Raw genomic sequence first — 114,620 nt, forward strand, 5'->3', positions numbered from 1 at the left:
ACCACGGACCGGGACGCCGCCGCCGCCCACGCGGCGGGGCTGCTCGCCGAGGGCCGCACGGTGATGGTCCAGCCGTACATCCCGTCCGTCGAGCAGGAGGGCGAGCTGTCGCTGCTGTACTTCGGCGGGCAGTTCAGCCACGCCGTACGGCGCCATCCGATGCTCGCCGGCGTGCCGGAGACCATGGAGAACCGCGCCACGCTGCGCGACCCGGACGATGACCAGTTCGTCCTCGCCGAGCGGGTCCTGGCCGCCGTGCCGCAGAACCTGCTGTACGCCCGGGTGGACCTGGTGCGGATGCCGGACGGCGAGCCGGTGCTGATCGAGCTGGAGCTCGCCGAGCCCCACCTGTTCCTGCGGGACGAGCTGGCCGCGCCCGACCTGTTCGCCGAGACCCTGGCCGGGATGCTCAAGGGCTGAGCGCTCAAGGGCTGAGCGGCCCGGCCCCTCGCGCGGCCGCGAGCGCCAGCCGTACGGCCTCGTCAGGGCCGGCGGCGGCGACGGGACCGGGCACCGGGCGGCCCTCGGCGTCGAGGACCCGCCAGCCGCCCAGGGTGATCACGGGCGTGCCGCCCCGCCGCGCGAGGGCCAGCTCGGACAGCGTGCCCCAGGACCCGCCCACGACGACGACCGCGTCGGCGGCCCGCACGATCAGCGCGTTGCGGGCCTCGCCCATGCCGGTGGGAAGGGCCACGGTGAGGTCCTGGCTCGCCCCGGACCGGTCCCGTCCGGACAAAACGCCGACCGCGACGCCTCCGCCCTCCCGGGCGCCCGCCGCGGCGGCGGCCATCACCCCGCCGTACCCCCCGCACAGCACGACCGCGCCGTGCTCGGCCAGCAGACGGCCCACGGCGCGGGCCGTCTCGGCCTCCTGCGGGGTGCACTCGCCCGGCCCGCACACCGCGACCTGCCACATGCCCTTCCCCTACCCGTGGGTGGAGATCCCGCCGTCCACCGGGATCACCGCGCCGGTCAGGTACGCCCCGGCACGGGAGGCGAGGAAGATCGCCGCGCCCGCCATGTCGTCCGGCCTGCCGATCCGGCCCAGCGGGATGCCGCTCTCGATCGCGCTGCGCGCCTGGGGGTCGTCGAGCGCGAAGGCCATCATCTTCGACTCGAACGGCCCGGGCGCGATCGCGTTGACCGTGATCGACTCACGGGCGAGCTGGTGGGCGAGGTGCCGGGTCAGCATGTGGACGCCCGCCTTGGCCGCCGAGTAGGCGTAGTTCTCCATGAACGGCACACGGAGCCCGTCGATCGACCCGATGTTGATCACCCGGGCCGGGTCGTCGGGTGAGGCGGCGGCGCGCAGCAGCGGCAGGAACCGGCGGGTGAGGAAGAACACGCCCTTGACGTTGACGTTCCAGAGCTTGTCGAAGGCGTGCTCGGGATACTCGTCGAGCGGTGCGCCCCAGGTCGCTCCCGCGTTGTTGACGAGCACGTCGAGGCGGCTCTCCCGCGCGGAGACGGCCTCGGCCAGCGCCTCGACGCCGCCGGGGGTGGACAGGTCCGCCTGTACGGCCTGGCAGCCCAGCTCGGCGGCCGTGGCCTCCAGTTCGTCCTTCTTCCGTGCGGAGATGTAGACGGTGGCGCCCGCGTCGAGGAACCCCCGGGCGATCATCTTCCCGATGCCCCGGGACCCGCCCGTGACGACGACCGTCTTGCCTTCCACCGAGAACAGAGTCATGCCCGAAGCATACCGACCGGTCGGTTCCGCGTCAGGGGCGGAACCCGCCGTACCGGCCGCCGAAGAAGACCAGCGGGCCGCCGTCGGCGTGCCGGTCCAGCCCGGTGACCCGGGCGACGACGATCACGTGGTCGCCGGCGGGGTGCTCCGCCTCCACCACGCAGTCGATCCAGGCGAGCGCGCCGTCCAGCACGGGCGCGCCGCCGGGGGAGAGGGTCCACGGCAGGTCCGTGAACTTGTCCCCGCCGGAGACGGCGAGCCGCTCGCACGCCTCCCGCTGGTCCTCCGCGAGCACGTTGACGCACAGGCCCCCGGCGGCCTTCAGCCGGGGCCAGCTCGTGCTGTCGCCCGAGACGCAGAACGCGACCAGCGGCGGGTCGAGGCTCACGGACGTGAAGGAGTTGACGGCCAGGCCGTACGGCTCGCCGGTGCGCGGGCCGATCCCGGTGACGGCCACGACGCCCGTGGCGTACCTGCCGAGCACGTCCCTCAGGCGCTGGGGACCGACGGCGGCGATCCTCTCGGCGCCGTCAGGGCCGGCCGTCCTGGACACAGGGATGCTCATCGCGCGGGCGCCTCCTCGATCGGACTCCCTGAGAGTCAAGGAGGGCCGGAGGAGATGCATTCCCCGGGTTCGGATGCGTTCCCGGTGTTAACGGTGGCGCGTCCTGGCGGGCGTGGGGGACCCGCCAGGACGCGCTCCGCCCCGGCGCGAGAACTCGACCCCGGCGAGGGTTGGGGTCGAGACCTCGTTCATTCGCACGGAGTTCGTGGGGAGCGGCCGTCCTCGTCCGGTCGCTCCGGGGTGTGGTGGTACCGCGCGTTCGGGCATGTCACGCCGTATCGGCGCAAGACGGTCATGTCGGTGGATACCGACAGCTCTGACATGTCGTTCGCGTCGCTCTGATAGGTCTTGGCCCTGGTGGGTCTGGGCTCGGGCACGCTGCGGAGCGACTTCGGCGTTCTCGCACCGGCCGCCCTCACGGGCCCACCTCCATTGGATGGATTTGTACCAACGTTTGGATAATGCGCGGCTGAGTGGGGTCCGGTCAAGGGGTTGTTTCCCGGTAGACCGAGATCCTCTAGATTTGTTGGAACAAAAGGGTGGATTGAGGAAAGATGGCACGATCGTCGCTCTACCAGCAGGTGGCCGCTGAGGTACGCAGGGCCATCTACGCGGGCGAACTCGCGCCGGGCGACCAGATCCCGACCGAGGCCGACCTCATGGAGGCGCACGGGGTCAGCCGCAACACCGTGCGACTGGCACTCGGCGAATTGGAGAACGAAGGCCTCATCCTGCGGATGCGCCGGCGTGGCACGTTCGTACGCGAGCGCCGTCCCCTCCTCATGCGCCCCCAGGACGAGTTCCTCCCGCACGACCAGGAGGAGCCGCGGTTCGACAGCTTCGTCCACGCGGTCCGCTCCGAGGGCCGCACGGCGGACCAGCGGATCGAGGTCTCGATCGTCGAGCCGCCCGAGGACGTCGCCACCCGCCTCGCCCTGGCCGACGGCGCGCTGGCCGTCGTACGCCGCAGGCTGCGCTTCGTGGACGGCCAGCCGTACAACACGCTCGACTCCTTCTTCCCCCTGGAGATCGTGGGGGGCTCCGAGATCGCCAGGCCCGGTGACATCACGCGCGGGGCCAACCGGGTGCTCGAGGAGCTGGGACATCTCCAGGCCCGTGTGATCGACGACATCTCGGCGCGCATGCCGACCTCGGACGAGTCGTCGCGGCTCCAGTTGGAGCCCGGCACTCCGGTCGTCGTCCACACCCGGGTCGGCTACGACGCCGACGACACCCCCGTACGCGTCGCCGTTTCCGTGCTGCCCGCGGACAAGCACCTGATCCGATACGAGCTGGAACGTCATTGACGAGGCCCGGACACCCCCTCGGCTGAGCGGGTGTCCCCGGCCGAAGGGCCCTCCTCCCGAGGGCCGTTCCCGCGATTCCCGTCCTGACCCGGCGAGGGGGCCACGCAGGACCCGCGCGCCCTGAGACGGCCCGCCGTCTCCGTACGGACGCTGTACGGCACCCCGCCGTCACTCACAGTGATCGAATCGCCGCCGTCGGCACGAAAGGAATCAGGCATGCCCGCGAACACCCTGGATCTTGTTACGGAACTCACGCTGCGTCGCGCCGCCCCCGCCGATCTGCAGGGCGTCCTCGCCCTGCTGGCGCGCACCGCCGGATGGCTGAACGGCCTCGGCGTGCGGCAGTGGCCCGCCGGGGGCTTCCCCGCGGAACGCATCGAACCGCTCATCGACGAGGGGGTCATGTACGTCCTGGACACCGCCGAGGGCTCACCTGGGGACACCGCCGAGGACGCCGCCGGGAACACCGGTGTCCGGGTCCCGGTGGCCACGATCGCCGTGGACGGCCACGCCGACCCGGAGTTCTGGACCCAGGCGGACCGGCCAGGCGACGCGCTCTACGTCCACAAGCTCGCCGTGAGCAGGGACTACTCGGGCTGCGGCCTGGGGGAGGCGCTGCTCGGCTGGGCCGCCCTGCGGGCCGCCGTCCACGGCCGGTCGCGGCTGCGGCTGGACTGCGCCAAGGACAACGCCCGCCTGCAGTCGTTCTACCGGAGGGCGGGCTTCCGGCACGTCCGCACCGTCGACCTGCCGCACCGCGCCTCGGGCGCGCTTTTCGAGCGGGACGCGCCGGGCGCGCTCCGTGCCGCGCCGCTCCGTCGCCGCGCGCCCCTGGTGCCGGCCCCTCGCTCTGGACATGCGGTGCAACCCAGGAGGGTTCTTGACATCACCACTCACAACGAGTTGATGGAGTGCTGAACAGGGCGGATGCCGTTAGGCGCCGCAAAGGGACCCGATACTGTTCACTCCATGACGGGATCCCTCCTTGAAGTGATCGCGCTCGACCTGCGTGACGCCATGGCCGCCGAGGAGGGCGGGGCCGACCGCCTGGAGATCGTGTCCGACATGGACGCGGACGGGCTCACCCCCTCGGCGGACCTGGTCGCGGAGATCGCGCGCGAATGCGGGCTGCCGCAGATGGTCATGCTCCGCCACGACGCCGGCTTCACCGTGACCGCGGAGGAGCTCGACCGGCTGCGCGGCCACGTCAAGGAGCTCGCCGAGGCCGGCGCGGCGGGGTTCGTCTTCGGTTTCCTGTCCGAGGACGGGTCGGTCGACAGGGAGGCGACGGACGCGCTGATCCACGCGGTCTCGCCGCTGCCCTGGACCTTCCACCGCGCCGTGGACCACGCCGCCGACGTGCGGGCCGCCTGGCGTGCCGTGCGGCTGCTGCCGAACCTGGCGACCGTGCTCACGTCCGGCTCGCCCCAGGGCGTCGGCGACGGCCTGGGCGTCTTACGCGCGAGGGCCGAGGCCGGTGACGCCTCGCTCATCCTCGCCGGCGGGGGCCTGCGCGAGGAGCACGTGCCCGTGCTGCTCGACTACGGCGTCCGGGCCTTCCACGTGGGCAGCGCCGTACGGGGCTCGTGGCGCGAGCCGGTCGACCCGGACCGGGTCAGGCGCTGGCGCCGGATCGTGGACCGGGTCTGACGCTGTCCGCGACGCGCGCTCTCGCGCTCTCCGCGCACGCTGTGGCGCTTCCCTGTCCGGCGCTCCCTATGCGCGGCGCCGGGCGACGAGGACGGCGTCGCGGATGGTGATCTCGCGGCCCTCCTGGTCGGCCGCGGTGCGCGGGCGGGCATCGGCCGCCACGATCTCCCACGCGGCGGGGTCGAGGGAGGTCGCGATCTCCTCGGCGGTGAACATCATCTGCGGGAAGTGCATCCGCCTGGCCGTGGTCAGCAGGTCGGACGGGTGGTGCCCGACGATCAGCAGGGTGCCGCCCGGGGCCACCGCGGCGGCCAGCCGGGCGTACAGCTCACGCCTGGCCTCGCCGGGCAGGTGCATGTACTGCGCCGAGACCAGGTCGTACGCGCCCTCGGGGAGTGCGTGGTCGCGCAGGTCCGCGTGCAGCCACTCGACGCGCCCCGCCACGTCCGCGCCCGCCTCGGCCGCGTGGGCGGCGGCCCGCTCCAGCGCCGTGACGGAGATGTCCGCCCCCGTCACCCGCCAGCCCTTCGTGGCGAGCCAGATCGCGTCGGCGCCCTCGCCGCTGCCGACGTCGAGGGCCCGGCCAGGCGGCAGCCCGGCGGCCTCGGCGACGAGCTGGGGATTCGGCCGCCCGCTCCAGATCGCGGGCCGGGAGCGGTAGCGCTCCTCCCAGGCCGCCTCCTCGACCAGCGTGCTCATCTGGTCCCGGTAGGCCGCGACGGCCTCCCGCGTCTCCTCGGCCACAAGGTCCATGTTGATCGCCGCGCCTGAGGCAAGACCGGCCGCGGCCGACGCGACCACCACCGCGCGCACGTCGGTCACGTTCCCCGCCACCCACACGCCGGGCACGCCGGTCGCCCCCGCCGGGTCCGCGGCGATCCTCGTGCCGGCCACATGGCCGCCGAACTCCGCCTCGACCGGCTTGAGCCCGAGCGATTCCAGCACCCCGGACCTGGCGGTGAGCGGCGCGGCGACGACGAGCGCGCCGAGCGCGATCACCTCGCCTGAGGCCAGCCGCACCCCGCTGAGCGCGTCGCCGGTCACCTCGATGCCGGTGACCAGTCCCTCGGCGACGGGGATCCGGCGCGCCGCGAGCCGCTCGGCGTCCTCCTCCGACGGCGCGGGCCGGTCGTGGGCCAGGAACACCACGTCCTCGCTCCACTGCCGCCACAGGATCGCCTGGTCGACGGAGAACGGCCCGGTGGACAGCACCCCGATGCGCCGGTCGCGGACCTCCCACCCGTGGCAGTACGGGCAGTGCAGCACGTCGCGGCCCCACCGCTCGGCCAGGCCGGGCACGCCGGGCAGCTCGTCCACGGCTCCGGTCGCGACCAGCAGCCGACGGGCCCGGGCGGCGCGCCCGTCGTCCAGCGTCACGAGGAAACCCGCGTCCTCCCGGGCGGCGGCCGTGACCCGTCCCGCGACGACCTCGACGCCGTACCGCGCGAGTTCCGCGCGCCCGGCCTCCAGCAGCTCGGCGGGCGGCGTGCCGTCCCTGCCGAGGTAGTTGTGCATGTGCCCGGCCGGGGCGTTGCGCGGCTCCCCGGCGTCCACCACGAGCACCGACCGCCGCGCCCGCCCCAGCGCCAGGGCGCCGCTGAGCCCGGCGGCGCCGCCGCCGACCACGACCACGTCGTACTTCTCTTCCATCTGCGCCTCCTGTTCGACCTGTGCGCAACAGTGCGGCACGTCCGGTGAATGCGGCAACGAATCTTGCCGATATGGCAACCTCAGCGGAGCGCCAGGTCGGCCCGGGCGAGCGCGGCGACCAGAGTCTTGACCGTCGCGGGTTCGTCCAGCACGCCCTCCGCGGCGGCCCGCCGCTCCCGCCATGCGTTCACCCGGTCGGCGTACTTCTCGTAGCAGGCGAGATGGAACGCGTACACGGTGGTGAACCGGCTCACGAGGTGCGCGGGATGCATGTCCCAGCCCTGGTAGAAGCCGTGCGCCAGTGAATGCGACACCAGCGCCGAGTGCCTGCGCAGCAGGGCGTGCACGTCGGCCGCCGCGTCCGAGGCGGGGGCCGCGGCCAGGGACCCGTCCGACAGCTCCACGCCCGTCCCCGACAGCGCCGTCTGCATCACGTGCCGCGCGTGGTCGCAGGCCGGATGGTCCAGCCGCTGCTCGTCCGGCGGCAGCCCGAGCGCGGCGGTGTAGTCGAAGACCCCGAAATGGGCGGCCGCCAGCCGCCCGCCCAGCGAGGGCACCAGGTCGGCCGAGCGCTGGAGCATGAGCACGGTCTGCGGGGCCTCCACCTGCATCTCGAAGCGCAGCGTGCCGGAGGGCAGGCCAAGCGCCCCCTCCAGCGCCTCCAGGCAGCCGGCGAACTGGCGAAGGTAGTCCTCCATCAGGACCTTGGGGAACGTGACCGTGAACCCGCCGGGCAGCTCGCCGATCCGCCGCACCACCCCGGTCAGGAACCCGTCGAGCGTGCGCACCGAGCGAAGCGGGTCGCCGTCGGCGAACGACCTCACCCGCAGCCCCCACCTGCGGGGCAGCGTGCCCGCCGCGTGCATCGCGGCCACGGCCGCCGCCGCGGACCCGGTGTCGCGGTCCTCCTCCTCCCAGGAGCGCGTGCCGTACCCGTCCTCGAAGTCGATCCGCAGGTCCTCGATGGGCTCGGCGTGCAGCTTCCTGCGTACGCGGTCGTGCACGGGCTGGGCCAGCTCGGGGTCGAGCCCGAACAGCGCGGCCAGCTCCGCGGGGGTGAACAGCAGCCGGTGCAGCAGGTCGGTCGCGCCGTGCCGCCACCGCTGGACGATCTCCGGCGTCACCTGGTCCGCGGGCACGTACACCGTGTGCACCGGCTGCCACGCGGGCTCCCGCACGGGGAACCGGGCGAGCTGCTCGTCGTGGGCGCGGGCGAAGCCGTCGAGCGGGCCGTCCAGGAGCCCGTCGAGCGGTCCTTTCCGGCCGGTCAGCGTCGTCTCCATGCCGACGATCCTCGCAGACACCCCCGCCACGGCGACATCATCACGCAACGTCGCTGCGCGGTCACGAGCAGTTGGCTATCCTTTTCCTCGAACACCCGATCGAACCGGTAGGCGGAAAAAGAAACGGCCCCCTGGCGGGGGCCGTAGAGCCCGGGGACGTAGCCGCGGGCGCGGTGACTCCATGTTAGGAGATGATGGCGTTGCGCGACAGCCCCGTTCCCCAAACCGTGCGTGTCGGGGTCTACGTCGACGGGTTCAACCTCTACTACGGGCTGCGCTCCCTGCGGGGACGCCGCTATCTCTGGCTCGATCTGCGGGCACTGGCCCTTCGGCTGCTGAGGACAGGGCAGACGCTGACGGCCGTCCGCTACTTCACCGCTCCCGTACGGGGCGACGCTCGCGCCCTCGCCCGCCAGCAGGCCTATGAGGCGGCCCTCGAGAGCCAGGGGGTCGACGTGGTGCTCGGGCGGTTCCAGGAGCAGCGGGCCTCCTGCCGGGCCTGCGGCGTCTCCTGGCGGACCTATCAGGAGAAGCAGTCCGACGTCGCGCTGGCCGCCGCCATGGTCGGCGACGTCGCGCTCGACCTCGTCGACATGGTGCTGCTGCTGTCGGCGGACTCCGACCTGTGCGCGGCCATCGAGGCGGTGCGCCGGGTGGACGCCCGGCGCGGCGGCAAGACCCGGGTCGTCACCGTCTTCCCGCCCGGCAGGCGCTCCGACGGGCTGCGCGTCGCGAGCGACGCCTGGTTCCCCCTCGGCGAGGCGCTCGTCCGGCAGTCGCAGCTTCCCGAACTCGTGCCCGGCCGCGACGGCGCGCGCTACCACCGGCCGGCCGACTGGTCCTGACCGGGGCGTCCGTCAGGACTCGCCGCCCGGGCGGGCGAGCCGGGACGCGGACAACATCGCGTCCCTGCCCACCAGCTTCACCCGCTCGCCCCTCCCGAGGCTGCCCGCCAGCGCGGCCTCCGCCGCCTCGATCGCCAGCCAGTCCTCGTACGTCACCGGGCTCGACCCGCGCGCGGCGAGCAGGTCGTCCGCCCGTACGGTCGCGGTGCCCGGCACCGCCTCGGCGAGCAGCGTGCGCACGGTCTCGGCGGCGTCGGACTTGTTGGTCCCGATCACGCCCGTCGGCCCCCGCTTGAGCCAGCCCGCGACGTACTGCCGGTCCGCCACCCGGCCGGCGACGTTCGGCACCGTCATCGTCGCCGGGTCGAACGGCACCCCGGGCAGCGCCACGCTCTGGTAGCCCACCGAGCGCATCACCATGTCGGCCGGGATCGTCTCGAACTCGCCCGTCCCGACGACCCGCCCGTCCTCCAGCCGGGTCCGCTCCAGCCGTACGCCCTCGACCCTGGACACGCCGAGGATCTCCACGGGGCGAAGCCAGAAACGCACCTCCAGGCGGCGGGGCCGGTCGGCCGGCTTGCGCTCCGACCACGACCGCAGGACCTCCACGTTGCCCTTGACCTGCCGAGACAGCGTGGTCAGGTCGGCGACCGAGATCTCGTCGGGGAAGGTGAGGACGTCGGCGTTCAGCAGCTCGCCGAGCTCGCGCAGCTCCTTCAGGGTGAACTTCGCGTGCTCGGGGCCGCGCCTGCCCACCATGTGGATCCGCTTGACCCGCGAGGCGGCCAGCCGGTCGAGCACCTCCTCCGGCACGTCGGTGCCGCGCAGCTCGTCGGCGCTCTTGGCCATGATGCGCACCACGTCCACGGCCACGTTGCCGACGCCGATGACGACGACGTCCTCCACGTCCAGGGAGAAGGAGTCCGGCGGGACGTCCGGGTGGCCGCAGTACCAGTTGACGAAGTCGGTCGCGGCGACGCTGCCGGGCAGGTCCTCGCCGGGGACGCCGAGATGCCTGTCGACCATCGCCCCTGTGCAGTAGACGACGGCGTCGTAGCAGGACAACAGGTCGTCCACCGAGAGGTCCACGCCCAGTTCGACGCCGCCGAGGAAGCGCACCCCCGGGGCTTCGAGCACCTTGCGCAGGTAACCCGCGATCGACTTGATCGACGTGTGGTCGGGCGCCACGCCGTACCTGACGAGCCCGTACGGCGTGGGCAGGCGTTCGAGGACGTCCACCTCGACGGGATCGGGCGACTGCTTGACCAGCGCCTCGGCCGTGTAGATGCCGGCCGGGCCCGACCCGACGATCGCGACGCGCAGTGTCACCATGGCCTCCAGGCACAGGCGGAGCTCCTACCTGTGATTCTTTATCATCGCCAGACGCCGCCGCCACTGAACGCCATGCCGCGCACCCATGGTGATCCCGTGTTGTGATGATTCGCGGGGGTTGCGGCAGGGCGGCGGCCCCGATCAAAGTGATGCCTGTGGGCTCTGGGGCTAAAAGACGGGGAAACCCGCGGACGAGAAGGCCGGGCGGTGGCACCCTCCCTGACATGAGGGGACTCCGCGGGGGGCGGGACGAGCCCGGGGCCTCACCGGCCACGGCGTACGGCCCGCAGAACGTAATGGACGACGGCGGCGACGCGCCGCCGCACGGCTCCGGGCCGGACGGGCTCAGGTACGAGGCGCTGGGGCGGGTGATGGCCGCGCTGGCGGGCGAGGCAGAGACGATCGAGGCGTGCCGCGACCTCACCTGGTGGCGGGGCACCGGCAGGTCCTGGCACATCGAGTGGCGCGACGGCCCGTACGCCGCGGAGGTGGCGGCGCTGCTCATGGACCGGTTAGGCGAGCCGGGGCCGGACACCGTGCAGGCGGCGCCGGCCGGCCCCGCGACCGCGTCGACGGCGATGCTGAACGTGCTGGGCGTGACCTTCGTGCTGCGGGCCGTCGACCCGTCCGGCATGGAACGGCTGCGCGCGAGGACCGGCCTGTGGCGGCTGTCGGCGGCGCTCGACGGCGGCCCGGTCGGCGCGGGCGGGCGGTCGCGCCGGCACTGGGAGGAACTGCTCGGCGGCTGACCCCCGGGACGCGCCGCCGTTTTCGTGAGGCGACGAGGGCCCAGGAGTCGATAGCCTTGAGGGCACATCGTCTTCGTCTCGTCTCTCAGGTGGTCTCCGGGAATCCGCGAGGAGGTCCGCGTCGCGGGATCCCGGGGAGGCGCCGCCGGCGGGACATCTCACGAGCAAGGAGTAGCCGTGCTGCTGCGTATGTCGACCCTGTTCCTGCGCACCCTGCGTGAGGATCCGGCGGACGCGGAAGTGCCGAGCCACAAGCTGCTCGTCCGCGCCGGCTACGTCCGCCGGGTCGCGCCCGGCATCTACTCCTGGCTGCCGCTCGGCAAGATCGTGCTGGAGAACGTCGCGCGGGTCGTGCGCGAGGAGATGAACCGGATGGGCGCGCAGGAGGTGCTCTTCCCGGCGCTGCTGCCCAGGGACTACTACGAGGCCACGGGCCGCTGGACCGAGTACGGCGACACGCTGTTCCGGCTGAAGGACCGCAAGGGCGCCGACTACCTCCTGGGGCCGACCCACGAGGAGATGTTCACCGACATGGTGAAGGGCGAGTACTCCTCCTACAAGGACTACCCCGTCACCCTGTACCAGATCCAGACGAAGTACCGCGACGAGGCCCGGCCCCGGGCAGGCATCCTGCGGGGCCGCGAGTTCGTCATGAAGGACTCCTACTCCTTCGACCTCGACGACGACGGTCTCAAGCGCTCCTACGAGATGCACCGCGAGGCGTACATCCGCCTCTTCGACCGCCTCGGCATCGACTACAAGATCTGCTTCGCCATGTCGGGCGCGATGGGCGGGTCGGCCTCCGAGGAGTTCCTCGCGCCCTGCGCGACCGGTGAGGACACGTTCGTGGCCTGCCACAACTGCGGTTACGCGGCGAACGCCGAGGCCGTCGTCACGCCCGCGCCGCCCGTCGTCACCGCCGCGCAGCCGCCCATGGAGGTGCTCGACACCCCCGACACCCCGACCATCGAGTCGCTGGTCTCGTACGTCAACGAGCACCACGGCCTCGGCATCACCGCCGCCGACACGCTGAAGAACCTCGTCGTCAAGGTCCGCACACCGGGCTCCGACGAGGTCGAGACGGTCGTCATCGGGGTGCCCGGCGACCGCGAGGTCGACTTCAAGCGGCTGGAGGCGGCGCTCTCGCCCGGCGTGCCGGAGATCTTCGAGGCCGAGGACTTCGCCCGCCACCCCGGCCTGGTGCGCGGCTACATCGGCCCGCAGGTGCTCAGGGAGCTGGGGATCACCTACCTGGTCGACCCCCGCGTGGTCGAGGGCTCCGCCTGGGTGACGGGCGCCAACGAGCCGGGCAAGCACGCCGCGCACGTGGTCGCGGGCCGCGACTTCCAGCCCGACGGCACGATCGAGGCCGCCGAGGTGCGGGCGGGCGACGCCTGCCCCCGCTGCGCGCAGCCGCTGTCGATCGACCGCGGGATCGAGATCGGCCACATCTTCCAGCTCGGCCGCAAGTACGCCGACGCCGCCCAGCTCGACGCGCTCGGGCCCGACGGCAAGCCGATCCGCATCACCATGGGCTCGTACGGCGTCGGCGTCTCCCGGGCGGTGGCCGTGCTAGCCGAGCAGCGCCACGACGCGCTGGGCCTGGTGTGGCCCAGGGAGGTGGCGCCCGCCGACGTGCACATCGTCGGCACCGGCAAGGAGAACCAGATCGAGGTCGCCAACACGCTCGCCGAGACGCTGGAGGCGCGCGGGCTGCGGGTGCTCGTGGACGACCGTCCGGGGGTGTCGCCCGGCGTCAAGTTCAAGGACTCCGAGCTGCTCGGCCTGCCCACCGTCCTGATCGTCGGCCGGGGGCTGGCCAACGGCGTCGTGGAGCTGCGCGACCGGGCGACCGGGACCAAGGAGGAGATCCCCCTGGACGAGGCCGTCGACCGCGTCCTCACCGCCTGCCACCCCCACCCCGCGTGATCTTGTAGTTTGTCGCAGAGAGCCCGCCTGAGCTGCCCTTGTGGCTCCCGTGATCTTGCAGAAGGTCGCCATGCTTGGGGGTCTGCCTGCGACTTCTCCTTCCGTGATCATGCAATTGCAAGATCACGGAAGGGAAAGTCGCAGGTCAGGTGGCTCGGGCGCGAATTTCTGCATGATCACAAACCCTGGACGCCCAGGTCAACGGCCCGCGTGCGACAAACTACAAGATCACGGGCCGGAGGGGGTGGGGGGTGGGGGGTCGGATTCCGCGGGGTCCGGTGCGGGGGAGCCGGCCTCCTGAGTGGGCGTGGCGGAGTCTCCGCCTCGGTTCATGCCGGGGAACGCGTCTATCCGCGGCTGCCAGCCGTACGCCCGCGTCGCGCACTCCTGCGCGGTCAGCGCGGCGAGCCGCCGCAGGCCGGGGTCGGGATCGGCGGCCATCTCCAGGTACGCGGTGATCACCCGTTGCTCCACGAGCACGGCCAGGCGCACCGCGTCGGCCTGGCCGCGCACCTCGAACGGCAGATGGTAGGCGGGGCCCGGCTCCGCGGGCGTGCCGCCCCGCTGGGTGATGAGCGTGCGGAGCTGGTCGCGCCGCGCCCGGTGGGCGTCGAACCCCGCCGTGGCGCGCCTGAGCAGCGCGCCGCTCGTCTTCCCGCCGATCACCCCGTACGCGAAGACGGCGGCGTGCTCGGCGGACAGGACACGGTCGAGCACGCCGGCGGGAGGCGACCCGGCAGGCGAGCCGGTGGGCCCGGTCGGTCCGGTGGGGCTCTCAGTCACGCACCCTCCCCAGGGCGACGACGTGGACGGCCTCGCACGCCCCGATGCTCGCCAGGAGCTGGGAGAGCACGGGGGAGGCCGTGGCCATCTGCGCGGGGCGCGCCGCCGCGGCCCGCCGCTCGGCGTCCCTGAGCGCTTTCACCGAGGCGCGCTCTTCCGACGGTGACGGGGACGGCGAGGGCGACGGCGCGGGGCTCGCGGGGAACGTTCCCGCGCCGCCCGCCGGGGGCAGGAGCTCGCGCAGGGCCCGCAGATGGGCCACGTGACGCTGCCGGAACGGCTCCAGCGCCGCGGCCCGGTCCGGCAGGGCTGCGGCGGTGCTCCCGTACAGCGACACCAGCCGTTCCTTGCCGGCGATCAGCGAGGTGAGCAGCACGGTCTGCGGATCCGGCGACGCCGGCGCGGCCGGTTCGTCCGTGCCGGAGGAGCAGCCGACCGCGGCCAGACCGGCCATGGCGGCGGAGCCCAGCAACACGCGTCTCGTCACCCGTGCCCCGCCGCTGTGTCTCACGACACAGCATCGTACGGCGCGCCGCCCAGTGGTCCTCGCCCGTGACGACGATGATCGTGCCCGTGTCGGAGCGCCGTTCGGGTGTGGCGATGTTTCCACCTCCCGGTGTCGATAGGCTGTTGGCACATCGGGCTAGGCACATGGTCACAGCCACACGGTCATAGGGAGGTCGGCATGAGCAGCGACGCTCGACGCGACCGCCTGGTCGAGCTGCTCGGCCCGTTGGTCGGCGCCGAGGGCTTCGACCTGGAGGACGTGACGGTCACACCGGCGGGCCGCCGGCGGCTGGTGCGCGTCGTGGTGGACCGGGACGGCGGCGTGAGCCTGGACGACGTGGCCGAGGTGGCCCAGTCCGTCTCCAAGCGGCTGGACGAGGTGGACGTCCTCGGCGGCAGCGCGTACGTCCTCGAGGTCACCTCGCCCGGTGTGGACAGGCCGCTCGTCGAGCCGCGTCACTGGCGCCGCGCGAGCGGGCGGCTGGTGAAGGCCGAGTTGCGGGACGGGACCTCGGTGGAGGGCCGCGTGACCGGCGCCGACGAGACCGGTGTGGAGTTGGACGGCGCGCGCCGCCTCGCGTACGGCGAGTTGGTGCGGGGCCGGGTGCAGGTCGAGTTCAACCGGCGCGACGCCGGGCTCGACGACGAACTTGACGAGGACCTCGATGTCGACGAGGGCATCGACGACGCCGACGACGAGGGCTAGGGGGAGCCTTGTGGACATTGACATGAGCGTCCTGCGAAGCCTTGAGCGGGAGAAGGACATCTCCTTCGACCTGGTCGTCAAGGCGATCGAGGACGCGTTGCTCATCGCGTACTTCCGGACGGAGGGCGCGGCGCAGAAGGCGCGCGCCGAGCTGGACCGCGCGACGGGCCACGTGATCATCTGGGCGGCCGAGCTGGACGAGAACGGCGACGTCGTGCGGGAGTACGACGACACGCCGTCCAACTTCAGCCGGATCGCGGCCACCACGGCCAAGCAGGTGATCCTCCAGCAGTTGCGCGACGCCGAGGACGAGATCAACTTCGGCGAGTTCGCCAGCCGCGAGGGGGAGTTGGTCGCGGGCGTCATCCAGCAGGGCAAGGACCCGCGGGTGGTGCTGGTCGACCTCGGCAAGATCGAGGCGATCCTGCCGCACAACGAGCAGGTCCCCGGCGAGGAGTACACGCACGGCGAGCGCATCCGCTGCTACGTCGTGCAGGTGAGGAAGGGCCCCAAGGGCCCGTCGGTCAGCCTTTCGCGCACGCATCCCAACCTGGTGAAGAAGCTCTTCGCGCTGGAGGTCCCGGAGATCGCCGACGGCACGGTGGAGATCGCGGCGATCGCCCGCGAGGCCGGCCACCGCACCAAGATCGCGGTGAGGTCGCGCAAGCCCGGCGTCAACGCCAAGGGCGCCTGCATCGGGCCGATGGGCTCGCGCGTGCGCAACGTCATGACGGAGCTGCACGGCGAGAAGATCGACATCATCGACTGGTCGGAGGATCCGGCCGAGTTCGTCGGGAATGCCCTGTCGCCGGCGCGTGTTTCCCGTGTCGAGGTGGTCGACGCCGACAGCCGCACCGCGCGGGTGATCGTGCCCGACTATCAGTTGTCCCTGGCGATCGGCAAGGAAGGGCAGAACGCCCGCCTCGCCAACCGCCTGACGGGCTGGCGGATCGACATCCGTCCGGACACCGAGCAGGCACCTGCTGATTCGGCTGATGCGTCGGCGAGGTAAGCTGGAATATGGTTACCGGGCAGCCCCGCTGAGAACGTGTGTGGGCTGCCGGGTTCGCACGGTAAAGTCCGAGTTGCTCCGCCTAGTTGTGGCCGAGGGCGTGATCGCCCCCGACCCTAGGGGACGGCTTCCGGGACGAGGTGCGTCACTGCATCCGTCCCCGCGCTGTCTGGAGCTCGCCGAGCGTCGCCGGGCGTTCACTCGCGCGTTTCGCGTGGAGGGGTCGCTTGACACGTCGCTTTTGCGGGCTTACATGGAGGGGTTGACGCCGGAGCGGTCCGGGTGAATGGTTACCGCTGGCCCTCGGTATCGGCTCCGGGAGTCAGGGCACAACGTAATTGTCATGTAGGACGCCGAGTTGATGGGCGGAGTCAGATTGCTATGAGCGCCTGATGAGCACGCGGCGATGAGTACGTACAGGTAGCGACGGTCCGGCGGCACTGCTAGCCTCCCGGGCCGAGTTAGGGAGTGCAGTGGCGAAGGTCCGGGTATACGAGCTCGCCAAGGAGTTCGGGGTCGAGAGCAAGGTCGTCATGGCCAAGCTCACCGAAATGGGCGAGTTCGTGAGGTCGGCGTCCTCGACGATAGAGGCGCCGGTCGTCCGCAAACTGACCGAGGCGTTCAAGGGTGACGTCTCCAAGGGCGGGGGTAGGCCCGCCCGTCCGGCGCAGCCGAAGCCTGCGCCGAGGCCGGCTGACAGCCAGGCCAACGGGGGCGCCCCGCAGGCGCCCGTTTCCCAGTCCACCGGCGCGGTGGCCAAGCCGGGCCCGAAGCCCGGCCCGCGGCCCGCTCCGCGTCCGGTTCCGATGCCTCACCCGCAGGTGGCCCAGCCGGAGGTGGCGCGCCCTGAGGCCGCCCGTCCGCAGGCTCCGCGTCCCGAGGTCCCGCGCCCGGAGGCTCCGCGTCCGGAGGCCGGGCGTCCCGAGGCTCCGCGTCCCGCGGCCGCGGGCCCCAGGCCGGGTGGTCCCGGCGCTGGTGCGCCGAGGCCCGGCCCGAGGTCGGCTCCGGCCGCTCGTCCGGGCGGCGCACCCGCAGGTCCCGGCGCGCCCGCCGGCGGCGCCGCGCGTCCTGGCGCGCCGAAGCCCGGCCCGCGCGGTCCGCGTCCGGGCAACAACCCGTTCTCCTCGAACGCCAGCGGCATGGGCCAGCGCCCGGCGCGTCCCGGTGGCCGCGACGGCGGTCGTCCCGACCGTGGCGACCGTCCCGAGCGTACGGACGGCGGCCCGCGCGAGCCGCGCCGTGACGGCGGCCGTGACGGCGCGATGCCGCGTCCGCCCGCCGCGCGTTCCGGCGCTCCGGGCGCAGGCGGCCCGCGTCCCGGACCCGGAGGTCCGCGTCCCGGACCGGGCATGGGCGGTCCGCGCCCCGGCCCAGGCGCCGGTGGCCCGCGTCCCGGTGGTCCGCGTCCGAACCCGATGATGATGCCGCAGGGCCGTCCCGCGGCTCCGGGCCCGCGTCCCGGCGGCGGTGGCCGCCCGGGTGGTCCCGGTGGCGGCGGTGGCCGTCCCGGTGGCGGTGGCGGCGGCGGTCGTCCCGGTGGCGGCTTCGGCGGCCCGCGTCCCGGCGCGACGACCGGTCGTCCCGGTGGTCCGGGCGGCGGTCCCGGTGGCGGTGGCGGCGGCTTCGGCGGTCGTCCCGGCGGCGGTGGCGGTGGCGGACGTGGCCGTGGTGGCGGCACGGCGGGCGCGTTCGGGCGTCCGGGCGGCCGTCCGACCCGCGGTCGCAAGTCCAAGCGCCAGAGGCGCCAGGAGTTCGACAACATGCAGGCCCCGGCGATCGGTGGCGTGCAGGTTCCGCGCGGCGGTGGTCAGACCATCCGTCTCCCGCGGGGCGCGTCGCTGTCGGACTTCGCCGACAGGATCGGCGCCAACCCGGCGTCGCTGGTGCAGATCATGCTGCACCTCGGCGAGATGGTGACGGCGACCCAGTCGGTCAACGAGGAGACGCTGCAGCTGCTCGGCGCCGAGCTGGACTACGAGATCCAGGTCGTCAGCCCGGAGGAGGAGGACCGCGAGCTCCTCGAGTCCTTCAAGATCGAGTTCGGCGAGGACGAGGGCGACGAGGCCGACCTCGCGCCGCGCCCGCCGGTCGTAACCGTCATGGGTCACGTCGACCACGGTAAGACGAAGCTGCTCGACGCGATCCGCCACACCAACGTGGTGGCCCGCGAGGCCGGCGGCATCACCCAGCACATCGGCGCCTACCAGGTGGCGACGACGCACGAGGGCGAGCACCGGAAGATCACCTTCATCGACACCCCGGGTCACGAGGCGTTCACCGCCATGCGTGCCCGTGGTGCGCAGGCCACCGACATCGCGGTGCTGGTGGTCGCGGCCGACGACGGTGTGAAGCCGCAGACCATCGAGGCGCTCAACCACGCCCAGGCGGCGAACGTCCCGGTCGTGGTGGCGGTGAACAAGATCGACAAGGAGGGTGCGGACCCGACCAAGGTGCGGGCCCAGCTCACCGAGTACGGCCTGGTGGCCGAGGAGTTCGGTGGCTCCACGCTGTTCGTCGACATCTCGGCCAAGCAGGGCGTCGGCATCGAGAACCTGCTCGAGGCCATCCTGCTGACCGCGGACGCCGAGCTGGACCTGCGGGCCAACCCGGAGATGGACGCCCAGGGCCTCGCGATCGAGGCGCACCTCGACAAGGGCCGCGGCCCGGTCGCGACCGTGCTCGTGCAGCGCGGCACGCTCCGGGTGGGCGACTCGATCGTCTGTGGCGAGGCGTTCGGCCGCGTCCGCGCCATGCTGGACGACAACGGCGACACGGTCGAAGAGGCCGACCCGTCGCGTCCGGTGCTGGTCCTCGGTCTGACGGCCGTCCCGCGCGCCGGTGACAACTTCATCGTCGTCACCGACGACCGGATGGCCCGCCAGATCGCCCAGCAGCGGGCGGCCAGGCAGCGGATCGCCGACATGGCGAAGTCCGGCCGCCGCCGCACTCTCGAGGAGCTGTTCAAGGACCTCGAGAAGGGTCAGGTCGACGAGCTCAAGCTCATCATCAAGGGTGACGTCTCCGGTTCCGTCGAGGCTCTGGAGGACGCGCTGCTCAAGATCGACGTCGGCGACGAGGTGCGCCTGCGGGTGCTCCACCGCGCGGTCGGCGCCATCACCGAGCACGACGTCAACCTGGCGATGGGCGACGACAACGCCGTCATCATCGGCTTCAACGTCCGGCCCGAGGTTCGGGCGCGTGACCTGGCCGAGCGCGAGGGCGTGGACATCCGGTACTACTCGGTCATCTACCAGGCGATCGAGGAGATCGAGGCGGCCCTCAAGGGCATGCTCAAGCCGGAGTTCGAGGAGGTCAGGACCGGCAGCGCCGAGATCCGCGAGGTCTTCAAGGTGCCGAAGATCGGCAACGTCGCCGGTTCGATCGTCCGCTCGGGCGTCATCACCCGCAACAGCAAGGCCAGGCTCATCCGCGACGGCGTCGTGGTGGCCGACAACCTCACCGTTTCGTCGCTTCGCCGCTTCAAGGACGACGCGACCGAGGTCCGCGAGGGCTTCGAGTGCGGTATCGGTATCGGTTACAGCGACATCAGGCTCGACGACGTCATCGAGACGTTCGAGATGCAGGAGAAGCCCCGCGTCTGACGCATCGCGCCGCCGCCTCCGCCTCGCGCGGGGGCGGCGGCCGGGCGTTCGGGACGTGGTGGGAAGCCATGTTCATCGGTGCTCTTACTCTGGACATCCTGCTGGGCGACGTCCGTTCGCTGAAGCAGAAGCGCTCGCTGGTCCGGCCACTCATCGCCGAGATCCAGCGCAAGTACCCCGCCATCGCCGTCGCGGAGGCGGGCCACCTCGACCTGCACCGGCGCGCCGAGATCGGCATCGCCGTCGTGTCGGCGTCCGCGGCCAACTGCGACGAGGTGCTGGACGCCTGCGAACGCCTGGTCGCCTACCATCCCGAGATCGAGTTGCTGTCCGCGCGGCGGCGGCTCTTCAACGACCACGAGGAATAGACGGCCCGGCCCGCGCGTCAGCCGTACAGATACGAGGGAGCGTGAGCATGGACGCAGCGCGTGCCAGAAAGCTGGCCGACCGCATCCAGCAGGTGGTCGCGGAGATGCTGGAGCGGCGGATCAAGGATCCGCGGCTGGGGTTCGTGACGGTGACCGACGCCAAGGTCACGGCGGACCTGAGCGACGCGACCGTCTACTACACGGTGTTCGGCTCCGAGACGGAGCGGGCCGGCACGGCCGCCGCCCTGGAGAGCGCCAAGGGCATCATCAGGTCCGAGGTGGGCAGGCAGACCGGCCTGCGGCACACCCCCACTCTCACGTTCGTGCACGACCCCCTCCCCGACACCGCGCGCCACATGGACGACCTGCTCGCGATCGCCAAGGCCAAGGACGCCGAGATCGCCCGCCAGGCGGAGGGCGCGAAGTTCGCCGGGGACGCCGACCCCTACCGCTTCGCCGAGGACCTCGACGCCGAGACGGCCGAGGAGGAGGGCGAGGACGAGCCCTCCGGCCGGGCGGGACGCCCCGCGCGGTGACCGCGATCGACAGGACCGCGATCGACAGGCCTGCGATCGAAAGGACCGCGATCGAGGAGACGGACTGGCGGCGGGCGGCCGGCCTGATCGGCGCCGCCGACTCGCTGGCCCTGGCCTGCCACGTGTCTCCGGACGGGGACGCGCTCGGCGCGATGCTCGGCCTGGGGCTGGCGCTCGCGCGTACCGGCAGGAAGGTCGTGGCGTCCTTCGGCGACCGCGTCCTCGCGGTGCCCCGGCTGCTGCGCTTCCTGCCGGGGCAGGAACTGCTGGTGGAGCCGTCGGCCTACCCCGCCGAGCCCGAGCTGATGATCACTTTCGACGCCTCCACCATGGAGCGGCTGGGCCTGCTCGCGCCCCACGCGGGCAAGGCCGGTGAGCTCGTCGTGGTCGACCACCACGTGTCCAACACCCGTTTCGGCACGGTCCACCTCGTGGATCCCGCGGCGGCCTCGACGACGATGGTGGTCGAGGAGCTCATCCGGCGGCTTGGGCTCACGGTGGACCGGGATGTCGCCACCTGCCTGTACGCGGGCCTGGTGACCGACACCGGTTCGTTCCGGCACTCCATCACCACCCCGGCGGCCCACGCCATGGCCGGGCGGTTGCTGGCCACGGGACTGAGCCCGGAGGAGATCGCCAGGGAGCTGTGGGACCGCTCGCCGTTCGCGTACCTGCGGGTGCTCGGCACGGCGCTCGGCCGGGCCGCCCTGGAGCCGGACGCCGCGGGCGGCCTGGGAATGGTGTGGACGTACGTGAGCCGCGCCGACCGCGCGGCCGAGGGCCTGCCGTACGACGAGGTGGAGGGCATGATCGACGTGGTGCGCCGGGTCGACGAGGCGGATGTCGCGGTCGTGCTCAAGGAGGACGACGAAGGCGGCTGGAACGTCTCGACCCGGTCGAAGGGCGCGGTGGACGTGGCCCGGGTCTGCGCCGCGCTCGGCGGCGGGGGACACCCGCGTGCCGCAGGCTTCTCGTCGGCGCTGCCGGTGGCCGATACCATTGCCGCCCTGCGTCTCCACCTCGCCAGGGAAGGGAGCGGGTCGTGAGCACGGCCAGAGCCCGCAGGACCCCGCCGCCGAGCGGCCTGATCATCGTGGACAAGCCGGCCGACTGGACGTCGCACGACGTGGTCGGCAAGATGCGCGGCATCGCGGGGACCCGCAAGGTCGGCCACGCGGGCACGCTCGACCCGATGGCCACCGGCGTGCTGGTGATCGGGGTGGAGAAGGCGACCCGCCTTCTCGGGCACCTCGCGCTGACCGAGAAGGTCTACGAGGCGACGATCCGCCTCGGCGTGACGACGAACACCGACGACGCCGAGGGCGAGGTGCTCACCACGACGCCGGCGGGGCACGTGACCGACGAGCAGGTGCGCAAGGGCGTGGCCGCGCTCACCGGTGAGATCATGCAGGTCCCGCCGCAGGTGAGCGCCATCAAGGTCGACGGTCAGCGGGCCTACAAGCGGGCCCGCGCCGGCGAGGAGGTGGAACTGGCCGCCCGGCCGGTCACGATCCACGCGTTCGAGGCGGGGGAGATCAGGCGGACCCCGGAGACCGTGGACCTGGACGCCGTGATCACTTGTTCCAGCGGCACCTACATCCGGGCGCTGGCCCGCGACCTCGGCGCGTCGCTCGGCGTCGGCGGCCATCTCACCCGGCTGCGCCGCACCCGGGTCGGGCCGTACGGCATCGGGGAGGCCCGCACGATCGAGGACCTCGCCAAGGAATGTGTGATCATGCCCATGGCCGACGCGGTTGCGGCGGCCTTCCCCCGCAGGGACGTGGGCGAGGACGAGGCGCGACTGGTCGCCCATGGCGGCAGGCTGCGGGCGGCGGGCCTCGGTCCCGGCCCGGTCGGCGTGTTCGGGCCGGACGGGGCGCTGCTCGCGCTCGCCGAGGAGCGCGGCGGGACGGCCAGGCCGCTGGTGGTCTTCGCCTCCTGACGTCGGGGCTGGTTCCCCAGCACCCGGCAGGACATGGCAGTCTTGTCTACTGCGCTTCCCACGCGGGCGACTCAGCCGCCTTCCCGGAGGCGAGGCAATCGGAGACAGAAGCGAGGTCGAGGTGCAGAGCTGGCACGGGCTGGACGAGGTCCCGCAGGACTGGGGCAGGTCCGTCGTCACGATCGGCGTGTTCGACGGCGTGCATCTCGGTCACCAGAGAATGGTGGCCCGCGTGGTGGACATGGCCCGCGATCTGGGGCTTCCGGCCGTGGCCATCACGTTCGATCCCCACCCCGACGAGGTCGTACGGCCCGGCAGCCACCCGCCGCGGCTCACCACCACAGGCCGCAGGGCCGAACTGCTCTTCGCGCTCGGCCTGGACGCGGTGTGCGTGCTGCCGTTCACGCTGGAGTTCTCCCGCATGTCGCCGGACGAGTTCGTCCAGACGGCGCTGGTCGACCGGTTGCACGCCGCGGGGGTCGTGGTGGGGGAGAACTTCCGCTTCGGCCACAAGGCGTCGGGCGACCTGGAGACGCTGCGGACGCTGGGGGAGAAGTACGACTTCACGGTCGTGGGGGTGCCCCTGGTCAGCGACGGCGACGCCATCTCCTCCACGGTGGTCCGGGAGCGGCTGGCCGCCGGCGACGTCGCGGGCGCGGCCGCCCTGCTGGGCCGCCCCCACCGGGTGGAGGGCGTGGTGGTCAGGGGGCACCAGCGCGGCAGGGCGCTCGGCTTCCCCACCGCCAACGTCGAGTCGCCGCAGCACACGGCGATCCCCGCCGAGGGCGTCTACGCCGGATGGCTGGAGTGCGTGCAGAGCCCCTCGCCGTACGCGGGGGAGCGCTGGCCCGCCGCGATCTCGATCGGCACCAACCCCACGTTCGACGGGGTGGAGCGAACGGTCGAGGCGTACGCGCTGGACCGCGACGACCTGGACCTGTACGGCGCGCATGTGGCCGTGGACTTCGGCGAGCGGTTGCGCGACACGCTCAGGTTCGACTCGATCGAGGCGCTGATCGAGCAGATGCACGCCGACGTGGCCCGGGCCAGGGAGCTCACGTCCTGAAGAACCGGCGTGACTCGGCGTGCCCTACGGGCTGGTAAGGTGGTATGTCAGCCATGCTCAGGTGGCGTTGCCACCCGGCTGTCCTGTCACGGCGACTGTAGGTACGCACGGTCGTTCGCGGGCTGGGAATCGTTGCGCGTGCCATTTCACCAGAATGGAGAAGCAGTGTCGCTTGACGCCGCTACCACCAAGACCATCATCGGCGAGTACGGCACCAGTGAGGGTGACACCGGGTCGCCGGAGGTCCAGATCGCGCTTCTGAGCAAGCGGATCAGCGACCTCACCGAGCACCTGAAGACGCACAAGCACGACCACCACAGCCGTCGTGGTCTGCTCCTGCTGGTGGGCCGTCGGCGCCGCCTGCTGAAGTACCTGCAGGCCAAGGACATCACCCGCTACCGTTCCCTCATTGAGCGGCTCGGGCTTCGCCGATAAAGTGAGGAAGGAGCGGCGATTCTTCGCCGCTCCTTTTCCATAACCGGCCACAATGGCTGGGACGAACAACTGAACAGCCGAGACCAACTGCCCCGCGTCCGCAAGCAAGCCGCAGCGCGATCCCGCGGCGTGAGAGGGCCGGTCCTCGGTAGTGGCCCCCGGTCGGCACGGCGACAGCCGTGTGGACGGACCGGGCGCTTCGATCGAAGACCGGCACTGCACCTGAACGGGGAGCCCGGCGACCGAGGACGCGGGAGACCGACCCAAGAGGAGGTCCCCCGTGGAGGGTGTCCACAGCACAGAGGCCGTTATCGACAACGGTCCCTTCGGCACGCGTACGATCAGGTTCGAGACCGGCCGGCTCGCCCGGCAGGCGGCGGGTAGCGCCGTCGCGTACCTGGACGACGAGACGATGATCCTTTCCGCGACCACCGCGTCCAAGCATCCCAAGGAGAACCTCGACTTCTTCCCGCTGACGGTGGACGTCGAGGAGCGGATGTACGCGGCGGGCCGCATCCCCGGCTCGTTCTTCCGCCGGGAGGGCAGGCCGTCCGAGGACGCGATCCTGACCTGCCGCCTGATCGACAGGCCGCTGCGCCCGTCGTTCGTGAAGGGCCTGCGCAACGAGATCCAGATCGTCGCGACCATCATGGCCCTGCAGCCCGAGCACCTGTACGACGTGATCGCGATCAACGCCGCGAGCATGTCCACGCAGCTCGCCGGGCTGCCGTTCTCCGGCCCGATCGGCGGCGTTCGCGTCGCGCTGATCGACGGCCAGTGGGTGGCGTTCCCGACCCACACCGAGCTCGAGCGCGCCACGTTCGACATGGTCGTCGCCGGGCGCGTCCTGGCCGACGGCGACGTCGCGATCATGATGGTCGAGGCCGAGTCGACCCGCGACACGCTCAAGCTGGTCGCCGAGGGCGCGGTCGCCCCGACCGAGGAGGCCGTGGCCCAGGGCCTGGAGGCCGCCAAGCCGTTCATCAAGGTGCTCTGCGAGGCCCAGTCGAAGCTGGCCGAGGTCGCCGCCAAGCCCACCGCCGAGTATCCGATCTTCCTCGAATACCAGGACGACGTCCTGGAGGCCGTGACCGCGGCCGTCAAGAGCGAGCTCGCCTCCGCTCTGACGATCGCGGGCAAGCAGGAGCGCGAGCTCGAGATCGACCGCGTCAAGCTGCTGGCGGCCGAGAAGCTGCTGCCGGACTTCGAGGGCCGCGAGAAGGAGATCGGCGCCGCGTTCCGGTCGCTCACCAAGAAGCTGATGCGCGACCGCGTCATCACCGAGGGCGTCCGCATCGACGGCCGTGGCCCGAAGGACATCAGGCAGCTCAACGCCGAGGTCCACGTGGTGCCGCGGGTGCACGGGTCGGCCCTGTTCGAGCGGGGCGAGACGCAGATCCTCGGCATCACGACGCTGAACATGCTGCGCATGGAGCAGATGATCGACACGCTCAACCCTGAGCGGACCAAGCGCTACATGCACAACTACAACTTCCCGCCGTACTCCACGGGCGAGACGGGCCGCGTCGGCTCGCCGAAGCGCCGCGAGATCGGCCACGGCGCGCTGGCCGAGCGGGCGCTGATCCCCGTGCTGCCGTCGCGCGAGGAGTTCCCGTACGCCATCCGGCAGGTGTCGGAGGCGCTCGGGTCGAACGGCTCGACCTCGATGGGGTCGGTCTGCGCCTCCACGATGGCCCTGCTCGACGCGGGCGTGCCGCTCAAGGAGATGGTCGCCGGCATCGCGATGGGCCTCATCGGCGAGGGTGACACCTACGTCACGCTGACCGACATCCTCGGCGCCGAGGACGCCATGGGCGACATGGACTTCAAGGTCGCCGGCACCAAGGACGTGATCACCGCCCTCCAGCTCGACACCAAGCTGGACGGCATCCCGGCGCACGTGCTCGCCGCCGCGCTGAAGCAGGCGAGGGGCGCCAGGCTGGCGATCCTCGACGTGATGCAGGAGGCCATCGACTCTCCGGCGGAGATGAACCCGACCGCGCCGCGCATCATCACGATCAAGGTCCCGGTCGACAAGATCGGCGAGGTCATCGGCCCCAAGGGCAAGATGATCAACCAGATCCAGGACGACACGGGCGCCGAGATCACCATCGAGGACGACGGCACGATCTACATCGGCGCCACCGACGGCCCGTCCGCCGAGGCCGCCCGCACGCTCATCAACGGCATCGCGAACCCGCACATGCCTGAGGTCGGCGAGCGTTATCTGGGCACGGTCGTCAAGATCGCCGCCTTCGGCGCGTTCGTGTCGCTGCTGCCGGGCAAGGACGGCCTGCTGCACGTCTCGCAGATCCGCAAGCTGCACGGCGGCCGGCGGATCGAGAACGTCGAGGACGTCATGAGCGTCGGCGAGAAGATCCAGGTGGAGATCGCCGAGATCGACTCGCGCGGCAAGCTCTCGCTGGTCCCGGTCGAGGTGGTCGAGAAGGAGGCGGCGGAGAAGGCCGCGGGCGGGGACGACGACGCCGCGGGCGGCGCCGTCGAGACCGCCGAGGCCGCCGCACCCGCGGGGGAGGACGAGCAGCCCCGCACGCCGCGCCGCAGTCGCAGCCGCACCCGTGGCGGCCGGGACGAGCGCAACTCGTGACGACCGAGACGCTGTTTCCGGGCAAGGACGGTGCGGGGGTCATCCGCCGCACCGTCCTTCCCGGCGGCCTTCGGGTCGTGACCGAGACGATGCCGACCGTGCGGAGCGTGGCGGTCGGCATGTGGGTGGGCATCGGTTCGCGTGACGAGGCCCCCGAGCACATGGGGGCCACCCACTTCCTGGAGCACCTGCTCTTCAAGGGCACGCCCACGCGGGACGCCATGGAGATCTCGGCGTCCATCGAGGGCATCGGCGGGGAGATCAACGCGTTCACCGCCAAGGAGTACACCTGCTACTACGCCCGGGTGCTCGACGAGGACCTGCCGCTGGCGATCGACGTGCTCGCCGACGTGGTGACCTCCTCGCTGATCACCGAGGAGGACGTGGAGTCGGAGCGCGGCGTGATCCTTGAGGAGATCGCCATGCACGACGACGATCCCTCCGACGTGGTGCACGAGCAGTTCTCCGCCGAACTGTACGGCGACACCCCGGTGGGCCGCCCGATCCTCGGCAACGAGGAGTCGATCAACGAGCTCACCCGTGACCGCATCCACGAGTACTACCAGCGGTTCTACGTCCCGCCCCGCACGGTCGTGTCGGTGGCGGGCAACGTCGACCACGAGCGGGTGGTCGCGCTGGTCGCGGCGGCGTACGAGCGGGCGGGCGCGCTGGGCGGCTCCGCCGAGCCGGCGGCCCCGCGCCTCGGCGGTCCCGGCGTGGACGTCCGCAGCGGCGTACGGGTGGTCGACCGGCCGACCGAGCAGGCCAACCTGGTGCTCGGGATGACCGCCGTCCACCGCAACGACGACCGGCGCTTCGCCCTCGGCGTGCTCAACGCGGCGCTCGGCGGCGGCATGTCGTCGCGCCTGTTCCAGGAGATCAGGGAGAAGCGCGGGCTGGCCTACAGCGCCTACAGCTACACCTCCCAGTACGCCGACACCGGGCAGTTCGGCATCTACGTGGGCTGCCTGCCGTCCAAAGTGGACGACGTGCTCAAGATCTGCCGCGACGAGGTGGCCAGGGTCGTGGCCGAGGGAATCACCCCCGAGGAGATCGCCCGCGGCAAGGGCCAGATGCGCGGCGGACTGGTGCTCGGCCTGGAGGACACCGGCTCGCGCATGTCCAGGATCGGCAAGAGCGAACTCGTCTACGAGCGGCTCATGACGGTGGACGAGGTGCTCGCGCGGATCGAGGCGGTGACGCCGGACGAGATCGCCGCGATCGCCGCGGACATCCTCAACCGGCCGCTGACGCTCGCGGTGATCGGGCCCTACTCCGACAAGAACTTCGGCTTCGCCATCGCCTGAGCATGCCCGAGGAGGCCGCGCGGCGCGTGCCGCGCGGCCTCCTCGTTTTCCCGGCTCCTATAGCCTTGGGCGCGTGATTAAGGTCGGTGTTCTTGGCGCCCGAGGGCGCGTCGGCGTGGAAGTGTGCAAGGCGGTCGAGGCGGCCGATGATCTGGAACTCGTGGCGGCCGTCGACAAGGACGACCCGCTGGAGTCCCTGGCGAAGGCCGAGGTGGTGGTCGACTTCACCCACCCCGACGTCGTGATGGGGAACATGCGGTGGTGCGTCGACCACGGCATCCACACGGTGGTCGGCACGACGGGGTTCGACGAGCAGCGGCTGGACCAGGTGCGCGGCTGGCTGGCCGCCAGCCCCGGGACCAACGCGCTGATCGCGCCCAACTTCGGCATCGCCGCCGTGCTGATGATGCACTTCGCGGCCCAGGCGGCCAAGCACTTCGAGTCGGTGGAGATCGTCGAGCTGCACCACCCGAACAAGGCCGACGCCCCCTCGGGCACCGCCCGCCGTACGGCGGAACTGGTGGCCCAGGCGCGGCAGGAGGCGGGGCTCGGCCCGTCTCCCGACGCGACGACCACAGCCCTCGACGGCGCCAGGGGCGCGACGGTGGGCGACGTCCACGTGCACGCCGTACGGCTCTCCGGGCTGATCGCCCACCAGGAGGTCATCCTGGGCGGTGAGGGGGAGATCCTCACGATCCGGCACGACACGATGAGCCGGGCGTCGTTCACGCCGGGCGTCCTGCTGGGCGTACGCCGCGTGCGGGAGCTCGACGGCCTCACCGTGGGCCTAGAGCACCTGCTCGACCTGTGAGCCTCCTCGACCAGTGGACGGCGCGCCCCGCCGCCTCGCGTCGCGGGCGCGCCGCCGGGAGGCGTTCACCTACGCCGGCGCCTGTCAGAACAGGGCCAGGCCGAGAGTGAACAGGGCGCCGAAGACGAGTTGCAGGCGGCCGGTCTGCTGGAGCGTCGCGATGAGCGCTGGACCGGTCGCGCCGGAGCGGACCGTCCTGATCGGGGTCACCGCGAGGGGGAACGCCAGCACGGTCAGCGCGGCGAAGGGCCGGACGGGCACCAGGGCCAGCGCGCACACGAAGGGCAGCACCAGGGTCGCCGAATAGGCCAGGCGTGTGCGGGCGTCACCCAGCACGACGGCCAGCGTGCGTTTGCCCGATGGTCCGTCGGTGACGATGTCGCGCAGGTTGTTGACCATGAGGAGCGCGCAGGCGAGCAGCCCCACGGGCACGGCGGCGGCCACGGAGAGCCAGGTCAGCCGCTCCACCTGCACGTACGTCGTCCCGGCGACGGCCACGAGGCCGAAGAACACGAAGACGGAGATCTCCCCGAGCGCGCGGTAGCCGTACGGGCGGGATCCTCCGGTGTAGAACCAGGCGGCCAGGATGGCGGCGAGACCGACGAGCAGCAGCCACCAGGCGCGGGTGGCCACCACCAGGAAGAGCCCGGCGACGGCGGCGGCGAGGAAGCAGCCCAGAGCGGCGGCGAGCACCTGCTTCGGGGCGGCGACACCCGAGCCGACCAGCCGCAGGGGTCCCACGCGGTCCCTGTCGGTGCCCTTCACGCCGTCGCTGTAGTCGTTGGCGTAGTTGACCCCGACCTGCAGCGCCAGCGCGACGAACAGCGCGAGCAGAGCTCGCCACCAGACCGCGCCGTCCTCCGCGACGGCGGCTCCGGTGCCGACGGCGACCGGGACGACGGCGGCGGGCAGCGTACGGGGGCGTGCGCCCGCTAACCATTGAGCTGGGGTGGCCACGTGACTCCCTTTTCCTACCTGTGCGTAGCCGGTGAAGGCGTACCTAGTCTGGCCAATCCCCCGTCACCCTTTGACAGCGGGGTTGGCGGACGCGGCGCCGCCTGAGTGGACGACCACGCGGACGTGCGGGAGGGGAGTGCTGGATCGTGTCCCGGCGGACTGGCCGTGGTCAGGACGACCGTCTCCGCGGCGAGTTGTCTGTCAGCTGATGTCGGTGGTGAGGCGGATCATCCTGATCGGGCGGCCCATGTCGAGGACGCGCTCGGCCTCGTCCTCGCCCCAGCCGGCCGACTCCAGGAAGCCCAGCATCTGGTGGTTGTCGGCGAAGACCCAGGTGACCACGGTGCTGTAGCCGTCGTCACGCAGGTGGTCGACCGTGGCGTTGAGCAGTCTGCTGCCGTGGCCGCGCCTGATGTGGTTGGGATCGACGAGCAACGTCATCAACTCGGCCGTCGTGGCCGGGTGGAGATCCGGGTCCTCAGCGGGTCCGTGCGACGCCAGCCCCACGACCCGGTCGGAGGCGCGCTGTGCCGCGGTCGCCAGGATGCCGCCGGGCCCGAGCGCGGTGAACGCGTCGGTGTCGGGCACAACCCGCTCGACAGCGACGAGCAGGCGGTGACGCGGCGTGGGCGGCGAGAGGATGGCCTCCTCCCACTGGCGGCGCCACATCTTCTCCGCTGCCGGCCCCGTCATCTGCTCCAGCGGGATCGGTGGCAGGAAGTCGCGATAGACCGCCTTCCACGCCCGGATCTGGGTGCTGGTCACCGCATCGACGTCCTCGAGGCGGGCAGCTCTAACACCCATTCGGCGGGCTCCTTTCTTAGCCTGTAACACCGTACTGGTCAGGAGGGCCTCGGCGTACCTTCCGCGTGGCGTCGTGCCCGATATGCCCGGGTTTTTGTGCGGTTTCCGCAGACGCGCATGGAACACCAGGAGCGAGACCGGTTTTTCGAGGAGTCGATGAACGCCCATTCGCAGCCGTGGTCGGCGCAGACTTTCAGCCGCGGCCAGGTGCCGTCGGCGTGGGCGGCCGGGATCAGCGCCGCGAGCCGCGCGAGCCCACCGGCCACTCCGGACGCCGCCGGCTCCAGGACCGGGGTCCCCGCCGACAACGTCACGCGCACCGGCAGCCCCGCCAGCGCCGCGTCCAGCCCGTCCGGGACCTCGTACGGACCCCCGCCGAGATTGCCGCGCAGGGCGTGGCGCAGTCCTTCGCGAAGTTGGGTCGCCATGGCGAGGTCCTCGTCGGCGGCGCGGTCGTCGTCGCCGATGAGCCCTCGCTCGCGCAGCCACACGGACAGCTCGGCCGGCGAGGCCAGTTCGTCGGCGTCTCCCTCGACGTCGTAGGTGTTCACGAAGTCGCGGAGCAGCTCCGCCGGGCCCGTCATGATCGATCACCCCTTGTGGCCACTGTACGACAGTCGGAGGTGACGGGATAACAACACCCTCGTACGGGTTTCACTGGTGTTTGCCATTTCGGGGAGACTTCCATGCGTTTCAGCTGCCTGGCCTGGGAGCACTGGTGTCTCCTGCGTCAATGGGCATAAGGGTGACATAGATAAGACGTCGCGACGCGGACGGAAGTTGTCGCGGAAGTCAGCCTGGCTATCCCAGCCCCGCCCGGGCCGTATGCGACCTGAGAACCGGGCCGAGGCGGCGGACGCCCTCATCGAGTTCGGGCAGGCCCACCGCGGCCGTGTGGGTCAGCCGGAGCCGCGGGCCCGGGGGTTCTGAGGGGTAGTAGATGCGCCCCGGGCTCACCAGCACGCCCTGCGCCTGGGCCGCCTCGACGACCTCCGCCTCGTCGGTGCCGGGCGGCAGCCGCGCCCAGACGTGCAGGCCGCCGGCGGGCGTCAGGCGCACCTCGGCGGCGGGCGCGTGCCGGGCGAGCCCGGCCAGCAGCGCGGCCTGCCGTACGCCGATCTCCTGGCGGACGGCGCCCAGGTGGCGCCGCCAGGCGGGGGAGCCGACGAACTCGACGGCCGTCTCCTGCAGCAGGCGGGCGACGAAGAACGACTCCACGACCTGGCAGGCCCGCAGCCGGTGCGCGGCCGGGCCCCGCGCGATCAGGCCCGCCACCCGCAGGCTCGGTGAGGTGACCTTGCTCAGCGACAGGATGTGGACCACCGTGCCGTGCACGTCCACGCCCACCATGGGCGGCGGGACAGGCCCGGTCGCCAGGTATCGCGCGTAGTCGTCCTCGACGACGAACGCCCCCGCGGCCCTGGCCACGGCCAGCACCTGCTCCCTGCGCTCGCGGGTCAGGGTCGTACCGGTGGGATTGTGCAGCGTGGGCTGGCAGTAGAACACCCGCGCCCCCGTCATGGCGAACGCCTCGGCCAGCAGGTCGGGCCGTACGCCGTCGTCGTCGAGCGGCACCGCGGCCGGTCGCAGCCCGGCCGCCTTCGCCGCCGCGAGCGCTCCCGGATAGGTGGGGGTCTCGAAGAGGACCGGCGAGCCGGGGGCCGCGAGGGCGCGGAACGCCAGGGTGAGCGCCGTCTGGCCGCCGCTCACCACGAGCACGTCGTTCTGCGTCACCGCGCCGCCGACCTCCGTGGCGAACCAGCGGCGCAGTTCCGGCAGGCCGTTCAGCGGGGGAATGCTCCACGCCTCGGACCGGCGCGCGGCGCGCGCGGCCGCCGCGGCGAGCGCCCGCACCGGGCGCAGTTCGGGATTGAGATAGCCGCCGGTGAGCGGCACGACGCCGTCGGAGGGCTGGGCCAGCAGGCTCGCCGTCGCCGAGTCGTCCGCCACCCGGTCGCCCAGGGCCACGGTCTGCCACGACAGGTCGGGCGCATCGGCGACCGGCCGCCGGGCCGCCGCCACGAAAACCCCCGCGCCCGGCCGGGCGACGACCCGACCCTCCGCCGCGAGCTGCGCGATCGCCCGCGAGACCGTCACCGGGCCCACGCCGTGGCGGCGCATGAGCTCCCGGCTGGACGGCAGCCGCTCGCCAGGTCGCGACCGTTCCGTCTCCTCGCGGAGCATCGCGGCGAGACGGGCGATACTGCTATCGTCGTTCATGAAAACTGACAATAGCGCTATCGTCATCCGCCCGGTAGCGGACGTCCCGCACCGCCCTTCGTGGCAGGGCAGCCTGCTGGCGGGCGTGGGGGTGCTGTCGTTCTCCGGGTCATTTCCCGGCACCGTGTTCGCGATGCGGGGATTCGATCCGTACCTCGTCGCGATCGGGCGCGCGGCCATCGCGGCGATCGCCGCCGTGATCTGTCTCAAGGCCGCGGGCGCGCCGCTCCTGCCGCCCCGCGCGCACCTGCGGACGTACGCGATGATCGTGCTTGGCGTGGTCGTCGGCTTCCCGGTGTTCAGCGGCCTGGCCCTGGCGGGCGGCGCGAGCACGGCGCACTCGGCCGTGGTGATCGGCCTGCTCCCCGCCGCCACCGCCGTGTTCGCGGTGCTGCGGGCGGGGGAGCGGCCGCGTCCCCTGTTCTGGGCCGCCTGCGCGGCAGGGGCACTGTCGATCACCGTCTTCACCCTGACCAGGGGGACCGGCCGCTTCGCCGGGGCGGATGTGCTCCTCGTGCTCGCCCTGCTGTCGGCCGCCGTCGGCTACACCGAGGGCGGGCGCCTGGCGCGTGAGACGCCCGGCTGGCGGGTCGTCTCGTACGCCCTGGTGCTGGCGGCCCCGATCACCGTCCCGGTGGCGGTGGTGCTGGCGGTGGCCACTCCGATGGAGCCCTCGGCCGAGTCGCTGGCCGGCTTCGCGTACGTCGCGCTGGTGTCGATGTTCCTCGGGTTCATCCCGTGGTACGCCGGGCTCGCGATGGGCGGGATCGCGCGGGCCGGGCAGATCCAGCTCGCGCAGCCGCTGCTCACGCTGGTGTGGGCCTGGCTGCTGCTGGGGGAGGAGATCGGCGCAGCGACGATCGCGGCGGCCTTCGCCGTGCTCGTGTGCGTGGCGCTCACCCAGGCCGGTCGCCGGCGGCCCGGTGCGGGCACTTGATTGGTGTGACGGCACGGCGCAGGATGAGGCTGACGCCGTCACATGACGACGCGGACCACTGTGCGGGGATGGTGAGGCGATGTCGGACGTCGTGGTTCCCGAGGGCGGCTTTTGGCCGGCTCCCGAGATCCCGCAGCCCAACATCTACCCGATGGAGTGGCGGGTGGAGACGGGCAAGCTGGCGGCGATCTACGAGAAGTCCAAGCGCATGCTCTGGAACCCTGCCGACCTGCCGTGGAACCTGCTCGACCCGGGGGAGTTCACGGCCGAGCAGCGGCTGGGGATCATGTACTGGTTCTCGGTGCTGGCCAACTTCGACGCCTCCGGCCCGGCCGTCTTCGCCCGCGCCACGATCCAGGCGTTCGAGAAGCACGAGGAGGATCCCGTACGCAAGTGCTTCTTCTCGATCACCCGTGACGAGATGAACCACGAGGAGTGCTGCCAGCGCGCGATCGCCCGGCTGTGGCCCGGCGGCCCGCTCGACTGGCAGCCCGCCACCGACCTGGAGCGCGCGGCGCACAACAACATCGGCTGGCTCTATCACAACGGCGGGCGCTACTGGAACGGCTACAACGCCGCCGTGGGCAAGTATTCGCTCGCCGTGCTGTTCACGAGCTTCATGATGGGGGAGATGGCGGCCTCGACGCTGTTCAGGGGAATGGCCTCCGGCACCGAGCACCCCCTGTTCTCGGACATGTTCCACAAGATCGGCCGGGACGAGTCGCGGCACCTCCAGATCTGCATGACGATCCTGGAGAACGAGTGGCCGGGGCTCACCGACGACGTGCGCGGCCTGATCACGCGGCAACTGCGCGCCGGGTTCGTGTTCCTGTCGATGATCCTGTGGGAGCCGCCCGAGGGCTTCTGGGAGCTCCCGCCGTACTTCCTGCACAACCACCGGGTGCTGATGGACCACGCGCGGGAGGCCGGCCTCGGCGTCCTGTCGTATGAGGAACAGGCCGGCAACTGGCGGCTGGCCATGGCCCGGGTGCGCGCCATCGTCGAGCGGTGGGGCATCGAGTTCCCCGCGATCCCCGAGCTCGACATCGACGGCGTGACCGTCGACATCGTCGACCCCGAGGACGTCATCCCGGTGTTCTGAGCCTTCGCGGGATTCCGGACGCCTATCGGACGGCCGCGCGCAGGGCCGCGATGAGGGCGACGACGGCGGGATGACCGCCCGCGCCCCGGCGGAAGGCGACGCGGGTGCGGCGGCGCATGGACAGCGCGGTGAGCGTGACGCCGTCCGGCGGGTCGGCGGCCCCCAGCTCCGGCACGAGCGCCACTCCCTGCCCGACGGCGACCATCGCGAGCACCGTGGCGAAGTCGTCGATGTGGTGACGCACGTGGGGGGAGAATCCGGCCGCCTGGCAGGCGCGTACGGTCATCGCGTGGCAGAGCGTGCCGGGAGTGGAGGCGATCCACGGCGCGTCGCGGCAGGCGAGGAGCGTGGCCACGTCGCCATCCCCGCCGACGGCCTTCGGTGTGGCCAGGTACATGAACTCGTCCAGGAGGGGGACGGCGTCCAGGGCGAGATCGGGCTCCGCGGGGACGAAGTCGTACTCGTGGACCAGGGCGACGTCGAGCTCGCCGGCGCGCAGGCGGGGCGCGACCTCGGCGGGATCGACCTCGTCCACCATCGGATCAAGGCCCGGGTGGCTGCGCGCGAGCGCGGCCAGGGCCGCGGGGAGGATGGCGCGGGTCGCCGTGGGAAAGGCGCCGATCCGCACGACACCGGACAGGTCGGTCTTCGCCGCGGCGAGTTCCGCCGCCGCCTGCTCCAGCCGTTCGAGCACGGCCTCCGCGTGCCGCACCAGCGCGACCCCGGCGGGCGTGAGCGCGACGCGCCGTCCGGTGCGCTCCAGCAGTGCCACCCCGGCCTCCCGCTCCAGCGCGGCGAGCTGCTGGGAGACGGCCGAGGGGGTGAACGTCAGCGCCTCGGCCACCGCCGCGATCGTGCCCCGGTGGGCGAGCTCACGGAGCAGGCGGAGCCTGCGTACGTCGAGCATCAGCGCGGGCGGGGAGGGAGGAGATCGAGCATCAGTTCAGCTTAACGGTTTCGACAGAAAGGCGAACTGGACCTACACGGTTGATCACCGGAAGGATTCGGAGCATGACTCTTTCCGGTGTTCATGTCCCGTTGATCACTCCGTTCGCCGAGGACGGCGAGATCGCGCTCGACGCGCTCGAAGCACTGGCGTACGCCGCGCTCGACGAGGGCGCGTCCGGGCTCGTCGCGCTCGGCACCACGGCGGAGGTCGCGACGCTCGCCGAGGAGGAACGGCGCGCGGTGATCGAGCTCTGTGGCCGGGTCTGCCGGGAGCGGGGCGTCACGCTCACGGTCGGCGCGGGGTCGGCCGACACGCGGAGCACGGCCGAGGCGCTGCGCGCCCTCAAGGGGGAGGCGGACGCGGCACTGGTGACGATCCCCGCGTTCGTCCGCCCGTCCGAGGCCGGCGTGCTCGCCCACTTCACGGCGCTGGCCGAGCAGACTCCGGTGCCGCTGGTCGTCTACAACATCCCGTACCGGACCGGGCAGTCCGTGGGCGCGGCGACGCTGCGCCGGCTGGGCGAGCTGCCCATGGTCGCGGGGGTCAAGCACGCGGTCGGCGGCGTCGACTTCGACACGGTCGCCCTGCTCGCGGACCCGCCGGCCGGCTTCGCGGTGCTGGCGGGGGACGACCCGTTCCTGTCCGCGCTGCTCGCCCTGGGCGCCTCCGGCGGCATCCTCGCCTCCGCCCACCTGCGTACCGGCGATTTCGTGGAGCTCGTCCGGGCCTGGCAGGCCGGCGAGGTCGAGCACGCCCGCTCGCTCGGTCACCGGCTGTCGCTCATGTCGGCGGCCATGTTCGCCGAGCCCAACCCGACCGTCCTGAAGGGCGTCCTGCACGCCCAGGGCCGGATCCCCACCGCCGCCGTACGGCTCCCGCTCGTCCCGGCGAGCCAGGCGTCGGTCGAGGCCGCTCTGCGGGCGCTGTGACCTTTGGGGATAATCCGCAAACGGACGAATTGCTAGCCTGGACGCATGACCGCCATGGCGCCTTCGCGTGACGAGCCCGACCTGTCCTTCCTGCTCGACCACGCCGGGCACGTGTTGCGTACGAAGATGGCGGCGGCTCTCGCCGAGATCGGCCTGACGGCGCGCATGCACTGTGTGCTCGTCCACGCGCTGGAGGAGGAGCGCACGCAGATCCAGCTCGCGGAGCTCGGCGACATGGACAAGACCACGATGGTGGTCACCCTCGACGCCCTGGAGAAGGCCGGTCTCGCCGAGCGCCGCCCGTCCAGCACCGATCGGCGCGCCCGGATCGTCGCGGTCACCGAGAAGGGCGCGGAGATGGCGAAGCGGAGTCAGGAGATCGTCGACGAGGTCCACAAGGCCGCTCTCGGGTCGTTGCCGCAGGAGGAGGCGGAGGTGCTCGTACGGGCGCTCAACCGGCTGGTCACCGGGCATCTGGCCACCGCGGTGGAGGCGCCGCGGCCGGTGAGGCGGGCACGCCAGCGGGGCTAATCGATCCATAAGGGATCGTCTATAACAAAACAATCTGCTACGGTCCTTCCTGTTCCCTTGAAACAGGAGGCGACCCATGTCGCGCATATCCCCATCGCGCCGGCTCGTGCTGGGCGTGCTGTCCGCCACGATGCTGATGACGATCCTGGACGGCAGCATCGTGACCGTGGCCATGCCCGCGATCCAGCGGGACCTCGGCTTCGCGCCCGCCGAGCTGAGCTGGACCGTCAACGCCTACCTCGTCGCGTACGGCGGCCTGCTCCTGCTGGCCGGCCGGCTGGGCGACCTGATCGGCCGCCGGTCCATGTTCCTCGTGGGCAACGTCGTCTTCACCGCCGCGTCCCTGCTGGCCGGGGCCGCCACCGGTCCGGGGGCGCTGATCGGCGCCCGGTTCCTCCAGGGCGTCGGCAGCGCCATGGCCTCGGCGGTCGTGCTCGGGATCCTGGTGACGACCTTCACGGACGCGGCGGAGCGGGCGAAGGCGATCGGCGTATTCAGCTTCACCGGCGCCGCGGGGGCGTCGCTCGGCCAGGTGCTCGGCGGGGTCCTGACCGACGCGCTGGGCTGGAACTACATCTTCCTGATCAACGTGCCGATCGGCGTGGTCACGATCGCGCTGGCGGTCCGGGCGCTGCCGGCCGACCAAGGGCTAGGCCTGTCGGCGGGCGCCGACGTCCTGGGCGCCCTGCTGGTCACGGCCGGGCTCATGCTGGGCATCTACGCCGTGGTCCAGATCGAGCGGTATGGGCTCCGCTCCCTGTGGTTCGGCGCGGTGTCTCTCGTGCTGCTGGCCGGGTTCCTCGTCCGGCAGTCGACCGCCCGCACCCCGCTCATGCCGCTGCGGATCTTCCGCTCACGCGCCGTCGCGGGGGCGAACCTGGTGCAGGTGCTGACGCTGGGCGCGATGTTCGCCTTCCAGGTCGTCGTGGCGCTGTTCATGCAGCAGGTGCTCGGGTACGACGCGCTCGGCACCGGCCTGGCGATGCTCCCGGCGGCGCTGTGCATCGCGGGGGTGTCGCTGTTCGTGTCCCCGCGGCTCATGACCCGCTTCGGCGCCCGTGCGGTGTTGCCGGCCGGCCTGGTGCTCCTGATCGGCGCGATGGCCTGGCTCGCCCGCGTCCCCGTCGACGCCCGCTACGTGACCGACCTGCTCCCCGTGATGGTGCTCGTCATGGGCGCGGGCCTGGTGCTTCCGTCGCTGACCACGCTCGGCATGTCCGACGCCCGCTCCGACGACGCGGGCCTCGTCTCCGGGGTGTTCAACACGTCCCAGCAGGTCGGGATGGCCGCCGGCGTCGCGGTGCTGTCCACGCTGGCCGCCTCCCGTACGCAGGGGCTGCTGGCGGGCGGGGCGGGTGAGGCGGTCGCGCTGACCGGCGGCTACCGGCTGGCCTTCACGGTCTCCCTCGCCCTGCTGGTCTCCGCCCTCGCGGTCGCGCTCCTCGTCCTGCGGCGGCCCAGGTCTGACGCGGAGAGGACGGATGTGGAGCAGGCGGACGGGGAGCGGGCGGCGGCGCTCCGGCCCGAGGGCCTGTGACCTTAGCGACCTGTGACTCCAATCAAACGGGACCCGGCTGTCACCGGGGCGAGGTCGTGTGACGTCCTCTCCATGCGACCGGTGTCATCCCCCCGAATGCGGAGCCATCGTGGATTCACAGACCTTTATCGTCCTCGCCGGGGCCTTCTTCGGCATCTGGCTCGTCTCCGACTACATCCGCAACTACCTGTCCAAATGCCCCAAGTGCAAGGGCAGTGGCACGCTCAAGGCCACCTGGTGGTCCGGGCGATACCGCCCCTGTCCGCGCTGTGGGCGCAAGGGAGAGGTTCCGCACGCCTTCGGCCCCAAGAGCTGAGGGGCATCCGGAGAGTAGTTGTCAGGCTGTTCCTGACGCACTAGCCTTCGTGCTGGCGTCAGGAACAGCCTGACACGCTATCCCCTCTGGAGGCGAAATGCCGGCCCCTTCCCTGGCGGAACAGGACATCCGCTGCTCGTTCTGCTCCAAGCCGAAGACCGCCGTGGCCAAGATGATCGCCGGTGCCGGCGTCTACATCTGCGACGAGTGCGTCGGGCTCTGCGGCGAGATCCTGGCGGCCCAGTCCGTCGAGGCGCCGGAGATTCCGTACGCCGAGAGCATGACCGGCGAGCAGATCCTGGAGCTCCTTCCGCGAATCGCCGAGGTCGGCGCGCAGGTCGAGGACAACCTGCGGGTCTGGGTCCACCGGGCGCGCGACCGGGGCGTGACCTGGGCCAGGATCGGCGGCGCGCTCGGCATGACCCGCCAGTCCGCCTGGGAGCGGTTCTCCGGCGAGGAGTGACGCGGCCCTCACAAGTGGCAGGAACCCCAGGGGGAGTGGAGTGACGTCAGGCGCACCTGGCGCCGTTGACGCTGAAGGACGCCGGCTTCGGATTGGCGCCGGTGTTCGCGCCGGTGAAACCGATCCACAGGGTCTGCCCGGGGGCGAGGTCCTTGTTCCAGTCGTAGCCCTGGGCGTCCACGCCGGTGCCGTTCTGGCTCCACCGGGCCGACCAGCCGTAGGTCACCTGCTGGCCGTCCGAGGGGAAGACGAACGACAGGCGCCAGGCGGGGATGACCTGGGAACCGGTGTTGGTGAGCGCGATGGAGGTGCTCATGCCGTTCGGCCAGGACGTCGAGGTGTAGCTCACGCGGCAGGCGCCCGTGGGCGACGCGGACGGCGACGTGGTGGGGATCAAGTCGTTGTAGATCGTCACTGTGACCGGTCCCGACAGAGGGCCCCGGACGCCCGTGGTGTCGATGGCTCTCATCCGGAGGGTGTGCGTCTCGGAGACGACGCCGTACGGAGGGAACGGCAGGGTGACCTTCCCCTCGGTCGTCGACGCCGACGAGAAGGAGGCTCGCACGGTGAGCGCGCCGTTGACCTCCTCGACGACCTCGTAGCATGCGATGCCGTCCGCGTCCGTGGCGGGCGTCCAGCGCAGCGTGGCGGCGTTCAGGAAGACGTGCACGACCTCGGGCGTCCCCGGTGCGGTGGGAGCGTCACCGGACGGGGTGGGGCTGGTCGCGCACGGCGCCGCGGAGGGGTTCGGCACCGGGTCCGCCGCGGCACTGCCGAGGCCGGGGGTCACGAAGGCGGCCACGGCCGCGAGCCGCGGCTCGCCCGGCGGCGGTCTGTGGGATGGCGTGATTCGCAATATCTGTGTCGTTGACGCCAGGAAGCCCGGCGCAGAAGCATCGAGGGCATGCAGCGACGCGTGGTCATCGTGATCTTCGATGGCTTCCAGATGTTCGATCTCGCCGGGCCGGCCGACGTCTTCACCACGGCGAACCTGCTCGTGCCCGAGCCCGGCTACCGGGTCGAGGTGGCGGCGGTACGCGCCGGGGCCGTACCGGCCCAGAACGGGATCGCGACCCTCGCGGAGACTCCGCTGGGCGAGGTCGCGGAGCCGATCGACACGCTGCTGGTCGTGGGCGGGCTCTCGGTGCCGGACCACCTGCGCGACCGGGAGTTGGTCGCGGGCATCGCCCGGCTGGCGGAGACGGCCCGGCGCGTCGCGTCCGTGTGCAACGGCGCCTTCCTCCTCGCGGAGGCCGCGCTGCTGGACGGCAGACGCGCGACCACCCACTGGCTGGTCGCGGGGGAGATGGCCGACCGCTATCCGGAGGTCGAGGTGGACGCCGATCCCATCTACATCCGCGACGGGAACGTCTGGACCTCCGCCGGGGTCAGCTCGGGAGTGGATCTCGCGCTGGCGCTCGTGGCCGACGACCACGGCCACAGGATCGCCAGGAACGTCGCCCGCGGCCTCGTCGTGTATCTGCACCGTCCGGGCGGGCAGAGCCAGTTCAGCGCGCCAATGCGAGCCGCCGTCCCACGTGCCGAGCCGCTGCGCGAGATCCAGGCGTTCATCGACGCCAACCCGGCCGAAGACCTCAGCGTGCCCGCGCTCGCGCGGCGGGCGGGGATGAGCGAGCGGCACTTCTCCCGCGTCTTCACCTCGCAGACGGGGATCTCACCCGGCAGGTATGTCGAACGCAGCCGGGCCGACGCCGCCCGGCGTCTGCTGGAGACCACCGCTCATCCCCTGGACACGGTGGCCAGGGAGTCGGGGCTCGGCGCTCCCGAGACCCTCTATCGGGTCTTCCGCCGCCATTGGCGCGTGTCACCCGGCGACTACCGCCGCCGGTTCCGATCGAAGGAAGGCAGCAGACCATGAACGTCGCGATCCCCCTCTATCCCCGGTTCACCGCGCTCGACGCCGTCGGGCCGTACACGGTGCTGGCCTTCGCGCCGGGCTGCACGGTCACGTTCGTCGCGGCCGAGCCCGGGCCGGTGCTCGACGACCGGGGCAGCCTGAGCCTCGCGGCCACCGCGTCGTACGACGACCTGCCCGCGCCGGATGTCGTCGTCGTGCCCGGAGGCCCCGGGACGATCGAGGCGCTGTCCGATTCCGAGCTGCTGGGCTGGATCGCGCGGGCCCACGAGCGGACCCGGTGGACGACCTCGGTGTGCAGCGGCTCGTTCCTGCTGGGCGCGGCGGGGCTGCTGAAGGGCCTCAGGGCGACGACTCACTGGGGGTGGCTCGACCAGCTCGCCGGGTTCGGCGCCGAGCCGGTGAGCGAGCGCGTGGTGGTCGACGGCAAGGTCGTGACGGCGGCGGGCGTCTCGTCGGGCATCGACATGGCCCTGACGCTGCTGGCCGCGATGCGGGGCGAGGAGACGGCGCAGGTCGTTCAGCTCGCCATCGAGTATGACCCGCGGCCGCCCTTCGACGCAGGCAGCCCGAAGACCGCCCCGGCCGGTCTGGCCGATCGGGCCCTGGCACTCATCGACTAGGCCGGGCGCGGCGGGTACGGCGGCCGGCCACACGTCAGGCGGCTCCCCTCATGCCCGAGGAAGCGCGGAGGGGGATCGGGGAGCCGCCCGGCGTTCGCGGCTACGCGTCGAGGCCCTCGCTCTTGGCGACGACACGAGCCAGTTTGTCGGAGAACTCTTCCCGCCACGCCTTCTGGATCTGGATCTCGTCCAGCACGACGGCGAAAGCGCCGCGGAACTCTTCCAGGGTCTGGCGGATCGCGGCCGTGTCGGCGCGCAGGTCGTCCTGTCCCTTGCGCAGGTCTTCCGTGATGGTGCGCAGGTCGTCCTGTCCCTTGCGCAGGTCTTCCGTGATGGTGCGCAGGTCGTCCTGTCCCCTGCGCAGGTCATCCGTGATACTGCGCAGCTCGTCCTGACCCTTGCGGAGCTCGTCTTGTCCCCTGCGCAGCTCGTCCTGGCCGGTACGCAGCTCGGTGGTGATGGTGTAGAGCTCGTCCTGTCCCTTCTGTAGTTCGTGCTGACCAACGCGCAGATCGCTCATCTGCTCGCCGCACTTGATCAGCATTGCGTTCTGCAGCCGGACATCGCTCCTGATGCCGGCGATCTCCCGCTCTACGGCGTCGATGCGTTCCTCGGTCTCTGGCATGCCCGACAGGATAGGGACGCGGAGGTGATCACGCACGGTGAAATCGCGACCCCTGTGCGTCGGGTTTCCGTCGCCCGGGTCCATCGCCCCCGGAGCGGTGCGCTCAAGCGCGCACTCGCGTCGGGAGCGGGAACGGCCGACGCGACGCGTCTTCTGTCGAGCGCGTCGTCAGTCCTGCGGCCAGTCGTCCGGAGACGACACATAAGTGCCGCGATGGGGGACGGTGAAGACGTAGCCCTGGTCCCGTAGGTATCCGACGGCCAGTCGCACGGTGACCTTGGCCACGCCGTACTGCTCCATGAGCGCCTTCTCGCTGGGGATGGCGCGGTTCGGCTTGAACTCCTGGCGCCGGATGCGCTGCGCGACCTCTTCGGCGATCTCCTGGTAGAGGGGTTTCTTGCGGCGCACGCGCGGAGCGGCCTGATCGCCGACGAAGGTGCCCTCGCCCTGAACCGTGTAGACGAGACCCTGCTCGCGTAGCTCCCGCGCCACCCGGCGGGCCGTCGTCCTCGCTATGCCGTACTCGGCCTCGAGTTGCGCCTCGCTCGGCATCGGGTTGCCGGGGGCCAGGTCGCCGCTGTGGATGCGCTCTCGAAGGATCTCGGCGATCTGCTTGTAGACGGGTACGGGGCCATCTCGGTCGAGCACGGTCAAACCATAGACCGAAACAGACATGCTCGCACAAAATGCAACATCTTAAAGCGGTGGTAGATACGGGTGGTAGACCGGAGGCGACGAGAGGACTTATAGTGACGGCGCTGCTACTCATCGTGCGGCACTCGGCGCCAGGCGGTGTCGGTGACGATCACGTGGTCGAGGAAGCGGAGGCCGACGGTGTCGGCGGCCTCGTGGAGGCGGGCCGTGACCTCGACGTCGGCGGGGCTGGGGTCGAGCGATCCGCTCGGGTGGTTGTGGGCGAGGCCGAAGGCGGCCCCGCCGGACAGGAGGACGGTGGTGACGATGTCGCGGACGGGCGCGGGAGTGTGGTCGCTGCCGCCCTCGGTCACCACGGTCCGGCGGAGCACGGCGCCGCGGCCGTCGCACACGACCACGACGAGCCGCTCGCGCGGCTGCCCGTGCAGCAGGGGAGCGGCAGCCGAAGCGATGTCGGCCGAGCAGGTGATCCGGCTTCGCTCCGGCTCCGCCTGGGCCCGCCGTACGAGATGGAACGCGGCCGCCACGCGCGCGGCCTTGGCGGGACCCACACCGGGGACGGCGAGCAGCCGATGGGCCTCGGACCTGGCCAGCTCGCCGAGGTCGCCGCAGTGGGCGATGACCTGGGAGGCGAGGTCGACGGCGCTCACGCCCCTGCTGCCCGAGCCGAGCAGCAGGGCGAGCAACTCCCTGTCCGCGAGCGCCGCGGCTCCGGACGCCAGCAGCCGCTCACGCGGCTGGTCGGCCAGGGGCATGTCCTTGACGCGCATCGTCGGCACCTCCGGATGGGGGATCCGGATCGGTTGTACCAGTGGGCACCGACAGTCAGAGGAGGCTGGGAATGCCGTAGACCAGGCGGAACCTGTCGCCGGGCACCACGGCGTCGCTGGTCTCCACCGGGCGATCCCCGGCCCAGTAGGTGCGCTCGATCTGGAGCACCTGGACGCCGGCGGGCAGCTCCAGCAGGTCGCTCTCGGTCGGCTGAGGGACGCGGACGTGCACCGTCTCGCTGATCTCGGTGAGCGGAAGACCGCTCGCCGCGAGCCGGAAGGCCGCGCTCCTGCGTTCGTACGTGCCTTCCTCGGGTGCCTGGCTCTGCCCTGGTTCGACCGGTTCGTACGTCGTGAGCAACTGCGCGGGGCGTCCGTCGCCGCGGAAGACGTAGCGGGTCCTGATCACCGGGCTGCAGTCGCCGATGCGCAACCGGCGGGCGATGTCGGGAGGAGCGTCGGCGAGCTCGCTGCGCCAGCTCCAGCTGGGTTGTCGCCCGCCCGCCTGCATGTCGCTGGCGAAGGCGGCGTGTGGTTCCGGGAGGCGGCTGCGGTTGAGCGGGAGCAGGATCGGTTTCTCCCGCACCCGGTGCCCGGAGCCCACGCGGCCGATGATGAGGCCTTCCTGCGCGAGCACGCGCAGCGCGTGGCGGGCGGCCGTCTCTCCGACGCTGTATTTGCGGGTGATCTGGTGTCGCGAGGGGATCGGTGCGCCCGGGGGGAGCGTGCCGTCGACGATCTGGCGGCGAATGTCCTCGACTACACGCAGGTAGACCGGATCAGAGTTTGCCATCAATCCATCCCTGAGGGGGTGACGGGTCTTCCAAATCTTGGCGTATTCACCGCGCGACCGAGAGTGACGGGGATGGCCTGTGACTCCAACTTTGCCAGTTGAAAGGGCTGCAAGTGGGCGCATCTGCCGATAAGCAGCCAGGTGCGGATATTCCCCTCCCGCCGCCCTATCACGGCATCCATGCCAGCCCTCCGTGGGACAGGCATTACAAGATCGCGTGGTCGAAACCCACGAACCGCAGCGACCGTGTGCGGGTGCACCGGCATACCTGCGAGTGCAAGGCGACGATCTACGAGCTGTGTTCGGCCGGGGGGCTGATGTTCATCCGGCGGACGAAACGGGGTGTGAAGGTGGAGGTCCGCGAGAGCGAACGGCTCGTTTCCGCCCGGATGCGGTTGCTGTGGCTGCGACTGCTCTCGGGTGAGGCCCACTGATCCGCGTGCGGTCTGCCCGTACGCGTTGCGGTCGTCCCGCCAGTGTGCGGTCGGCTCGCCCTGAGCCGGTCGGCCGGTAGATCGGTCCCCGGCCCATGCCTGACGGCCTCGGCATCTTCCACCCGTAGGGCGCACAGCCGGTCGCACACGGCCTTACGGAAAAATTTCGCCAGCGGCGTGTAACGTCCGCGTAAGACGCGGCGATTCCCGGTTAGAGGTCGCTGATGTGTGTACCCCCGAGCACATATCGGCGGCCTCTTCCGTTGTGGACGGCACGGTGGGCGCTACTGGACATAACGGGGTGGCGAGGTCCACCACTCCTGCGGATCCGGGTACCGTTCGGTCTATGGCATCGCCTACCGGAACTTCCGACGCCCCCTTCGGCCGCGCGCTGACCGCGATGGTCACACCGTTCACCTCGGACGGAGCGGTCGACTACGAGGGCGTCCAGCGGCTCGCTGCATATCTCGTGGACGAGCAGCGCAACGACGGGCTGGTCGTCAGCGGTACGACGGGGGAGTCCCCCACCACCTCCGACGAGGAGAAGGACCGCGTCCTCCGCGCGGTCGTCGAGGCCGTGGGCGACCGGGCCACCGTCGTGGCCGGCGTCGGCACCAACGACACCCGGCACAGCGTGGAGTTGGCCAGGGCCGCGGAACTCGCGGGCGCGCACGGTCTCCTGGTGGTGACCCCGTACTACAACAAGCCTCCGCAGCAGGGCCTGCTCCGGCACTTCACGGCCGTCGCGGACGCGACCGGCCTTCCGGTTATGCTTTACGACATCCCGGGCCGCACCGGGGTGCCCATCTCGACGGAGACCCTTTTCCGGCTGGCCGAGCACCCGCGCATCGCCGCCGTCAAGGACGCCAAGGGCGACCTGTTCGCGGGCTCGCAGGTGATGGCCTCGACCGACCTCGTCTTCTACTCCGGCGACGACCTGCTGAACCTGCCGTGGCTTTCGGTGGGCGCGGCGGGGTACGTCAGCGTGGTGGGCCACGTGGTGGGCGTCGAGCTGGCCTCGATGGCCGATTCCCATCGGTCCGGCGATGTCGAGAACGCACTGGCCGTCCACCGCCAGCTCCTCCCGGTGGTCTCGGCGATCATGACGCGCACCCAAGGCGCGATCATGGTCAAGGCGGCGCTGAAGCTGGTGGGTCAGGACGCCGGGTACGTCCGGCCACCGCTCGTGGACGCCACGGAGGAGCAGATCGCGGCGCTTCGTGAGGACCTCATCACGGGGGGCCTCAAGCTTGTGGATTAGATCAGCAGATGGAGTCGAATGAGCGACGTGTACACAGAAAACGAACGTAGGGAACGACGCGTGGGGGCCGACGGCGAGCGGCGCGGGGCTAGGGGGGCGGCATGAGTCATCCGCATCCCGAGCTGGGGTCGCCTCCGCCGCCGCCGGAGCACGGCCTGCGCATCGTCGCGCTGGGCGGTCTCGGCGAGATCGGCCGCAATATGGCGGTCTTCGAGTACGACGGCCGGCTGCTGGTGGTCGACTGCGGCGTGCTGTTCCCCGAGCCGGACCAGCCGGGCGTGGATCTCATCCTGCCCGACTTCGACTACATACGCGGGCGCCTCGACGACATTGAGGCGCTGGTGCTCACGCACGCCCACGAGGATCACATCGGCGCGGTGCCGTACCTGCTGCGGGAACGGCGGGACATCCCGATCGTCGGTTCGCGGCTGACCCTCGGGCTGGTCGAGAGCAAGCTCACCGAGCACCGGATCCAGCCGGTCAAGGTCGAGGTGATCGAGGGTGAGCGGCGCTCGTTCGGGCCGTTCGAGTGCGAGTTCGTCTCGGTGAACCACTCGATCCCCGACGCGCTCGCGGTGGCGATCCGCACCCCCGCCGGGCTCGTGCTGCACACCGGCGACTTCAAGATGGACCAGCTTCCGCTGGACGGGCGGCTGACCGACCTCGGCGCGTTCGCGCGGCTCGGGGCCGAGGGCGTCGACCTGTTGATGTCCGACTCCACCAACTCCGAGGTGCCGGGCTTCGTCACCAGCGAGCGGGAGATCGCGCCGGTCATCGACGACGTCTTCCGCAGCGCCGCCAAGCGGATCATCGTCGCGAGCTTCGCCTCGCACATCCACCGCGTACAGCAGATCATGGACGCGGCCGAGAAGCACGGCCGGAAGGTCGCGCTCATCGGCAGGTCGATGGTGCGCAACATGGGCGTCGCGCGTGAACTCGGTTATCTGAAGGTGCCCGCGGGCCTGCTCGTGGACTCCCGGGAGATCGAGGAGCGGCCGCCGGAGGACGTGGTGCTGATCTGCACCGGCTCCCAGGGCGAGCCGATGGCGGCGCTGTCGCGCATGGCCAACCGCGACCACCCCATCAGGATCGCCGAGGGCGACACGGTGCTGCTCGCCTCGTCTCTGGTGCCGGGCAACGAGACGGCGGTCAGCAAGGTCATCAACGGCCTCAACCGCTGGGGCGCGCGGGTGGTGCACAAGGGCAACGCGCGGGTGCACGTCTCCGGGCACGCCGCCGCGGGCGAACTGCTCTACGTGCTCAACCTCACCAAGCCGTCCAACTTCATGCCGGTGCACGGGGAGTGGCGCCACCTGCGGGCGCACGCGAGGCTGGCCGAGCTGACCGGCGTGCCTCGCGAGAACATCGTGATCGCCGAGGACGGCGTGGTCGTCGACCTCGTCGACGGACAGGCGCGGATCGTCGGCGCGGTCCCGTGCGGGTACGTCTTCGTGGACGGCACCTCGGTGGGCGACATCACCGACGTGGCGCTCAAGGACCGGCGCATCCTGGGCGACGAGGGCTTCATCTCCGTCGTCGTCGTGGTGGACTCCACCACGGGGAAGCTCACCGGAGGACCGGAGATCACCGCGCGCGGCTCCGGCATAGACCCCGACGCGTTCGACGCGGTCATCCCGCAGATAGAGGCCGCGTTGCAGGAGGTCGCCGCGGCGGGGGTGGCCGACGAGATGCAGATCCGCCGCACCATCCGGCGTACGGTGGGGCGCTGGGTGAGCGACACCTACCGCCGCCGCCCGATGATCATTCCGGTGGTCGTCGAGGTCTAGGAACAATCCTGTTGTACTCGGAGACGGGCGTGGCGTAGCGTCCCGCCCGTGTCCGAGGTGAAGGTCATCTACCGCAAGTACGGCGGTTCGCTGCACTGGAATCACCCCGCGCGGGTGCTCGGCGAGGACGAACACGGGGTGTGGGCCGGCTGTCCCGCGGGCACCGTGGGACAGCGGGGGAGCGAGCCGCCGGTCGTCTGGGGGAACGCCTTCGTGATGCTGTTCCCCCGCCACGCGTGGTGGACGGCCACGTTCAACGACGGGTCGAACCGATGCGCGATCTACTGCGACGTCACCACTGTGCCCGTCCGCGGCGACGGCCGGATCACCATGGCCGATCTCGACCTCGACGTGCTCCGGATGCGGGACGGCCGGCTGATCCTCGATGACGAGGACGAGTTCGCCGAGCACCAGGTGCGCTACGCGTACCCGGAGGAGATCATCCGCCAGGCGGAGCGGTCGGCCGCCTGGCTGATGGAGGCCGTGGGCGCGCGTACCGGCCCCTTCAACGGCGCCCACCACCCCTGGCTCTCCGTGATCTTGTAGTTTGTCGCATCGATGCCCCGTGAGCTGCGCGGACACCCTTGGTGATCTTGCACTGGCCGGCTGCTTTCCGCCCTGACCCGCGCATTCCCGGTCCGTGATCATGCACTGGAGAGCCGGTGATCGCCTCATGGTGCGAGCGCCGGCTCCTCACCTGGCTCGGGGATCACCTTGGGCACGCCGCGCAGCGCGAACGGGACGGCGACCGCGAGGACGACCAGGATGGCCGCGCCGGTCAGCACGGTGGCGTGGATCCCCCCGACGAACGCCTGGCGCGCCGCCCCGGCGACGGCCCCCGCGGCGTCGCCAGGCAGCGCGGCGGCGGCCTTAAGCGCCCCCGCCAGCGTGTCGCGGGCCTCGGCCGCCGCGCCGTCGGGCAGCCCGGGGGGAAGCACCAGGCCGTTCCGGTAGGCACTGGTCAGCACACTGCCGAGCACGGCGATGCCGAGCGCGCCGCCCATCTCGTGGGCGGTCTCGGAGATCGCGCTCGCCGCGCCGGCCCGCTCCTTGGGCACCGAGGCGAGCAGTGTGTCGCCGGTCACGGCGAAGGAGAGGCCGATCCCCACACCCTGGACGAGCATGGCGACGAGCATGTAGACGTACGGCGTCTGCGTGCCGATCTGGCTGAACAGGACGAACCCGGTCGCGGTCAGCAGCAGCCCGGCGCACACGACCGGCCCGCGCCCGAACCGGTGCACGAGCACCCCCGCCAGGGCGCCGCCGACGCCCCCGGCCAGGCCGCCCGGCAGACCCGCGAGCCCGGCGACCAGCGGTGACCAACCCAGGACGAGCTGGAAGTACTGCGCGAAGACCACCGACATGGCGAGCATGGCGAAGATCGCGATCAGTTCTGCGCCGACCGAGGCCGCGAACGCCCGCCGCCGGAACAGCGCCACGTCGATCAACGGCTCGGCCAGCCGGGTCTGCCGGCGTACGAACACGACCAGGGCGGCGACGCCGGCCGCCGCCGCGACGATCACCTGGGCCTGGGCGACCCCACCGGTCGCGGCCTCCTTCAGCGCGTAGATCAGGCCGAGCACGCCCACGGCGGACAGCGGGACGCTGACGAGGTCGAGGCGTCCGGGGCGGGGGTTGCGCGACTCCGGCAGCACGGCCAGCCCGGCGACCAGGACGACCAGGACGAAGGGCACATTGATCAGAAAGACCGACCCCCACCAGAAGTGGCCGAGCAGCAGCCCGCCGACGATGGGGCCGAGGGCGAAGCCGACGGCGGAGACACTGCTCCAGATGCCGACGGCCGTGGTCCGCTCCTTCGGGTCGGTGAACACGTTGCGGATCAGCGACAGGGTCGAGGGCATGATCGTGGCGCCGGCCACGCCGAGCAGCGCGCGGGCGCCGATCAGCAGCGGTGCGGTCGGCGCGTACGCCGTGAGCACGGAGATCACGCCGAACGCGGCCAGGCCGACGAGCATCACTCGCTTGCGCCCGATCCGGTCGCTGATGTTGCCCATCGTGACGAGGAGAGAGGCGAGCGCGAAACCGTAGATGTCGGCGATCCACAGCATCTCCGTGCCCGACGGCGCGAGGTCCTCGCTCAGCTTCGGCAGGGCGAGGTGGAGCACGGTGAGATCGATGGTCAGGATGAGCATGGCCATGCACGCGATGACCAGCGTGCCCCACTTGCGGTAGGTGTCGTTCATGACCGCAGCGTCCGTCCCGGCGCTGACGGTTCACCCACCGAGCGCTGACAGGTGCCCCTCGATCACGGTCAGCGCGGGCGCGGCGGTGCCGCCGCCGACCGGCATCCGCTCCTGGACGTACGCCCTGCCCTGGGCGTACGCGCGGTCGAAGGGGTCGCCGCCCAGGGCGGCACGGCAACGGGCGGCGACCCGGGCGACGTCGGGGTCGGCCACCGCGGGGGCGCCGCGCAGGGCCGCGCCCACGCCCAGCAGCCAGGCGGCCCGCTCGGCGTTCCCCTCCAGCAGGGAGACTCCGGCGATGCCCTCGGCCAGGCCGGCGGCCATGGCGGGGCTCCGGTCGCCGAGGCCGGTCATCAGTGCGCGGCGGTGCCAGGCCAGCGCCTCGGCCGCCGCACCCGACATCTCGGCGGCCCAGCCGAGCGCGACGTAGATGCGCGACCGGGTCTCCTCGGCCGTGAACCAGTCGGCCGTGCACTCGGCCAGGGCCGTCTCGTACAGCCGCCGGGCCCCGGCCACGTCTCCGCCCCTCCTGGCCAGGTCGCCGAGCCCGAGGTGCGCCAGGGCGAGCATCTCGGGGGCGCCCATCCGCCGGGCGAGGTCGGCCGCGTGCTCGTAGTCGGCCCTCGCGGCCGCCGGGTCTCCCGCGCGCATGCGCGCCCCGGCGCGGCGGCACAGCGCCTCCGCCATGTCGGTCGTGGCACCCAGCCGTTCGGCCAGGCCGAGCGCCTCGTTGACGAGCGTCTCGACCCTTCCGTGGTCGCCCCGATAGTCGGCGATGTCGGCCAGCGAGGACAGGAACATGATCCTGGTCCAGATGTCCCCGGTCTCGCGGGACTCGGCGAGCGCCTCGGAGATCTGCGACTCGGCCTCGTCGAGGCGGCCGTCGAACAGCGTCAGGCAGGCCACGCCGTAGCGGCTCAGCGTCCGCGTCCAGGGGTCGTTCGCCAGCAGGCCGACCTGGTCTGTCAGCGTGCTTCGCGCCTGCCGTTCCGGCGGCCCGGTGATCATCGCCCAGAGGATCAGCAGGAACGGCTGCCTGGGCGGCAGCGGCAGGGCGTGCCCCAGCCGTACGGCCTCGGCGAGATGGCCGTCAAGACCGCCCGCCCGCGCGCTGGCGCCGTTCCAGATGGCGAGGCAGGCGCACAGCACGTACTCCTCCTCAAGCCCGTCGGGCGGGGTGGCGCCGATCCGGCCCAGCAGTTCCGCCGCCGGCCCCGCCGCCTCACCCCGCAGCCCGCGCAGCAGCCAGTAGCCGGTCGCGGCCGACACCAGGCGCAGCGCGGGCACCACGTCCCCGGCGCGTACGGCGCGGCGCAGCGCGGCGTGCAGGTTGTCGCGCTCGCCGTCCAGCCTGCGCAGCCACGCGACCTGGTCCGGCCCGCGCAGGTGCGGGTCGGCCGTGGCCGCCAGATCCAGGACGTACGCGAAGTGGGCCTTGCGTGTGGCCTCGCTCTCGCCGGACTCGGCCAGCCGTTCCGCGCAGAACGCCCGGATCGTCTCCAGCATCCGGTAGCGGTCGTCCACCACCTCCACGAGGGACTTGTCCACCAGGGAGGCGAGCACGCCGTCCGTGTCGGGCAGGCCGCACACGCGTTCGGCCGCCTCCAGCGTCGCGCCGCCGGCGAAGACCGTCAGGCGCCGCGCGAGCGCGCGCTCGGGCTCGTCGAGCAGGTCCCAGCTCCACTCGACGACCGCGCGCAGCGTACGGTGGCGCGGCTGCGCCGTACGGCTGCCGCGCGACAGCAGCGCGAAACGGGGGGCGTCACCCTCCGGCTCCGGATCGTCGGCTCCTAGTCGGGCGGCGATCCGCGCCAGGGGCAGCGAACGCAGCCGGGCGGCGGCCAGTTCGAGCGCCAGCGGCAGCCCGTCCAGCGCCCGGCAGATCCGCAGCACGTGCCCGACGTCGCCGGGCCCGAAGACGATGCCGGGCCGTACGGCGGCCGCCCGCTCGGCGAACAGCCGTACGGCCGGATAGGCGAGCGCGTCCTCGACGGCCGGTTCGCTGCCGGGCGGCGGGACGCGCAGCGGGGGGACGGGACACAGGCGCTCGCCGGTGATGCCGAGCGCCTCACGGCCGGTGGCCAGGACGCGCAGGGCCGGGCAGGCCGCGAGCAGCCGGTCGGCGAGCCGGGCCGCGTCCTCCACGACGTGCTCGCAGTTGTCGAGCACGAGCAGCACCGGCCGCAGGGTCAGGGCCGTCACCAGGCGGGCGACGGGATCTGCAGGGCTCGGCCGCGCCCCGGGGCCGGGGGCGGGCACGGAGCTCTCCCGCAGCCCGAGCGCGCCGAGCACGGCCTGCGGCACGTCGGCTCCGTCGGTGAGCGGGGCCAGTTCCACGAGGCACACCTCGCCAGGCCAGCGACCGGCCGCCTCGACCGCCAGCCGCGTCTTCCCTGTGCCGCCAGGGCCGGTCAGCGTCACGAGCCGTGCGTCGGCCAGCAGCGCGCCGACGCGTTCGAGCTCCGCCTCGCGGCCGACGAGAGACGTGAGCGGCACCGGCCGCACGGCCGGCGCGGCGGGGGCGAGCGCCGGGTCGGCGCGCAGCACCGCGAGGTGGATGGCCGACAACTCGGCCGACGGATCGGCGCCCAACTCGCCCGCGAGGACCCGCCGGGCGTCCTCGAAGACCGTCAGCGCCTCCGCCGGGCGGCCCACGGCGTACAACGCGCGCATGAGCTGCCCGCGCGAGCGCTCCCGCAGCGGATGCGCGGCGACCCGTTCCTGCAGCTCGGGCAGCAGGTCGCGGTGCCGCCCCAGGGCGAGGCCCGCCTCGGCGAGGTCCTCGGCCGCCGACAGGCGCAGTTCCTCAAGCCGGGCCGCCTGGACGGGCGCGAACGGCGCGTCGGGCACGTCCGCCAGCGCCGGCCCGCGCCAGAGGGCGAGCGCCGTGCCGAGAAGGCCCGCAGCCCGGGCCGGGTCGCCCGCGTCGAGCGCCCGCCGCCCCTCGGCGGCCAGCCGTTCGAAACGACACGCGTCCACGTCGTCCGGGTCCACCGCCAGCCGGTAGCCCGCCGGTTCCCGTACGACCAGGTCGCCGAGGTGCTGGCGCAGTCGGGACACCTGGGCCTGCAGCGCGTTCGTCGCCCCGGAGGGGGGCTCGGCGCCGTAGAGGCCGTCGATCAGGCGGTCGGTGGTGACGACCTTGCCCGCGTTGAGGAGCAGCAGGCCGAGCAGCGCCCGCAGCCCGGGGCCGCCGACCGGTACGAGGCGGTCGCCGTCGGGCCGCGCCTCAATAGGGCCGAGGATGCCGAACCGCATGCCCATGATTCTCCCGCATCCCCCCTCTACCCCTCCCCGCGTGATCTTGCAGTTTGTCGCGGAGTGCGGCCCAGCCTGGCCCGATCCACCTCGTGATCTTGCAGTTTGTCGCAGGCGTGTACGACGACCAGGGAATACCCTCTTTGTGATCTTGCAGTTGTCAAGGTCGCGGACGGCGTGACCTGGGCGAACAGACTCGCTGATCATGCAATTGCATGATCACGGGTGGCGTTTTCCCTGGTCGGTACGCGTGTACGCCGTTCATCTGCAAGATCACCAAAGGAATCGCCGCAGGTCGGTGCCATCTGTGCGACAAACTACAAGATCACGGCGGGGTTTAGGGGGTGGGGGTGATGGCTTGGGTGAGGGCTTTGAGGCGGGGGGTGGAGGCCAGGCCGCCGTGGTACCAGTGGATCTCGGTGGCGCCGGCCGCCGTGTAGGCCTCGGCCAGGAACGACAGGGCCGCGCCGTCCGCCGGACGCGGCGGAAGGGCCAGCACGTAGGCGCCCACGGAAGGGCCGAGCTCGCCCAGGGCGCGCAGCCCGGCCTCGTCCACCTCGGGCGCGTTCCAGCAGTTGCCGACGAGCAGGTCGGCGTCCACCCCCTCGGGCACGGTCGCGAACGGGCCGGTCGCCCACGGGTCGGCGCTGGCGTGCAGGGCGATCCTCAGCCCCGGCCGGGCCGATCTGGCCTCCGCCAGCAGCAGGCCGCGCAGTTCGCCCGCGAGCCCCGTGCGCAGGTCGCGCATCGGGCCCGCGAGGTCGCCCAGCGCGTCCTCGACCGAGCGTGGCTCGCCGTCGACACCGGCCCGCACCCGCGCGCGGACCTCGGCGACGTCCAGCCCGGCCGTCTCATAGCGGCGTACGCAGGCCGCGCAGAAGCACAGCGACAGCAGCGCGACCTGCGCGGGCGACCAGTCGGCGCCGTCGGTCTTCTCGTGGTGGCCGCCGTGGGCGAAGCCGAGGGCCCCGCACGCTTCCAGGATCAAAGCGTCCGGGTCGCCGAGCTCCACGATCTCGCGGACCAGCGTGCGGCAGTAGTCGCGCACGTCGGCCGCCGCCGGGCACAGCGCGTACGGGTAGGTCTCGCCGAAGGCGTTGGTGACCACCAGGTCGGGGTTGGCCGAGCCGAGCAGCGTGTTGTGGGTCAGCACGGTCCACGCCTGGACCGGCAGGCCGGCGGCGCGCAGGGCGTCCCTGGCCTCCCCGAACGGGTCGTCCGAGTCCATCCACGACGGCGTGGCGGGCACGAGCCGGTTGCCCTTCCACGCCTCCTCCCGTACGGGCACATAGCAGGCGGAGTGCCGGGCGTCGACCAGCCGGTGGGCGGGGTGACGGGGGGTGGCGGCGCGGGTGGTGTGGTAGGACGCGGCGAGCGCGACGGCGTCCACGCCGAGAGCCGCCAGGCGGGCGGCGGCGCCGGGGTCGCCGACGATGTCCCAGGGGTAGGCGTAGATGACGTTCAAAAGCGTGGCCTCCGAGCGGAGAAGGACGGGTCGACGGACCGCATGTACGTCGTGTCGTCGCGGGAGCGGACCCCGCACTTCTCATACTGCTCGTTCATGATTGCGAGGGCGTCGCGGTCGAGTTCCACCCCGAGCCCCGGGCCGTCCGGCACCGGGACCGCGCCGTCCACGAAGCGCAAGACCCCAGGGGCGACCACGTCCTGGCCGTCCTGCCAGGGGGTGTGGGTGTCGCAGGCGTGGGTGACCGAGGGGGTGGCGGCGGCGAGGTGTGTCATGGCGGCGAGGCTGATCCCGAGGTGGGAGTTGCTGTGCATGGACAGCTCGATCCCGAACGTCTCGCACAGCGTGGCGATGTGCGCGGAACGCACCAGGCCGCCCCAGTAGTGGTGGTCGGCCAGCAGCACCCCGATCGCGTTCCTGCGGACCGCCTCGGGCAGGTGCTCGGGGGTGACGACGCACATGTTCGTGGCGAGCGGCATCGGCACCTCGGCGGCGACCCGCGCCATGCCCTCGATGCCCTCGGCGGGGTCCTCCAGGTATTCGAGCGCGCCTTCGAGTTCGCGGCCGACCCTGATCGAGGTCTCCACGCTCCAGACGGCGTTGGGGTCGAGGCGCAGCGGATGCCCGGGGAACGCCTCGCGTAGCGCGTGGACCGCCTCGACCTCCTGCTCGGGCGGGAACACGCCGCCCTTGAGCTTGATCGAGCGGAAGCCGTACCGGCCGATCAGCAGGCGGGCCTGCTCGACGATTCCTTCGGGGTCGAGCGCGGCGCCGAAGCCGTCCTCCGGCGCGCCCGGATGACCGGCCCACTTGTAGAAGAGGTACGCGCTGTACGGCACGGCGTCGCGCACCCGGCCGCCGAGCAGGTCGACGACGGGCCGGTCCGCCGCCTTGCCGCGAATGTCCAGGCAGGCGACCTCGAAGGGGGAGAAGATCCGGTCGACGGTCTTGGCCCGGGAGGAGGTGCCGGTGAGGCCGTGCAGGTCGGTGACGACGTCGGCTCCGACGAGCCCGGCCACGGTGGCGTACATCGCGTTGTGCCCGTAGACGTCGTGGCCGATCAGCGCCTCGGCGGCGGCGCGCACCCGCACGAGGTGGTCGAGGTCGCCGTACGTCTCCCCGAGACCGGTCAGGCCCTCGTCGGTGACGATCTCGACGATGGTGCGCAGCGCCCACGGCTCGTGGACGCCCGCGGCGTTGAGCAGCGGCGGGTCGCGGAAGGCGACCGGCGTGACGTTGATCTCGCGAATCCTCATCCCACGATCTCCAATCCGGCCGCGATCAGCCGCTCCAACCGGGCCACGTGCTCGGGGGCCGCGTCGACCAGCGGCGGGCGCACCCGGCCCACGTCGAGGCCGCGCAGCGTGACGCCCGCCTTGACGAGCGAGACGGCGTAGCCGGGCACGAGGTCGCGCAGTTCGACCAGGGGGCGGTAGAAGCCGGCGAGCAGGCGCCGCACCAGGTCGTCGTCCCCGGCGGTCACGGCCTTGTGGAAGGCCAGGGCCACCTCGGGCAGGAAGCAGAACACGGCGGAGGAGTACAGGCTGACGCCGATGCCCCGGTAGGCGGGCACGGTCATCTCGGCGGTCGGCAGCCCGTTGAAGAACGTGAAGTCGCGGCCGGTCGCCTCCCGGACGGCGAGGACGATGCGCTGCATGACGTCGAGGTCGCCGAGGCCGTCCTTGAACCCGGCGACGTTGGGGATCTCGGTGAGCGCGGCCGCGGCGGCGGGCGTGAAGCGGGCGTTGCCCCGCTGGTAGACGACGATCGGCAGGTCGGTGGCGGCGGCGACCTCGCGCACGTAGCGCACCAGTCCTTCCGGGGGCGCGCTGACCAGGTACGGCGGCAGCAGCAGCAGGCCGTCCGCGCCGGCCTCCGCGGCCCTTCGCGCGCATTCGCGGGCGAACGGGAGCGAGCCGCCGGCGCCGGACAGCACGGGAGCCCGCCCGGCCGTGGACTCGACGGCGATCCGCACCACCCGTGCGTACTCGTCGATGCCCAGTGCGTTGAACTCGCCAGTGCCGCAGGCGGCGAACACCCCGCCCGCGCCCTCGGCGACGCCGCGCGTCACGTGTGTGGCCAGCACGTCCTCGGCCACTTCACCGTCCGGGCCGAACGGTGTGACCGGAAAGAAGAGAACGCCGTCGAGTCGCATCCGCTCACTCCCCTAATTGTCCACATATATGGACCAAGTTCGTCAATCTGTCCACGACGCTAGCTGCGTGATCTCGGGGAAGTCAACAGCGGCAGCCGCCGAGGTCAGATATGTGAATGGCACCCGCGATTATGGACAGTCGGGAATTGCTGGGAGACTTGCGCCGTTCGGCATTGACACGGTCCGTACGCCGCGCGGACGTCATGGGCGTCGCCCCCGGCGCCCGGGGCCGTGCTCGCAGCGGGGCCGATCCGACAGGAGGCACATGCGAATACTCATGACCGGCGCGGCGGGCGGCGTCGGCACCATGCTGCGACCCCGCCTGGCCGCGGAGGGGCGAGTGCTGCGCCTGCTCGACGTGGTCCCCGTGGAGGCGGGGCCGGGCGAGGAGGCGGTGACCGCCGACATCACCGACCCGGAGGCGATGGACGCGGCGATGGACGGCGTGGACGCGGTGCTGCACCTGGGCGGCCACAGCGGCGAGCAGCCGTGGGCGGACATCCTCCAGGTCAACATCCACGGCACCTACGTGGTGCTGGAGGCCGCGCGGCGGGCCGGCGTGCGCCACGTCGTGCTGGCCAGCAGCAACCACGCGGTCGGGTTCTCCCCGCGCGGCGCGGGCGAGGCCCCCGACTACCTGTTCCCCCGCCCCGACACCTTCTACGGCGTGAGCAAGGTGACCAAAGAGGCGCTCGGCTCGCTCTACCACGACCGGTACGGCATGCACGTGACCTGCCTGCGCATCGGCTCCTGCGTCGAGCGGCCCGCGGACGTGCGCATGCTGTCGACCTGGCTGTCGCCCGACGACTGCGCGCGGCTGGCCGAGGCGTCGCTGGCGGCGGACGGCTTCCACGTGGTGTGGGGGGTGTCGGCCAACACGCGCCGCTGGTGGTCGCTGGAGGAGGGCCGGGCGATCGGCTACGAGCCCCAGGACGACGCGGAGGTCCACGCCGCGAAGCTGATCGCCGAGTACGGCGAGCCCGATCCGGGCGAGCCGCCGCACTCGCTGGTCGGCGGGGAATTCTGCGGGCCCGAGTACGACGTCGAGAACATCACGGCGGGAAGGACGAGATGACCGGTCAGGTGAACGAAAGCGTCCAGTCGGCGGTCGAGGCGGCCGCCGCGGCGGGCGAGGCATGGCGGGCCACGCCCCCGGCCGAGCGCGCCACCGTGCTCGAAGGCGTCGCCGACGCCCTGCTGAAGCACGCGGAGGACCTGTGGCCCGCCGCCGAGGAGACCCGGCTGCCGGAGGCGCGGCTGCGCGGCGAGATCGCGCGTACGGCCGCGCAGTTCCGGCTGTTCGCCGAGGTCCTGCGGGACGGCGGGTGGGTGGAGGCGGTGATCGACCACCCCGACCCCGGCGCCACCCCGCCGCGTCCCGACGTGCGCCGGATGAACCACCCGCTCGGCGTCGTGGCCGTCTTCGCGGCCAGCAACTTCCCCTTCGCGTTCTCGGTGGCGGGCGGCGACACGGCGTCGGCGCTCGCGGCCGGCTGCCCTGTCGTGGTCAAGGCCCACGAGGGGCACCCGCGCACCTCCGACCTGACCGCCTCCGTCGTACGGCAGGCCCTGCCCGACCCCGGCCTGCTCGGGCTCGTGCACGGGTTCGAGGCGGGGGAGCCGCTGGTGAAGCACCCGCTCGTCACGGCGGTCGGCTTCACCGGCTCGCTCGCGGGCGGGAAGGCCATCCAGAAGCTGATCGACGAGCGGCCCGACCCCATTCCGTTCTACGGCGAACTGGGCAGCGTCAACCCGGTCGTCGTGCTGCCCTCGGCCGACCCCGCCGAGGTGGCGTCGGGGTTCGCGGCGTCGCTGACGCTCGGGGTGGGGCAGTTCTGCACCAACCCCGGCCTGGTGTTCCTCCCGGCGGAGGGAGGATTCGAGCAGGCCGTCGCCGAGGCGGTCGGCGCGACCGGCGGCGGGCCCATGCTGACCGGCAAGATCCGCGAGGGCTACCTGCGGCAGTCCGGCCTGCTGGCCGAGCGGCTCACCGTGCTGGCCGGAGGGAGCACGGTGGACGGCATCACCCCGCAGGTCTTCGCCGCAGGGCTGGACGCGTTCGCGGACGGGCTGCCCGAACTGGCGGAGGAGTGCTTCGGCCCGGCGGCGATCGTCGTCCGCTACCGCGACCCCGCCGACCTGCCCGCCGTGCTGCGCCGGCTGCCCGGGTCGCTGACCGCGACCGTCCACGCCGCCGGGCCTGAGGAGGCCCGCGACCTCGTGCCGGTCCTGAGCCGGCTCGCGGGGCGGCTGATCTGGAACGGCTGGCCCACGGGCGTCGCCGTCTCCTGGGCGATGCACCACGGCGGCCCCTGGCCCGCCTCCACGGCCCCGGCGCACACCTCCGTCGGCGCGGCCTCGATCGGGCGCTGGACGACCCCCGTGGCGTACCAGGACTGGCCGGCCGACCTGCTGCCGCCTGAGCTGCGCGACGACAACCCCCTCGGCGTGCCGCAGCGCGTGGACGGCCGCCGCGCCTGACGCCTGACGCGCCTTACGCCTGACGCCCGCGCCGTTCCCGTTTCGGGGGCGGCGCGGCCGGCTATCGGGGTGTTCACGACCCTTGGCCGGGTCGGTCACTGCGCCGGAAGGCAACTCCGGTCCTCGCGAAGCCCGCTCCGCTGGGCGCAACGCTTGCGGTCCTCGCTCCCTTCCGCTCCGCTCCCTCCTGCCCGCTGAACGCCGGTGGTCGGCGCACTAATCGGGGTCGAGCCCGAGTAGCCGGCCGAGGAGCGCGACCTGGTCGGCGTAGTGCCGGACGAACTCGGGTGAGCGGGGATCCGCTCCGCAGACGCCCTCCACGACGTGCGGCAGCGTGGTGGTCGCCATCGCGGCGGCCATCAGCATGATGGTGAGGCAGGCGGGATCCACCTCGTCCGGCAGCCGGCCGGCCTCCTGCCGGGCGCGGACCTCCTCCACGTAGCCCCGCAGCCGCTCCGAGCGCGGCGCCTGGTCGGGATCGGTCCCCGGCCCCGCGTACTCCAGGCCGCTCCACGCCAGCAGCCGGACACCGTCAGGGTCGTGCAGCACCTCGAGCGCGTACCGGCGGAGCTGGTCGGACAGCGGTGTGCCGGGCGTCGCAAGCTCGCTCTGGCGCTGCCGCCAGCGTTCCCCGAGGGCCAGATAGAGGCCCTCCTTGCCGTCGAAGTAGTACGAGATCAGCTGCTGGTTGACGCCGGCCCTGGCGGCGATCGCGCTGAGCCGGGCCCCCGCGTATCCGTGCGCGGCGAACTCCACCGTCGCGGCGTCGAGGATGAGCCGGCGGGTGCGCTCGGGGTCGCGCTGCCGTTCGTGGGGGCGGGGAGACCGGCGTGGCTTGGCGGGCACGTGCCGATCGTATCTCTGACAGTCGCAACCGATCGGTCAACACAATCAACCATTCAATTGACACAATTTTAGGTTCGGTTGATTATCGGGAGGAGGAAGCCGCGAGCGCGGTCCCCGGCGCGGATGCGTTCGAGGCGCCGCCGGGCACAGACGGGAGCCGCAGCGATGGCCGGACCGTACGACCACAGGACCGACGTCCTCATCGTGGGGGGAGGCATCACGGGCCTGTCCGCCGCGCTCTTCCTCACCCGCCTGGGGGTCCGTCCGATGCTGGTAGAACGGCACCCCTCCACGGCGATCACGCCTCAGGCGCGGGCGTTCAACCCGCGCTCGATGGAGATCTACCGTGCCCTGGGGCTGGAGGAGGAGATCCGCGCGCGTCAGTCGATCCTGGCCGGTCTGCCGGAGATGATCGGCGCGGAGACGCTGGCCGGCCGGGAGCGCTTCCGCGTCGACCTGCTCGCGCACGTACGGCCGCCCGCCGAGGTCGGCCCCGCCGACTGGGCGATGATCGACCAGGACGAGCTGGAACGCGTCGTGCGCGCCCATGCCGAGAGCGGCGGCGCGGACGTGCGCTTCGGCACCGAGCTGGTGTCCTTCGACGCCGACGCCGACGCCGACGCCGACGCCGACGCCGACCCCCATGCCGAGGACGCGGGCGTGACGGCGGTCGTCCGCGATCTCGGCACCGGCGTCACGCGCCGCGTCCGCGCCTCCTACCTGATCGCCGCGGACGGCCACCGCGCGGGCGTGCGCGAGCGGCTCGGCATCGGCGCGGACCGGCCAGGACCCGCCACCGACGTCTCGTACTTCGTCTTCGACGCCGATCTCGGCGCCGTGCTGCGGGGGCGGCGCTTCCTGCTGGCCTATCTCGACCGGCCCGTGCCGGGCACGGTCCTGGTGCCGCTGCGTACGCACGGGCGGTGGATGCTCGGGGTGCCCGCGCACAGCGAGTCAGGTGAGCCGCAGGAGAGCTTTTCGGAGGAGCGCTGCGCCGAGATGGCCCGCCTGGCGACCGGGGTGGCCGACCTCGACGTCACCCTCGTGCCCCCCGTGCCCGGACGGCCGGGGAAGGTCACCCGCAGCACGGTCGGCGGCTGGGTCGCGCACCGGTTCAGGGCCGGGCGGGTGTTCTTCGCCGGCGACGCGGCCCACGTCGTGCCGCCCGCGGGGTCGTACGGCGCGAACACCGGCATCGCCGACGCGCACAACCTGGCGTGGAAGCTCGCCGCCGTGATCGCCGGCCGGGCCGGACCGGCGCTGCTGGACAGCTATGAGCGGGAACGCCGCCCGGTCGCGATGCTGACGCTGGACACCGCGACGCGGCACCTCGCGGGCCGCCGCGCGGGAACCGGGGCCGACGTCACCGGGATCGACGACATAACCATGATCTTCGGCTACCGGTACGAATCCGGGGCGGTCGTCCAGGAGACGCCGGTCCCCGACGCGCCGGCTGAGGACCCCCGCGTTCCCAGCGGGCGTCCGGGCCTGCGCGCACCGCACGTGTGGCTGGAGCGGGCGGGGACCAGGCTGTCCACGCTCGACCTGTTCGCCGGCGCCTTCACGCTGCTGACCGGCCAGGACGGCGGGGAGTGGGCCGCGGTGGCCGCACGGGAGACCGGGCTGGACGTCCATCGGATCGGCGCCGGCCTGCGCGACCCCGAGGACCGGTTCCACGGCGCGTACGGCGTCACGAGGACCGGGGCGGTCCTCGTCAGGCCCGACGGGTTCGTCGCCTGGCGTGCCCGTGAGCTGCCCGCGCGCCCGGGGCGCCTGGTGCGGGAGGTGCTGACGCGCCTGCTCGGCCTGGACGACGGGCCGTCCGACCGGCCGGTCCTCCCGGGCTGGCCCGGCCGGTGGCCGCCCGGATAACCTGGACTACCAGGTGCGGGGATTCGGGGGTCTCGCCGTGGCCGACGTGGTGGACCAATACTTCAACGCGTGCAACGCCCACGACCTGGACGCGGTCATGCGGTGCTACTGCTCCAAGCCCGTGGCGGTCGGTCCGGGCGGTCCCGTGGAGGGCCGCTCGGAGGTGGCGTCCTACCACACCGGCATCTGGCAGGCATTCCCCGACCTTCACGCCACCGTGATGCAGAAGCTCTCCGAGGGCGAGACCACGGCGGTCGCCGCGGTGGGCACCGGCAGGCACACCGGCTCCTTCCCGGTCATCGCCGGCGAGGTGCTCCCGGCCACCGGCAGGTACGTCAGCGTGCGGTGCTGCTGGTTCTTCTCCACCGCGGGCGGCCTGATCGTCCACCAGCAGGTCTTCTACGACCAGTTCGAGATGTATCTCCAGCTCGGGCTGTCACCCGTCCGCCTCGGCACCTGACACCGAGGCACGTGACCCGGGGCACGTGACCCGAGGCACGTGACCCGGGGCATCTGGCACCGGGGCATCTGGCACCGGGGCACGTGATCGCCACCCGCGCTCCGGCGGCGACATGGACGACATCGCCTCCCGGACGTCGTCGGCTCAGGAACCGGCTCACAATAGGAGGCGGACAGGCGGGCCAGGGAGGAACACATGGCGGAACCCGTGCCGCACGTGAAGTCGGCGCTCAGGACGGTCGAGCTGCTCGACTTCTTCGCGCAGTATCCCGGGCTGCACAGCCTCACCGACCTGCAGGGCAAGCTGGGCTATCCCAAGAGCAGCCTGCACGCCCTGCTGCGCACGCTGGTCGATCTCGGCTGGATCGAGACCGACGTCACCGGCACGCTCTACCGGATCGGCATGCGGGCCCTGCTGGTCGGGGCGACGTACATCGACGGGGACCCCGTGGTCCAGCTCGCGCACGACGCCCTGGACTGGCTGGCCGAGGTCACGGGGGAGACGGTGCACCTCGCCAGGCTCGACCACTTCGACATCGTCTATCTCGCCACGCGCGCCTCACGGCACTACCTGCGGCCGTTTTCGCGGGTGGGCCGCCGCCTCCCGGCGAGCACCACGTCGCTCGGCAAGGCGATCCTCGCGAGCAGGGACGACGACGAGGTGCGCGCGATGCTGCCCGCCGAGCTGCCCTCGCTGACGGCCCACACGATCGTCGACGCGGAGGACCTGCTGGCCGACCTGGGCCGGGTGCGCGAGCAGGGCTACGCCGTGGACCGCGAGGAGAACACCGAGGGGCTGCGGTGCTTCGGCGTCGCGCTGCACATCAGCGACCCGCCGCGCGACGCCATCAGCTGCTCGGTGCCGATCCCCCGCCTGACCCCCGAGCGGGAGAAGGAGATCGCCTCCTGCCTGCTGGAGGCCCGCGAGCGCATCGAGCGCTCAGCCATGCGCCGGCGCAGGGCGTACTGACCGGCGCCCCGCCGTACGGCCGGGGAAGATCCCGGCGAGCATCCCGGAAGATGCGCGGGTCACAGCCCGGACGTGACGATGACGGGGTGACGGTCGCGCTGCCTCCCGCTGTACGGGCCCACCGGCCGCGACCCGACCGGAGCCGCCGCCGTAGTGGCGGTAGCGGCCGCTTGCGTACCCAACCTACGGCGGGGTGAGAGATGACTCTGGTCGAGACCGAGACGTCAGTCGATTTCGACGGCGAGAACCTGGACATCGCGACAGTACGGCGCGTCGCGGAGAACCAGGTGCCGTGCGGCGTGGCGCCCTCCGCGCTGGCCAAGGCCGCGGCCAACAGGCGGCAGTTCGAGGAGATCATCCGGCAGGGCATCCCCGTGTACGGGGTGACCACCGGATACGGCGAGATGATCTACATGCTCGTGGACACCTCCAAGGAGGTGGAGCTGCAGACCAACCTGGTCCGCAGCCACAGCGCGGGGGTCGGCCCGACCTTCGCGGAGGACGAGGCGCGGGCGATCGTCGCGGCCCGGCTCAACGCGCTCGCCAAGGGCTACTCCGCGGTCCGGCCCGAGCTGCTGGAGCGGCTCGCGCTGTACCTGAACCTGGGGATCACCCCGGCCATCCCCGAGATCGGCTCGCTGGGCGCGAGCGGCGACCTGGCCCCGCTGGCGCACATCGCCTCCACGATCATCGGTGAGGGCTACGTGCTGCGCGACGGCCGCAGGGTCGAGACCGGCCCGATCCTGCGCGAGTTCGGCATCGAGCCGCTGAAGCTGCGCTTCAAGGAGGGGCTCGCTCTGATCAACGGCACCTCGGCGATGACCGGGGTCGGCTCCCTGCTGGTCAGCAGGGCGCTGGACCAGGTGCGGCAGGCCGAGATCGTCACCGCGCTGATCTGCGAGGTCCTGCAGAGCTCCACCAGTCCCTTCCTCGCGGACGGGCACGACGTGGCCCGTCCCCACCGGGGGCAGATCGACGCCGCCGCCAACATGCGGGCCCTGCTCGCCGGCAGCCGCCTCGCGGTGGAGCACGGCGACCTGCGGCGGGCGCTCAAGGACGGCGCGGAGGCGGCGGGCGACGGCGAAGGCGCGGGCGTCCACCGCACCGAGGTCTACCTGCAGAAGGCGTACACGCTGCGGGCGATCCCGCAGGTCGTCGGCGCCGTGCGGGACGCGGTCTACCACGCGTCGTCCACGCTGGAGATCGAGCTGAACTCCTCCAACGACAACCCGCTGGTCTTCGAGGGCAAGGAGGTGTTCCACGGGGCGAACTTCCACGGCCAGCCGGTCGCCTTCGTGATGGACTACCTCACCATCGCCCTCACCCAGCTCGGGGTCTTCTCCGAGCGCCGCACCAACCGGCTGCTGAACCGGCACCTCAGCAACGGCCTTCCCGAGTTCCTCGTCGCCGGGGACCCCGGCCTCAACAGCGGCTTCGCCGGCGCGCAGTACCCCGCCACCGCGCTGGTCGCCGAGAACCGGACGATCGGCCCGGCCAGCATCCAGAGCGTCCCGTCGAACGGCGACAACCAGGACGTCGTCAGCATGGGCCTCATCGCCACGCGCAACGCCCGCAGGGTGCTGGAGAACAACCACAAGATCCTCGCGGTGGAGTACCTGGCCGCGGCCCAGGCGGTGGACCTGTCCGGCAGGTACGACGGGCTCAGCCCGGCGGGCAAGGCGGCGTACGAGATGGTGCGCTCGCTGGTGCCGACCCTCGACAGGGACCGCTACATGGCCGACGACATCGAGCTGGTCGCCGCCGCGCTGTCCCGGGGCGAGCTGGTGAACGCGGTCGGCCGCGCCGACCTCGAACTGCGCTGAGCGACCGGCGGGACCGGTCTGGACCGAGAACAGGCGAAAGCCCGGGGCGGGACTCCCGCCCCGGGCTTTCCCGTGTCCACAGCGCATCCCAGGACCCGCCGCCTGAACCCGCGCGTGTCCCCGGGAACGGCGAACGCGCCGGACCTCGGGGGAGGTCCGGCGCGCCGGTGGTCGTGGTGCGGGCCATGGCCGCGTCCGGGGCGGCCGTGGCCGCCCCGCACGGGCTCAGAGGTCGAACAGGCTCTTCTTCGTCTGCCGCAGCTCGGCGAACGAGGACAGGTCGGGGACCGTCCAGCCGTCCAGGTCGTACTCGTTCAGGCACTCGTCGACGAACGCCTTGTAGCCGTCGACCTGGCCGTTGGCGATCTGCGCCGACAGCAGCTCCACCCGCGTGTTCTCGTGGTTGCCGGCGTAGTTGCGCTCGTACAGCTCGTGCCGCCCGCCGAACTCGGTGCCGACGGCGTCCCACAGCAGCTTCATCACCTTGATGCGCTCGACCGAGTCGATGCCGTCCGAGCCGCGCAGGTACTTGTCCAGGTACGGCCGGACGTCGGGGTTGTGGAAGTCCTCGGCGCTCGAGTTGACGTAGATGAGGCCGCTCGCGATGTCCTGCTGGACGATCTCCTTGACCCGGGGGTAGCCGATCTGCATGAACCACCGGTAGGCCAGGCCGTACGCCGGGTTGGGCAGGACGGCGCCGTTCACCCACGGGACGGGGTTGCGCGCGGCGGCGTCCGACAGGCCCCAGAACAGGTTGCGCCAGGCCAGCACCTCGCCGATGCGGCTCTGCACGCCCCGGAAGTCCTTGGTCCCGGTGATCTCCACGGCCTTCGCCAGCAGGCCGGCGATGAACTCCAGCTTCACCGCGAGCCGGGTGCACCCGTGGAAGGTGAAGCGCTCGGGGAAGCCGGACCGGCCGGTGAAGAGCTGGACCTTCCCCAGGTGCCCGTAGATGAAGACGTTCTCCCAGGGGATGAGCACCTTGTCCAGCACGAGGATCGTGTCGTTCTCGTCCAGCCGGGAGGACAGCGGGTAGTCGAACGGGCTGCCCATCACGGCGGCCTGGGCCGAGTAGGACGGGCGGCAGATCAGCTTGAGGCCCGGCGCGCCCATCGGCACGGTCGCGACCAGGGCGAACTTCTTGTCCTTGATCGGCAGGCCGTAGTGGGCGATGAAGTTGTAGTGGGTCAGGGCCGAGCCGGTCGCCACGACCTTGGCGCCGCTCACGACCAGGCCCGCGTCGGTCTCCTTCTCGACGTGCACGAAGACGTCGGCGACCTCGTCCGGCGGCCGGTTGCGGTCGACCGGCGGGTGCACGATCGCGTGGTTCCAGAAGAGGACCTTCTCCTGCGACTCGCGGTACCACCGCCGGGCGTTGTCGGAGAAGGGCTCGTAGAACTCCGCGTTCGCGCCGAGCGTGCCGAGGAACGCCCCCTTGTAGTCGGGGCTGCGCCCCATCCACCCGTAGCTCATCCGGGACCAGGCCGCGATCGCCCGCTGGTCGGCCACCAGGTCGTCGACGCCGCGCGGGGTGGTGAAGAAGCTGTGGGTGTAGCCGTCGCTGCCGGTGTCGGTCGGCACGACGAGGTCGCCCCGCCGGTCCGGGTCGTGCAGGGCGTCGTAGAGCCGCGCCGTCATCCGGATCGGGTTGTGGAACGCGGGATGCCTGGTGACGTCCGCGACCCGCTCGCCGTACAGGTAGATCTCGCGGTCGTCACGCAGGCTCTCGACGTACTCGTCGCCGGTCAGGGGACGCGTCCGCCGCGGCGGTGCGTGCTCCCCGGTGATCGGCGCGTCGTGGAGGTCTGTCATCGCCAGCTGTCCCTTCCTTCTCGGTCGTCCGGGGCTCTCACCCGTGGTCCGCGACGCCGAACCGGGCCCGGGCCAGTTCGCGCTTGGCGATGGTGGCGAGGAAGGTCGAGACGCCGGCGTGCGTGACGAACATCGACATGTCCCGCCAGACCCGCTCGATGCGCTCGCCCCGCTTCACGGCGCTCGACCCGGCGGTGGGGAACAGGTAGCGCTCGACCGCGCGCCAGCACAGCGACACCACCTCGGAGCAGATCGCGGCCAGGCGCAGCTCGTGCTCGTGGGTGATCGCCGCCGGGCCCCGGGCGCAGGCCTCGCGCCACTGCCGCACCGCGTCCATGGTCGCGGCCTCGGCGGTGGCGATCAGGCCGGCGGCCTTGCCGTACCTGAGCTGGAAGTCCGGGTCCTCGGAACGCACCACGATGGGCGGGAACGGGGTGGTGCGGGTGCGCATCAGGTCCTCGTACGCGTCGAGCGCGCCCTTGGCCATGCCGACGGCGAGCACCGCGTCCTCCATGACCATGAAGCTGAGCTGGCCGCCGCCGTACTCGGGGTTGCCGTGCAGGGCGCGCCCGGGCGAGCCCTGGCTGACGTCGATCTGGCTCATGTGGGTCTTGATCGTGTAGCGGTCGGGAACGCGGCCGCCGGTGATGCGGATGCTGTGGGAGCCGCTCCCCTTGAGGCCCAGCGCGTGACCCCAGTCGTCGAGGCGGGTCCACTGGTCGCGCGGCGCGATGAACATCATGGGCTCGGGCTCGCCGCCGTCCTCCGGGGTGACCATCGCGTGGCCCATGAAGTGCGTGGCGTACGGCGAGCCGGAGCAGTAGCCCCAGGTGCCGTCGATGACCCAGTCGCCGTCCTCGGTGCGCTCGGCCGTGCCGCCGGGCACGACGGTCGCCGGGCAGATGAACTCGCCGGAGGCGAAGATCTCGTCCTGCACCTCGCGGGGGAACACAGTGGCGGCGGGGAGCGCGTGCGCGGCGCCCAGGCAGAACATCCAGCCGGTCGACGGGCAGCCCCGGGTCAGGGCGATGGCGACCCGCATGAACGTGTCGATGCCGAACTCGTAGCCGCCGTACCGGCGGGGCACCAGGATGCGGTAGAACCCGGCCTTCCGGAACTCCTCGTGGACGTCCTCCCCGTAGTACGTGCGCTGCTCGGTCTCCGCCTGGAGTTCGACCAGGCGGGGCACCATGGCTTCTGCCCTCGCGACCACCCGCTCGGGCGTGAGGCCGGGCTCGGGAGGGGACGGGAGGCGGTGCTCGGGAAGATCGGTGATGACTCCCATGCTGCGCGGTTCCTCACGGTCTCGTGGGCGTACGGGTACGCGGTCAGCGTCACACCCGCCACCGGACCGGTGCATCTCCCGAAATGCCCTGCCATATCCCGGGACGTGCGGGCATGGCATTCCGGGATAAGACAGCGCGCCGGGCACCCGGAGAGAATCCGAGTGCGGTTCCCCGTCCCGGAGACGGTCAAGTAGCGGACGAGGCGCCCCCGCGACGCCGGTAGCGCCCGGCGTCCGCGCGGCGGGGCCCTGGCGGTTGGGAGTTGCGGTGACCACAGTCGACAGCCGAACACGGGACGACAACGTCTACGGAGAGGACGTCAGCGAGATCTACGACCTCCTCTACAAGCGGCGCGGCAAGGACTACGCGATGGAGGCCGAGGTGGTGACCGGCCTCATCCGCGACCGCGCCCCGCACGCGGCGACGCTGCTCGACGTGGCCTGCGGCACCGGAGAGCACCTCACGTCGCTGCGGACGATGTTCGAGCACGTCGAGGGGGTCGAGCTGTCCGACGCCATGCGGGAGCGGGCCATGGCCAAGCTGCCCGGCGTCGCCGTCCACCCGGGGGACATCCGCGACTTCGACCTCGGCCGCACCTTCGACGCCGTCTGCAGCCTGTACGGCACGGTCGGCTACATGGCCGGCACGGAGGAACTCGACGCCGCGATCGGGTCCATGGCCAGGCACGTCGCTCAGGGCGGCGTCCTCATCGTCGAACCGTGGTACTTCAGGGACGGCTTCGTCGACGGCCACATCGGGCACGACGTCGTCCGCGACGAGCACCGGGTCGTGGCGCGGGTCGCGCGGTCCGTACGCGTCGGCGACACGGTCGAGGTGCGGGCCCACTACCTCGTGGGCGACGGCGAGGGGGTGCGCCACTTCGAGCACGTCCAGGTGATGAGCCTGTTCTCCCGGGAGGAGTACGCCGCCGCGTTCCGGCGGGCCGGCCTCGACGTGACCTGCCTGGAGGAGACGGGCGACCTGCTCGCCGGGCGCTCGCTGTTCCTCGGCGTGCGCCGGTGAGGGGGAGGGGCGGGCGGTGATCCCCCTGTTCCGGTCCACGGTGGCGCCTGGCGCCGCGGAACTGGTCGCCGACGTGGTGCACAGCGGCCGGTTCGGCCACGGGCCGCGGGTGGAGCAGTTCGAGCGCGCGCTCGCGGAGCGCGTGGGCAACCCCCACGTGGCCGCGTTGAACAACGGCACGTCGGCGCTCCACCTGGCGCTGCACCTGGCGCTGAGATCGGCCGGCGGGCAGGAGCAGGACGGGCCGCCGGGCGAGGTGCTGACCACCCCGTTCACCTTCGAGGCCACCAACTGGAGCATCCTCGCCAACGGGCTGCGCATCACCTGGGTGGACGTCGACCCGGCCACGCTCACCATCGACCTCGACGACCTGGCGAAGAAGATCTCGCCGGCCACCCGGGCCGTCATGGTGGTGCACTGGGGCGGCTGCCCGGTGGACCTCGACCGGCTGGCGCGCATCCTGGACGACGCCGAGGCGGCGTACGGCGTCCGCCCCGCCGTGATCGAGGACTGCGCCCAGGCGTGGGGGGCCCTGTGCCACGGCCGGCCGCTGGGCAACCACGGCAACTACTGCGCCTACAGCTTCCACGCGACCAAGCACCTGAGCTGCGGCACCGGGGGCATGCTCGCCCTGCCAGACGAGCGGTCGCTGGAGCGCGCCAGGCGCCTGCGCTTCTTCGGCATCGACCGTGACGCCGACCGGGTGAACGCCGACTACGACGTGCCCGAGTGGGGCTACAACTTCTACCTGAACGAGATAGGCGCGGCCATCGGCCTGGCGAACCTCGTCGACGTGGACGCCCGCGTCGAGCGGCACCGGCGCAACGCCGCCTTCTACGACCGCGAACTCGCGGGCGTGCCGGGCCTGGAGTTGACGGAGCGCACTCCGGGGCTGGAGTCGTCGTTCTGGCTCTACCCGGTCAAGGTGGAGAACCGCGCCGCCTTCATGCGGAAGATGACGGCCGCCGGGATCACCGTGAGCGTGGTGTGCCGCCGCAACGACGCGCACGGCTGCGTCACCGCGGCGCGCACGGCCCTGCCGGGGCTCGACTCGGTGGACGAGCGCGTGGTCAACATCCCCGTCGGCTGGTGGCTTTCCGAGGAGGACCGCGCGCACATCGTCGCGACGGTGAGGTCGGGCTGGTGAATTCCGCGCCATTGGCGGAATTCACCGCAACCGCCGATAAGAAATGCCGCGGACGGCGGTGTTAACGTCCTGTCATGGATATTTCCTGCCGAATTTGCGGCGGCCCTGTGAAGGCGGCGGTCGATCTCGGGTCGCACCCCCGTGGGAACGCGTTCCCCAAGCCCGGGGACACCTCGGACGAGTTCTTCTTCCCACTCGTCGTCGGAATGTGTGACTCGTGCACCATGGTCCAGCTCATGGCGGACATTCCGCAGGAGGTCAGATATCACGACGAATATCCGTACCACGCCTCGAATTCGGTGGTGCACAGCCGGCACTTCGAGGGCATCGCCGAGCGGTTCCTGGAGACGGAGCTGACGGGCCCCGACCCGTTCATCGCCGAGATCGGCAGCAACGACGGCGTCATGCTCGCGCGGATCGCCAGGGCGGGGGTGCGGCACCTCGGCATCGAGCCCTCGCGGCAGGTGGCCGAGATGTCCAGGGCGCGCGGCGTCCAGGTCCTGTCCCGCTTCTTCGACGAGTCGGCGGCGGAGCCGATCCGCGCCGAGCACGGCCCGGCCGACGTCATCTTCGGCGCCAACGTGATCGCGCACATCGCCCACCTCGCCTCGGTGCTCAAGGGCGCCAGGCAGCTGCTCGGCCCGCGCGGCGTGTTCGTCTTCGAGGAGCCCTACCTGGGCAGCGTCGTCGAGCAGACGGCGTTCGACATCCTCTACGACGAGCACTCCTTCGTGTTCTCCGTGCGCGCGATCAGGGCCGCGGCCGAGCTCTACGGGCTCGAACTCGTGGACGTCGAGCACGTCGAACTGCACGGCGGCTCGATGCGCTACACGCTGGCCAAGCCGGGCGCGCGCGAGATCCGCCCCGCGGTCGGCGAGTGGCTCGCCAGGGAGGAGGCCCAGCGCCTCGGCGAGCACGCCACGCTGGAGGAGTTCGCCCGGCGGGCGGCCCGCGTCCGCGACGACCTCAACTCGCTGCTGCGGAGCCTGCGCGCCGAGGGGAAGACGATCGCCGGCTACGGCGCCCCCGCCAAGATCACCACGGTCACCAACTACTGCGGGATCGGGCCCGACACGGTGCCGTTCGTCTGCGACTCCACGCCGTCGAAGCAGGGCCGCCTGGTGGCGGGCTCGCACATTCCCGTCGTCTCGCCGGAGGTCTTCGCGGCGAACCCGCCGGACTACGCGATCCTGTTCGCCTGGAACCACGCCGGGGAAATCATGCGCAAAGAGCGGGAATTCGCGGAGCGCGGCGGCCGGTGGATTCTCTACGTGCCCGAGGTGCACGTCGTCTGAGCGCTTTCCGGAATAAGCACGGGGGGAGATGCGGCGGCGCGCGGCGGATGCGAATGATGGAGTCGCCGGAAAGCGACATCCCCAGATTGCCCAGCGTTTCTCCATTTGCCGGCAGGGGCAGTCCGAGTCGAAAGGAACACCCACCGTGTCCGTGGCGACATCGTCGGTTGTGCGCGGTGCCCCCCAGGAGGAGCGCCGCCCCGATCTGCCAGCACTGACCGGCATGCGGATCATCGCCGCACTGCTGGTTTTCATGAGCCATGTCATCTTCCCGATGACCGCGGGCGACTTCGACCCCGCGACGCCGTTCCAGGACGACACCATCACGCAGAACCTGATGTGGTTCTTCTCCCCGGGCGGCTTCATCGGAGTGTCGTTCTTCTTCATCCTGAGCGGCTTCGTGATCACCTGGTCGTACCGGCCGGGTGACTCGGTCCGCGCCTACCTGCGGCGCCGCTCCGTGAAGATCCTGCCCAACCACGTGGTGACCTGGGCGCTCGCGATGCTCCTGTTCGCCGCCGCCTACACGCCGATGTGGGGCCTGCCGAACCTGCTGCTCGTCAACTCGTTCTCGCCCGACTCCAACTACTGGGGCGGGGCCAACATGCCGGCCTGGTCGCTCAGCTCGGAGATGCTGTTCTACCTGCTGTTCCCGCTGCTGATGATCCCGATCGGCAAGATCAGGGAGAGCCGCCTGTGGGCGTGGGCCGGCGTCACCGTCGTCGCGATGGCCGCCGTCTGCCTCGTCACCCTCTCGCTGCTGCCCGACCAGCCGCGCTACCCGGGCGACCCGCTGTCGCTGACGCAGTTCTGGTTCGTCTACATGTTCCCCCCGGCCCGCCTGTTCGAGTTCGTGCTCGGCATGATCCTGGCCCGGATCGTGATCAGCGGCAGGTGGCCCCGCATCGGCCTCACCCCGGTGGTCGCACTGCTCGTGGTCGCGTACGCCGCCACCCTGTGGGTGCCCTCGCCGTTCAGCCTCGTCCTGGTGACGGCGGTCCCGTTCGGCCTGGCGATCGGCACGTTCGCGACGGCCAACCTGCGCGGCCGGCGCACCGTGATGGGCAGCAAGCCCATGGTGTGGCTGGGCAACGTGTCGTTCGGCTTCTACATGACCCAGGCCGTGGTGCTCTTCTGGCTGCGTCCCACCGTGCTGGGCCGCGCCGAGTACGGCGTCGTGGGCGGCACCCTGCTCGTCCTCGCGCTGATCGGCGTGAACGTGGTCGCCGGATGGCTGCTCTACCGGTTCGTCGAGCAGCCCGCGATGCGGCGGTGGAGCCGGGCCCGCGGGACCGGCACCGAGGAGGCGCGCCCGCAGGCGGTCTCCACCGGCTCGTCCAACTGACTCTTCCTTGTCCAACGCACCAAAGAACGACCGGGAGACATCCGTGGAACGACGCTGCCCAGTCCTCGACACCACCGGCCGGGACATCCACGCGGAGACCGACCGCCTGCGCGCACAGGGTCACGCGACCCAGGTCGAGCTCCCCGGCGGGGTGATCGCGTGGTCGGTCAACACCCACGCCGCCATCCGTAAGCTGCTGAGCGACCCGAACGTCACCAAGAGCGCCAGGAACCACTGGCCGGCGTTCATCAACGGCGAGATCCCCCCGGACTGGGAGATGATCAGCTGGATCGCCATGGACAACATGGTCACGGCGTACGGCAAGGACCACGTCCGGCTGCGCCGGCTGGTCGGCAAGGCCTTCACGCCGCGCCGCACCGAGGCGATCAAGCCGCGGATCGTGGAGCTGACCAATATGCTCCTCGACGCGCTGGCGGCCACCCCGCCGGGTGAGGTGGTCGACCTGCGGCAGCAGTTCGCCTACCCCCTGCCGGCGATGCTCGTGGCCGACCTCATCGGGATGTCCGAGGCCGCCCGGGTCGAGACCGCCAAGGTCATCGACATGATGGTGGACACCACCGTCACCCCCGAGCAGGCCCAGAGCATCCTGCTCGGCTGGCGGGGCGCGATGGACGAGCTCATCGCGGAGAAGCGCCGCAACCCCGGCGAGGACATCACCAGCGACCTGGTGGCCGCGCGCGACGAGGACGGTTCGCGCCTGTCCGAGCAGGAACTGGCCGACACGATCTTCGCGATCCTCGGCGCGGGCTCGGAGACCACGATCAACTTCTTCGACAACGCCATCACCGCCCTGCTGTCCAACCCCGAGCAGCTCGAACTGGTCACCTCGGGCCGCGCGAGCTGGGACGACGTGATCGACGAGACGCTGCGCGTCGAGTCGCCGCTGGTGCATCTGCCGCTGCGGTACGCCGTCACCGACATCCACCTCGACGGGGTCACCATCCCGAAGGGCGACCCGATCCTGATCAACTACAGTGCCGTGGGGCGCGACCCGGCCCTGCACGGCGTCGACGCCGGCCGCTTCGACATCACCCGGCCGGACAAGGAGCACCTGTCGTTCGGCTACGGGCCGCACTACTGCCTGGGCGCGGGCATCGCCCGGGCGGTCGCGACGATCGGCCTGTCCAGCCTCTTCGAGCGCTTCCCCGAGCTGACCCTCGCCGTCTCGAAGGACGAACTGCAGCCGCTGCCGACGTTCATCATGAACGGCCACCGGTCCCTGCCGGTGCGGCTGACCGCCCCGGTGCCCGCCGGCGTCAGCTGAGCGTCGCGGCTCGACGACAGAGCCTGACGACAGAGCCTGACGACAGACCCTGACGACAGACCCTGACGACAGAGCCCCCCGCCCGGGAGACCCCCGGTGCGGGGGGCTTCGCCGTGGTGCGGGCGCCCCGCCTCCGCGGTGGTGCTGGCTTCCGGGCTCCGCGGTGGTGCGGGCGCCCCGCCTCCGCCGTGGTCCGGGGAGGGGGGCAGGGGGGTGCAGACGCGAGGAGGGCCGGGCGGCGCCCGGCCCTCCTGTTCTCCTGCCGCTGTGATCTCCTGTCACGCGGCGCTGTCCAGCACGGCGGGCTCGCGCGCGGCGACCGCGCCGGTGTCGGGCAGGGCCAGCCACCAGGGGTTGGCGCGGGCCCAGGCGACGGTCCGCGCGACGCCCTCCTCCAGCGAGGTGGCGCACCGCCAGCCGAGCACGCGGCGGGCCTTGGTGCTGTCGGGGATGCGCCGTGGCACGTCCTCGTAGGCCGAGCCGAGCGCGTGGCGGGTGTCCACCGCGTCCATCTGGTCCTGCGCGGTGGCGGCGCCGGTCAGTCTGGCCACCAGCGCGCCGGCCTCGCGGACCGTCGTCTCGACCATGCTGCCCAGGTTGAACGACTCGCCGACGGCCGCCGGGTGGTCCGCGGCCAGCAGCGTGCCGTCCACGGCGTCCTCCACGTAGGTGAAGCACCGAGTCTGCCCGCCCCTGTCGTACATGACGATGGGCCGGCCGTTGAGCGCTCGGTGGATGCTGCGGCTCAGCACGAACGCGGGGCGCTGCCGCGGGCCGTACGCGTTGAAGTAGCGGACGACCGTCGCGGGCAGGTCGTGCTGGCGGGCGAAGGCGAAGGTCAGGTGCTCGGTCAGCGCCTTCGCCGTGGAGTAGGTCCAGCGGTCGGCGGAGGTGGAGCCGAGCACGCGGTCGGCGTCCTCCGTCCACGGCACGGCGGGGTTCTTGCCGAACACCTCGCTCGTGCTGGCCACGACGACGCGGGCGCCGGCGCGGACTGCCTGCTCCAGGACGTTGCGGGTGCCCTGGAAGTTGATGTCGATGACGTCGAGGGGCCGGGCCAGGTACTGGTCCACGCCGACAACGGCGGCCAGGTGATAGACCACGTCCACCCCGGCGGTGATCGCCTTGGCGAGCCCGTCAGGATCCCGTACGTCGCCCTGCACGAGCCGGGCGTGCTCACGGGCCAGCCGCTGGTGCTCCGGCAGCGGGCCGCTGTCGAAGACGGTTACCTCGTCTCCTCTGGAGATGAGGCGGTCCACCAGGTGGCTGCCGATGAAGCCGGAGCCGCCGGTCACCACCACGCGGGCGGGACGGTGGCCCGTCCCGGGTGACGACGACAACCGGTTCGCCCTTCTTGCGTCTCTTTCCACGGCCGCTGATCCCTTCCGTAGACGACGCGCCCGGTCGGGCGCGTACCCGAAATGGCGCGACGGCCGCCCGCGACCGGCGCGGAGGCCGTCGCGGGCGACCGTGTTCTCCTAGTCCTCCGGCGCCTTGGGAGCCGTGGGCCGGTAGTTGAGGATGACGATGCCCGAGGCGAGCGTCCTGCTGTCGACGAGCTCCAGCGGCGAGGCGACGCCCTTGCGGTGCAGCTGTCCCTCCTCGCTGCCCACGAGGACCGGGTGGAGCCACACGTTGACCTCGTCGAGCAGGCCGTGGCTCAGCAGCGACTCGGTAAGCCGCCCCCAGCCGAAGGTCAGGATGTTCTGCCCCGGCTGCTGCTTGAGCGCGGCCACCTCGCCGGCGACGTCGGACCCGATGACGGTGGAGTTGTTCCAGTCGGCCTTCTCCAGCGTCGAGGAGACGACGTACTTGGACACGCTGTTCATCCGCTCGGCGTACCCGCTCTCGTCGGTCATCTCGGGCCACGCCTCGGCGAAGCCCTCGTACGTGACCCGCCCGAGCAGCAGGGCGTCGCTGGCGAACAGCAGCTCGCAGGCCTGGGCCTCCGCCTCGTCGCTCCAGTAGTCCATCGACCAGAGCTCGGGGTGCTCGATGGCGCCGTCCAGCGATGTCATGACCGATGCGATGAGCTTCCTCATCCGCTGACCTCCTTCGTGTGTTCGCGGCCGTGCCCCCGCACCCTCCCACGCGGAGGGGGTCCAGCGGTGGCGCAGGCCGGATGTGGCGCGTGACCGGATCCGGCCGCGCGGGGGACCTGGGAGAACGTTTCGACCGCAATGCCGGAGAGGCCGGTGACGGTCGCGGCTGGCGATCCGTCGGGTTCGGCGCTCTCCGGCGTTGCGGTCGTGGTCGTGCGCCCCGCTACGCGGCGGTCAGGCGCGGTCGGAGCCGGTGGACGCGGCGCCCACGGGCACGCCCTGCTGCACCGGGTCCGCGGTGGCCACGGGCCGCCTGGTGTCCTTCTTGAACCAGACGTTCCACAGCTTCATCACCGGGCGCTCCAGCGCGTAGTAGCTGACGGTGGACAGGATCACGCTCACCGCGAGCACGAAGGCCGTCAGCTCCCAGAAGCCGACGGTGCCCCGGAACTGGGTGGCGTCCAGCGGGTCCACCCCGAAGATGTTGCCGTTCTTCAGGTAGAACTCCTGGACCAGCACGTGCCACAGGTAGATGCCGTACGAGATGCGCCCGAGGTAGCGCATCACCGGGTTGGCCAGCACCGCCTCCATGAACCGCGACTTCGCCTCGGGCAGCGTCAGCGGCACGATGAACAGCACGCCGAAGACGAGCACGAGGGTGTGGCCGACCAGCTCCTGGATCAGGGCGGGCCAGTCGCCCATGCCCGGGGTGCCGAAGGGCTGCGGGGCGTACGCCAGGTAGACGACGAGCGCGGCGAGCCAGAACATGTTCGGCCGCCGGATCGCCAGCCGGTAGAGCCCGGGCACCCGGCCGGTCACCTCGGAGTAGGCGTGCAGGATGCCGAGCACCATGCCGCAGGCGAAGGCGGTCATGTAGTAGAACGGCCAGAACCAGAACTCGTACGGACCCGTGAACGAGGGCAGGTTCGTGTAGATGATCCACGCGTAGCCGCCGGCCAGCACGAGGGCGGGCGTGATCATCATGAGCCGCATCCGCCTGGCCGGGTCGGGGCTGCGGCGCGCGAGCCGGTTGGAGGCGAGCGCGAGCAGCGGGATGGCCAGGTAGAAGGTGAGCTCGGTCGGGACGGTCCAGGTGTGCAGCAGACCGGTGAGCGGCTGGCCCTCCTGCCAGAAGAAGTGGATCGCCAGGAACGGCCGCAGCACGTCGCGGATGCCGTTGATCCCGTTGAGGTTGATGAACAGCAGCGCGACGGCCAGCATCAGCCAGTAGGCGGGCAGGATGCGGAACGCGCGCCGGGTGAGGAACGCCGGCACGTTGGGCTTGCCGCTGCCGGCCAGGATCGCGCGGGCGAACGGCCGGTAGAGGAACAGGCCCGACAGCAGGAAGAAGGGCGGCAGACAGACCGCGAGGCCGTCCGCCAGGTATCCCCAGATGCCGTTGCCGGGCTGGTCCATGAAACTGGTGGCGCCCGCCAGCCACGCGGCGTGGAAGACGAGCACTCCCAATGCGAGGACTCCGCGTACACCCTCTAGCCGCGGAATTCGTTCACCGCTGTCGGCTCTCGCGCCGCGCGTGCTGGATGTGGCCACCATTTGCCTGCTCCTATCAGGAGTGAATCTGTTCGCAATCGTTTGGCGTTGCCAATCGACCCCCCTTGCGTCGTAATCATCAGCTTCGGCCGGAAATGCGCACATCTCCTGAAATGCTGGATTCGGTGCGGCTCTCCGCCCACCGCGGCGACGCGGCGGGCCGCGGGCGGCCGCCCTTCAGCAGGGCCCGCAGGATCATCCCGGGGCTCATGAGCGCCTGCGGGGGGTCGACGAGCCCCGCCACGCGCATGAACGTCCTGGTCGCCAGGCCGTCTCTGGACATGGCGTTCTGCACCCTGGCCATGTAGGCGTTCATGAACCGCACCATGAGCGGGCGCTCGCCCTCGACCTCGGGGAAGCTCAGGTCGCCGCCCGCCGAGACGTTCCAGGGCACGTCGATGACGGCGGAGATGTCGCGGAAGAAGTCGAGCGGCCTGGGCTCCGTCCCCTTGCGCAGGTGCGTGCGGAGCGTGAGCGACTCGAGGGCGGCCACCGTCATGCCCTGGCCGTACACGGGGTTGAAGCTGCACGCGGCGTCGCCCATGACGAGCAGGCCGTCGGGGAAGCGGGTGAGCCGCTCGTAGTGCCTGCGGACGCTGGCCGGGTAGCGGAAGGAGACGGGGTCGTCCAGCGGTTCGGCGTCCTTGATGACGTCGTAGATGTCCGGGACCGGCAGGGACTTGACGAAGTCCATGTAGCCCTCGGGGTCGGCGGGGGCGCTGTCGCCCAGCACGCCGGTGAGGGACACCACGCACCTGCCGTCCTCGATCCTGGAGAAGAAGGCGCCGCGCGGGTGCGAGGGCGTGGAGACGGGGTTGATGGACAGGTCGCCGTTGAGGATGCTCTCGTCCCGCAGCCGGAAGTGCCGGGTGGTGTAGGTCAGGTTGATCTTGACCTTCTCCTCGGCCGGCCGCTCGTAGCCGAACTCCTCCAGCCACACCGGGGTCCGCGACCCGCGGCCTGTGGTGTCCACCACGAGGTCGGCCTCGATGGTCACCTCTTCGCCGTCGTGGGGGCGCACCCGTGCCCCGGTCACCCTGCCGCGGTCGGGGGTGGCGACGAGCCCGGCGATGTCGTGCTCCTCCAGGAACGTGACGTTGGGGAGCGCGGCCACCCGGGCCCTCACGTGGCTCTCCAGCACGGGCCGGGCGGCGGAGACGCAGATCAGGCCGGTGCGGGCCGGCTGGAGCCGGGCGCCGTTGAAGAACCAGCGCAGCTCGCCGAGGTCGCCGGTGGGCACGCCGGCGGCCACCGCCCCCTCGGTGAACCCGGGGAACAGCTCCTCGAGGATCTGCTGGCCCCGGGCCAGCAGTCCGTGCACGTGCCGGCCCTGCGGGACGCCGCGGCGCGCGGTCGTCACCCCGCTAAGCCGGTCCCTGTCGACGACCAGAACCTCGGCGTAGCCATCCGCGAGCACCCGCGCCGCGAGCAGACCCGCCATGCTGCCGCCGAGCACCACCGCGCGGTTTCCCACGAGACTGCTCATCGGGTTACCTCCCTGTGTACCGGATCGCGTAGAAAAGTGCGGCGATCCGCCGTTTCGCACCTCGTCATCGTCAGACGGCCTCGGGAAGCGGCGCATCTTCCGCAGTGCTCCGGTGCCGAGCCGGCTCACGGGGGTGTTTCCGGGCATGCCGAAGGGCCGGGTGGAGGGAGCCTGAGCCGGCTCCCTCCACCCGGCCGGGGTGTCTCGATCAGCGCGGCGTCAGGCGTTCACCGGCGCGGGCCGCAGCGAGCGCGCGAACGCCCGCACGTCGCCGACCAGCAGGCCGGGCTGCTCCAGCGCCGCGAAGTGCCCGCCGCGGTCGAACTCCGTCCAGTGCGTGATCGTCGGCAGCGCCTGCTCGGCGAAGCGGCGGATCGGGCGGGTGGCGTCCTTGGGGAAGACCGCGACCCCGACCGGCATGGCGAGCGGCCACGGCCCGCCCCACGTCTGAACGAAGGCCGCGTCGCCGTGGCTGGACTCGTAGTAGAGCTGCGCGGACGATCCCGCGGTGGCGGTGAACCAGTAGATGGACACGTTGGTCAGCAGGGCGTCGCGGTCGACCGCGTCCTCGGGGGCGTTCTCGGAGTCGGTCCACTCCTTGAACTTCTCCGCGATCCAGGCGAGCTGGCCGACCGGGGAGTCGGTGAGCCCGTAGGCGAGGGTCTGCGGACGCGTGGACTGGATCTTCTGCCAGCCGAGCCCGTCCTGCTGGAACCGGCCGCCGTGCTCCAGGCGGGTCAGCTCGTCCGCGTCCAGGTTCAGCGTCGCCGGGTCGCCGGGCGGGAACGTCACCAGCATGTTGATGTGCACGCCGGCCACGTGCTCGGGGTCGGCGAGGCCGAGCTGCAGCGAGATCACCTTGCCCCAGTCGCCGCCCTGCGCGATGTACCGGTCGTACCCGAGGCGGTTCATCAGCTCCGCCCACGCCCGCGCGACCCGCGGCACGTCCCAGCCGATCTGGCCGGTGGGGCCGGAGAAGCCGTAGCCGGGGATGGACGGGATCACGACGTGGAAGGCGTCGGCCGGGTCGCCCCCGTGGGCGGCCGGGTCGGTCAGCGGGCCGATGACGTCGAGGAACTCGGCGACAGAGCCGGGCCAGCCGTGCGTGAGGATGAGCGGAGTGGCGTGCGGCTCGGGCGACCGCACGTGGATGAAGTGCACATTCGCGCCGTCGATCTCGGTCACGAACTGGGGGTACTGGTTGAGCCGCCGCTCGGCCGCGCGCCAGTCGTAGCTCGTCCGCCAGTACTCGGCGAGGTCCTTGAGGTACGCCAGGGGAACGCCGCGGTCCCAGCCGACGCCCGGCAGTTCGTCCGGCCAGCGGGTGGCGGCGAGCCGCCGGTTCAGATCGTCCAGGTCGGCTTGCGGAATTTCGACACGGAATGAACGCATGTGTGCACCTGATTCGGTAGAAGCTGCGCTGCCTGATGCGATGCGATCTCGGCCGCCTGCGGAGTCGCTCGGGCCGCGTGAGGAGCTGTCCTCACCCCGCCATCGTCGGCCGGGGGCCCGCGGCGCCGCATCTCCCGCAGTGCTCCCTGCGCTCTTCGGGAAAGGCGAGGGCTCCCTCCCCGCCGCGCCTGGCGCGGTACGGCGGAGAGGGAGCCCTCGCGGAAGGTTCCCCGTGACCGGTCACCCGGCCGGCCACACGGTTGCCGGTCACCCGGTGCGGGTCACCCGGTTGTCGGTCACCCAGTGCGGATCAAACGGGGGCGCCGGCCTTGGTGATGACCTCGGAGACCGCGGCGACGGCGGAGTAGTCGCCGGGGCTGAACCGGGTCTTGGTCAGCGCGAACGTGGTCCCGCTGGACAGGTCCATGTCGGCGTGCGTGCCGCCCGCGCCGGGCCAGCCGAGCACGGTGGACGGGTCGGGGCCGTTCTCCACCGGACGGCCGAGGCCGAAGCCCAGCGCGTACTGCGTCGGGTGGCCGAAGATCTCGTCCACGGCGTCGACCGCGACGGCCGAGACCTCACGGAGCCGCTCGGCCGAGATCAGGCGGACGCCGTCCACCTCGCCGAGCAGCGCGGCGTACAGCTTCGCGATCGCGCGAGCGCTGAAGGTGCCGCCGGCCGGGATGTCGGCGCCCAGGTAGTCACGCCGGTTGCACATCTCGACGCTGAGCTGCACCGCCTTGGGGACCGCCTTGAAGTAGGTCGGCATCCACTGCTCCAGCTGGTCGAGGTCGACCGGGTCGCCCACCTGGACGAGCGGGGCCACCTTGTCCAGGTGGGAGGCGGGCACGCCGAGGAACAGCTCGTCGGCCACGCCCAGCGGGGTGGCCACCTCCTCCTTGAGCACCTGGGAGATCGGCTTGCCGGTCGCGCGCCGCACGGTCTCGCCGAGCAGCCAGCCGAAGGTCTGGGCGTGGTAACCGGTCTTGGTGCCCGGCTCCCACCACGGCTCGGCGTCGGCCAGGGCCGCCACCATCTTGTCCCAGTCGACCAGGTCGTCCGGGGTGGTGTCGGCGGGGACGCCGGGGGTGCCGAGCGTGTGGGTCAGCGCGTGCCGGATGGTCGCCTTGTCCTTGCCCTTGGCCGCGAACTCCGGCCACACCTCGGCGATGGGCGTGTCGTAGCCGAAGACGCCCCGCTCGACGAGGACGTGCACCACGGCCGAGGTCAGAGCCTTGCCGGCGGAGCTGCTGTAGATCAGGGTGCCGGACGTGATCGGGCTGCCGGTCGCGGCGTCGGCGCCGGCGACGGCGTCCACCACCTGACGACCGTCCTGGTAGACCGCGACCTGCAGGCCGGTCTCGGCCCCTGACTCGACCAGCTGGTCAATGGTTTCCTGAACTTTCCGCTGGAGTTCGCTCATGTCCTTTTCCCTTGTCGTCGGCCATTTCCGTCATATTTTCTCGCCCGCGGTGGCCGGACGACAACGCGTTGTCAAGACAGCGCAATCTGAGAGAAGTCCGCGCCGCATTTTCGGAGATGCGTCGCGGCGCACATCGCGATCACGATGTCACGGTAATAAGGGATTTATCGACCAGTTTCGTGGTGCCGCGCCGGCGCCTGTCGCGCCGTCACCGGAGCCGGTTGTCGACGAGGTCGTAGGGGAGGCTTGATGGCATCGCTCGGACCGGCCCGCCCGGAGACCGCCGAGTACTGGAACCGCAAGACGGAGACCATGCCGCGCCGGGAACTGGAGCAGTGGCAGTGGCGCAAGCTGTCGAAGGCCCTGGACTACGCCAGGAGCAACTCACCCTTCTGGCGGGAGCGGCTGCCCGAGCGGATCGGCTCCCTTGAGGAGTACTTCGCGACGGTCCCGTTGCTGCACAAGTCGGAGCTGATCGCCGCGGAGGAGGCGGCCCCGCCGTACGGCGCCTGGCCGTCGACCGACCCCGTGCTCGGCATCCGGCACCACCAGACCAGCGGAACGAGCGGGAACCCGCCCGTCCGCACGTTCGACACCCAACGCGACTGGACCTGGGGTGTGGACCTGTGGTGCACCGTGCTGCACGGCATGGGGGTGCGCCCCGGCCACCGGGGGATGGTCGCCTTCGGCTACGGCCTGTTCATCGGTTTCTGGGGCATGCACTACGGGCTCGAACGGATGGGCTGCCGCGTCGCGCCCTCCGGCGGGCTCGACTCCAAGGCGCGCGTCCGGCTGCTGGTGGACCAGCAGATCGAGGTGCTCGGCTGCACGCCCAGCTACGCCATGCGGCTGATCGAGACGGCCCGCGAGATGGGCGTCGACCTCGCCAGGGACGCCAACGTGCGCATCATCATGGCGGGCGGCGAGCCGCGGCCCGAGTCGACCACGCGGACGATATCCGAGGCGTTCGGCGCCCGGGTGTTCAACGCCGCGGGCACCACCGAGTTCGGCACCGTGTCGATGTTCGAGTGCCCCTGGCAGAACGGCGGCTGCCACATCATCGAGTCCGGGCTCATCGAGGAGGTGCTGGACCCCGAGACCCTGCGACCCGTGGGGTACGGCGAGGAGGGCGTCCGGGTGACGACCGGCCTCGGCCGCGAGGGCGTGCAGCTGTTCCGCCACTGGACCGACGACCTGGTGGTGAAGCGGCCCTGGCACGAGTGCGGCTGCGGCCGCACCTGGGACTGGTTCGATGGCGGCATCCTCGGGCGGCGCGACGACATGCGGAAGATCCGCGGCGTGTCCGTGACGCCGGTGATGATCGAGGACGTGCTGCGGGGCTTCCCCGAGGTGAGCGAGCACCAGGTGATCCTGCGTACCGTCCGCGGGCTCGACACGATCGTCGTGCGGGTGGAGTCGCACGACGTGGCGGGACTGGACGCGCCGGGCCTGTGCGAGCGCATCAGCAGGGCGGTGAAAGAGGAGATAGGCATCCGGCCCGAGGTCGAGACGGCCGAGCCGGGCAGCCTTCCCCGATTCGAACTGAAAGCGGCGAGGTTCCATGATGAACGCTCCAGGTGAGCTGTCCCCCAAGCAGGAGCGGCAGCTCCGCGAGTGCTACGCGACCCTGCACGAGCTGGCCGCTTCGTGCGACGTCCCGTCCGTCGCCGCCGCCGCGCGGGTGGCCGTGGCGGAGCTGCACGCGGCGCTCGACGGCCAGGCCCTCGACTTCGAGTTCTACTCGCACCGCTGGAGCGGCGAGCGGGAGACCTCGTTGCGGGAGGCGTCGTGACCGCCCGGAGGAAGCGGATCGTCGCCATCAACGGCTCCGAGCGCGACGGCAACACGGTGGACGTCCTGCTGCACGCGGCCGAGGTCGCCGCCAAGCGCGGCGTCGACTTCGAGGCCGTCGACCTGCGGAACATCCGGATGGTGGCCTGCGGGCCTTGCGGCGACTGCAACGACCGCGTGGTCCGCTGCGTGCAGACCGACGACGTCGCGGGTGTGGTGGACAAGATGAGCGCCGCCGACGGCATCATCTACGCCGCGCCCGTCCACGGCTTCGGCACCTGCAGCCTCATGCAGACGTTCCTGGAGCGTGCCGGGGTCGGCTACCTGCGCTTCGACCGGCCCCTGCGCAACAAGGTGGCCGGCGTGATCGCGCTCGCGCGCCGCTACAGCGCGGGCGAGGTGTGGGCGCAGCTCACCGCCAACGCGCTGCTCAACCGGATGATCGTGGTCGGCAGCGGGTTTCCCGCCACCGTGCACGCCCTGCACAAGGGCGACGCCGCGTACGACGAGGAGGGCATGATCAACGTGACCCGGCTGGTCGACCGCATGATCGACATGATCGAGGTGCTGGACGAGTACCGCGAGCTGACCGGCAAGGAGGAGATACTCCCGCTGCGGGAGCGCAGCGAGCGCGACGGCCTGAGCTGGGACGCCGCCAGGGAGCGGATGTGAGCGCGGTCGCGGTCGCGGCCCGGCCGGTGGTCAACGCCGTCGCGGCCGAGCCGGCCGGCCCGCCCGCGCTGCGCGAGTTCTGGGAGGAGTACCGGCGCACGCTGCGCGCCTTCCACGACGGCCGGATGTCGGAGGCGGACTGGGACCGATGGTACGGCGAGCGGCTGACCGCCGTGCTGCGGCACGTGACCTCGCGCTCGCCGTTCTACCGCCGCCACCTGGCCGGGGTGGACGTCGAGCGGGTCACCCCTGCCACCCTGTCCACGCTGCCCTTCACCACCAAGGACGACCTGCGCCGCGAGATGTACGACGTGCTGTCGGGCAGCCCGGCGGAGGCGGCCATCTTCTACGAGACGACGGGCACGACCGGCGCGTCGACGCCCTGCCCGCGCGGGGCGAAGGACATCCTGACCAGCAACTCGGCGGTCGAGGAGTCCTGGCGGCGGCTGTTCAGGGCCAGGTTCGGCGACCGGATGCCGGTGGTCGGCCTGATGGGCCCTTCCGAGCTGTACGCGTTCGGCGACGTGTTCACCGCGGTCACCGGAGCGCTCGGCGCGTGCCACGTGAAGATCTGGCCGGAGTCGCCGCGGGTCGGCTACCGCAAGGCGCTGCGCCTGATCGAGGAGCTGGGGATCGAGGTCCTGGTCTGCGCGCCGGCGATGTGCCTCAGCCTGGCGAAGGCGGCCCTGCACTACGGCTACGACCCGGCCCGGCTGCCCGTCTCCCTGTTCCTGGTGCTCGGCGAGGTCTGCACCCCCGCCTTCGCCGCCAACGTCTCCTCGCTCTGGCCGGACGCGATCGTGCGCCCCGCGTTGTACGGCTCGCAGGAGGCGCTGTGCATCGCGACGGGAGCGATCACCGGCGACCTGCACCTGTCGAAGCTGAACTACCTGGTGGAGCTCGTCGACCCCGACACCGGAGCCGTCCTCGGCGACGAGGGGGAGGGGGAGCTGGTGCTGACGATGCTGGTCGACGGCATCAAGCCGCTGATCCGCTACCGCACCGGCGACCTCGTGCGGATCACTCCGGCGCCGGACGGCGCGCCCCTGCCGGGGCCCGTCGTCGAGGTCGTCGGCCGCGCCGCGGACCGGATCCACCTGGGCACCGCGGTGCTCCAGCCGGCCGAGCTGGAGACCGCCGTGCTGACCGGCGTGCGCGGCTGCCTCGGCTACCAGATCGTCATCGACGGCGACGCCGAGAGCGGTGACAGGGTGACCGTACGCATGGACCTCCTGCCCGAGGTCGGCGGCGACCCGCGCGCCATCGGCGCGGGCGTGGCCGAGCGGCTGCGCCGGATCGCCGGCGTGGACGCGGACATCACCGTCGAGGCCGAGCTCGACCCGGTGACCAACACCGGGGCCTTCGTGAGCTGGAAGGCCGCGCGGATCCAGGACAACAGGTCCGCGCCCGACCACGCGGCCCTGGTCGCCCGCGAGGTCGCGCACCGCTACGCGATCACGACCTGAGGGAGGGGGAACCGGCCGGCGCGCCGCCCCGCGCGCCGGCCGCCCGTCCTCCCGCGCCCGTCGCCCTGTCATCGAGTGTCATCGCGGTCGTCGCGTGGGTGTCTTCCAGGTCGTCGCCGCGGGTGTCTTCGAGGTCGTCACGGGACGCGTGAACGCCGCCCGGCCGCGCTCGCTCGCGGGGCCGGGCGGCGTTCACGGACGCTCGCCGGTAGGGCTTCGTCAGTTGGCCGAGTCGACCTTGATCGCCTGCGCGATGTAGTCGCGCAGCGCCTCACGGTTGATCTGGTCCGGCTTCTTGATCTTGACGTGGCGCGTCTGCTTGCCCACGCCCGCCAGCAGGCCGTGCGCGTCCTCGAACTCCGCGCCCCGCTCGAAGGCGAAGGTGATGTGGGTCTTGCTGCTGCTGATGATCGCCAGGATCTTCTTCTGCTGCCAGGCCGGCGAGCCGAACTTGATGACCTCCGCCGCGTCCGGAGCGCACTCCGCCATCAGCTCGCGCAGAGCGGTGACGATCTCCTGCTGCTCGGGCGTGAGCCTGTTCTTCATGTACTCGTCCACGTCCGGGTTGCCCATCCGGGGGACCTCCTTCGGAATCGTCCGCGCCGGGCTTGCGGCCCCGGCGTAGTGGTCATCTTCGCAATCCCGTCCCGCGCGCGGTGCGCGTTTCACAGACGGGAGGCATTCGGGGTGACGTCGCCGCGGAACAGCCCGTCCGGGTCGACGCGCTCGCGCACCCGGTCGGCCGCGGCGATCTGCTCAGGGCCGAGGTGGCCCTGCGGCTGCTCCACGTTCTCCACGAACGAGGGCGCGGTCCGCCCGGTGTCCCACGGGCTCAGCGCGGCGCGTACGGCCGCGCAGTGCTCCTCGACGGCCGCCAGGCTCGCGGCGTCCTCGACGACGCCCGCGCCTGAGTAGGCGTACGCCGCGTCGAGGTGGCTGAGCGCGCCGCCTCTTGGGTCGGGCACCGCGTACGCGCCGCCGAGCTGGCGCAGCCCGGCCGTCACCAGCGGCGAGCCGGACCCCTCACCGAGCAGCCGGAGGAACTCCGCGGCGCCCTCGTCGCCGAACTCGCGCAGCAGCATGTGGTCGCCGGCGATGGCGATGGGCTCGTCGGGCTCCATGTGCGCCTCGAGCACGGCGGCGGGCACGGTCTCCTCCCAGGAGTCCACGACCGGGTCGGCCACCGCACGCAGCGGGGCGAGCAGGCTCTCCGCCTGCCGCCGCGCGAGGGTCAGGTCGTCGCCCGTGGTGCAGAGTATGGCGCCGTCCACGGTCACCACCGGACCCGAGCTCAGCGCGCGCGGGATCTCCGGCAGCGGCGGCAGGTTCATCACCCGCAGCGACGTCGTCACCTCCCAGGGGGCGTCGACCGTCCACCGCCGCCACTCGGCCAGCAGCCTGGGCGCGTGCGCGGCGGGCCAGAAGGACGCGCCGGTGATCACCCGGGTCGCCGGGAACAGGTCGATCTCGATGGCGGTGACGACGCCGAAGCCGCCCCCGCCGCCGCGCAGCGCCCACAGCAGCTCGGGGTCGGACGTCGCGTCCGCCCTGCGCAGTTCGCCGTCGGCGGTGACCAACTCGACCGCGCGCACGCTGTTGGCGGCGAGCCCGTGCAGCCGGCCGTAGAAGCTCAGCCCGCCCCGCAGCAGATAGCCGACCACGCCGACGGTCGGGGCCGAGCCGTGCGGCGCGGCCAGCCCGTGGGCGGCGGCGGCCTCGACCACCTCGGCCCAGCGCGTGCCGGCCGGGACGCGCGCGACGCGGCGGTGGGAGTCGATCTCCACACCGCCCTTCAGCTCGGTGCGGATGAGCAGTGCGTTCTCCACGGGACGGCCCGCGGGGGCGGCGTGCCCCGTCGTGTGCACGCGCACCGGCAGCCGCCGCTCCTTCGCGTACCGGATGGCGGCCCGGACCTCGTCGACCGTGCGGGCGGTCGTCGCGGCCACCGGCCGCACCCGCCCGGCGAGGTTGAAGATGTGCGTGGCGGCCTCGAACGCCGCCTCTCCCGGCAGTGCGATGCTCACGCCCTGCTCGCCGACCATCGTCATGACTGGCGTGCCCTCCAGCTCAGCGGTGCCAGGCGGACGGCCTGGCGTTCGGCCGTTTCCCAGGCTCGCACGCCGGTCGCGGGCCCCGCGTCTCCCAGCGTGCGCAGATGCGCGGCCCCGCCGCCGGGTCCAGGCGCCCCCGCACTCTGGGAGATGTGACCGCGCCGCCCGGCACGGACGATGGCGTCGACGCGTTGTGTCCGGCAGTCGTCAGAACCCGTCCGCCCAGATGAGCGCGGCACGATGGGAGCGGCATCTCCATGGCTTTCGAAGTGGGTTCAGAAGCCGTCGATACGGCAGAGATCGGCAGGCACTACGACGAGCGCTCGCCCATCGGCGACGTGCTGCGCGACGGCCAGATCCACATGTGGTACTGGTACGACGACGAGGACGACACCCCGCTGGCGGAGGCGATCCACCGGCTCGGCCGCAAGGTGACCGACACCCTGGGCCTGCGGCCGGGTGAGCACCTGCTGGACGCGGGCTGCGGGCCGGGCGCCACGGCCGTCTTCCTCGCCAGGACCTACGGCGTGCGGGTCACCGGTGTCACGGTGAGCCGCTTCGAGATAGACACCGCCAGGGAGCGGGTGAGCGCCGCCGGCGTCGGCGACCTGGTGCGCGTCGAGTACGGCGACTACGCGGCCCTGCCCTACCCGGACGCCTCCTTCGACGCCGTGCTGGCCCTCGAGTCGCTGCAGAACGCGGCCGACCTCGACGTCGTGCTCAGGGAGCTGCACCGGGTGCTGCGGCCGGGCGGGCGCCTCACGCTCTCCGACTTCAGCCTGGAGTCGTCCGCCGAGCCCGCACGGGTGGCGAAGTTCATGGACACCCTCAAGCTGCGCGAGCTGCCCACCACGCAGGGCTGGCTCGACCGCGTGCGGGCCGCGGGGTTCTCGGTGGAGGAGCACACCCAGTGCGGCCCGCGCGTGTTCGGCAGGAAGTCGAAGTACATCAGGGCCGCCATGGCCCGGCGGGACGAGGTCGCCGGGAGGTTCGGCGAGGAGGCCGTGACCCGGTTCTCGCAGAACCACCTCGGCTTCTTCGCCCCCCGGCCGGACCAGATCGGCTACGTGATCGTCTCCGCGCGCAAGGTGCGGCACGACCAATCCCCCCGCGAGATCCCCCGCGAAAGGACGCGCACATGACCACATCCCTTGTCCAGCCGGCCGTCGCCGACCTCCTGCACGCGTTCGCCGACGCCCCGCCGGAGCGCAGGGACGAGGAGTTCCGGCGCCTGGTCGACGCGCTGTGGGACGACGGCGCCGTGAAGGACCTCGCCCTGCCCGCCGTGCCGCTGCTGGTGGAGACGCTGGAGCGGGTCGGCGAGGAGGGCGGCGCCTACCTCGCCCTCCTGCTCGGCATGCTGGCGGAGGCCGACGACCCCACGGGCGGCGAGGTCGCCGCCGCCGTACGGCAGGGCATCGACGGCTATCTGGAGCTGTGGGCCGGCAGCGCGAACGGGCAGCCGCTCTCTCTTGCGCTGGCCTACCTGGTGGGGCACTTCCCCGAGGACCGGGACCGCATCCTGGCCGTGGCGGGGGACCGGGGGCTCGACGAGTACGACCTGTCCAAGCTCGACCGCGCCCTGCAGCGGCTGGACCCGGAGAACCCGGTGCTGGGGCGGGTCTTCCCCTCGCCCGCCGTGTGGGCGCTGATGGACGAGGCCGAGCGGGACTTCGACAACTCCTGGATCAAGCGGATGCCGCCCGAGCAGATCCAGCTGAACTGGGACAAGGACACGCAGAGCGTGCTGGGCAACCTCGGCGCCATGGCGTTCTGGGCGGCCGGCAACGGCGCGCCCACGCCCGTCGAGGTCGGGACCGTGCCGCCCCGCGACACCCTCCAGCCCCCGCCGGAGGCCGGCGCGGAGCTGTTCGCGCGGCACGCCGCCGCGTTCCGCTGCCCGCACTGCCGGGGCGCGCTGAACTTCGAGGGCGACGAGGTGCGCTGCGCCGGCTGCTCCGCGGCGTACCCGATCGCGAGCGGCATCCTCAACCTCACGGAGGACGCCGAGCGCAACGCGGGCGACTTCCTCTACAAGCTGGCCGAGGTGCCGAGCATGGGCCACTTCTACGAGGCCTACGCGCGGCCGAACTTCCTGCGGCTGGCCGGCTCCAACTGGGGCGCCGCGGTGACGCCCGCCGACGAGGACGCGTACATCGCCGAGCACGTGCGCCCGGTGGACGGGCCGGTGCTCGACCTGGCCGCCGGCGCGGGCCGGTGGACGGAGACGCTGATGAACGCGGTGGGCGCCGACCGGCTCATCGCGCTGGACATGTACCCGCCGATGCTGACCGCGCTGCGCAGGAGGCTGCCGCAGGTGCCGGCCGTGATGGCGAACGCCCGCAGCCTGCCGTTCGGCGACGCGACGCTCGGCGCGGTGATGTGCTGGAACGCCCTGCAGGCGTTCCCCGAGGACGCGGCCGAGGCGATCGCGGACGTGGGCCGCTGCCTGCGTCCCGGCGGCACGTTCACGTTCCTGACGTTCCGTACGCCGTCCGACCCTCTCGCCCGCTACTTCCAGTCCCGCCACGTCTTCCCCGGGCACCAGGGCGGGCTGGAGTTGTTCGACCTCGACGACATCAAGGCGTGGCTCGCCGCCGCGGGCCTGACGATCCGGGACGAGCGCGGCCCCGGCACCTTCGTCATCATCACGGCCGAGCGGCCCCGATGAGAAAGCCACGGAGCGCGCACCCGCGCGGGTGAGCGGGCGTACGTCAGGGCCGGTCCGGGCATCCGGGCCGGCCCTTCCGCGTAGGCGGTGCGGTGCGCTCACCGGTGTATGGGCCTCTCCGCCCTTGTCCGCGTGTCTCCGCGCTTGTCCGCCCTTGTCCGCGCACAGGAGAAGGGCCGCCGCCCCCTGGTGGGGGACGGCGGCCCTTGCGCGCCGCGGGGCTCAGCGGGCGAGCTTGAGCCGTACGACCTTCTCCAGGTCGGCCGCCGAGTAGTCACGGCCGGCCGAGGCTGTGCTGAAGGACTCCACGGAGAGGCTGTGGCCGGGGGTGCCGGCCGGGTTGCGGAACCCGTCGCGCAGGGCGTACTCGTTGTACGCGTCCAGCAGGCGCTGGGCCTCCATCGTGGCCTCGGTGAAGCGGACCAGCGGATCGGCGCCATGGGTCAGCACGTCGCCCATGGCGCGCGTCATGACGTCCTGGTTGCCGGCGAAGTCGCCGAACAGCGCGCCCTGGGAGAGCGGCACGCCGCCGGCCAGGGCGGGGTCGACCGTCGCGCCGCTCGGGAAGCGGTTGACGTGCTCGTAGGCCAGCCGGTGGTAGGGGTGCTTGTCGAACCACCCCTCCTCCTCCAGCAGGTCGTAGGAGGCGTGGGTGATCGGGATGAAGCTGCTGAACTTGTGCCGGTCGGCCGCGTTGCGCGGGTTGTGCAGGAACTGGATCAGTGCCAGCGCGCCGTCCTGGGTGGCCTCGTCCAGGCCGTTCGCCAGCCACAGCGAGGTGCCCGCCACCGCGTTGCCGACGTACGGGACCTTCTCGTTGTAGGGGAAGATGCCGATCTCGATGGGGAACCCGCTCTGCTCGGCGGCCTGGACCATGTAGTTGACGTCGTTGGACGAGGTGAACCTGATCGCCACGTCCTGGTCGGCGAAGGCCTTGAACGTGCCCGCCCAGTCGGGGATCTTGCCGGTGTGGAGGTAGTGCCCCTTGCTGTGCAGCCCCCGCCACCACTCGACCCAGGCGAGCATCTCCTCGGAGGCCAGGTAGGCCGTGGTGGCCCGGCCCGAGCGGCCGTTGTCGTTGTCCACCAGCAGCCCGCCCTGCGAGGCGAGCGCCTGCTGGAAGAACGTGCCGTGGTTCGACCAGGTGATGGCGTGCGCGGGACCGTTGCGGAGCTTGGCGATCTCCTCGCAGACGGCCTCGACCTCCGTCCACGTCTCCGGCAGCTTGGAGACGCCGGCCGCGCGCAGCAGGTCGGCGTTGGCGAACAGCAGGCTGGTCGTGCCGCCGGACGGCATCGAGGTGAGGTCGCCGTCCAGGGAGTAGTAGTCGCGGAAGGCCGGCAGCAGGTCGTCGATGACGACGGGCTCGCCGAGGATCTCCGTGCGTCCTCCGACGGCCTTCTCCACCGAGGTGAAGACCGGGCTGCCGTCCCTGTTGCGCAGGTCCCTGGCGGCCTGGCCCATGTAGAAGTAGATCTCCGCGACCATCGGCGCCCGCCCCTCGGCGGCCGCCTCGGCCACCTTCAGCGGGAACGTCCAGAAGTCCTGGCCGACGATGTTCACCTGGTATTCGGGGTGCGCCTTCTCGAAGTCCCTGCCCTGCTCGTGCCACCGGTCCATCCACCCGGGGAAGGTCAGGTCGGGCACCCAGACATCGAGGACGATTCGCTCCTTCATCAACAACCTCCGAGGAAACCCCCGCCTCCAGGCGGAGGAGGAATGAGAACCCTGCGGGGCACGGCAGGGGTGGGCGTTTCACCGTCAGGCCGGCCTCCGCCGCCGGACCGCGTCCGGCAGCGGAGTCGCCGGCGGCGCCGGCCGCTACCGCCGGTGCTGGCCGGTCAGCTTCTCCAGGTCGGGCACGATGTCCGAAGGGCTCGGCTTGGCCAGCCACTCCTCGTGCACCGCGTCCGCGCCCGCCCGGATCGACGGGTCCTCCAGCGCCTTGACGATCAGGTCGCGGACCTCCTCCACCGACTGCTTCTGGTGGTTGAGGCGCAGCCCCGCCCCGCGTCCCGTCACGTACGCGGTGGCGATCGGCGAGAGGATGTGCCGCTCGGGGATGGTGCTGCCGCCGTCCTCGTGGAACTCCAGCCGCTGGCTCTCGTCGGTGTCGGTGATGATCTGCGGGAGGTTCGCCGCCACCGAGGACCAGAAGGTGCCGCTCGACCCGTGGTTGATGCTCACCGCGCAGCTCGGCAGCAACTGGGTCAGCGGGACGTAGTCGACCGTGCGCACGTTCGGGGGCAGCGGGGGCAGCCCGACGAGCTGGTCGGCGTTCAGCGTCGCGACCAGCTCGACGTCCAGGCCGGCGACGGCCTCCAGGATCTTGGGGGTCCGCCACTCGCCCTTGTGGTAGGTCCGGGTCGACAGGCCCACGGACAGGGCGATACGGGGCCGCTCCGGCTTGCCGTACAGCCACTCGGGCACGACGCCGCCGCCGTTGTAGGGGATCCAGCGGACGGGCAGCGAGGACAGGTCGCGGGACAGGCGCATCTCGGGCGGCAGCGGGTCGAGGGTCCACTGCCCGAGCAGGAGCTCCTCGTCGACCTCGACGTCGTAGCGCTCGGCGAACGGGCGCACCGCCTCGGCGAGCGGGTTGAGCGCGTTGCCGGAGCCGGTGGCGCCGCCGGCGTGCTCGGCGAACCTCTCGGTCGCCCAGCCGCTGTAGTCGGGGCCCATCAGCATCCGGGCGTGTGCCGCGCCGCAGGCGCGGGCCGCGACGGCTCCGCCGGGGAACCAGGGGTCCCACAGGACCAGGTCGGGCCGCCAGCTCCGGGCGAAGGCGACCAGGGCGTCGTTGTCGGTGCTGGGCTCCGGGGGGAGGTGGAACTTCGCCGCGGACAGCAGGAACTGGAAGAACACGTCCCAGCTGTCGCGGTCGGCGGGGTCGATCTTCACGGCGTCGGCGAGCCGGTCCATCTCGCCCGGATTCGGAGCGAGGTCGGGCCTCGCCCACCCCTGCGCGGTCGCCTCGGGAGTGCCGCAGACGACCGCGCTGAGCCCGGCCGCCACGATGTCGGCCTCGGCGCCCGGAGGGCAGGCGATGCGGACCTCGTGTCCCGCTGTCTGCAGGGCGTGCGCGTACGGAATGATCGGGTAGAGGTGGCACTTCTGCGGCCAGACCGTGAGCATTACCTTCATCGAGGCTCCTGAATCTGTGACGGACGTGGACCGCGGCGGGGGAGAGCCGGGGCGTCCCACCCGGCCGCGAGAGTTCAGGGCCGCCCGGCGGGCACGGCGGCGCAGGGCGGGCGATGGCGGCGCAGGTGCTCGGCCGGGGCACGCGCGCGAGCAGCGTGCCTGCCGCGGTCGTGGCCGGGACCTCGCATGCCGCCAGCGTCACATCGCCGGGTGACCAGGCGCATCTTCCCTCGTGCGGCATGGCCGCGGGCACGGCTTCGGCACTCACGAGGAGCGCCGGGTTTCCTTGGCAAATCTCCTGACCGATTTCAATTACTCTCCTGACAGAAACGTGTCAAATGCCGCGCAACATGCTGACAGGAATTCGTCTGGATTGCCGGCCGTGAATGGATCACATTAGGTCCTGTAAGCACCACTTGCCGCCGAAGAAAGGATGCGGAAAATGAGGAACAAGACCGGTGTTCTGGCCAAGCTCGGTGTCGCCGCCGCGATGGTGTGCGGTCTGACCGTCGCCTCGCAGACGGCCGCGGCGGCCGCGCCCACGTTCTCCGTCGCCACGTCCTCCCCGTCGCCGACGTCGTCCGTGACCCCGACGTCGTCCGTGACCCCGACGTCCTCCCCGTCGCCCACCTCCTCCGCGGCGCCGACGTTCACTGTGTCGCCGGCGAGCGGCCTGCACCACGGCGACACAGTGACGGTCAAGGTGACCGGAGCGGGCGCGAACGAGACGTTCGGCATCGCGCAGTGCTCCAACATCGGCGTGACCTTCGGGTGCGACGGGACCACCGCCACCACGTTCACCACCGACGCGAACGGTGCGGCCACGTTCACGATGCCCGTGCACCAGACCTTCGACGCCGTGACGTACCTCGGCCTGTCGCTGGGCAAGGTCGACTGCGGCGCCACGAGTTGCTACATCGGCGCGGGCAACCAGAACCTGGCGCTCGGGGACGTGCCGCTGTCCTTCGGCTGAGCCGATCCCCGGCACCGGAAGATGGGCCCTGCCGGTGTGTCATGAGAACCGGCAAGGCCCATCTCCGGGCGAATCTCGATTTGTCTCCTTGGCCACGCGAAACGGAGGGATCGCGGCCCGGGCGCGTGCGCGCCGCCCCCAGGCCCGCCTCCCTCCCGCCATCCCACGACGGGCCGGCGGGAGAGCCCTGACCGCGATGGGACAGGCCTGGTCAGGAAACCCGCGCGGCCACCTCGGCCGGCTCCTCGGCGGTGGTCGCCTGAGTCTCCGTCTTCGGCTCGGGCAGCCGCTCGCCGCCCTCCGCGCCCGCCTCCGCCGTACCGTCCTGCTCCGCCGCTGCGGCCTGCTCGGCGTCGCCGGACGCGGGGACGTGCCGCAGCGCGACCGCGGCCAGCGTGGCGAGCACGAGCGCGATGGCGGCGCTGACGCCGGCGGTGGAGTTCAGCGCGGTGGTGAAGGCCTCGCGGGCGGTGGTCAGCAGATCGGCCGCGAGCGGGGCGGGCAGCTGCTGCGCCGCGGCGTACGCGCCGGCGATGCTCTCCCCGGCGGTGCCGGCCGCCTCGGCGGGGACCCCGGCGGGGATGGTGCCGGACAGCGCGCCCTGGTAGACCGCCGTGCCGACGCTGCCGAGGACGGCGATGCCGAACGCGATGCCGAACTCGCCGGTCGTCTCGGAGATCGCCGACGCGGATCCCGCCTTCTCCGGCGGGGCGGACCCGATGACGAGGCCGGTGCCCAGCGCGCCCATGGGGCCCGCGCCGACCGAGCTGACGATCAGACCGGCCACCAGCAGGGCGACGCCCGTCGCGCTGCCGACTTGCGTGATCAGCAGGTAACCGGCGCAGGTGACCACCAGGCCGCCGGCGATGACGTACGCGGGGCGGATCCGCCGCGCGAGGGCCGGAGCCATCATCACGCTGGCGATCGTCGCGAGCGTCGAGGGAACCAGCCAGCCTCCGGCCTGGAGCGGGGAGAGCCCCTCGACCGTCTGCAGGTACAGGTTGACCAGCAGGTGGGTGCCGCTCATGATGCCGCCGCCGATCATGATCACCAGGGCGACGCTGAACGCGCGGTTGCCGAAGAGCCGCAGGTCAAGCAGCGGGCTGGCCAGGCTGCGCTGACGCCGCACGAAGATGGCGCCGATGATCAGGCCGACCAGGACGGAGACGACGGGCAGCACCTGCCAGCCGTTCCTGGCCACCTCCTTGAGGCCGTAGATGACCGGCATGATGGCGGCCAGGGAGAGCGCCACGCTGACCAGGTCGATCCGCCCGGCCTCCGGGTCCCGATACTCGGGCAGCAGGCGCGGCCCGACCAGCAGGAGCAGGCCCATCACCGGCACGCCGAGCAGGAACACCGAGCCCCACCAGAAGTTGGTGAGCATGATGCCGCCGACGACCGGGCCGATCGCCATGCCGCCCATGAAGCAGCTCATCCAGACGGCGATGGCCATCCCCATCTGCTTGGGGTCCTTGAACATGATGCCGAGCAGCGACATGGTCGACGGCATCAGAGTGGCCCCGGCGATGCCCATCAGCGCCCTGGTGGCGATCAGCATCTCGGGGGTGGACGCGTACGCGGCGAGCGCCGAGGCGGCGGCGAAGCAGGCCGCGCCGATGAGCAGCAGCCTGCGGCGGCCGATCCGGTCGCCGAGCGTGCCCATGGTGACCAGGAGCCCGGCGATGAGGAAGCCGTAGATGTCGGTGATCCACAGCTGCTGGGTGGCGTCGGCCCCCAGGTCGATGCTGAGGTGCGGCAGCGCCAGGTACAGCACGCTCATGTCGAGCGACAGCAGCAGCGTGGGCAGGGCGAGGACGGCCAGTCCGATCCATTCCCTGCGCCCGGCCCGCTCGGCCGGGCCGGATTCGGTGCCTGCGTGCATGAAGGAGTTCCTTCCGTCTGGTCGCCCGGGCCGTTGCGGGGGAGCGACGACGAGCGATTGTCGGGTGGGGGGTGCGCGCGCGTCGCTTTTCACCGGCTCGGCACACGCGGCGGCTTCCCCCGGGGCCGCTGGGCCGCGGCCCCGAGGGGGAGCCTCAGCGCAGTGGGGCGTCGGGAGTGGTGACCACCGCTCGCAGCACGCTGTCGAACTCGGCCATCCACTCGGCCATCGTGTCGGCCCGCCACAGGTTGGTGTTGAAGCCCAGAGTCCCGATGATCTCTCCCGACGGGGTGAGGTTGAGCTCGCACAGCGAGCCGTCCGGGATGTCCCCGCCCACCGGCTGCGAGACGAGCCGCGGCACCTCGGCGTACTCGACGTCGCCGACCACCTCGCCGGCCATCCCGAAGGGCGACTGGAAGACCTGGAAGAGGAACAGCGCGCGGTCGTCGGCCGCCGCGGGGGCCATCAGCTCGGGCGCCTCGGCGGCGATCTGGGCGAAGGGGATGTCGTGGGAGTAGGCCTCAAGGCAGGTCGCGCGGGTCCGCCGCACCGCCTCCCGGTAGCTGTCGCAGCCGTCGAGGTTCGTACGCAGCGGGACGAAGTTGAAGAACGACCCCACGGTGGTGTGGAACCGCTCCTGGGTGCGCCCGGTGGTGAACGTCGGGACCACGACGTCGCTCACGCCGGTGATCCGGTTGAGCAGGATGTTGTTGGCCGCGAACAGGACCATGAACGTGGAGCAGCGCAGCTCCTTCGCGGTCCGCCGGGTCGCGGCGCTCAGCTCGGGGCCGAGCGTGAACCGGTGCCACCCGGTCGTCTTGGGCAGTCCCGCCGACCGCGGGTGGTCGGTGGGCAGTGTCAGGATCTGCGCGCCCCGCAGCTTCTCGCGCCAGTACTCCCGCGCGCGGTCCAGAGCGGGGGACGAGGAGCGCTCCTGCTCCCAGAGCGTGTAGTCGCGGTACTGCGGCGCCTCGGGGAGCGCGGCCACCTGGCGCGCGCGCCGGGCGGCGTAGCAGTGGGCCAGGTCGCGCATGATCACGTGCATCGACCAGGCGTCGGCCGCGGTGTGGTGCGCGATCAGGACGAGGACGGCGTCCTCGTCGTCGAACCGGGCCAGCACGGCCCGCAGCAGCGGCACCTCGGTGGCGCTGTAGGAGCCCGCCTCGATCTCGTTGACGAGTTCGCCCGCGCGGCGGTCGCGGTCGGCGGGGGCGACGCCGGACAGGTCGCGCAGCGTCAGCTCCACCGGACCGGACGGGAGGATGCGCTGGTGGCGGTCCTCGGGAGCACGGACGATCAGCGTGCGGAGGGCCTCGTGGCGCTCCGCGACGTCGTGCAGGGCCGCCCGCAGGGTGTCGGCGTGGACCTTCCCGCGCAGCCGGCTCGCGTAGAAGATGTTGTATCGGGGGCCGAAAGGCCCGGAATCGTCTCCCTCGTCGAAAATGCAGAGGAATTCCTGGTTGAGAGAGAGGGGCACCCGGCTCGCCGGCTCGCTCGGCGCGTTCGGGATCTCGGAGACGCTCACACCAGAAGCCTTTCGCTAGCAGGCGGTTTCGCCCTGTGTTTGCGCGCGCGGGTAGCTCAGATGGTAGGAGCGGGTTTCCCCGGCGCGCTTATTCTGGATTGCCGTATACGGCCGGTCGTGGAATTCACCGCCCGATGCCCTGGTAGGCGTAACCGAGGCGGCGCAGTTCCGCGATCTTGTCTTTCGGGTAGTAGGCCCGGCCGTCCAGCACCAGGCAGCCCGGCGCCACCGGCAGGTCCGCGAAGTCGATGTCCCTGAAGGGCCGGTGCAGGGCCATGACCGCCACGCAGTCGGCGTCCCGCACGGCCTCCCGCAGGTCGGCGCAGGGAGCGACGCCGAACAACGCCTCGGCCTGCACCGGGTCCACCAGCGGGTCGTGGACCCGGACCGTGGCCCCCGCCTTGACCAGCGTCGTCACGAAGGGCTCCACCGGCGTCGCCCGCAGGTCGCCCGTGTCGTTCTTGAACGCCGCGCCGAGCACCGCCACCGTGGCCGTGGCGGGATCCTTGCCGCGCCGCACCAGCGTGTCGACGACAAGCTGCGCCGCGTACTCCGGCATGCCCGTGTTGACCCTCCGGCCGGCCGGCGCGGTGTGGATCTCCAGGCCGCGCCCGCGCGCCGAGTGCCAGACCATCCACGGATCCTTGACCAGGCACGACCCGCCCACGCCCACGCTCGGCAGCAGGATGTTGACGTTCCCCGTGCCCTTGGGGACGGTGTTGGCCGCCGCGATCACGTCGAGCACGTCCACGTCGTACAGCCCGCAGAACTTCGCCAGCTCGTTGGCGAGCGCGATGTTGAGGTCGATCCACCAGTTGTCCGCCAGCTTCACGATCTCGGCGGCCTCCGGAGAGTCCATCGGGACGATCGTGACGTCGAGCACCCGCCGCCAGAACTCCGTACCGGCGAGGGTGCTGTCGGCGTTCAGCCCGCCCACGGCGATCGGGAGGGAGCGCAGCTCGCGCAGCGCCGTGCCCTCGGCGAACCGCTCGGGGGTGAAGGCCAGGCCGAAGTCCTCACCCGCGGTGAGCCCGCCGCGCTCCAGCAGCGGCCGGGCCAGGTCCCGGGTGGTGCCGGGCGGCACCGTGCTCTTGAGCAGCACGAGCTGGCCCTGGCGCAGGTGGTCGCCGAGCCGCAGGCACGCCTCGCGCAGCTGGTCGTCCCGCAGCGAGCCGTCCGGGTGGACGGGCGTGCTGACGGCGACGAGCACCACGTCGGCGTCCCGTACGCCGGTGTAGTCGGCGGTCACCCGGAGGCGTCCGGACGCCACCGCGTCCGCGACGAGCTCGGGCAGGCCGTGCTCCTGGTAGCGGCAGTGCCCGCGGGCCAGCTCGTCGAGCAGGACGGTGTCGATGTCCACGCCCGTGACCGTGCATCCGCGGTCGGCCAGCAGCGCCGCCAGGCACGAGCCGACGTAGCCGAGTCCGACGACCGCCACTTTCAAGTCCCGCTGGTCGGGTAGGAAACGCATGAAACGCTCCTGATTCGAAATAGGAATATGTTTCCGGTGTTGCCGGGCGTGCCCTCGCCGAAATTTCCGGCGTGCCGCCGGATCATGACGCGGTTCTCTGTTCGCATCGTCATTCCCGGCCCTCGTCCGCCGCATCTCCCGGCGTGCGAAAGGGAAAAACGCCGCGCGTAATGCCGCGCGAATTACGGCTCTCCGGGGCGGCAATCCAGGAGATGCGGGGCGATCGGCGCCGCCGGATGCTGGGACGGTGCGTCCGTGGCTTCCCGTGGCTTCGTGGTCCCACCGCGGCTTCCCCGCGGGCCGGCCGGAAGACGACCGGCACCGTCCACCCGAGCGATAAGGACCGGAGATGAACGATCACAAGGCGCTGATCCTGGACGAGGTCCGCAAGTACCACCAGGACGTCCAGACCGGTGGGGAATTCGTGCCGGGGGTGACCGAGATCTGGCCGACCGGCGCCGTGCACGACGTCGAGGACCGCGTGGCCCTGGTCGAGGCGGCGCTGGACCTGCGGGTGGCCGCCGGTCAGCGCGCGCGCAAGTTCGAGTCGGTGTTCGCCCGCAAGATGAAGCGGCGCAAGGCGTTCCTCACCACCTCGGGGTCATCCGCGAACCTGCTGGCGGTCTCCGCGCTGACCTCGCAGCGTCTGCAGGACATGCGGCTGCGGCCGGGCGACGAGGTGATCACGGTCGCCGCGGCCTTCCCCACGACGGTCAACCCCATCCTGCAGAACGGCCTGGTGCCGGTCTTCGTCGACGTCGAGCTGGGCACGTACAACCCGACGGTCGAGGCGGTCGAGCGGGCGATCGGCCCCAAGACCAAGGCGATCATGATCGCGCACACTGTGGGCAACCCGTTCGACGTCGTCGACATGGCGAGGCTCGCGACCGAGCACGACCTGTTCCTCATCGAGGACAACTGCGACGCCGTCGGCGCCCTGTACGACGGCGAGCCCACCGGCACGTTCGGCGATCTCGCGACCGTGAGCTTCTACCCGGCCCACCACATGACGATGGGCGAGGGCGGCTGCGTCCTCACCTCGAACCTGGTGCTGGCCAGGATCGTCGAGTCGCTGCGCGACTGGGGCCGCGACTGCTGGTGCGAGCCCGGCGAGAGCAACACCTGCCTCAAGCGGTTCGACTACCAGATGGGCACGCTCCCGAAGGGCTACGACCACAAGTACATCTACTCGCACGTCGGCTACAACCTGAAGGCGACGGAGCTGCAGGCGGCGCTCGGCCTCAGCCAGCTCGAGAAGCTCGACGACTTCTGCGCGACGCGGCGGCGCAACTGGCGGCGGCTGCGCGAAGGGCTGGACGGCGTGCCGCACCTGCTGCTCCCCGAGGCGACCCCGCGCAGCGACCCCAGCTGGTACGGATTCGTCATCACCGTCGACCCGCAGGCGCCGTTCGGCGCGGGCGAGCTCGTGGACTTCCTGGAGAACCGCAAGATCGGCACGCGCCGGCTGTTCGCGGGCAACCTGATCAGGCACCCGGCCTACGCCGACCAGCCGTACCGCGTCGTGGGCGAGCTGACCAACACCGACATCATCACCACCCAGACCTTCCACGTCGGGGTGTACCCGGGCCTGACCGACGAGATGATCGACTACGTCGTCTCGTCCATCACCGAATTCGTGCGGGCACGTGGATGACGGCCCGGCCGCGCTGCCGGTTGCGCACGAGACGAGCCGCGTTCCGAGGGGGACCGAGATGCGCGTACCGCTCATTTTCCGGCCGGTCCACGAGCGGGTGCTCGGGCACGCGCTGACCCGGCCGGACGACATCGCGATCGCCGTGGGCGACCACGGCCTCTCGTACGCCGAGCTGGCGCGGGACGCGGCCGCCGTCGCCGCGGCGCTGACCGCGGGCGGCGCGGCGGGCCGGCCGGTGGCCGTGCGGATGGACCCCGGCCCGCGTCAGGCCGCCGCCGTGCTCGGGGCGCTGAGCGCGGGAGCCCACCTGCTCTGCCTGGACCCCGGCGCGGCCGGACAGCGCGGCGCCGCCGTGCTCGACGACCTCCGCCCCGAGTGGCTGCTCCTCGACGGAGCGCAGGGCGTCCACGGCGAGCCGACGGCAAGCGGTGAGGCGGGCACGGGCGACGACCTCGCGGACTGGTACCGCCGCGCCTCGCGCGGGACGGTCCTCGACGTCGCGAGCCTGCTCCGGCAGGCCGAGACCGCCGCCCCGGTCTCCACAGCACCGGTCTCTACCGGGCCCGGGGCGCACGGCGCGTCCCCCGACAACCTTATGTACGTCGCCTACACCTCGGGCTCGACCGGCAGGCCCAAGGGGATCCCGCAGACCCACCGCGGCTTCGCGCAGTTCGTGACGTGGTTCGCCCGGGAGTTCAGGATCGGGCCCGGCGCCCGGGTGGCCCAGTGGGCGGCGCCGGGATACGACGCGAGCCTCGTCGAGATGTTCGCCCCGCTCGTCGCGGGCGCGACGCTCTGCCCCGTGCCGCCGAAGCTGAGGGCGAACCCGGAGCGCCTCGCCGCCTGGCTCGTCGCCGAGGGCGTCACGCACCTGCAGACCGTGCCCAGCTTCGCCCGCCGCCTGCTGGAGGCGATCACGGCTCTCGGGCCGGACGGGCGCCCTCCCGCGCTCGGCCACCTCCTGCTGGCGGGCGAGCCGCTCACCGCCGAACTGGCGAACGGCCTGCGCGCCGCCCTGCCCGGGATCCGGCTGATCAACCTGTACGGCCCGACCGAGTCGATCCTCGCCACCTGGCACGAGGTGTCGCGGACCGTGGAGGGCCGCGTGCCGATCGGCCGGCCCATCCCCGGCCGCGTGGTGCTGGTGCTGGACGAGCTGGACCGTCACTGCCCGCCGGGCGTCACCGGCGAGCTCGTCATCCGCAGCCCCTACCTCACCCCCGGGTACGCCGGAGCGGCGGCGGGGGAGCGGTCGGCGTTCCGCCCGCCGCGCGGGCCCGCCCGCCGGGGCCGCTACTACCGCACGGGCGACCGGGGCCGGTGGACGGCGGACGGCGTGCTGGAGTTCGAGGGACGCCGCGACTTCCAGGTGAAGTTCAACGGCATCCGGCTGGAGCTCGGCGACGTCGAGGCGGCACTCAACGCGCACGAGAGCGTGGCCGAATGCGCCGTCGTCGCCGTGCCGGGGGCGCACCGTCAGGTCGCCAGCCTGGCGGCGTACGTCGTCCCGCGCGCCACGGCCGCCGAGGCGACGCCCGCCGCGTGGCGTGCCGCGCTGCGCCGCTGGTTCGGCAGGGCCATGCCGCCCGTGAGCTTCACTGTCGTGGGACACCTGCCGCGCACCGCGGGCGGCAAGGTGGACAGGGACCGGCTGCGGCGCGAGCGCGAGAACCGGCAGGCGGCCGAGGCGCGGCCTAAGGGGCTGATCGCATGAGGGCACTGGTGCTGTCCGGCGGGTCCGGCACCCGGCTGCGGCCGTTCAGCTACTCGATGCCCAAACAGCTCATCCCCATCGCGAACCGGCCGGTGCTCGAACACGTGCTGGACAACATCCGCGACTGCGGCGTCACCGAGGTCGGGATCGTCGTCGGCCACTGGAGCTCGGAGATCGCGCGGGTGATCGGCGACGGCGGCAGGCTCGGCATGCGGGTCACCTACATCCCGCAGCATGAGCCGCTCGGGCTGGCCCACGCCGTACGGCTGGCGCGGCCGTTCCTGGGGGACGACGACTTCGTCATGTACCTCGGGGACAACATGCTGCCGGACGGGATCGCCGGCATCGCCGAGGACTTCCGCGCGGAGCGGCCGGCCGCCCAGGTGGTGGTGCACCGCGTGCCCGACCCGCGCGAGTTCGGCGTCGTCGAGCTCGACGCGGCCGGCGGCGTGCGGCGGCTGGTGGAGAAGCCCGCGCACCCCCTCAGCGACCTCGCCCTCGTCGGCGTCTACTTCTTCACGGCGGCGATCCACGAGGCGGTCGAGGCCATCAGGCCGAGCCGCAGGGGCGAGCTGGAGATCACCGACGCGATCCAGTGGATGCTGGCGCGGGGCGCGGCGGTGAAGGCCACCGAGTATCGCGGCTACTGGAAGGACACCGGCAAGGCCGAGGACGTCCTGGAGTGCAACCGCCGCCTGCTCGGCGCGCTCGGCGACCAGGTCCTGGTCGCCCCCGGCGCCCGGGTGGTGCGCTCCGTCGTGACGGGGCCGGCGATCATCGGTCCCGGCACGCTGGTGGAGGACTGCCATCTGGGCCCGAACGTCTCCGTCGGCGAGGGGTGCGTGCTGCGCGGCACCCGGCTGGCCGACTCCATCGTGCTGGACGGGGCGTCGATCTCCGACGTCCCCGGCCTGTACGGCTCGATCATCGGGCGCGGCGCGGTGGTCGGCCCCACCAGGCCCGGCGCGGCACGGCACCGCCTGCTCGTCGGGGACCACACGCGGGTCGAGATCTCCGCCTGAACATCCGAGCGCCTGGACGTCCCGAGCGCCTGAACATCCGAGCGCCTCCCGGCCCTGGCCACCAGGGCCGGGAGGCGCCGAGCCGTGAGCCCCGATCGCCGGGAACAGAACGGGCAGAACGCCAGGCGGAACAGAAACAGGCAGAAACGAAACGAGGAGGACTCCGCGGAGTCCTCCTCGTCGCCGGTTCAGCGCGCGGATCAGGCCGCGGCGGCGGTCGGGGTGTTCTGGTAGGCCGTGATCAGCCACGTGCCGTCCTGCCGGGCGAGCACCCAGGTGGCCCGGATGGCCCGCTCCGGCGCGACCTCGGTCTCGCCGGGGGCCAGGACACCGCCCTGCGTGACCAGCACGGCCGCGTCGGAGCCGATGAACTTGACCGAAATCGGCTCGCCGGTCACCCGGGTTCCCTTGTACGGCCCTGCGTAGGCCGCCTTGAAGAATTCGCGGATCGCCTCCCGCCCGCTGACGAAGACGCCACCGGGCAGGATCATGGTGGCGTCCTCGGTGCAGGCCGCGGCGAAGGCGTCGGCGTCGTTGCCTGCCCAAGCGGCGACGATGCGCCCGGGCACCTCGCGGAGGGCCGCGATCTCGTCGTTGATCGTCGAAGTAGCGCTCATGCTCGTTGTTCCTTCGCTGGACGGCTGGAACTCACCTCCCCATAGTCAGGACCGGGCCGCTGACCACGCATCTCTGCCCGTGCGCTACCACGGGGGGCGGCCGGCGGCGGCCCTCACCGGGGGACCGGCAGCCGGTCGAGCAGCGCGGCGATGGCGTCGCGGAGGATGGACACGCCGTTCTCCGTGAGCACCGACTCGGCGTGGAACTGCATCGAGCCGAAGCCGGGGCCGCGCAGCGCGTGCACCTCCCCGGTGCGGTGGTCGCGGCTGACCTCGACGGGCGCGGCCAGCCCGGGGATCTCGACGACGTCGGCGTCGGCCCTGGCGGCGAACGCGTTGTAGAAGCCGACCCTGACGCTGCGGCCGAACAGGTCGATCTCGCGCTGCACGCCCTGGTTCGGCACGGCCCTGCGCACCAGCGGCAGGCCCAGCGCCGTGCTGAGCACCTGGTGGCTCAGGCACACCGCGAGGAAGGGACGCCGCTCCCGCAGCAGCCGCCGTACGGCCTCGCGCAGGTGGGCGATCTTGGGGTGGGCGACGTCGCGGGGGTCGCCTGGCCCGGGTCCGAGGACCACCAGGTCGTGGCCGTCCAGCGAGTACGGCTCGTCGAACCGCCGTACGGCCACCTCCAGGCCGAGCGACCGGAGCTGATGGGCGATCATGGAGGTGAAGTTGTCCTCGGCGTCCACCACGAGGACCCGCCGGCCGATCAGGCCGGGCGTCCACTGCACCCGGTGCTCGTCCTCCCGCATCCAGAAGCCGGCGATCGTGTCGTTGCGGGCGTCGAGCGCCCGGCGCACGTCGGGGTGGTCGGCGAAGCGCCCCGGCGGCTCCATGCAGAGCACGTCGAGCAGCCCGGCCGCCTTGGCCCGGGTCTCGGCCGCCTCGGAGAGCGGGTCGGAGTGGCGCACCAGGGTCGCGCCCACCGCGATCCGCACCCGGCCCTCGTTGTCGATGTCCGCCGTGCGGATGAGGATGGAGGAGTCGAGCGTGCGGCCGCCGGCGGCGTCCCTGCCGATGAGCGCGACGACGCCGCTGTAGTAGCCGCGTCCCTCCGGCTCGTACCGGCTGATCACCCGGCAGGCGCTCTCCAGCGGGCTCCCCGTGACGGTGGGCGCGAAGAGCGTCTCGCGCAGGATCTCGCGCACGTCGCGGGTGGTGCGGCCGTCGATGAAGTACTCGGTGTGCGCGACCCGCGTCATCTCCTTCAGGTACGGCCCCGACACCCGCCCGCCGGAGTGGCAGATGCGCCCCATCATCTTGAGCTCCTCGTCGAGCACCATGTAGAGCTCGTCGGCCTCCTTGCGGTCGGCGAGGAAGGCCATGAGCCCCGGCAGGGTCGGGCCGGACGCGGGGTAGCGGTAGGTGCCGCTGATCGGGTTCATCGTCGCGACGCCGCCCGACAGGCTGATGTGCCGCTCCGGGGTGGCGCCGACGAACGTGCGGTCGCCGGTGTGGATGACGAACGTCCAGTACGTGCCGGACTCGCGTTCCGTCAGCCGGCGGAAGAACGTCAGCGCGCTGCCCACGGAGTAGCCGGAGATCTCGGCGGTGAACGACCGCTTGATGACGAAGTTGGCGCCCTCGCCGTGGCCGATCTCCTCCTCGATGACCTTCCGCACCACGGCCGCGTACTCGTCGTCGTCCAGGTCCACGCGGCGGGCGCCGGCGACCACGCGCGTACGGGGGATTCGCCGCAGCGCGTCGGTGAGCGGCAGCGTCCCCTGCTCGGTGATCGTCATCGCCAGCAGCGGCTCGTGGTCGTCCACCACTGTGAAGCCCCGCTCGGTGATCTGCCGGAAGGGGATGAGGGCCAGCGTCTCGTGGCGGGCCTCGCCGGTGGCGCCGGGATCGTCGGGAAGCGGCAGTTCGTCGAGCGTCCCGACCGCGGACATGTCGCCCACGAGGACGTCGAGCAGGCCCTGGCGGCCGGCCCCCGGGCGGTGCAGCAGCGCGAAGGCGGGCGGCTCAGGGGAGAGCACCTTGTCGAGAATCCGTTCGGCCGTCATCGCTGTCCCTCCAGACTCGGGGAAAGGCCAGGCGCCGGGGCGAGGCCCGCCAGGGGAGAAAGGTCCGGCGCGGGGGCGGGATCCCTCATGGCACGACTGTGCGGTCCGCCGTGAGCCACGGACAAGGCGGAGTGGAGGCAGCATGTTGCGTGCCGATAACCGTTTCCTGCCAGCGTGGGGCCGCCCGGGAAAGGGCCGGGCGTGGTGCCGTCGCGGCGCACCCGGCCCTTGCTTCATGCCCTGACGAACGGTCGGGAGAATGGTCAGCCCGGCCGGCCCTCCGCGACGGGACGGAGGCTGGCAGGAACCTGTACCGCACGGGCATCTTGCTGACGCCGCCGCGTCTGGCCCGTGCCGTCGAAACGCGCGAGATTGCCCATGCGGAGATCCGTACTCGCACCGAGGGAGAGGCATGATGACTTCGTCGTCTATTCGCCGCGTCACGATCATCGGCTGTGGTCTGATCGGCGCCTCTGCCGCGCTCGCGCTGCGCGAGGCGGGCGTCGAGGTCGCGCTGCACGACCGCGACCCGCACGCGGTGGCCGTCGCCGAGCGGATGGGCGCGGGCGTCGCGCTGACCCCCGGCGCTCCCGTGGCGGACGTGGTGGTCGTCGCGACCCCGCCGTCCACCGTGGCCGCAGTGCTGCGGGACGCCCAGGCCAGGGGCCTCGGCGTCGTCTACACCGATGTCGCGAGCACCAAGGCCCGCGTGGTCGCCGAGGCCGAGCGGGCGGGCTGCGACCTCACCACGTACGTCCCGGGGCACCCGATGGCGGGGGCGGAGGCGTCGGGCCCCGAGGCGGCCAGGGCCGACCTGTTCACCGGACGGCCGTGGACGCTCTGCCCGCTTCCCGCGACACCGCTGCGGCCGGTGCGCGTGGTGGCCGAACTGGTGGCGGCGTGCGGAGCCGAGCACCGGCTGCTGACGCCGGACGTCCACGACCTGGCCGTCGCCGCGAGCTCGCACGCGCCGCACCTGGTGTCGGCGGCGCTGGCGGCGAGGTTCGCCGGAGCGGACGAGACCACGCTCTCCGTGGTGGGGCCCGGCCTGCGCGACGTCACGCGGGTGGCCGCCGGCGATCCCGGCCTGTGGGGCGACATCCTGCGGCAGAACGCCGAGCCGGTCGCCGCCGTCCTGGAGGCGGTGGCGCGGGACCTGGCCGCCGCGGCGGCGGCGCTGCGCGACCCGGAGGGCGGGGACCTGCTCGCCGACCTGCTCACGCGAGGCAACGACGGCCGGGCGCGCATCGTCGGCGGGGGCGCGCGGCGCCCGGTGCGGGCGGACGCGCTCGCGGCCTGAGCCGCGTCGCCACCGCGGCCCTCTGCGACCTTCCGCGGCCCTCGGCGTCCCCCGTGACGGGGGACGCGGCCGGGGCTGCGCAACCAGAAAGGTGTGCACTCCACGGGGCCGGTGCGACAGTCGAGGAGACCCAGCGGCGGCCTCCGCACCGCATCGCGTCGCGGGCGTGTCACGCGCCCGCAGGTGCCGTGAGCTGGGACTCGAGGAGCGGCTTCAGCGCCGACGGCACGAGGAGGAAACGATGTTGACGACCGGGGTTCCGACACGCGAGGAACTGGTTCGGCGCGCGTCCGAACTGCTGCCGCTGCTGCGCGGCCACGCGGACTGGGCGGATGAGAACCGGCGGATCCACGACGAGTCGATCGAGGCCCTGGCCGACGCCGGCATCTTCAAGATGCGGGTGCCCGCCCGCTACGGCGGCTACGAGTGCGACACGAGGACCCTTCTCGAGGTGGCGGCCGAGCTCGGCCGGGCAGACGGCTCCACCGCCTGGACGGCGTCGGTCTACTGGATCCCGACCTGGATGACCTGCCTGTTCCCCGACGAGGTGCAGGACGAGGTGTTCTCGACGCCGGACGTGCGCGTGTGCGGCACGCTCAGCCCCACCGCCATGGCCGCCCCGGTGGACGGCGGCGTCGTGGTCAACGGCAAGTGGGGGTTCGTCAGCGGCGCCTGGCACAGCCACTGGCAGGAGATCGTGGCGATCCAGGTGAACCCCGACGGCGAGGCCATGCCGATCATGGCGCTGGTCCCGATGTCGGACCTGCAGATCGTGGACGACTGGCACACCTCCGGCCTGCGGGGCACCGGCAGCGTCACCACGGTCGCGCAGGACGTGTTCATCCCGGCCGAGCGGGTGCTTCCGCTCCCCGCGGTGCTCATGGGGCAGTACGCGTCGAAGCTGAACGCCGCCAGCCCCATCTACCGCACGCCGCTGCTGCCGGTCGCCTCCGCGTCCTCGGTCGGCACGGTGATCGGCCTGGCCAGGGCGGCCAAGGAGGCCTTCTTCGAGCGCCTGCCCAGCCGCAAGATCACCTACACGCACTACGAGAGCCAGAGCGAGGCGCCGGTGACCCACCTGCAGGTGGCGGAGGCGTCCCTCAAGATCGACCAGGCGGAGTTCCACGCCCAGCGCCTGACCGGCCTCGTCGACGGCAAGGGCGTGACCGGCGAGCAGTGGACGCTGGAGGAGCGGGCCAGGGCGCGCGCCGACATGGGCGCCGTGTGCCGGCTCGGCAAGGAGGCCGCGGACATCCTGGCCTCGGCCAGCGGCGGCTCCTCGATCTACACCCACGTGCCGATCCAGCGGATCGCCCGTGACATCTCGGCGGTGAACCTGCACGCCCTGATGAACCCCAACACCAACACCGAGCTGTACGGCCGGGTGCTCTGCGGCCAGGAGCCCGGCACCTTCTACATCTAGACCGCACCCCCTCCGCAGAGACGGTTCCGCGGCCCAACGGCGTGCCGCGGGACCGTCTCTTACGTGTGCCAGGGGGCGCGTACCGGCGGAGAGAACCCGGGTGCCCCCCGGAAACGACCCGGACGGCCCGGACATGACGGCGGGCGAGGACCCCGGGCATGCGGAAGGCACAAGGAACGTACAAGGAGAGCACGCGGAAAGGCCGGAGGCGTGGGACCACGCCTCCGGCCACGACGTGCCGGACCGGTCACGCGGCGGGCGAGACCGCCGCCTTCCCCGCGACCATGCGGACCAGCGCGTCGAGGTTCGGGTCCTCCTCGAAGACGTCGCCGACGTCGACGGAGATGCCGAGCTCGTCCTCGATCCGGGATACGAGGCGGACCGCGGCGATCGACTCCCCCTCCAGGTCGAAGAAGGTCGCGTCCTCACTGCCGTCCGGCACGTCGAGCACCTGCTTCCAGATCTCGGCGACCTTGGCCTCGATGACCGGGAGAACGAGCTCGCCGGGGTGATTGCCACTCATACGGTGTCCTCCCCAAACGTCCACGATGGCGCGCATGGCGTCCTGGCTGCCTGCTGACTGTCTGCTGGCTGCCCTCACAGCATCGCAACCGCCGAGGGCCGCGGCACCTCCCAGAGTGCGAGCCCGGGTCAGGTCATCACCACCGGCCCCAGGCCGTCGGAGACCCGCAGCGCGCCGCGGGAGTCGGGCCCTGCCCGCCGCGTCCTGGAGAGCCGCTCGCGCACCTGCCGCCCGGCGCGCGGGTCGATCCGGTCCGCGAGGTCGAGCGTGCGGGTCATGGCGTCGTCCGCCTCGTCGTAGTCCCCGAGGGTGTACAACGCGTCGCTCAGCATGATCAGGGTCTGCGCTTCGAGCAGCGGCATCTGCATCCCGCGGAACAGGGCGGCCGCCCTGCGCAGGTGCGCCGCGGCCTGGTCGTTCTCGCCGTTGGCGACGGCGACCTCGCCGAGTCCTGCCATCACGCGGGCCTCCGCGAGACGATGCCGTGCGCTGGTCGCGAGCCGCAGGGCCTCGCGCAGCGTCTCGCCGGCCTCGGCGATCCTGCCCTGGCGCAGCCGGGCGACGCCCAGGCCGTGCAGGGCCAGCGCCTCGCCGATGGAGTCGCCGATGTCCCGGACGACCGTCAGCGACTCCTCGAAGGCCCCGGCGGACAGCCCGAACTCGCCCGCCTGCAGATGCGCCTGCCCCATCCGGTGCAGCACCTGCGCCGTCACCCTGCGGTCGCCCCCGGCCTTGCTCCGCGTCAGCGCCTCGGCGAGCAGCTCCTTGGCGCTGTCGAGGTCGTCGCAGTCGAGCCGCACCTGGGCGAGGCTGTGCAGGGTGTGCGCGGCGGAGACGTGGTCGCCCGCGTCCTGGAAGACCCGCAGCGCCTTCTCGTAGTTGGCGACCGCCTCCGCGAAGCGCCCGTTGATGCGCTCGAGGACGGCGATGCTGCGGATGGCCAGGGCGATCCGCAGCTCGTCGCCGACCTCCTCGAACAGCCGCACCGCCGCGTCCAGCTCGCGCCTGGCGTCGTCGAACCGCTGCTCGCTGAACGACAGCGAGCCGATGGTGTACAGCATCTCGGCCTGGCCGCGCAGGTCGCCGGCCTGCCGCGCGGCCTCCAGCGCGAGCTCGTGGGTCTCCCGCCAGTCGTCCAGGTAGACCCGCGACTCGAAGAACATCGCGGCGTTCGCGGCCAGCCGCCAGCACAGCTCGACGAAGCCCGCCTGCGCCGCCTGCCGGATGCCGGAGACCAGCAGGTGCCGCTCCCGCTCGAACCACGCCATCGGGTCGGCGACGAGCTGCTCGACGAGCCGTTCCGGCAGCGGCCTGGAGATCCCGCTGTCCTCCCTGGCGAGCATGTCGGAGCCGAACTCCCGGGATCTGGCCGCGTCCGTCAGCGACAGCAGGGAGCCGAGCACCCGCGACAGCGCGGCCTTCCGCTCCGCGACCGGCTCCTCCGCGGCGAGGCGCTCGCGCGCGAACACCTTGACGAGGTCGTGGAACCGATACTGGGTGTGCGTGCCCCGGCCGACCGCCACCTCGACGAGGTGGGCGTCGGCGAGGTCGTCGAGCAGGTCCTGCGCCTCGGCGAAGGACCGGTCGAGGAGGGACGCGCCGGTCCACACGGAGAAGATGTGGGAGTCGAGGATCGCCAGCCGCCGCAGCAGCCGCCGCGCATCCTCGCTGATGTTGTCGTAGGTGAGCGAGAGACTGGCCCGGATGCCCATCTCGCCGTGCATCAGCTCGTCGAGCCTGCGCGTCTCGTCCCTGAGGCGGTCGACGAGTTGTTCGATGCTCCAGTGCGGGCGGGCCGCCAGCCGCGCGCCGGCGATGCGCAGGGCCAGGGGAAGGTGACCGCACAGGTCGGCGAGGGCCTCGGCGGAGTTCTGCTCGGACTCCACCCGCCCCATGCCCGCGACCTGGGCGAGCAGGTCCACCGACTGGGCCGATTCGAACAGGTCCACGTCGATGTGCGTCGCCCCGGCCAGCCCCACCAGGCGGCTGCGGCTGGTGACGATGACGGCGGAGGCCGGATTGCCCGGCAGCAGCGGCAGGACCTGGCTCTCGTTGCGCACGTCGTCGAGCACGATCAGCATCCTGCGGTCCGCGAGCAGCGTGCGGTACGTCTCGGCCCGCTCCTCCAGGCCGTCGGGAAGCGCGGGGCCCGGCACGCCGAGGGCGCGCAGGAACCGTTCGAGCACCTGCATCGGGCTGACCGGACGGGAGACCCCGCCGTGCATGTCGGCGAAGAGCTGACCGTCGGGGTAGTGGTCGGCGACGCTGTGCGCGGCGTGGACCGCGATGGTCGTCTTGCCGATGCCGGCCCGGCCGGCGATCGCGATGATCGGCACGGCGAAACGCGTGGCGCCGTCGGAGACCCGCGTCAGCCGGTGCCGGATCTCGTCGAGGTGCCTGTTCCTGCCGATGAAGTCGGCGATCCCCGAGGGGAGCATGCCGGGGATCGGCGGAGGAGGCGCGGGCTCGGCCGCGGCGGCCGGGGCGTTCTGCCGCTCCGGCGGCGCGTGGAGGCTCTCGTCCGCGGTGAGGATGGCGTGTTCGAGCTGCTGCAGCCGCTCGTTGGGCTCGATGCCCAGCTCGTCGATCATCATCCGCCGGGCGTCGCGGTATACCTGCAGGGCCTCGGCCTGCCGGCCGGAGCGGTACAACGCCGTCATGAACTGACCGAGCAGCCGTTCGCGCAGCGGGTGCTCCTCCACGAGCCTGCGCAGCTCCGTCACCAGCTCGTGGTGCCGGCCGAGTTCCAGCTCGAGCTGGACGCAGTCCTCGTTCGCGGCGAGCCGCTCCTCGTCGAGCCAGCTCGCGGCGGCCTGGACCATCCTGCTCTCGATGCCTTCGAGCGCGGGGCCGCGCCAGAGGGCCAGCGCCTCACGGTAGCGCTTGACGGCCTCGTCCGGGTTCCGGTTGTCGCGCGCCTGCCGCGCTCTCAGGACCAGGCTCTCGAAGCGGTGCGCGTCGATCTGCTCGCTGTCGGTCCTGAAGGCGTACCCCTGGGACCGGGTGACGATCATCTGATCCTTGCCGTGGGCGGCGAACAGGCGCCGCAGGGCGGAGATGCAGATCTGCACCTGGGCCCGCGACGTGGCCGGCGGGTCGTCCCCGTAGATGGCCTCCATGAGACGGCTGACGGCGACGGGGCGGTTTGCCTCCAGCAGCAGCACGGCCAGGACCGTGTGCTGCCGCACGCCCCCGAGGTCGAGCCGCTGCCCGTCCTCGGTGACTTCGAGGGCTCCTAGCAGGCGAAACTCCACATGCATCTCCCTCTGAAAACTGCTGAGCCACGCACGGCGCGGATAGCGGAGGTCGCTCTCCGCGATATGCGCATTGCGGCCTCACATAAAAGGCTCTTTATGGTGTGACGGCAGTTTACGGAATGTTTGCGAAGGAGCCGTGGACACCGGCGGAAACGGTGTCAGGTCTGGTCACCGCCGTTCTGGCATGTTGTCATCCGCATGTCCCATTTTGACATTGATGTCAGGGATCGTACAGCGCAGGACGGCTGGTGGCTAGGCGAATGCGGTCCGAAGGATGGACTTCAGTTTCGCATGAGCATCCGCTCAGCGGCCTTACCGGTTGAAAGTCACAGCGTCAGAAAACCGGCCGAGACGGTCCGGCAAACAACGCGTAAAGCGCCGAGCGGCCGGAGACGCGAGGTCTCCGGCCGCTCGGCGGCAGGTCAGTCCCAGGGGTTCACGTGGGTCGTCTTGGTGGGGCTCGGCGAGGGGGCGCTCGCGGGGCCGTCCCACTTGACGGCGGGGTGGTCGGCGGTGCGGGCGTGAGCGTGGGAAGCAGACGTCACCGAGACCACCGCGCCGGCCGACGCCGCGGCCGCGAGGGCGAC

The 114,620-nt window shown here is 71.8% G+C and carries 100 protein-coding genes (2 of these 100 only partly in view); 56 read left to right on the forward strand and 44 right to left on the reverse strand.

Annotated elements, in window-relative coordinates; translation table 11 throughout:
* Nucleotides 1-420, forward strand: partial view of a RimK family alpha-L-glutamate ligase gene (locus tag HHX31_RS00220; protein WP_169943911.1) — the 3' portion only. 405 nt of this gene lie to the left of the window's left edge; 420 of the gene's 825 nt are visible here — the last part of the coding sequence; its start codon lies beyond the left edge, outside the window; the stop codon is at nt 418-420.
* A gap of 4 nt (nt 421-424) precedes the next feature.
* Here HHX31_RS00220 and HHX31_RS00225 read toward each other — a convergent pair whose 3' ends face one another.
* The 3 genes from HHX31_RS00225 to HHX31_RS00235 are packed head-to-tail and all read right to left on the reverse strand — an operon-like array spanning nt 425 to nt 2,252.
* Nucleotides 425-916, reverse strand: coding sequence for a TIGR00725 family protein (locus tag HHX31_RS00225; RefSeq protein ID WP_169943912.1), 492 nt, complete (start codon nt 914-916; stop codon nt 425-427).
* Between the two features lie 9 nt (nt 917-925).
* Entirely contained in the window at nt 926-1,687 is a 762-nt protein-coding gene (locus HHX31_RS00230) for an SDR family oxidoreductase (protein WP_169943914.1), read from the reverse strand.
* Between the two features lie 31 nt (nt 1,688-1,718).
* Nucleotides 1,719-2,252, reverse strand: a complete 534-nt coding sequence (locus HHX31_RS00235; RefSeq protein ID WP_169943915.1) for a flavin reductase family protein — start codon at nt 2,250-2,252, stop codon at nt 1,719-1,721.
* 554 nt (nt 2,253-2,806) lie between these two features.
* On the opposite strand from HHX31_RS00235, the gene HHX31_RS00240 reads away from it, so the two are divergent.
* The 3 genes from HHX31_RS00240 to HHX31_RS00250 all read left to right on the forward strand — a co-directional run bounded on the left by HHX31_RS00240 (nt 2,807) and on the right by HHX31_RS00250 (nt 5,209).
* On the forward strand, nt 2,807-3,559 hold the full coding sequence (locus HHX31_RS00240) for a GntR family transcriptional regulator (RefSeq protein ID WP_169943917.1): 753 nt from the start codon (nt 2,807-2,809) through the stop codon (nt 3,557-3,559).
* A 216-nt stretch (nt 3,560-3,775) separates the two neighbouring features.
* Complete coding sequence (locus HHX31_RS00245; RefSeq protein ID WP_169943919.1) at nt 3,776-4,477, forward strand: GNAT family N-acetyltransferase; 702 nt, start codon at nt 3,776-3,778, stop codon at nt 4,475-4,477.
* A gap of 51 nt (nt 4,478-4,528) precedes the next feature.
* Nucleotides 4,529-5,209: a copper homeostasis protein CutC gene (locus HHX31_RS00250; protein WP_169943921.1), complete on the forward strand. Its 681-nt coding sequence runs from the start codon at nt 4,529-4,531 to the stop codon at nt 5,207-5,209.
* Between the two features lie 66 nt (nt 5,210-5,275).
* Here the strand turns inward: HHX31_RS00250 and HHX31_RS00255 are convergent, their stop codons facing one another.
* A complete protein-coding gene (locus HHX31_RS00255) occupies nt 5,276-6,859 on the reverse strand; it encodes an FAD-dependent oxidoreductase (protein ID WP_169943923.1) in 1,584 nt (527 codons plus the stop codon).
* 80 nt (nt 6,860-6,939) lie between these two features.
* Nucleotides 6,940-8,172, reverse strand: coding sequence for a DUF6986 family protein (locus HHX31_RS00260; RefSeq protein ID WP_311930921.1), 1,233 nt, complete (start codon nt 8,170-8,172; stop codon nt 6,940-6,942).
* Nucleotides 8,173-8,342: 170 nt separating this feature from the next.
* Between HHX31_RS00260 and HHX31_RS00265 the strand changes: the two genes are divergently transcribed.
* Nucleotides 8,343-8,987, forward strand: a complete 645-nt coding sequence (locus HHX31_RS00265) for an NYN domain-containing protein (protein WP_169943924.1) — start codon at nt 8,343-8,345, stop codon at nt 8,985-8,987.
* A gap of 12 nt (nt 8,988-8,999) precedes the next feature.
* On the opposite strand, the gene HHX31_RS00270 is transcribed toward HHX31_RS00265, so the two are convergent.
* Nucleotides 9,000-10,319, reverse strand: coding sequence for an FAD-dependent oxidoreductase (locus HHX31_RS00270; RefSeq protein WP_169943926.1), 1,320 nt, complete (start codon nt 10,317-10,319; stop codon nt 9,000-9,002).
* Nucleotides 10,320-10,543: 224 nt separating this feature from the next.
* Between HHX31_RS00270 and HHX31_RS33455 the strand changes: the two genes are divergently transcribed.
* Both HHX31_RS33455 and HHX31_RS00280 read left to right on the forward strand, forming a co-directional pair.
* On the forward strand, nt 10,544-11,068 hold the full coding sequence (locus tag HHX31_RS33455; protein WP_211589131.1) for a hypothetical protein: 525 nt from the start codon (nt 10,544-10,546) through the stop codon (nt 11,066-11,068).
* Between the two features lie 177 nt (nt 11,069-11,245).
* A complete protein-coding gene (locus tag HHX31_RS00280; protein ID WP_169943928.1) occupies nt 11,246-12,997 on the forward strand; it encodes a proline--tRNA ligase in 1,752 nt (583 codons plus the stop codon).
* Between the two features lie 228 nt (nt 12,998-13,225).
* Here HHX31_RS00280 and HHX31_RS00285 read toward each other — a convergent pair whose 3' ends face one another.
* Nucleotides 13,226-13,780, reverse strand: a complete 555-nt coding sequence (locus HHX31_RS00285; protein WP_169943930.1) for a ferritin-like domain-containing protein — start codon at nt 13,778-13,780, stop codon at nt 13,226-13,228.
* Nucleotides 13,773-14,267 carry a hypothetical protein gene (locus HHX31_RS00290; RefSeq protein ID WP_169943932.1) on the reverse strand — a complete coding sequence of 165 codons (495 nt, stop codon included), beginning with the start codon at nt 14,265-14,267 and terminating at the stop codon, nt 13,773-13,775. Before HHX31_RS00290 ends, HHX31_RS00285 begins: the two co-directional genes overlap by 8 nt.
* 198 nt (nt 14,268-14,465) lie before the next feature.
* On the opposite strand from HHX31_RS00290, the gene rimP reads away from it, so the two are divergent.
* From rimP to dapB, 13 genes are all read left to right on the forward strand, one after another.
* Nucleotides 14,466-14,993, forward strand: coding sequence for a ribosome maturation factor RimP (rimP, locus tag HHX31_RS00295; protein WP_169943934.1), 528 nt, complete (start codon nt 14,466-14,468; stop codon nt 14,991-14,993).
* Between the two features lie 22 nt (nt 14,994-15,015).
* Nucleotides 15,016-16,005 carry a transcription termination factor NusA gene (gene nusA, locus HHX31_RS00300; protein ID WP_211589132.1) on the forward strand — a complete coding sequence of 330 codons (990 nt, stop codon included), beginning with the start codon at nt 15,016-15,018 and terminating at the stop codon, nt 16,003-16,005.
* Nucleotides 15,989-16,291, forward strand: a complete 303-nt coding sequence (locus HHX31_RS00305; protein ID WP_169943937.1) for a YlxR family protein — start codon at nt 15,989-15,991, stop codon at nt 16,289-16,291. The genes nusA and HHX31_RS00305 overlap by 17 nt, the downstream gene beginning before the upstream one ends.
* A gap of 187 nt (nt 16,292-16,478) precedes the next feature.
* On the forward strand, nt 16,479-19,607 hold the full coding sequence (gene infB, locus HHX31_RS00310) for a translation initiation factor IF-2 (RefSeq protein ID WP_169943938.1): 3,129 nt from the start codon (nt 16,479-16,481) through the stop codon (nt 19,605-19,607).
* A 68-nt stretch (nt 19,608-19,675) separates the two neighbouring features.
* Nucleotides 19,676-19,975, forward strand: a complete 300-nt coding sequence (locus tag HHX31_RS00315) for a DUF503 domain-containing protein (protein ID WP_169943940.1) — start codon at nt 19,676-19,678, stop codon at nt 19,973-19,975.
* A 47-nt stretch (nt 19,976-20,022) separates the two neighbouring features.
* Complete coding sequence (gene rbfA / locus HHX31_RS00320; RefSeq protein ID WP_169943942.1) at nt 20,023-20,511, forward strand: 30S ribosome-binding factor RbfA; 489 nt, start codon at nt 20,023-20,025, stop codon at nt 20,509-20,511.
* Nucleotides 20,508-21,557, forward strand: a complete 1,050-nt coding sequence (locus HHX31_RS00325) for a bifunctional oligoribonuclease/PAP phosphatase NrnA (RefSeq protein ID WP_311930930.1) — start codon at nt 20,508-20,510, stop codon at nt 21,555-21,557. The genes rbfA and HHX31_RS00325 overlap by 4 nt, the downstream gene beginning before the upstream one ends.
* Nucleotides 21,554-22,453, forward strand: coding sequence for a tRNA pseudouridine(55) synthase TruB (gene truB, locus HHX31_RS00330; RefSeq protein ID WP_169943944.1), 900 nt, complete (start codon nt 21,554-21,556; stop codon nt 22,451-22,453). Before HHX31_RS00325 ends, truB begins: the two co-directional genes overlap by 4 nt.
* Nucleotides 22,454-22,574: 121 nt before the next feature.
* A complete protein-coding gene (locus HHX31_RS00335) occupies nt 22,575-23,519 on the forward strand; it encodes a bifunctional riboflavin kinase/FAD synthetase (RefSeq protein WP_169943946.1) in 945 nt (314 codons plus the stop codon).
* Nucleotides 23,520-23,684: 165 nt separating this feature from the next.
* The gene (gene rpsO / locus HHX31_RS00340) at nt 23,685-23,954 is read left to right on the forward strand and encodes a 30S ribosomal protein S15 (protein WP_169943948.1); all 270 of its coding nucleotides are present in this window, start codon (nt 23,685-23,687) and stop codon (nt 23,952-23,954) included.
* Between the two features lie 280 nt (nt 23,955-24,234).
* A complete protein-coding gene (locus HHX31_RS00345) occupies nt 24,235-26,562 on the forward strand; it encodes a polyribonucleotide nucleotidyltransferase (RefSeq protein ID WP_169943950.1) in 2,328 nt (775 codons plus the stop codon).
* Nucleotides 26,559-27,869 carry a pitrilysin family protein gene (locus HHX31_RS00350; protein WP_169943952.1) on the forward strand — a complete coding sequence of 437 codons (1,311 nt, stop codon included), beginning with the start codon at nt 26,559-26,561 and terminating at the stop codon, nt 27,867-27,869. The genes HHX31_RS00345 and HHX31_RS00350 overlap by 4 nt, the downstream gene beginning before the upstream one ends.
* A 73-nt stretch (nt 27,870-27,942) precedes the next feature.
* Nucleotides 27,943-28,680 carry a 4-hydroxy-tetrahydrodipicolinate reductase gene (gene dapB, locus HHX31_RS00355; protein WP_169943954.1) on the forward strand — a complete coding sequence of 246 codons (738 nt, stop codon included), beginning with the start codon at nt 27,943-27,945 and terminating at the stop codon, nt 28,678-28,680.
* Nucleotides 28,681-28,764: 84 nt separating this feature from the next.
* On the opposite strand, the gene HHX31_RS00360 is transcribed toward dapB, so the two are convergent.
* The 4 genes from HHX31_RS00360 to HHX31_RS00375 all read right to left on the reverse strand — a co-directional run bounded on the left by HHX31_RS00360 (nt 28,765) and on the right by HHX31_RS00375 (nt 32,661).
* Nucleotides 28,765-29,637 (reverse strand): 1,4-dihydroxy-2-naphthoate polyprenyltransferase, encoded by an 873-nt coding sequence (locus HHX31_RS00360; RefSeq protein ID WP_169943956.1) that lies wholly within the window; start codon nt 29,635-29,637, stop codon nt 28,765-28,767.
* Between the two features lie 201 nt (nt 29,638-29,838).
* On the reverse strand, nt 29,839-30,441 hold the full coding sequence (locus HHX31_RS00365; RefSeq protein WP_169943958.1) for a GNAT family N-acetyltransferase: 603 nt from the start codon (nt 30,439-30,441) through the stop codon (nt 29,839-29,841).
* Nucleotides 30,442-30,479: 38 nt separating this feature from the next.
* The gene (locus HHX31_RS00370; protein ID WP_169943960.1) at nt 30,480-31,025 is read right to left on the reverse strand and encodes a CGNR zinc finger domain-containing protein; all 546 of its coding nucleotides are present in this window, start codon (nt 31,023-31,025) and stop codon (nt 30,480-30,482) included.
* 217 nt (nt 31,026-31,242) lie between these two features.
* Nucleotides 31,243-32,661 (reverse strand): PLP-dependent aminotransferase family protein, encoded by a 1,419-nt coding sequence (locus HHX31_RS00375; RefSeq protein ID WP_169943962.1) that lies wholly within the window; start codon nt 32,659-32,661, stop codon nt 31,243-31,245.
* Between HHX31_RS00375 and HHX31_RS00380 the strand changes: the two genes are divergently transcribed.
* Nucleotides 32,660-33,598, forward strand: coding sequence for a DMT family transporter (locus tag HHX31_RS00380; RefSeq protein WP_169943964.1), 939 nt, complete (start codon nt 32,660-32,662; stop codon nt 33,596-33,598). The two genes, HHX31_RS00375 and HHX31_RS00380, sit on opposite strands and share 2 nt — an antisense overlap.
* A 79-nt stretch (nt 33,599-33,677) precedes the next feature.
* Nucleotides 33,678-34,700, forward strand: coding sequence for a hypothetical protein (locus HHX31_RS00385; protein WP_169943966.1), 1,023 nt, complete (start codon nt 33,678-33,680; stop codon nt 34,698-34,700).
* 22 nt (nt 34,701-34,722) lie between these two features.
* Here the strand turns inward: HHX31_RS00385 and HHX31_RS00390 are convergent, their stop codons facing one another.
* Nucleotides 34,723-35,607 carry a LysR family transcriptional regulator gene (locus HHX31_RS00390; RefSeq protein WP_169943967.1) on the reverse strand — a complete coding sequence of 295 codons (885 nt, stop codon included), beginning with the start codon at nt 35,605-35,607 and terminating at the stop codon, nt 34,723-34,725.
* 104 nt (nt 35,608-35,711) lie between these two features.
* Between HHX31_RS00390 and HHX31_RS00395 the strand changes: the two genes are divergently transcribed.
* The 5 genes from HHX31_RS00395 (at nt 35,712) to HHX31_RS34880 (ending at nt 39,425) form a co-directional block, all read left to right on the forward strand.
* Nucleotides 35,712-36,578: a dihydrodipicolinate synthase family protein gene (locus HHX31_RS00395; RefSeq protein ID WP_169943969.1), complete on the forward strand. Its 867-nt coding sequence runs from the start codon at nt 35,712-35,714 to the stop codon at nt 36,576-36,578.
* Nucleotides 36,579-36,623: 45 nt separating this feature from the next.
* Entirely contained in the window at nt 36,624-37,109 is a 486-nt protein-coding gene (locus HHX31_RS00400) for a MarR family winged helix-turn-helix transcriptional regulator (RefSeq protein WP_169943970.1), read from the forward strand.
* Between the two features lie 76 nt (nt 37,110-37,185).
* A complete protein-coding gene (locus HHX31_RS00405) occupies nt 37,186-38,646 on the forward strand; it encodes an MFS transporter (protein WP_211589134.1) in 1,461 nt (486 codons plus the stop codon).
* 109 nt (nt 38,647-38,755) lie between these two features.
* Nucleotides 38,756-38,962 carry a hypothetical protein gene (locus tag HHX31_RS00410; protein WP_169943971.1) on the forward strand — a complete coding sequence of 69 codons (207 nt, stop codon included), beginning with the start codon at nt 38,756-38,758 and terminating at the stop codon, nt 38,960-38,962.
* A gap of 97 nt (nt 38,963-39,059) precedes the next feature.
* A complete protein-coding gene (locus HHX31_RS34880) occupies nt 39,060-39,425 on the forward strand; it encodes a ClpX C4-type zinc finger protein (protein WP_169943972.1) in 366 nt (121 codons plus the stop codon).
* A 46-nt stretch (nt 39,426-39,471) separates the two neighbouring features.
* On the opposite strand, the gene HHX31_RS35470 is transcribed toward HHX31_RS34880, so the two are convergent.
* The gene (locus tag HHX31_RS35470) at nt 39,472-40,227 is read right to left on the reverse strand and encodes a cellulose binding domain-containing protein (RefSeq protein WP_169943973.1); all 756 of its coding nucleotides are present in this window, start codon (nt 40,225-40,227) and stop codon (nt 39,472-39,474) included.
* A 102-nt stretch (nt 40,228-40,329) separates the two neighbouring features.
* On the opposite strand from HHX31_RS35470, the gene HHX31_RS00425 reads away from it, so the two are divergent.
* Nucleotides 40,330-41,304, forward strand: coding sequence for a GlxA family transcriptional regulator (locus HHX31_RS00425; protein WP_169943974.1), 975 nt, complete (start codon nt 40,330-40,332; stop codon nt 41,302-41,304).
* The gene (locus HHX31_RS00430; protein WP_169943975.1) at nt 41,301-41,924 is read left to right on the forward strand and encodes a DJ-1/PfpI family protein; all 624 of its coding nucleotides are present in this window, start codon (nt 41,301-41,303) and stop codon (nt 41,922-41,924) included. The genes HHX31_RS00425 and HHX31_RS00430 overlap by 4 nt, the downstream gene beginning before the upstream one ends.
* Before the next feature lie 100 nt (nt 41,925-42,024).
* Here HHX31_RS00430 and HHX31_RS00435 read toward each other — a convergent pair whose 3' ends face one another.
* The 4 genes from HHX31_RS00435 to HHX31_RS00450 all read right to left on the reverse strand — a co-directional run bounded on the left by HHX31_RS00435 (nt 42,025) and on the right by HHX31_RS00450 (nt 44,766).
* Nucleotides 42,025-42,549: a hypothetical protein gene (locus tag HHX31_RS00435; protein WP_169943976.1), complete on the reverse strand. Its 525-nt coding sequence runs from the start codon at nt 42,547-42,549 to the stop codon at nt 42,025-42,027.
* 168 nt (nt 42,550-42,717) lie between these two features.
* A complete protein-coding gene (locus tag HHX31_RS00440) occupies nt 42,718-43,197 on the reverse strand; it encodes a GntR family transcriptional regulator (RefSeq protein WP_311930952.1) in 480 nt (159 codons plus the stop codon).
* Between the two features lie 113 nt (nt 43,198-43,310).
* Entirely contained in the window at nt 43,311-43,973 is a 663-nt protein-coding gene (locus tag HHX31_RS00445; protein ID WP_169943978.1) for a RadC family protein, read from the reverse strand.
* A gap of 55 nt (nt 43,974-44,028) precedes the next feature.
* A complete protein-coding gene (locus HHX31_RS00450; RefSeq protein ID WP_169943979.1) occupies nt 44,029-44,766 on the reverse strand; it encodes a GntR family transcriptional regulator in 738 nt (245 codons plus the stop codon).
* A 254-nt stretch (nt 44,767-45,020) separates the two neighbouring features.
* Here HHX31_RS00450 and HHX31_RS33975 point away from each other — a divergent pair, with 254 nt between their 5' ends.
* The 4 genes from HHX31_RS33975 to HHX31_RS00470 all read left to right on the forward strand — a co-directional run bounded on the left by HHX31_RS33975 (nt 45,021) and on the right by HHX31_RS00470 (nt 48,794).
* On the forward strand, nt 45,021-45,200 hold the full coding sequence (locus tag HHX31_RS33975) for a hypothetical protein (RefSeq protein WP_249345312.1): 180 nt from the start codon (nt 45,021-45,023) through the stop codon (nt 45,198-45,200).
* A 346-nt stretch (nt 45,201-45,546) separates the two neighbouring features.
* Nucleotides 45,547-46,461, forward strand: a complete 915-nt coding sequence (gene dapA, locus HHX31_RS00460; RefSeq protein WP_169943981.1) for a 4-hydroxy-tetrahydrodipicolinate synthase — start codon at nt 45,547-45,549, stop codon at nt 46,459-46,461.
* Between the two features lie 101 nt (nt 46,462-46,562).
* Complete coding sequence (locus tag HHX31_RS00465; protein ID WP_169943983.1) at nt 46,563-48,248, forward strand: ribonuclease J; 1,686 nt, start codon at nt 46,563-46,565, stop codon at nt 48,246-48,248.
* A gap of 48 nt (nt 48,249-48,296) precedes the next feature.
* Complete coding sequence (locus HHX31_RS00470; protein ID WP_169943985.1) at nt 48,297-48,794, forward strand: DUF402 domain-containing protein; 498 nt, start codon at nt 48,297-48,299, stop codon at nt 48,792-48,794.
* A 125-nt stretch (nt 48,795-48,919) separates the two neighbouring features.
* On the opposite strand, the gene HHX31_RS00475 is transcribed toward HHX31_RS00470, so the two are convergent.
* The 5 genes from HHX31_RS00475 to HHX31_RS00495 form a co-directional block, all read right to left on the reverse strand.
* A complete protein-coding gene (locus tag HHX31_RS00475) occupies nt 48,920-50,452 on the reverse strand; it encodes a DHA2 family efflux MFS transporter permease subunit (RefSeq protein ID WP_169943987.1) in 1,533 nt (510 codons plus the stop codon).
* 30 nt (nt 50,453-50,482) lie between these two features.
* Nucleotides 50,483-53,710, reverse strand: coding sequence for a BTAD domain-containing putative transcriptional regulator (locus tag HHX31_RS00480; RefSeq protein ID WP_169943989.1), 3,228 nt, complete (start codon nt 53,708-53,710; stop codon nt 50,483-50,485).
* A gap of 337 nt (nt 53,711-54,047) precedes the next feature.
* A complete protein-coding gene (locus HHX31_RS00485) occupies nt 54,048-55,175 on the reverse strand; it encodes a hypothetical protein (protein ID WP_169943990.1) in 1,128 nt (375 codons plus the stop codon).
* Complete coding sequence (locus HHX31_RS00490) at nt 55,172-56,431, reverse strand: glucarate dehydratase family protein (RefSeq protein ID WP_169943992.1); 1,260 nt, start codon at nt 56,429-56,431, stop codon at nt 55,172-55,174. The genes HHX31_RS00485 and HHX31_RS00490 overlap by 4 nt, the downstream gene beginning before the upstream one ends.
* Nucleotides 56,428-57,330, reverse strand: coding sequence for a 5-dehydro-4-deoxyglucarate dehydratase (locus HHX31_RS00495; RefSeq protein WP_169943994.1), 903 nt, complete (start codon nt 57,328-57,330; stop codon nt 56,428-56,430). The genes HHX31_RS00490 and HHX31_RS00495 overlap by 4 nt, the downstream gene beginning before the upstream one ends.
* A 265-nt stretch (nt 57,331-57,595) precedes the next feature.
* Here HHX31_RS00495 and HHX31_RS00500 point away from each other — a divergent pair, with 265 nt between their 5' ends.
* Together HHX31_RS00500 and HHX31_RS00505 are read left to right on the forward strand one after the other, a co-directional pair.
* Complete coding sequence (locus HHX31_RS00500) at nt 57,596-58,405, forward strand: NAD(P)-dependent oxidoreductase (protein WP_169943996.1); 810 nt, start codon at nt 57,596-57,598, stop codon at nt 58,403-58,405.
* Nucleotides 58,402-59,811 carry an aldehyde dehydrogenase (NADP(+)) gene (locus HHX31_RS00505; RefSeq protein ID WP_169943998.1) on the forward strand — a complete coding sequence of 470 codons (1,410 nt, stop codon included), beginning with the start codon at nt 58,402-58,404 and terminating at the stop codon, nt 59,809-59,811. The genes HHX31_RS00500 and HHX31_RS00505 overlap by 4 nt, the downstream gene beginning before the upstream one ends.
* Nucleotides 59,812-60,027: 216 nt before the next feature.
* Here HHX31_RS00505 and HHX31_RS35475 read toward each other — a convergent pair whose 3' ends face one another.
* Nucleotides 60,028-60,657 carry a TetR/AcrR family transcriptional regulator gene (locus HHX31_RS35475; RefSeq protein WP_169944000.1) on the reverse strand — a complete coding sequence of 210 codons (630 nt, stop codon included), beginning with the start codon at nt 60,655-60,657 and terminating at the stop codon, nt 60,028-60,030.
* 165 nt (nt 60,658-60,822) lie between these two features.
* Between HHX31_RS35475 and HHX31_RS00515 the strand changes: the two genes are divergently transcribed.
* From HHX31_RS00515 to cmdF, 4 genes are all read left to right on the forward strand, one after another.
* The gene (locus HHX31_RS00515; protein WP_169944002.1) at nt 60,823-62,529 is read left to right on the forward strand and encodes an FAD-dependent oxidoreductase; all 1,707 of its coding nucleotides are present in this window, start codon (nt 60,823-60,825) and stop codon (nt 62,527-62,529) included.
* 13 nt (nt 62,530-62,542) lie between these two features.
* Nucleotides 62,543-62,989: an ester cyclase gene (locus tag HHX31_RS00520; protein ID WP_169944004.1), complete on the forward strand. Its 447-nt coding sequence runs from the start codon at nt 62,543-62,545 to the stop codon at nt 62,987-62,989.
* A gap of 195 nt (nt 62,990-63,184) precedes the next feature.
* Nucleotides 63,185-63,958, forward strand: a complete 774-nt coding sequence (locus HHX31_RS00525) for an IclR family transcriptional regulator (protein ID WP_169944006.1) — start codon at nt 63,185-63,187, stop codon at nt 63,956-63,958.
* 200 nt (nt 63,959-64,158) lie between these two features.
* Nucleotides 64,159-65,781: a tyrosine 2,3-aminomutase gene (gene cmdF, locus HHX31_RS00530; protein WP_169944008.1), complete on the forward strand. Its 1,623-nt coding sequence runs from the start codon at nt 64,159-64,161 to the stop codon at nt 65,779-65,781.
* 225 nt (nt 65,782-66,006) lie between these two features.
* Here cmdF and HHX31_RS00535 read toward each other — a convergent pair whose 3' ends face one another.
* Nucleotides 66,007-67,593: a 4-hydroxyphenylacetate 3-hydroxylase family protein gene (locus HHX31_RS00535; protein WP_169944010.1), complete on the reverse strand. Its 1,587-nt coding sequence runs from the start codon at nt 67,591-67,593 to the stop codon at nt 66,007-66,009.
* Nucleotides 67,594-67,630: 37 nt separating this feature from the next.
* Complete coding sequence (locus tag HHX31_RS00540) at nt 67,631-68,878, reverse strand: acyl-CoA dehydrogenase family protein (RefSeq protein ID WP_169944012.1); 1,248 nt, start codon at nt 68,876-68,878, stop codon at nt 67,631-67,633.
* Between the two features lie 268 nt (nt 68,879-69,146).
* Between HHX31_RS00540 and HHX31_RS00545 the strand changes: the two genes are divergently transcribed.
* The 5 genes from HHX31_RS00545 (at nt 69,147) to HHX31_RS00565 (ending at nt 74,974) form a co-directional block, all read left to right on the forward strand.
* A complete protein-coding gene (locus tag HHX31_RS00545; RefSeq protein ID WP_311930972.1) occupies nt 69,147-69,902 on the forward strand; it encodes a class I SAM-dependent methyltransferase in 756 nt (251 codons plus the stop codon).
* 16 nt (nt 69,903-69,918) lie between these two features.
* Nucleotides 69,919-71,049, forward strand: coding sequence for a DegT/DnrJ/EryC1/StrS aminotransferase family protein (locus tag HHX31_RS00550; RefSeq protein ID WP_169944014.1), 1,131 nt, complete (start codon nt 69,919-69,921; stop codon nt 71,047-71,049).
* Nucleotides 71,050-71,123: 74 nt separating this feature from the next.
* Complete coding sequence (locus HHX31_RS00555; RefSeq protein WP_169944016.1) at nt 71,124-72,344, forward strand: class I SAM-dependent methyltransferase; 1,221 nt, start codon at nt 71,124-71,126, stop codon at nt 72,342-72,344.
* 145 nt (nt 72,345-72,489) lie between these two features.
* Nucleotides 72,490-73,689 carry an acyltransferase gene (locus HHX31_RS00560; RefSeq protein ID WP_169944018.1) on the forward strand — a complete coding sequence of 400 codons (1,200 nt, stop codon included), beginning with the start codon at nt 72,490-72,492 and terminating at the stop codon, nt 73,687-73,689.
* A gap of 43 nt (nt 73,690-73,732) precedes the next feature.
* Entirely contained in the window at nt 73,733-74,974 is a 1,242-nt protein-coding gene (locus HHX31_RS00565) for a cytochrome P450 (RefSeq protein ID WP_169944021.1), read from the forward strand.
* Nucleotides 74,975-75,252: 278 nt separating this feature from the next.
* On the opposite strand, the gene HHX31_RS00570 is transcribed toward HHX31_RS00565, so the two are convergent.
* From HHX31_RS00570 to HHX31_RS00595, 6 genes are all read right to left on the reverse strand, one after another.
* A complete protein-coding gene (locus HHX31_RS00570; protein WP_311930978.1) occupies nt 75,253-76,344 on the reverse strand; it encodes an NAD-dependent epimerase/dehydratase family protein in 1,092 nt (363 codons plus the stop codon).
* A gap of 108 nt (nt 76,345-76,452) precedes the next feature.
* Complete coding sequence (locus HHX31_RS00575; RefSeq protein WP_169944023.1) at nt 76,453-77,016, reverse strand: dihydrofolate reductase family protein; 564 nt, start codon at nt 77,014-77,016, stop codon at nt 76,453-76,455.
* 234 nt (nt 77,017-77,250) lie between these two features.
* Nucleotides 77,251-78,672, reverse strand: coding sequence for an acyltransferase (locus HHX31_RS00580; RefSeq protein ID WP_311930980.1), 1,422 nt, complete (start codon nt 78,670-78,672; stop codon nt 77,251-77,253).
* The gene (locus HHX31_RS00585) at nt 78,647-80,053 is read right to left on the reverse strand and encodes an NAD(P)/FAD-dependent oxidoreductase (RefSeq protein ID WP_169944026.1); all 1,407 of its coding nucleotides are present in this window, start codon (nt 80,051-80,053) and stop codon (nt 78,647-78,649) included. The genes HHX31_RS00580 and HHX31_RS00585 overlap by 26 nt, the downstream gene beginning before the upstream one ends.
* Before the next feature lie 219 nt (nt 80,054-80,272).
* Entirely contained in the window at nt 80,273-81,445 is a 1,173-nt protein-coding gene (locus tag HHX31_RS00590; protein ID WP_169944028.1) for an epoxide hydrolase family protein, read from the reverse strand.
* Nucleotides 81,446-81,755: 310 nt separating this feature from the next.
* Complete coding sequence (locus HHX31_RS00595; RefSeq protein ID WP_169944029.1) at nt 81,756-82,868, reverse strand: serine hydrolase; 1,113 nt, start codon at nt 82,866-82,868, stop codon at nt 81,756-81,758.
* Nucleotides 82,869-83,117: 249 nt separating this feature from the next.
* On the opposite strand from HHX31_RS00595, the gene HHX31_RS00600 reads away from it, so the two are divergent.
* From HHX31_RS00600 to HHX31_RS00615, 4 genes are read left to right on the forward strand one after another with little or no spacing between them, the layout of a single operon-like run.
* A complete protein-coding gene (locus tag HHX31_RS00600) occupies nt 83,118-84,449 on the forward strand; it encodes a phenylacetate--CoA ligase family protein (protein ID WP_169944031.1) in 1,332 nt (443 codons plus the stop codon).
* Nucleotides 84,433-84,660 (forward strand): DUF6052 family protein, encoded by a 228-nt coding sequence (locus tag HHX31_RS00605; RefSeq protein WP_211589136.1) that lies wholly within the window; start codon nt 84,433-84,435, stop codon nt 84,658-84,660. Before HHX31_RS00600 ends, HHX31_RS00605 begins: the two co-directional genes overlap by 17 nt.
* Nucleotides 84,657-85,331, forward strand: coding sequence for a flavodoxin family protein (locus HHX31_RS00610; protein WP_169944034.1), 675 nt, complete (start codon nt 84,657-84,659; stop codon nt 85,329-85,331). Before HHX31_RS00605 ends, HHX31_RS00610 begins: the two co-directional genes overlap by 4 nt.
* On the forward strand, nt 85,328-86,797 hold the full coding sequence (locus HHX31_RS00615) for an AMP-binding protein (RefSeq protein WP_211589137.1): 1,470 nt from the start codon (nt 85,328-85,330) through the stop codon (nt 86,795-86,797). The genes HHX31_RS00610 and HHX31_RS00615 overlap by 4 nt, the downstream gene beginning before the upstream one ends.
* Before the next feature lie 219 nt (nt 86,798-87,016).
* Here HHX31_RS00615 and HHX31_RS00620 read toward each other — a convergent pair whose 3' ends face one another.
* A complete protein-coding gene (locus tag HHX31_RS00620) occupies nt 87,017-87,370 on the reverse strand; it encodes a DUF1801 domain-containing protein (RefSeq protein ID WP_169944036.1) in 354 nt (117 codons plus the stop codon).
* Between the two features lie 92 nt (nt 87,371-87,462).
* Nucleotides 87,463-88,845: an FAD-binding oxidoreductase gene (locus tag HHX31_RS00625; RefSeq protein ID WP_169944038.1), complete on the reverse strand. Its 1,383-nt coding sequence runs from the start codon at nt 88,843-88,845 to the stop codon at nt 87,463-87,465.
* 260 nt (nt 88,846-89,105) lie between these two features.
* Here HHX31_RS00625 and HHX31_RS00630 point away from each other — a divergent pair, with 260 nt between their 5' ends.
* Together HHX31_RS00630 and HHX31_RS00635 are read left to right on the forward strand one after the other, a co-directional pair.
* Nucleotides 89,106-89,990, forward strand: coding sequence for a cyclopropane-fatty-acyl-phospholipid synthase family protein (locus HHX31_RS00630; protein ID WP_169944040.1), 885 nt, complete (start codon nt 89,106-89,108; stop codon nt 89,988-89,990).
* The gene (locus HHX31_RS00635) at nt 89,987-91,519 is read left to right on the forward strand and encodes a class I SAM-dependent methyltransferase (RefSeq protein WP_169944041.1); all 1,533 of its coding nucleotides are present in this window, start codon (nt 89,987-89,989) and stop codon (nt 91,517-91,519) included. Before HHX31_RS00630 ends, HHX31_RS00635 begins: the two co-directional genes overlap by 4 nt.
* Before the next feature lie 222 nt (nt 91,520-91,741).
* Here HHX31_RS00635 and HHX31_RS00640 read toward each other — a convergent pair whose 3' ends face one another.
* Together HHX31_RS00640 and HHX31_RS00645 are read right to left on the reverse strand one after the other, a co-directional pair.
* Complete coding sequence (locus tag HHX31_RS00640) at nt 91,742-93,196, reverse strand: extracellular solute-binding protein (protein WP_169944042.1); 1,455 nt, start codon at nt 93,194-93,196, stop codon at nt 91,742-91,744.
* 144 nt (nt 93,197-93,340) lie between these two features.
* Nucleotides 93,341-94,663 carry a nucleotide disphospho-sugar-binding domain-containing protein gene (locus HHX31_RS00645; RefSeq protein WP_169944044.1) on the reverse strand — a complete coding sequence of 441 codons (1,323 nt, stop codon included), beginning with the start codon at nt 94,661-94,663 and terminating at the stop codon, nt 93,341-93,343.
* A gap of 442 nt (nt 94,664-95,105) precedes the next feature.
* Here HHX31_RS00645 and HHX31_RS00650 point away from each other — a divergent pair, with 442 nt between their 5' ends.
* A complete protein-coding gene (locus HHX31_RS00650; protein WP_169944045.1) occupies nt 95,106-95,636 on the forward strand; it encodes an enediyne antibiotic chromoprotein in 531 nt (176 codons plus the stop codon).
* A gap of 211 nt (nt 95,637-95,847) precedes the next feature.
* On the opposite strand, the gene HHX31_RS00655 is transcribed toward HHX31_RS00650, so the two are convergent.
* The 3 genes from HHX31_RS00655 to HHX31_RS00665 all read right to left on the reverse strand — a co-directional run bounded on the left by HHX31_RS00655 (nt 95,848) and on the right by HHX31_RS00665 (nt 100,514).
* The gene (locus tag HHX31_RS00655) at nt 95,848-97,518 is read right to left on the reverse strand and encodes an MFS transporter (protein WP_169944046.1); all 1,671 of its coding nucleotides are present in this window, start codon (nt 97,516-97,518) and stop codon (nt 95,848-95,850) included.
* 154 nt (nt 97,519-97,672) lie between these two features.
* The gene (locus HHX31_RS00660) at nt 97,673-99,043 is read right to left on the reverse strand and encodes a condensation domain-containing protein (protein WP_211589138.1); all 1,371 of its coding nucleotides are present in this window, start codon (nt 99,041-99,043) and stop codon (nt 97,673-97,675) included.
* 124 nt (nt 99,044-99,167) lie between these two features.
* Entirely contained in the window at nt 99,168-100,514 is a 1,347-nt protein-coding gene (locus tag HHX31_RS00665; protein ID WP_169944048.1) for a nucleotide sugar dehydrogenase, read from the reverse strand.
* Between the two features lie 349 nt (nt 100,515-100,863).
* Between HHX31_RS00665 and rfbH the strand changes: the two genes are divergently transcribed.
* Genes rfbH through HHX31_RS00680 form a run of 3 tightly spaced genes read left to right on the forward strand, consistent with a single transcriptional unit; the run spans nt 100,864 to nt 104,904 of the window.
* Nucleotides 100,864-102,168 carry a lipopolysaccharide biosynthesis protein RfbH gene (rfbH, locus tag HHX31_RS00670; RefSeq protein WP_169944049.1) on the forward strand — a complete coding sequence of 435 codons (1,305 nt, stop codon included), beginning with the start codon at nt 100,864-100,866 and terminating at the stop codon, nt 102,166-102,168.
* A gap of 58 nt (nt 102,169-102,226) precedes the next feature.
* Entirely contained in the window at nt 102,227-103,882 is a 1,656-nt protein-coding gene (locus HHX31_RS00675) for an amino acid adenylation domain-containing protein (RefSeq protein ID WP_169944051.1), read from the forward strand.
* Nucleotides 103,879-104,904 (forward strand): glucose-1-phosphate thymidylyltransferase, encoded by a 1,026-nt coding sequence (locus HHX31_RS00680; RefSeq protein ID WP_169944052.1) that lies wholly within the window; start codon nt 103,879-103,881, stop codon nt 104,902-104,904. The genes HHX31_RS00675 and HHX31_RS00680 overlap by 4 nt, the downstream gene beginning before the upstream one ends.
* Before the next feature lie 200 nt (nt 104,905-105,104).
* On the opposite strand, the gene HHX31_RS00685 is transcribed toward HHX31_RS00680, so the two are convergent.
* Together HHX31_RS00685 and HHX31_RS00690 are read right to left on the reverse strand one after the other, a co-directional pair.
* Complete coding sequence (locus tag HHX31_RS00685) at nt 105,105-105,521, reverse strand: SgcJ/EcaC family oxidoreductase (RefSeq protein WP_169944054.1); 417 nt, start codon at nt 105,519-105,521, stop codon at nt 105,105-105,107.
* 113 nt (nt 105,522-105,634) lie between these two features.
* The gene (locus tag HHX31_RS00690; RefSeq protein ID WP_169944055.1) at nt 105,635-107,530 is read right to left on the reverse strand and encodes an anthranilate synthase family protein; all 1,896 of its coding nucleotides are present in this window, start codon (nt 107,528-107,530) and stop codon (nt 105,635-105,637) included.
* A gap of 412 nt (nt 107,531-107,942) precedes the next feature.
* Here HHX31_RS00690 and HHX31_RS00695 point away from each other — a divergent pair, with 412 nt between their 5' ends.
* Both HHX31_RS00695 and HHX31_RS00700 read left to right on the forward strand, forming a co-directional pair.
* Nucleotides 107,943-108,830, forward strand: coding sequence for a prephenate dehydrogenase (locus HHX31_RS00695; RefSeq protein WP_169944057.1), 888 nt, complete (start codon nt 107,943-107,945; stop codon nt 108,828-108,830).
* 241 nt (nt 108,831-109,071) lie between these two features.
* The gene (locus HHX31_RS00700) at nt 109,072-110,253 is read left to right on the forward strand and encodes an acyl-CoA dehydrogenase family protein (RefSeq protein WP_169944058.1); all 1,182 of its coding nucleotides are present in this window, start codon (nt 109,072-109,074) and stop codon (nt 110,251-110,253) included.
* Nucleotides 110,254-110,500: 247 nt separating this feature from the next.
* Here the strand turns inward: HHX31_RS00700 and HHX31_RS00705 are convergent, their stop codons facing one another.
* The 3 genes from HHX31_RS00705 to HHX31_RS00715 all read right to left on the reverse strand — a co-directional run.
* Entirely contained in the window at nt 110,501-110,776 is a 276-nt protein-coding gene (locus tag HHX31_RS00705; RefSeq protein ID WP_169944059.1) for an acyl carrier protein, read from the reverse strand.
* Between the two features lie 128 nt (nt 110,777-110,904).
* Nucleotides 110,905-114,030: an AfsR/SARP family transcriptional regulator gene (locus tag HHX31_RS00710; RefSeq protein WP_169944061.1), complete on the reverse strand. Its 3,126-nt coding sequence runs from the start codon at nt 114,028-114,030 to the stop codon at nt 110,905-110,907.
* A 425-nt stretch (nt 114,031-114,455) separates the two neighbouring features.
* Nucleotides 114,456-114,620, reverse strand: the 3' portion of a protein-coding gene (locus HHX31_RS00715; RefSeq protein WP_169944062.1) for a hypothetical protein. It continues 51 nt past the right edge of the window; the window shows 165 of its 216 coding nt (coding positions 52-216); its start codon lies off the right edge, out of view; the stop codon is at nt 114,456-114,458.

The organism is Microbispora sp. H11081 (genome assembly GCF_012999535.1).
GTDB lineage: Bacteria > Actinomycetota > Actinomycetes > Streptosporangiales > Streptosporangiaceae > Microbispora.

Coding starts and splice junctions, on each gene's coding strand:
- HHX31_RS00225 (WP_169943912.1), bottom strand. CDS start 916: ATGTGGCAGGTCGCGGTGTGCGGGCCGGGCGAGTGCACCCCGCAGGAG.
- HHX31_RS00230 (WP_169943914.1), bottom strand. CDS start 1,687: ATGACTCTGTTCTCGGTGGAAGGCAAGACGGTCGTCGTCACGGGCGGG.
- HHX31_RS00235 (WP_169943915.1), bottom strand. CDS start 2,252: ATGAGCATCCCTGTGTCCAGGACGGCCGGCCCTGACGGCGCCGAGAGG.
- HHX31_RS00240 (WP_169943917.1), top strand. CDS start 2,807: ATGGCACGATCGTCGCTCTACCAGCAGGTGGCCGCTGAGGTACGCAGG.
- HHX31_RS00245 (WP_169943919.1), top strand. CDS start 3,776: ATGCCCGCGAACACCCTGGATCTTGTTACGGAACTCACGCTGCGTCGC.
- HHX31_RS00250 (WP_169943921.1), top strand. CDS start 4,529: ATGACGGGATCCCTCCTTGAAGTGATCGCGCTCGACCTGCGTGACGCC.
- HHX31_RS00255 (WP_169943923.1), bottom strand. CDS start 6,859: ATGGAAGAGAAGTACGACGTGGTCGTGGTCGGCGGCGGCGCCGCCGGG.
- HHX31_RS00270 (WP_169943926.1), bottom strand. CDS start 10,319: ATGGTGACACTGCGCGTCGCGATCGTCGGGTCGGGCCCGGCCGGCATC.
- HHX31_RS33455 (WP_211589131.1), top strand. CDS start 10,544: ATGAGGGGACTCCGCGGGGGGCGGGACGAGCCCGGGGCCTCACCGGCC.
- rimP (WP_169943934.1), top strand. CDS start 14,466: ATGAGCAGCGACGCTCGACGCGACCGCCTGGTCGAGCTGCTCGGCCCG.
- nusA (WP_211589132.1), top strand. CDS start 15,016: ATGAGCGTCCTGCGAAGCCTTGAGCGGGAGAAGGACATCTCCTTCGAC.
- HHX31_RS00305 (WP_169943937.1), top strand. CDS start 15,989: ATGCGTCGGCGAGGTAAGCTGGAATATGGTTACCGGGCAGCCCCGCTG.
- HHX31_RS00315 (WP_169943940.1), top strand. CDS start 19,676: ATGTTCATCGGTGCTCTTACTCTGGACATCCTGCTGGGCGACGTCCGT.
- rbfA (WP_169943942.1), top strand. CDS start 20,023: ATGGACGCAGCGCGTGCCAGAAAGCTGGCCGACCGCATCCAGCAGGTG.
- HHX31_RS00365 (WP_169943958.1), bottom strand. CDS start 30,441: ATGGGTGTTAGAGCTGCCCGCCTCGAGGACGTCGATGCGGTGACCAGC.
- HHX31_RS00370 (WP_169943960.1), bottom strand. CDS start 31,025: ATGACGGGCCCGGCGGAGCTGCTCCGCGACTTCGTGAACACCTACGAC.
- HHX31_RS00380 (WP_169943964.1), top strand. CDS start 32,660: ATGAAAACTGACAATAGCGCTATCGTCATCCGCCCGGTAGCGGACGTC.
- HHX31_RS00375 (WP_169943962.1), bottom strand. CDS start 32,661: ATGAACGACGATAGCAGTATCGCCCGTCTCGCCGCGATGCTCCGCGAG.
- HHX31_RS00385 (WP_169943966.1), top strand. CDS start 33,678: ATGTCGGACGTCGTGGTTCCCGAGGGCGGCTTTTGGCCGGCTCCCGAG.
- HHX31_RS00390 (WP_169943967.1), bottom strand. CDS start 35,607: ATGCTCGACGTACGCAGGCTCCGCCTGCTCCGTGAGCTCGCCCACCGG.
- HHX31_RS00395 (WP_169943969.1), top strand. CDS start 35,712: ATGACTCTTTCCGGTGTTCATGTCCCGTTGATCACTCCGTTCGCCGAG.
- HHX31_RS00400 (WP_169943970.1), top strand. CDS start 36,624: ATGACCGCCATGGCGCCTTCGCGTGACGAGCCCGACCTGTCCTTCCTG.
- HHX31_RS00405 (WP_211589134.1), top strand. CDS start 37,186: ATGTCGCGCATATCCCCATCGCGCCGGCTCGTGCTGGGCGTGCTGTCC.
- HHX31_RS34880 (WP_169943972.1), top strand. CDS start 39,060: ATGCCGGCCCCTTCCCTGGCGGAACAGGACATCCGCTGCTCGTTCTGC.
- HHX31_RS00425 (WP_169943974.1), top strand. CDS start 40,330: ATGCAGCGACGCGTGGTCATCGTGATCTTCGATGGCTTCCAGATGTTC.
- HHX31_RS00430 (WP_169943975.1), top strand. CDS start 41,301: ATGAACGTCGCGATCCCCCTCTATCCCCGGTTCACCGCGCTCGACGCC.
- HHX31_RS00435 (WP_169943976.1), bottom strand. CDS start 42,549: ATGCCAGAGACCGAGGAACGCATCGACGCCGTAGAGCGGGAGATCGCC.
- HHX31_RS00445 (WP_169943978.1), bottom strand. CDS start 43,973: ATGCGCGTCAAGGACATGCCCCTGGCCGACCAGCCGCGTGAGCGGCTG.
- HHX31_RS00450 (WP_169943979.1), bottom strand. CDS start 44,766: ATGGCAAACTCTGATCCGGTCTACCTGCGTGTAGTCGAGGACATTCGC.
- dapA (WP_169943981.1), top strand. CDS start 45,547: ATGGCATCGCCTACCGGAACTTCCGACGCCCCCTTCGGCCGCGCGCTG.
- HHX31_RS00465 (WP_169943983.1), top strand. CDS start 46,563: ATGAGTCATCCGCATCCCGAGCTGGGGTCGCCTCCGCCGCCGCCGGAG.
- HHX31_RS00475 (WP_169943987.1), bottom strand. CDS start 50,452: ATGAACGACACCTACCGCAAGTGGGGCACGCTGGTCATCGCGTGCATG.
- HHX31_RS00480 (WP_169943989.1), bottom strand. CDS start 53,710: ATGCGGTTCGGCATCCTCGGCCCTATTGAGGCGCGGCCCGACGGCGAC.
- HHX31_RS00490 (WP_169943992.1), bottom strand. CDS start 56,431: ATGAGGATTCGCGAGATCAACGTCACGCCGGTCGCCTTCCGCGACCCG.
- HHX31_RS00495 (WP_169943994.1), bottom strand. CDS start 57,330: ATGCGACTCGACGGCGTTCTCTTCTTTCCGGTCACACCGTTCGGCCCG.
- HHX31_RS00500 (WP_169943996.1), top strand. CDS start 57,596: ATGCGAATACTCATGACCGGCGCGGCGGGCGGCGTCGGCACCATGCTG.
- HHX31_RS00505 (WP_169943998.1), top strand. CDS start 58,402: ATGACCGGTCAGGTGAACGAAAGCGTCCAGTCGGCGGTCGAGGCGGCC.
- HHX31_RS00515 (WP_169944002.1), top strand. CDS start 60,823: ATGGCCGGACCGTACGACCACAGGACCGACGTCCTCATCGTGGGGGGA.
- HHX31_RS00525 (WP_169944006.1), top strand. CDS start 63,185: ATGGCGGAACCCGTGCCGCACGTGAAGTCGGCGCTCAGGACGGTCGAG.
- cmdF (WP_169944008.1), top strand. CDS start 64,159: ATGACTCTGGTCGAGACCGAGACGTCAGTCGATTTCGACGGCGAGAAC.
- HHX31_RS00535 (WP_169944010.1), bottom strand. CDS start 67,593: ATGACAGACCTCCACGACGCGCCGATCACCGGGGAGCACGCACCGCCG.
- HHX31_RS00540 (WP_169944012.1), bottom strand. CDS start 68,878: ATGGGAGTCATCACCGATCTTCCCGAGCACCGCCTCCCGTCCCCTCCC.
- HHX31_RS00555 (WP_169944016.1), top strand. CDS start 71,124: ATGGATATTTCCTGCCGAATTTGCGGCGGCCCTGTGAAGGCGGCGGTC.
- HHX31_RS00575 (WP_169944023.1), bottom strand. CDS start 77,016: ATGAGGAAGCTCATCGCATCGGTCATGACATCGCTGGACGGCGCCATC.
- HHX31_RS00580 (WP_311930980.1), bottom strand. CDS start 78,672: ATGTGCGCATTTCCGGCCGAAGCTGATGATTACGACGCAAGGGGGGTC.
- HHX31_RS00585 (WP_169944026.1), bottom strand. CDS start 80,053: ATGAGCAGTCTCGTGGGAAACCGCGCGGTGGTGCTCGGCGGCAGCATG.
- HHX31_RS00590 (WP_169944028.1), bottom strand. CDS start 81,445: ATGCGTTCATTCCGTGTCGAAATTCCGCAAGCCGACCTGGACGATCTG.
- HHX31_RS00595 (WP_169944029.1), bottom strand. CDS start 82,868: ATGAGCGAACTCCAGCGGAAAGTTCAGGAAACCATTGACCAGCTGGTC.
- HHX31_RS00600 (WP_169944031.1), top strand. CDS start 83,118: ATGGCATCGCTCGGACCGGCCCGCCCGGAGACCGCCGAGTACTGGAAC.
- HHX31_RS00605 (WP_211589136.1), top strand. CDS start 84,433: ATGAACGCTCCAGGTGAGCTGTCCCCCAAGCAGGAGCGGCAGCTCCGC.
- HHX31_RS00620 (WP_169944036.1), bottom strand. CDS start 87,370: ATGGGCAACCCGGACGTGGACGAGTACATGAAGAACAGGCTCACGCCC.
- HHX31_RS00625 (WP_169944038.1), bottom strand. CDS start 88,845: ATGACGATGGTCGGCGAGCAGGGCGTGAGCATCGCACTGCCGGGAGAG.
- HHX31_RS00630 (WP_169944040.1), top strand. CDS start 89,106: ATGGCTTTCGAAGTGGGTTCAGAAGCCGTCGATACGGCAGAGATCGGC.
- HHX31_RS00635 (WP_169944041.1), top strand. CDS start 89,987: ATGACCACATCCCTTGTCCAGCCGGCCGTCGCCGACCTCCTGCACGCG.
- HHX31_RS00640 (WP_169944042.1), bottom strand. CDS start 93,196: ATGAAGGAGCGAATCGTCCTCGATGTCTGGGTGCCCGACCTGACCTTC.
- HHX31_RS00645 (WP_169944044.1), bottom strand. CDS start 94,663: ATGAAGGTAATGCTCACGGTCTGGCCGCAGAAGTGCCACCTCTACCCG.
- HHX31_RS00650 (WP_169944045.1), top strand. CDS start 95,106: ATGAGGAACAAGACCGGTGTTCTGGCCAAGCTCGGTGTCGCCGCCGCG.
- HHX31_RS00655 (WP_169944046.1), bottom strand. CDS start 97,518: ATGCACGCAGGCACCGAATCCGGCCCGGCCGAGCGGGCCGGGCGCAGG.
- HHX31_RS00665 (WP_169944048.1), bottom strand. CDS start 100,514: ATGCGTTTCCTACCCGACCAGCGGGACTTGAAAGTGGCGGTCGTCGGA.
- rfbH (WP_169944049.1), top strand. CDS start 100,864: ATGAACGATCACAAGGCGCTGATCCTGGACGAGGTCCGCAAGTACCAC.
- HHX31_RS00675 (WP_169944051.1), top strand. CDS start 102,227: ATGCGCGTACCGCTCATTTTCCGGCCGGTCCACGAGCGGGTGCTCGGG.
- HHX31_RS00680 (WP_169944052.1), top strand. CDS start 103,879: ATGAGGGCACTGGTGCTGTCCGGCGGGTCCGGCACCCGGCTGCGGCCG.
- HHX31_RS00685 (WP_169944054.1), bottom strand. CDS start 105,521: ATGAGCGCTACTTCGACGATCAACGACGAGATCGCGGCCCTCCGCGAG.
- HHX31_RS00690 (WP_169944055.1), bottom strand. CDS start 107,530: ATGACGGCCGAACGGATTCTCGACAAGGTGCTCTCCCCTGAGCCGCCC.
- HHX31_RS00695 (WP_169944057.1), top strand. CDS start 107,943: ATGATGACTTCGTCGTCTATTCGCCGCGTCACGATCATCGGCTGTGGT.
- HHX31_RS00700 (WP_169944058.1), top strand. CDS start 109,072: ATGTTGACGACCGGGGTTCCGACACGCGAGGAACTGGTTCGGCGCGCG.
- HHX31_RS00705 (WP_169944059.1), bottom strand. CDS start 110,776: ATGAGTGGCAATCACCCCGGCGAGCTCGTTCTCCCGGTCATCGAGGCC.